79 protein-coding genes are annotated in these 86,407 nt (G+C 66.3%); 36 read left to right on the top strand and 43 right to left on the bottom strand.

The window, feature by feature from the left end:
* Nucleotides 1-729: 729 nt before the first annotated feature.
* The 6 genes from QX010_RS29525 to QX010_RS29500 form a co-directional block, all read right to left on the bottom strand.
* Nucleotides 730-2,109 (bottom strand): pitrilysin family protein, encoded by a 1,380-nt coding sequence (locus tag QX010_RS29525; protein ID WP_316183219.1) that lies wholly within the window; start codon nucleotides 2,107-2,109, stop codon nucleotides 730-732.
* The gene (locus QX010_RS29520) at nucleotides 2,109-3,494 is read right to left on the bottom strand and encodes a pitrilysin family protein (protein WP_315801939.1); all 1,386 of its coding nucleotides are present in this window, start codon (nucleotides 3,492-3,494) and stop codon (nucleotides 2,109-2,111) included. Before QX010_RS29520 ends, QX010_RS29525 begins: the two co-directional genes overlap by 1 nt.
* A 171-nt stretch (nucleotides 3,495-3,665) precedes the next feature.
* Complete coding sequence (locus QX010_RS29515; protein WP_316183221.1) at nucleotides 3,666-4,331, bottom strand: hypothetical protein; 666 nt, start codon at nucleotides 4,329-4,331, stop codon at nucleotides 3,666-3,668.
* A 201-nt stretch (nucleotides 4,332-4,532) separates the two neighbouring features.
* Nucleotides 4,533-5,030: a signal peptidase II gene (gene lspA, locus QX010_RS29510; protein ID WP_316183218.1), complete on the bottom strand. Its 498-nt coding sequence runs from the start codon at nucleotides 5,028-5,030 to the stop codon at nucleotides 4,533-4,535.
* Between the two features lie 194 nt (nucleotides 5,031-5,224).
* Nucleotides 5,225-8,392, bottom strand: a complete 3,168-nt coding sequence (gene ileS / locus QX010_RS29505) for an isoleucine--tRNA ligase (RefSeq protein WP_316183217.1) — start codon at nucleotides 8,390-8,392, stop codon at nucleotides 5,225-5,227.
* A 209-nt stretch (nucleotides 8,393-8,601) separates the two neighbouring features.
* Nucleotides 8,602-9,582, bottom strand: coding sequence for a bifunctional riboflavin kinase/FAD synthetase (locus tag QX010_RS29500; RefSeq protein WP_316183216.1), 981 nt, complete (start codon nucleotides 9,580-9,582; stop codon nucleotides 8,602-8,604).
* Between the two features lie 267 nt (nucleotides 9,583-9,849).
* Here QX010_RS29500 and QX010_RS29495 point away from each other — a divergent pair, with 267 nt between their 5' ends.
* Nucleotides 9,850-10,245 carry a response regulator gene (locus QX010_RS29495; RefSeq protein ID WP_006613531.1) on the top strand — a complete coding sequence of 132 codons (396 nt, stop codon included), beginning with the start codon at nucleotides 9,850-9,852 and terminating at the stop codon, nucleotides 10,243-10,245.
* Nucleotides 10,246-10,317: 72 nt separating this feature from the next.
* Here the strand turns inward: QX010_RS29495 and QX010_RS29490 are convergent, their stop codons facing one another.
* From QX010_RS29490 to QX010_RS29475, 4 genes are all read right to left on the bottom strand, one after another.
* On the bottom strand, nucleotides 10,318-11,172 hold the full coding sequence (locus QX010_RS29490) for a TIGR01459 family HAD-type hydrolase (RefSeq protein WP_315801944.1): 855 nt from the start codon (nucleotides 11,170-11,172) through the stop codon (nucleotides 10,318-10,320).
* 15 nt (nucleotides 11,173-11,187) lie between these two features.
* Nucleotides 11,188-12,783: an EAL domain-containing protein gene (locus QX010_RS29485; protein ID WP_316183215.1), complete on the bottom strand. Its 1,596-nt coding sequence runs from the start codon at nucleotides 12,781-12,783 to the stop codon at nucleotides 11,188-11,190.
* Nucleotides 12,784-13,100: 317 nt separating this feature from the next.
* Nucleotides 13,101-13,661: a phage holin family protein gene (locus QX010_RS29480; protein WP_315801946.1), complete on the bottom strand. Its 561-nt coding sequence runs from the start codon at nucleotides 13,659-13,661 to the stop codon at nucleotides 13,101-13,103.
* 226 nt (nucleotides 13,662-13,887) lie between these two features.
* Nucleotides 13,888-15,231 (bottom strand): aspartate aminotransferase family protein, encoded by a 1,344-nt coding sequence (locus tag QX010_RS29475; RefSeq protein WP_315801947.1) that lies wholly within the window; start codon nucleotides 15,229-15,231, stop codon nucleotides 13,888-13,890.
* Between the two features lie 327 nt (nucleotides 15,232-15,558).
* Here QX010_RS29475 and QX010_RS29470 point away from each other — a divergent pair, with 327 nt between their 5' ends.
* Nucleotides 15,559-17,319: an adhesin gene (locus tag QX010_RS29470; RefSeq protein ID WP_316183214.1), complete on the top strand. Its 1,761-nt coding sequence runs from the start codon at nucleotides 15,559-15,561 to the stop codon at nucleotides 17,317-17,319.
* Nucleotides 17,320-17,387: 68 nt separating this feature from the next.
* Here QX010_RS29470 and QX010_RS29465 read toward each other — a convergent pair whose 3' ends face one another.
* Nucleotides 17,388-18,806, bottom strand: coding sequence for an AraC family transcriptional regulator (locus tag QX010_RS29465; RefSeq protein WP_316183213.1), 1,419 nt, complete (start codon nucleotides 18,804-18,806; stop codon nucleotides 17,388-17,390).
* Between the two features lie 1,152 nt (nucleotides 18,807-19,958).
* On the opposite strand from QX010_RS29465, the gene QX010_RS29460 reads away from it, so the two are divergent.
* Together QX010_RS29460 and QX010_RS29455 are read left to right on the top strand one after the other, a co-directional pair.
* Complete coding sequence (locus tag QX010_RS29460; protein ID WP_316183212.1) at nucleotides 19,959-21,683, top strand: YadA family autotransporter adhesin; 1,725 nt, start codon at nucleotides 19,959-19,961, stop codon at nucleotides 21,681-21,683.
* Nucleotides 21,677-22,153: a hypothetical protein gene (locus QX010_RS29455; protein ID WP_316183211.1), complete on the top strand. Its 477-nt coding sequence runs from the start codon at nucleotides 21,677-21,679 to the stop codon at nucleotides 22,151-22,153. The genes QX010_RS29460 and QX010_RS29455 overlap by 7 nt, the downstream gene beginning before the upstream one ends.
* 96 nt (nucleotides 22,154-22,249) lie before the next feature.
* Here the strand turns inward: QX010_RS29455 and prmB are convergent, their stop codons facing one another.
* The 5 genes from prmB to QX010_RS29430 form a co-directional block, all read right to left on the bottom strand.
* On the bottom strand, nucleotides 22,250-23,215 hold the full coding sequence (gene prmB, locus QX010_RS29450; RefSeq protein ID WP_316183210.1) for a 50S ribosomal protein L3 N(5)-glutamine methyltransferase: 966 nt from the start codon (nucleotides 23,213-23,215) through the stop codon (nucleotides 22,250-22,252).
* Nucleotides 23,215-23,679, bottom strand: a complete 465-nt coding sequence (locus QX010_RS29445) for a molybdenum cofactor biosynthesis protein MoaE (protein WP_316183209.1) — start codon at nucleotides 23,677-23,679, stop codon at nucleotides 23,215-23,217. Before QX010_RS29445 ends, prmB begins: the two co-directional genes overlap by 1 nt.
* 19 nt (nucleotides 23,680-23,698) lie before the next feature.
* A complete protein-coding gene (moaD, locus tag QX010_RS29440) occupies nucleotides 23,699-23,950 on the bottom strand; it encodes a molybdopterin converting factor subunit 1 (protein WP_315801950.1) in 252 nt (83 codons plus the stop codon).
* Nucleotides 23,947-24,588, bottom strand: a complete 642-nt coding sequence (pgsA, locus tag QX010_RS29435; RefSeq protein WP_315754456.1) for a CDP-diacylglycerol--glycerol-3-phosphate 3-phosphatidyltransferase — start codon at nucleotides 24,586-24,588, stop codon at nucleotides 23,947-23,949. The genes moaD and pgsA overlap by 4 nt, the downstream gene beginning before the upstream one ends.
* A 254-nt stretch (nucleotides 24,589-24,842) precedes the next feature.
* Entirely contained in the window at nucleotides 24,843-25,178 is a 336-nt protein-coding gene (locus QX010_RS29430; RefSeq protein ID WP_315801951.1) for a GIY-YIG nuclease family protein, read from the bottom strand.
* Between the two features lie 161 nt (nucleotides 25,179-25,339).
* On the opposite strand from QX010_RS29430, the gene QX010_RS29425 reads away from it, so the two are divergent.
* The 4 genes from QX010_RS29425 to QX010_RS29410 are packed head-to-tail and all read left to right on the top strand — an operon-like array spanning nucleotide 25,340 to nucleotide 26,685.
* Nucleotides 25,340-25,684 carry a helix-turn-helix domain-containing protein gene (locus QX010_RS29425; protein ID WP_315801952.1) on the top strand — a complete coding sequence of 115 codons (345 nt, stop codon included), beginning with the start codon at nucleotides 25,340-25,342 and terminating at the stop codon, nucleotides 25,682-25,684.
* A complete protein-coding gene (locus tag QX010_RS29420; protein ID WP_316183208.1) occupies nucleotides 25,677-25,940 on the top strand; it encodes a hypothetical protein in 264 nt (87 codons plus the stop codon). The genes QX010_RS29425 and QX010_RS29420 overlap by 8 nt, the downstream gene beginning before the upstream one ends.
* Nucleotides 25,940-26,269: a DUF3817 domain-containing protein gene (locus tag QX010_RS29415; RefSeq protein WP_316183207.1), complete on the top strand. Its 330-nt coding sequence runs from the start codon at nucleotides 25,940-25,942 to the stop codon at nucleotides 26,267-26,269. Before QX010_RS29420 ends, QX010_RS29415 begins: the two co-directional genes overlap by 1 nt.
* Nucleotides 26,266-26,685, top strand: coding sequence for a CopD family protein (locus QX010_RS29410; RefSeq protein WP_316183206.1), 420 nt, complete (start codon nucleotides 26,266-26,268; stop codon nucleotides 26,683-26,685). The genes QX010_RS29415 and QX010_RS29410 overlap by 4 nt, the downstream gene beginning before the upstream one ends.
* A gap of 46 nt (nucleotides 26,686-26,731) precedes the next feature.
* On the opposite strand, the gene QX010_RS29405 is transcribed toward QX010_RS29410, so the two are convergent.
* Complete coding sequence (locus tag QX010_RS29405; protein ID WP_316183205.1) at nucleotides 26,732-26,959, bottom strand: hypothetical protein; 228 nt, start codon at nucleotides 26,957-26,959, stop codon at nucleotides 26,732-26,734.
* Between the two features lie 44 nt (nucleotides 26,960-27,003).
* Nucleotides 27,004-29,070, bottom strand: a complete 2,067-nt coding sequence (gene uvrC / locus QX010_RS29400; protein ID WP_316183204.1) for an excinuclease ABC subunit UvrC — start codon at nucleotides 29,068-29,070, stop codon at nucleotides 27,004-27,006.
* Between the two features lie 244 nt (nucleotides 29,071-29,314).
* Between uvrC and QX010_RS29395 the strand changes: the two genes are divergently transcribed.
* Complete coding sequence (locus QX010_RS29395; protein WP_315713602.1) at nucleotides 29,315-29,950, top strand: porin family protein; 636 nt, start codon at nucleotides 29,315-29,317, stop codon at nucleotides 29,948-29,950.
* 248 nt (nucleotides 29,951-30,198) lie between these two features.
* Here the strand turns inward: QX010_RS29395 and QX010_RS29390 are convergent, their stop codons facing one another.
* From QX010_RS29390 to QX010_RS29375, 4 genes are all read right to left on the bottom strand, one after another.
* On the bottom strand, nucleotides 30,199-30,414 hold the full coding sequence (locus tag QX010_RS29390) for a cold-shock protein (protein WP_006612991.1): 216 nt from the start codon (nucleotides 30,412-30,414) through the stop codon (nucleotides 30,199-30,201).
* Between the two features lie 252 nt (nucleotides 30,415-30,666).
* Nucleotides 30,667-31,527, bottom strand: coding sequence for a 23S rRNA (adenine(2030)-N(6))-methyltransferase RlmJ (locus QX010_RS29385; protein WP_316183203.1), 861 nt, complete (start codon nucleotides 31,525-31,527; stop codon nucleotides 30,667-30,669).
* Between the two features lie 136 nt (nucleotides 31,528-31,663).
* A complete protein-coding gene (locus tag QX010_RS29380; protein ID WP_316183202.1) occupies nucleotides 31,664-32,368 on the bottom strand; it encodes a ribonuclease T2 in 705 nt (234 codons plus the stop codon).
* Between the two features lie 132 nt (nucleotides 32,369-32,500).
* Nucleotides 32,501-32,959, bottom strand: coding sequence for a hypothetical protein (locus tag QX010_RS29375; protein ID WP_315801959.1), 459 nt, complete (start codon nucleotides 32,957-32,959; stop codon nucleotides 32,501-32,503).
* 168 nt (nucleotides 32,960-33,127) lie between these two features.
* Between QX010_RS29375 and QX010_RS29370 the strand changes: the two genes are divergently transcribed.
* Together QX010_RS29370 and QX010_RS29365 are read left to right on the top strand one after the other, a co-directional pair.
* A complete protein-coding gene (locus QX010_RS29370) occupies nucleotides 33,128-33,433 on the top strand; it encodes a hypothetical protein (RefSeq protein ID WP_316183220.1) in 306 nt (101 codons plus the stop codon).
* Between the two features lie 84 nt (nucleotides 33,434-33,517).
* Nucleotides 33,518-34,066 (top strand): DUF3617 domain-containing protein, encoded by a 549-nt coding sequence (locus QX010_RS29365; protein WP_316183201.1) that lies wholly within the window; start codon nucleotides 33,518-33,520, stop codon nucleotides 34,064-34,066.
* A 46-nt stretch (nucleotides 34,067-34,112) separates the two neighbouring features.
* Here QX010_RS29365 and QX010_RS29360 read toward each other — a convergent pair whose 3' ends face one another.
* From QX010_RS29360 to QX010_RS29340, 5 genes are all read right to left on the bottom strand, one after another.
* Nucleotides 34,113-35,105 (bottom strand): NAD(P)H-quinone oxidoreductase, encoded by a 993-nt coding sequence (locus QX010_RS29360; protein ID WP_316183200.1) that lies wholly within the window; start codon nucleotides 35,103-35,105, stop codon nucleotides 34,113-34,115.
* 18 nt (nucleotides 35,106-35,123) lie between these two features.
* On the bottom strand, nucleotides 35,124-36,329 hold the full coding sequence (locus tag QX010_RS29355; protein ID WP_315801962.1) for an ABC transporter substrate-binding protein: 1,206 nt from the start codon (nucleotides 36,327-36,329) through the stop codon (nucleotides 35,124-35,126).
* 83 nt (nucleotides 36,330-36,412) lie between these two features.
* Nucleotides 36,413-37,264, bottom strand: a complete 852-nt coding sequence (locus QX010_RS29350; protein WP_316183199.1) for a fumarylacetoacetate hydrolase family protein — start codon at nucleotides 37,262-37,264, stop codon at nucleotides 36,413-36,415.
* A 31-nt stretch (nucleotides 37,265-37,295) separates the two neighbouring features.
* Nucleotides 37,296-38,819: a bifunctional 3-(3-hydroxy-phenyl)propionate/3-hydroxycinnamic acid hydroxylase gene (locus QX010_RS29345; protein ID WP_316183198.1), complete on the bottom strand. Its 1,524-nt coding sequence runs from the start codon at nucleotides 38,817-38,819 to the stop codon at nucleotides 37,296-37,298.
* 69 nt (nucleotides 38,820-38,888) lie between these two features.
* Complete coding sequence (locus QX010_RS29340) at nucleotides 38,889-39,680, bottom strand: DNA-binding transcriptional regulator (RefSeq protein WP_316183197.1); 792 nt, start codon at nucleotides 39,678-39,680, stop codon at nucleotides 38,889-38,891.
* Between the two features lie 140 nt (nucleotides 39,681-39,820).
* On the opposite strand from QX010_RS29340, the gene QX010_RS29335 reads away from it, so the two are divergent.
* The gene (locus tag QX010_RS29335; RefSeq protein ID WP_316183196.1) at nucleotides 39,821-40,804 is read left to right on the top strand and encodes a VOC family protein; all 984 of its coding nucleotides are present in this window, start codon (nucleotides 39,821-39,823) and stop codon (nucleotides 40,802-40,804) included.
* 14 nt (nucleotides 40,805-40,818) lie between these two features.
* Here QX010_RS29335 and QX010_RS29330 read toward each other — a convergent pair whose 3' ends face one another.
* From QX010_RS29330 to QX010_RS29320, 3 genes are all read right to left on the bottom strand, one after another.
* A complete protein-coding gene (locus QX010_RS29330) occupies nucleotides 40,819-42,207 on the bottom strand; it encodes an ATP-binding protein (protein WP_316183195.1) in 1,389 nt (462 codons plus the stop codon).
* A gap of 456 nt (nucleotides 42,208-42,663) precedes the next feature.
* On the bottom strand, nucleotides 42,664-43,395 hold the full coding sequence (locus QX010_RS29325; RefSeq protein ID WP_315801968.1) for a response regulator transcription factor: 732 nt from the start codon (nucleotides 43,393-43,395) through the stop codon (nucleotides 42,664-42,666).
* A complete protein-coding gene (locus tag QX010_RS29320; RefSeq protein WP_315801969.1) occupies nucleotides 43,392-43,940 on the bottom strand; it encodes a MarR family winged helix-turn-helix transcriptional regulator in 549 nt (182 codons plus the stop codon). The genes QX010_RS29325 and QX010_RS29320 overlap by 4 nt, the downstream gene beginning before the upstream one ends.
* A gap of 346 nt (nucleotides 43,941-44,286) precedes the next feature.
* Between QX010_RS29320 and QX010_RS29315 the strand changes: the two genes are divergently transcribed.
* From QX010_RS29315 to QX010_RS29300, 4 genes are all read left to right on the top strand, one after another.
* Nucleotides 44,287-45,366: a branched-chain amino acid aminotransferase gene (locus QX010_RS29315; protein ID WP_316183194.1), complete on the top strand. Its 1,080-nt coding sequence runs from the start codon at nucleotides 44,287-44,289 to the stop codon at nucleotides 45,364-45,366.
* A 132-nt stretch (nucleotides 45,367-45,498) separates the two neighbouring features.
* Entirely contained in the window at nucleotides 45,499-47,277 is a 1,779-nt protein-coding gene (hisS, locus tag QX010_RS29310; protein WP_410051990.1) for a histidine--tRNA ligase, read from the top strand.
* Nucleotides 47,178-47,615 carry a tautomerase family protein gene (locus tag QX010_RS29305; protein ID WP_316183192.1) on the top strand — a complete coding sequence of 146 codons (438 nt, stop codon included), beginning with the start codon at nucleotides 47,178-47,180 and terminating at the stop codon, nucleotides 47,613-47,615. The genes hisS and QX010_RS29305 overlap by 100 nt, the downstream gene beginning before the upstream one ends.
* 196 nt (nucleotides 47,616-47,811) lie before the next feature.
* Nucleotides 47,812-48,207: a thioesterase family protein gene (locus QX010_RS29300; protein ID WP_316183191.1), complete on the top strand. Its 396-nt coding sequence runs from the start codon at nucleotides 47,812-47,814 to the stop codon at nucleotides 48,205-48,207.
* Nucleotides 48,208-48,280: 73 nt separating this feature from the next.
* Here QX010_RS29300 and QX010_RS29295 read toward each other — a convergent pair whose 3' ends face one another.
* Nucleotides 48,281-48,685 (bottom strand): DUF4864 domain-containing protein, encoded by a 405-nt coding sequence (locus tag QX010_RS29295; RefSeq protein ID WP_316183190.1) that lies wholly within the window; start codon nucleotides 48,683-48,685, stop codon nucleotides 48,281-48,283.
* A gap of 240 nt (nucleotides 48,686-48,925) precedes the next feature.
* On the opposite strand from QX010_RS29295, the gene kynU reads away from it, so the two are divergent.
* The 4 genes from kynU (at nucleotide 48,926) to QX010_RS29275 (ending at nucleotide 53,504) form a co-directional block, all read left to right on the top strand.
* A complete protein-coding gene (kynU, locus tag QX010_RS29290) occupies nucleotides 48,926-50,119 on the top strand; it encodes a kynureninase (protein WP_316183189.1) in 1,194 nt (397 codons plus the stop codon).
* On the top strand, nucleotides 50,116-50,955 hold the full coding sequence (kynA, locus tag QX010_RS29285; RefSeq protein WP_316183188.1) for a tryptophan 2,3-dioxygenase: 840 nt from the start codon (nucleotides 50,116-50,118) through the stop codon (nucleotides 50,953-50,955). The genes kynU and kynA overlap by 4 nt, the downstream gene beginning before the upstream one ends.
* 33 nt (nucleotides 50,956-50,988) lie before the next feature.
* The gene (locus tag QX010_RS29280; protein ID WP_316183187.1) at nucleotides 50,989-51,816 is read left to right on the top strand and encodes an alpha/beta hydrolase; all 828 of its coding nucleotides are present in this window, start codon (nucleotides 50,989-50,991) and stop codon (nucleotides 51,814-51,816) included.
* Nucleotides 51,817-51,998: 182 nt separating this feature from the next.
* A complete protein-coding gene (locus tag QX010_RS29275) occupies nucleotides 51,999-53,504 on the top strand; it encodes an amidase (RefSeq protein WP_316183186.1) in 1,506 nt (501 codons plus the stop codon).
* A 59-nt stretch (nucleotides 53,505-53,563) separates the two neighbouring features.
* Here QX010_RS29275 and QX010_RS29270 read toward each other — a convergent pair whose 3' ends face one another.
* Complete coding sequence (locus QX010_RS29270) at nucleotides 53,564-54,313, bottom strand: haloacid dehalogenase type II (RefSeq protein ID WP_316183185.1); 750 nt, start codon at nucleotides 54,311-54,313, stop codon at nucleotides 53,564-53,566.
* A 158-nt stretch (nucleotides 54,314-54,471) separates the two neighbouring features.
* Here QX010_RS29270 and QX010_RS29265 point away from each other — a divergent pair, with 158 nt between their 5' ends.
* Complete coding sequence (locus QX010_RS29265) at nucleotides 54,472-55,374, top strand: LysR substrate-binding domain-containing protein (RefSeq protein ID WP_316183184.1); 903 nt, start codon at nucleotides 54,472-54,474, stop codon at nucleotides 55,372-55,374.
* A gap of 294 nt (nucleotides 55,375-55,668) precedes the next feature.
* On the opposite strand, the gene QX010_RS29260 is transcribed toward QX010_RS29265, so the two are convergent.
* The gene (locus QX010_RS29260; RefSeq protein WP_315801980.1) at nucleotides 55,669-55,971 is read right to left on the bottom strand and encodes a helix-turn-helix transcriptional regulator; all 303 of its coding nucleotides are present in this window, start codon (nucleotides 55,969-55,971) and stop codon (nucleotides 55,669-55,671) included.
* A gap of 61 nt (nucleotides 55,972-56,032) precedes the next feature.
* Between QX010_RS29260 and QX010_RS29255 the strand changes: the two genes are divergently transcribed.
* Nucleotides 56,033-56,989: a threonine/serine dehydratase gene (locus QX010_RS29255; RefSeq protein WP_315801981.1), complete on the top strand. Its 957-nt coding sequence runs from the start codon at nucleotides 56,033-56,035 to the stop codon at nucleotides 56,987-56,989.
* Nucleotides 56,990-57,121: 132 nt separating this feature from the next.
* Here the strand turns inward: QX010_RS29255 and QX010_RS29250 are convergent, their stop codons facing one another.
* The 6 genes from QX010_RS29250 to QX010_RS29225 form a co-directional block, all read right to left on the bottom strand.
* Nucleotides 57,122-58,717, bottom strand: a complete 1,596-nt coding sequence (locus QX010_RS29250) for a gamma-glutamyltransferase family protein (RefSeq protein WP_315801982.1) — start codon at nucleotides 58,715-58,717, stop codon at nucleotides 57,122-57,124.
* Between the two features lie 139 nt (nucleotides 58,718-58,856).
* Nucleotides 58,857-59,240 (bottom strand): RidA family protein, encoded by a 384-nt coding sequence (locus tag QX010_RS29245; RefSeq protein WP_316183183.1) that lies wholly within the window; start codon nucleotides 59,238-59,240, stop codon nucleotides 58,857-58,859.
* Nucleotides 59,241-59,400: 160 nt separating this feature from the next.
* A complete protein-coding gene (locus QX010_RS29240; protein WP_316183182.1) occupies nucleotides 59,401-61,734 on the bottom strand; it encodes an acetamidase/formamidase family protein in 2,334 nt (777 codons plus the stop codon).
* A 291-nt stretch (nucleotides 61,735-62,025) separates the two neighbouring features.
* Nucleotides 62,026-63,267, bottom strand: a complete 1,242-nt coding sequence (locus QX010_RS29235) for an acetamidase/formamidase family protein (protein ID WP_316183181.1) — start codon at nucleotides 63,265-63,267, stop codon at nucleotides 62,026-62,028.
* A 238-nt stretch (nucleotides 63,268-63,505) separates the two neighbouring features.
* The gene (locus QX010_RS29230; RefSeq protein WP_316183180.1) at nucleotides 63,506-65,146 is read right to left on the bottom strand and encodes an amino acid ABC transporter permease/ATP-binding protein; all 1,641 of its coding nucleotides are present in this window, start codon (nucleotides 65,144-65,146) and stop codon (nucleotides 63,506-63,508) included.
* A gap of 275 nt (nucleotides 65,147-65,421) precedes the next feature.
* A complete protein-coding gene (locus QX010_RS29225) occupies nucleotides 65,422-66,312 on the bottom strand; it encodes an ABC transporter substrate-binding protein (protein WP_315801986.1) in 891 nt (296 codons plus the stop codon).
* A 441-nt stretch (nucleotides 66,313-66,753) separates the two neighbouring features.
* Here QX010_RS29225 and QX010_RS29220 point away from each other — a divergent pair, with 441 nt between their 5' ends.
* From QX010_RS29220 to QX010_RS29195, 6 genes are all read left to right on the top strand, one after another.
* Nucleotides 66,754-67,578: an ABC transporter permease gene (locus tag QX010_RS29220; protein ID WP_316183179.1), complete on the top strand. Its 825-nt coding sequence runs from the start codon at nucleotides 66,754-66,756 to the stop codon at nucleotides 67,576-67,578.
* On the top strand, nucleotides 67,578-68,642 hold the full coding sequence (locus QX010_RS29215; protein WP_316183178.1) for an ABC transporter ATP-binding protein: 1,065 nt from the start codon (nucleotides 67,578-67,580) through the stop codon (nucleotides 68,640-68,642). The genes QX010_RS29220 and QX010_RS29215 overlap by 1 nt, the downstream gene beginning before the upstream one ends.
* A 30-nt stretch (nucleotides 68,643-68,672) precedes the next feature.
* Nucleotides 68,673-69,704 (top strand): PotD/PotF family extracellular solute-binding protein, encoded by a 1,032-nt coding sequence (locus tag QX010_RS29210; RefSeq protein ID WP_315801989.1) that lies wholly within the window; start codon nucleotides 68,673-68,675, stop codon nucleotides 69,702-69,704.
* Nucleotides 69,705-69,773: 69 nt separating this feature from the next.
* The gene (locus QX010_RS29205; protein WP_316183177.1) at nucleotides 69,774-70,604 is read left to right on the top strand and encodes an ABC transporter permease; all 831 of its coding nucleotides are present in this window, start codon (nucleotides 69,774-69,776) and stop codon (nucleotides 70,602-70,604) included.
* A gap of 217 nt (nucleotides 70,605-70,821) precedes the next feature.
* The gene (locus tag QX010_RS29200) at nucleotides 70,822-72,429 is read left to right on the top strand and encodes an amidohydrolase family protein (protein ID WP_316183176.1); all 1,608 of its coding nucleotides are present in this window, start codon (nucleotides 70,822-70,824) and stop codon (nucleotides 72,427-72,429) included.
* The gene (locus QX010_RS29195; RefSeq protein ID WP_315801992.1) at nucleotides 72,426-73,436 is read left to right on the top strand and encodes a CobW family GTP-binding protein; all 1,011 of its coding nucleotides are present in this window, start codon (nucleotides 72,426-72,428) and stop codon (nucleotides 73,434-73,436) included. The genes QX010_RS29200 and QX010_RS29195 overlap by 4 nt, the downstream gene beginning before the upstream one ends.
* 188 nt (nucleotides 73,437-73,624) lie before the next feature.
* Here the strand turns inward: QX010_RS29195 and QX010_RS29190 are convergent, their stop codons facing one another.
* Complete coding sequence (locus QX010_RS29190; RefSeq protein WP_316183175.1) at nucleotides 73,625-74,446, bottom strand: IclR family transcriptional regulator; 822 nt, start codon at nucleotides 74,444-74,446, stop codon at nucleotides 73,625-73,627.
* Nucleotides 74,447-74,625: 179 nt separating this feature from the next.
* Between QX010_RS29190 and QX010_RS29185 the strand changes: the two genes are divergently transcribed.
* Genes QX010_RS29185 through QX010_RS29155 form a run of 7 tightly spaced genes read left to right on the top strand, consistent with a single transcriptional unit; the run spans nucleotide 74,626 to nucleotide 81,213 of the window.
* Nucleotides 74,626-75,681, top strand: a complete 1,056-nt coding sequence (locus QX010_RS29185) for an ABC transporter ATP-binding protein (protein ID WP_316183174.1) — start codon at nucleotides 74,626-74,628, stop codon at nucleotides 75,679-75,681.
* Entirely contained in the window at nucleotides 75,678-76,529 is an 852-nt protein-coding gene (locus QX010_RS29180) for an ABC transporter permease (protein ID WP_316183173.1), read from the top strand. Before QX010_RS29185 ends, QX010_RS29180 begins: the two co-directional genes overlap by 4 nt.
* Nucleotides 76,526-77,329, top strand: coding sequence for an ABC transporter permease (locus QX010_RS29175; protein WP_316183172.1), 804 nt, complete (start codon nucleotides 76,526-76,528; stop codon nucleotides 77,327-77,329). The genes QX010_RS29180 and QX010_RS29175 overlap by 4 nt, the downstream gene beginning before the upstream one ends.
* A gap of 4 nt (nucleotides 77,330-77,333) precedes the next feature.
* The gene (locus tag QX010_RS29170) at nucleotides 77,334-77,627 is read left to right on the top strand and encodes a (2Fe-2S)-binding protein (RefSeq protein WP_316183171.1); all 294 of its coding nucleotides are present in this window, start codon (nucleotides 77,334-77,336) and stop codon (nucleotides 77,625-77,627) included.
* Nucleotides 77,620-79,014 carry an FAD/NAD(P)-binding oxidoreductase gene (locus QX010_RS29165; RefSeq protein WP_316183170.1) on the top strand — a complete coding sequence of 465 codons (1,395 nt, stop codon included), beginning with the start codon at nucleotides 77,620-77,622 and terminating at the stop codon, nucleotides 79,012-79,014. The genes QX010_RS29170 and QX010_RS29165 overlap by 8 nt, the downstream gene beginning before the upstream one ends.
* Nucleotides 78,998-80,170: an FAD-dependent oxidoreductase gene (locus QX010_RS29160; RefSeq protein ID WP_316183169.1), complete on the top strand. Its 1,173-nt coding sequence runs from the start codon at nucleotides 78,998-79,000 to the stop codon at nucleotides 80,168-80,170. Before QX010_RS29165 ends, QX010_RS29160 begins: the two co-directional genes overlap by 17 nt.
* Nucleotides 80,167-81,213 carry an ABC transporter substrate-binding protein gene (locus tag QX010_RS29155; protein ID WP_316183168.1) on the top strand — a complete coding sequence of 349 codons (1,047 nt, stop codon included), beginning with the start codon at nucleotides 80,167-80,169 and terminating at the stop codon, nucleotides 81,211-81,213. Before QX010_RS29160 ends, QX010_RS29155 begins: the two co-directional genes overlap by 4 nt.
* A 330-nt stretch (nucleotides 81,214-81,543) precedes the next feature.
* Here the strand turns inward: QX010_RS29155 and QX010_RS29150 are convergent, their stop codons facing one another.
* Nucleotides 81,544-82,269 carry a pyridoxamine 5'-phosphate oxidase family protein gene (locus QX010_RS29150; protein WP_316183167.1) on the bottom strand — a complete coding sequence of 242 codons (726 nt, stop codon included), beginning with the start codon at nucleotides 82,267-82,269 and terminating at the stop codon, nucleotides 81,544-81,546.
* 64 nt (nucleotides 82,270-82,333) lie between these two features.
* Here QX010_RS29150 and QX010_RS29145 point away from each other — a divergent pair, with 64 nt between their 5' ends.
* The gene (locus tag QX010_RS29145; RefSeq protein WP_316183166.1) at nucleotides 82,334-83,782 is read left to right on the top strand and encodes a PLP-dependent aminotransferase family protein; all 1,449 of its coding nucleotides are present in this window, start codon (nucleotides 82,334-82,336) and stop codon (nucleotides 83,780-83,782) included.
* Between the two features lie 737 nt (nucleotides 83,783-84,519).
* Here the strand turns inward: QX010_RS29145 and QX010_RS29140 are convergent.
* Both QX010_RS29140 and QX010_RS29135 read right to left on the bottom strand, forming a co-directional pair.
* Nucleotides 84,520-85,098, bottom strand: a complete 579-nt coding sequence (locus tag QX010_RS29140; protein ID WP_315802003.1) for a hypothetical protein — start codon at nucleotides 85,096-85,098, stop codon at nucleotides 84,520-84,522.
* Nucleotides 85,099-85,421: 323 nt separating this feature from the next.
* Nucleotides 85,422-86,216: a class II aldolase/adducin family protein gene (locus tag QX010_RS29135; protein ID WP_316183165.1), complete on the bottom strand. Its 795-nt coding sequence runs from the start codon at nucleotides 86,214-86,216 to the stop codon at nucleotides 85,422-85,424.
* Nucleotides 86,217-86,407 lie beyond the last annotated feature (191 nt).

Raw genomic sequence — 86,407 nt, 5'->3', positions numbered from 1 at the left:
TGGCGCGCCTTCGCGCCAGCCTTGAGGCCGGCCGATCACCGGTCTACAAAAAAGACAGTTGCTCCTCGGTGCACCGGGCTTGTTGGCCACCGTCGCCCGCCGGATCATCATCACCGGCGAGCTTGGCATCAGCGTCGGGATGCCAGGACCACGCGACTTCACGTCCGCGACAGATCGTTCGTCCGCGCCTTCGCTCAGAAGACGCTGCGATCTCTCGCGGCCATCGCATCCCCGCCTCGCGTGTCGTGACGATCGCGATGCGCCCCTCTGCGGTGAGGCGGGATAAGGAGAGTTGATCACGAATTCGGAAAAATAGCAAGATAATTATTCGTATGTGACGTCGGTGTGTTGGCCCCGCTGTCGTCCCGGGCAAGCCGTCGGCGCCGCGAAGCGGCGTCGATGGCGCCGACCCGGGACCCATACGCCGCAGCAGATGTGAGGCGCGAGATGCCCAAAACCAGCCTGCCCCAAACACCTCCCTGGGGGTATGGGTCCCGGCTCAAGGCCGGGACGACACCATTTTTGTCGATGCCGCGGTGGGAAGCCACGAGCAGCCGTCATGGCCGGGCTTGTGCAGCCTGCGCGGCTGAAGTCGCTTTGGAGTGGCGAAGGCTCGGCCATCCACCTGCGTCAATCGCCCCAAAACGTGGATGCCCGGGACAAGCCCGGGCATGACGTCGCCATTGATAGTTATTCTGCGTCGTTGCAGGCGAGCGCGCCTTCGCAAGCTCAGTTCGTCTTCGTCACCGGAGCCGTGACTGGGGCTTGCGCCGGTTCGGCGGCCGCCTGCGGCGTGCGGCCGACGACGGCGGTCAGCAGGCCCTGGCTCCAGAGCTGCTTGGCCGCCTTCTTGGCGTCATCGAGCGTCACCGCATTCACGATCTCGCTGCGCTTCTCGATGTAGTCGATCGGCATCTTGTCGAGCTGGTATTGCAGCATCGCCTGCGCCAGCTTGGAGGAGGTGTCGAGCGCGAGCATCTGCGAGCCGTTGATGTAGGACTTGGCCTCGTCGAGCTCCTGCTGGGTCGGGCCTTCCTCCGCCATGCGGCGGATCTCCTGCTCGACGGCCGCGATGGTCTCGCCGGCGCGGTCGAAGCGGGTGGCGGTGTTGCCGATGAACAGCGCCGAATGATCCATCCACAGCAGCGCGTCGTAGACGGAGTAGGCGAGGCCGCGCTTCTCGCGCACCTCCTTGTAGAGCCGCGACGACAGGCCGCCGCCGCCGAGGATGTGGTTGACCACATAGGCCGCCATGAAGTTCGGGTCGTGGCGGCGGATGCCGGGACCGCCGAAGGTGATCACCGTCTGCGGCACGTCGAGCGGCACCAGCGCACGCTGCGGCGGCCTGGTGGCGACGACGTCGGGCACTGGCGTCAAAGTGGCCTTGGCGGGCAGGCTGCCAAACGTCTGGTCGAGCAGCTTGCCGAGCGTGGCCGGGTCGACGTCGCCGACAACCGCGACCTTGAGCGTGTCCTTGGCGAGCACGCGGCCGACATAGGCCTTGAGATCGTCGACGGTGATGGTCGGCACGCTGTCCAGCGTGCCGTTGGCCGGACGGCCGTAGGGGTGGTTGGGGAAGGCAAGCTCGAGGAACTTGCGGCCCGCCAGCGAGCTCGGATTGGTGGTCTCGCGGCGCAGGCCGGAGATCACCTGCGAGCGGATGCGCTCGACGTCGGCGCTGTCGAAATGCGGCGAGGTCAGCGCTGTCCGCAGCAGCTCGAACGCCTCGTCCTTGTTGTCGCGCAGCATGCGCAGCGAGCCGCGGAATTGATCTCGCGAGATCTGGAAGGAGAGCTCGATGGCGCGGCGGTCGAGCCGCTCGTGGAAGGTCTTGGAGTCGAGATCGCCGGAGCCTTCGTCGAGCAGGTCGGCCACGAGATTGCCGACGCCGGGCTTGCCGACGGGGTCCTGCGAGGCGCCGCCCTGGAACGCATATTCCATCGCGATCAGCGGCACGGTGGCGTCCTGCACGAACCAGGCTTCGATGCCGCCGGGCGACACCAGGTGCTGGATCTTGGTCGCCGCATGGGCGGCAGGAGCGATCGTGAGCGCGGCGGCGCCGACGGCGAGCGCGCAGGCGAAGCGGCGGGCGAAGGTCATTGTGTTCATCACGACCGCTTCTCCTCGCGCTTGGCCGCATTGTCCTTGATCAGATAGCCGGTGACCGAGCGCTTCTTCTGCAGCCAGGTCTGCGCGGCGGCGCGGACCTGCTCGGCGGTCACGGCCCGGATGCGGTCGGGCCAGCTCCTGATGTCCTCGATGCTGAGACCGGTGGTGAGGCCGCCGCCATACCAGCGCGCCATGGTCGCCTGGTTGTCATTGGCGTAGATCGCCTCGGCGATGAGCTGCGTCTTGACGCGTTCGAGGTCCTCGGCGCGCACCGGGTTCTGTGCGATCTCGGCGATGACGCTGTCGACGACAGCCTCGACCTGGGCGAAATCGACGCCCGGACGCGGCGCGACCGCGATCGAGAACTGGCTCGGATCGAGCGACGTGCCCTGATAGGACGCGCTGGCATTGACCGCGAGCGGCTTGTCGACGACGAGCGCACGGTAGAGATAGGAGTTGCTGCCGCTGCCCATCAGTTGCGCCAGCACGTCCAGTGCGGCCGACTGGCCGGGGGCAGCCGTGGTGGCCGAGGGCACCAGATAGAAGCGGCGCATCGACGGCTGCTCGACATGCGGGTCGGCCAGTGTGACCGTGCGCGGCGCCACCGGCTCGGGCTCCTGCGGCCGCAACCGGCGCGCGGGGATGTCGGGTTGCGCGGGAATCTTGGCGAAGGTCTGCTCCACGAGCGGGCGCACTTCCTTGGCGTCGGTGTCGCCGGCGATCACCAGGATCGCGTTGTTGGGCGCGTAGAAGCGGCGATAGAACGCCAGCGCATCCTCACGGCTGAGCTTCTCGATCTCCGGCCGCCAGCCGATGACAGGGCGGCCATAGGGGTGGTTGACGTACAGCGCCGCCATGATCTGCTCGTTGAGGCGCGCTTCCGGCGAGTTGGCGACGCGCATGTTGTACTCTTCGAGCACCACGTCGCGCTCGGGCAGCACGTTCTCGTCCTTCAGCACGAGGCCGGTCATGCGGTCGGCCTCGAACTCCATCATCTTCGGCAATTGATCGCGCGGCACGCGCTGGAAGTAGCCGGTGTAGTCGACCGAGGTGAAGGCGTTCTCATTGCCGCCGATCTTCAGGACGGTCTTGGAGAACTCGCCGGCGGGATGCTTCTCGGTGCCCTTGAACATCAGATGTTCGAGGAAGTGCGCCAGGCCCGACTTGCCGGGCGTCTCGTCGGCGGAGCCGACCTTGTACCAGATCATCTGCGTCACGACCGGGGTGCGGTGATCCTGGATGACGACGACCTGCAGGCCGTTGGGGAGGGTGAAGCTGGTGGGGGGCTCGGAGGCGAACGTCGTTTGCGCCGAAGCGCCGGCCGTGAACGCGATGAGGGAGACGAGCGCGGCGGCGACGGATTTGAACCGGTGCGAGGACATCATGATCCTTCTGGAGGCCCGCAGGGAGGGGCGATCGGGTTTGAGCGCAGCATGCTACATCGCGCCGGACGGCGCCCGACGTCACAAAACGGCGACATCGTGCCGCCGCGAGACATTAAATTTCGCTAACGCCAGCGAAGCCGGCATCTCCGGGCGAACGGGGCGGTGCCGCCGTCACCGTTCCTTGCCGGTCATGATGTCCATCTGCTTGCCGCCGATCGGCTCCTGCTTGCCGGTGCCGTAGGCATAGCTCGGCGACGGCGTCTGATAGCCGGGCGGCGGCTGGGTCAGGCTCTCACGCTGCGGCTCGCTGGTGAACGGCTTGGTCTCGCTGTCGCTGCCCTTGAACATGCCGAACAGGCCGCCTTTGAAGCCCAACTGTGAGGGGCTCATCATCGGGTTGTTGGCGACGCCGGGCTGAATCGGCTCAGTCGACTTGGCGGCGGCCGTCCGCCCCATCTTCATCTCGGCCGGGGTCAGCGGACGGGCCGCATTGACCGGATCCTTGTTTTCCTTCTTCCGCGCGGCGGCCGCGGCACGGCGTTGCTGCTCGTCGGGGTCCTTCGGCCAGTTCGGCGCGGTCGCCTGCGCCGCGGCGGCGGGCGGCGGCAGATCGAGCTTGGGCGGCACCACCAGGGGCGACCGCTCGCGGTATTCGATGGAGGGCGTCTCCATGTTGGTGCCGCCAAGGCCGCGCATCAGATTGTCGATGATCTTCTCTTCGAAGGTCTTGTCGTCTTCCTCGTCGTCCTGGGCACGGGCGGCGCCGGCGGCCATGACGAGGCCGATGCCGAGCGCGACGGCGGACAGCCGCAGGGCGCGAATGGCCGCGTGGGTCATGATCCGGCCGCTGACTTCGGTCTTGCGCATGGCTTTTCCCGTCCTCGCTTGTGCAGTGCTCGTGCTCCGACGAACCGGCCGCGACCCCACCGATTTGGACGCTCGCCGCAGGCAGCTGGTCCGGTCACCGCGCCAGTCCCGAAAACGTGAAGAACCTCAGGCTCTTGGCTCCGGGACAGCACCGGCCGGTATCGACCCCGATCAGGGCGCTTTTGCGGCATGAGCCCCGAAGAAGGAGTCATACAGCAGGCCCGCCACCCCGGCAACGATCGCCACGTCGGCCATGTTGAAGATGTACCAGTTGTAAACCGTGCCGCCGATCTGGATGTGGAACAACGCGAAATCGACCACCGCACCATAGGCCAGCCGGTCGATGCCGTTGCCGATCGCGCCGCCGATGATCAGGCCGAGCGCCGCCGTCGCCAGCTTGCTTTCCGCACGCGCCATCCAGATGGCGAGGGCGACCACCGCGACGGCCTTCACCGCCATCAGCCCATATTGCGCCAGCGCGCTCTCGCTCTGCAGCCAGCCGAAGCTGATGCCGATGTTCCAGGCGAGGTAGAGGTCGAAGAACGGGGTGATCTTGACGGTGCCGCGGTTGGGCAGGTCGAACACGTACAGCAGCCACAGCTTGGAGGCCTGGTCGATGACCAGGGTGGCGAAGCCGGCGATGAGGCCGAGACGGAGGCGGGGGGTCATTGCAAGCTGGTGAGTTGACCACCAGGCCGGCCGCAAACACAGCTGTCGTCCCGGCGAACGCCGGGACCCATACCGCGGACGGCCGATTGGTGAAAAGGACTCGGAGTCATCAGTCTTTGCCTACCAAGACGGCCGGTGGTTATGGGTCCCCGCGTGCGCGGGGACGACGGCGGAGTGTGACGCGCGATCGCGCATCACACGCCCACCCCCAGCGCCTTCCATTCGCGCAGCGCCTGCGCGTCGCGCGGGGACACGTCGGGATAGTCCTTGTCGTCGCCGACGCTCTCCAGGATCTTCCAGGAGCGGGCGCACTTCTTGCCCACGGCCTTCTCGACGACCACCGCCACACCCGGCACCGCATCGAGCCGGAACGCATCGGCCGGCGCGTCGCCCTCGCGGACCTCGTAGTTCGAGGTGATGCAGACCTCGGCCAGATCCGTATCGAACAAGGTACCGAGCAGCGCGCGGTCGGCGACGGTGATGATCGGCGACGCCTCGAGCGAGGAGCCGATGGTCTTGGCGGCACGGGCGAGCTCGAGCGCGCCGGTCACGACGCGCCTGACGTTGCGGATGGTCTCCCATTTCGCCGCGAGCGCGTCGTCGCGATAGCCGTCCATCGCCTCCGGGAACAAGGTCAGATGCACCGACGGCTCGGCGTCCGGCCTGTACATCCGCCACGCCTCGTCGGTGGTGAAGGACAGCACCGGCGCCAGCCATTTCAGGACGGCGTCGCAGATCAGGTCGATCGCGGTCAACGCCGCCTTGCGCGCCACCGACGACGGCGGGTCGCAATACAGCGTGTCCTTGCGGATGTCGAAATAGAATGCCGAGAGCTCGGTGTTCATGAATGCCGCGAGGCTCGCGATCACGGTCTTGTAGTCGAACGCGGCATAGGCGCGGGTGATGGTCTCGGCCTGCTGCGAGAGCTGATGCAGCATCAGCCGCTCCAGCTCCGGCATATCCGCGAACGCGACCGCATCGCCGCGCTTGTAGTGATGTAAGGTGCCGAGCATCCAGCGGATGCTGTTGCGCAGCTTGCGGTAGGTCTCGATGGTGTTCTTCAGGATCTCCGGGCCGATGCGCTGGTCGTCGGCATAGTCGGTGGCGCAGACCCAGAGCCTGAGGATGTCGGCGCCGGAGTCCTTGATCACCTTCTGCGGCTCGATGGTGTTGCCGAGCGACTTCGACATCTTGCGGCCGTTCTCGTCGAGCGTGAAGCCGTGCGTCAGCACGACGTCATACGGCGCCCGGCCGCGGGTGCCGCAGCTTTCCAATAGCGACGAGTGGAACCAGCCGCGATGCTGGTCGGAGCCTTCCAGATACATCACCGTGTCCTGGCCGCCATCGACCTTGCGCCTGATGCCGGCGAGGCCGGGGAAGTGCACGGGGTCTTCGAGCACGAAGGCATGGGTCGAGCCGGAGTCGAACCAGACGTCGCAGATGTCGTCGACCTTCTTCCAGTCCTCGTTGGCGCGGGAGCCGAGGAAGCGCTCGCGCGCGCCGTCGGCATACCATGCGTCGGCGCCTTCCTTGGCGAAGGCGTCAGTGATGCGGGTGTTGACGGTTTCGTCCTGCAGGATCTCGGCGGAGCCGTCGCCGGTCTCGCGCACGAACACCGCGATCGGCACGCCCCAGGCGCGCTGGCGCGAGATCACCCAGTCCGGACGGTTGGCGATCATGCCGTTGATGCGGTTCTGGCCGGCGGCGGGCACCCATTGCGTGACCGAGATCGCGCGCAGCGCGCGGGCACGCAGCGAGTTTGGGATCAGACGCTTTGTCTCGTCCGACGGATAGTCCGGCAGAACATTTCCATCTCGCTGAACCTTCAAGATGGGATCGCCTTCAAATTGATAGTCCTCCGCGAGATCTTTGGAGAACGGCCTCCTGCTCAAGATGGCCTTATCCATCGCAATGAACCATTGCGGTGTATTGCGGAAGATCACCGGCTTCTTGGAGCGCCAGGAATGCGGGTATTGATGCTTGAGCCGGCCGCGCGCGAGCAGCTTGCCGGTCTCGATCAGCGTCTTGATGACGGCCTCGTTGGCGTCGCCCTTCTCGCCCTTGTCGTTGATGACGCGCTTGCCTGTGAAGCCTGGCGCTTGATTTGTAAGAGCGCCGTTCTCATCAACAGTGTAAGGGATCACTGTATTGATGCCACGTGCCTCAAGTGCACTGGTATTCGCCGTCCAAACCTCGAAGTCTTCACGACCATGGCCTGGAGCGGTATGTACAAAGCCGGTGCCGGTATCGTCGGTGACGTGGTCGCCCGACAACAGCGGCACAGGAAAATCGTAGCCGCCCTTTTGCTTCAGAGGATGCGAGCAAAGTACATCCGACGTTGGGATGAAAAGCTCAACCCGTTCGTAAGAATCGACTTTGGCTGCTTTGAAGACTTCTGCAGCCAGCTTGTCAGCTAGGATATACTTTTCGCCCGTTTTGGCCCAATTGCCCTCTGGTGCAGCTGTAACCTGATATAATCCATACGACACCTTGTGCGAGAAGGCGATCGCCCGATTCCCAGGCAAGGTCCATGGTGTGGTCGTCCAGATTACGATGGAGGTATTATCAAGTCCGACTTTCTTCAGTGCCTCAGTGCCCTGCAGAAACTCCGGCAGATTCCGCTCTTTGTTGTGGACAGCAACGTATTCAACGGGAAACTTCACCCACACCGTGTCGGACTGATAGTCCTCATACTCGACCTCGGCCTCGGCCAGCGCGGTCTTCTCGACCACGCTCCACATCACCGGCTTGGAGCCGCGATACAGCGTGCCGTTGGCGGCGAACTTCATCAGCTCGCGGGCGATCTGCGCTTCCGCCGGATAGGTCATGGTGGCGTAGGGGTGATCCCAGTCGCCGATCACGCCGAGACGCTTGAATTCCTCGCGCTGCACGTTGAGCCAATGATCGGCGTAGGCGCGGCACTCCCGGCGGAAGGCGACCATGGCGGCGGAGTCGCGGAAGTCGGGCTTGGTCTTGCCCTTCTTGCGGTAGTTCTCCTCCTCGATCTTCCACTCGATCGGCAGGCCGTGGCAGTCCCAGCCGGGGACGTAGTTGGAATCGTGGCCGAGCATCTGCTGGCTCTTGGTCACGACGTCCTTGAGGATCTTGTTCAGCGCGTGCCCGATGTGGATGTTGCCGTTGGCATAGGGCGGGCCGTCGTGCAGGACGAATTTCGGCCTGTTCCTCGCGGTCTCGCGCAGCTTGCCATAGAGGTCGATGTCACCCCAATATTTCAGGATCTCCGGCTCGCGCTGCGGCAGGCCGGCGCGCATCGGGAATTCCGTCTGCGGCAGATACAGGGTCTTGGAATAGTCCTTGGCGTCGGATTTTTGGGCGTCGGGCTTTTGCGGCTTTTCGGACATCGTGATCTGGCTGGCTGAGCTTCAAGAGGGCGCTGAGACGCGATTTCGATCGCGGGCGGCGGAACGAGCAGAGACATCCCGGTCTTGCGCCGAGCTCGAAGCTCAGGCGGAAGCCGGGCCGCTAATGCCGATGATGCGCCGTATCAACATGGGGCTCCCTCATAGCAGCCGCGCCGCGAAATCGCAAAGCGCAGTTCGCGGGGAGGCGGTCAGCCGATCTCGCCGAGCCGGGGGAAAAGGCCGGGATGGGCCGCCAGCAAGGCGCGGGCCCTGGCGCTGTCGTCGTCCATCTGCCGGATCAGGGCCTCGATCGAGGTGAATTTGGCCTCCTCGCGGATGAAGCCGATGAAGGCGACGTCCAGGACCTCGCCGTAGAGGCTGTCCTTGAAATCGAACAGGAAGGTCTCGAGCAGCGGCGCGCCGTTGTCGAAGGTCGGCCGGCGGCCGAAATTGGCGACGCCGTCGATCAGCACCCGGTTCGCGCCGCGGCCGCGGCCGACCCGGACGGCATAGATGCCGTGGCGCAGCCCGCAATCGCGATCGAGCCGCATGTTGGCGGTGGGGTAGCCGAGGTCGCGGCCGCGCTTCTCGCCGTGGATGACCTCGGAGCTCACGAACCAGGGGCCGCCGAGCATCGCGGTCGCCTCGCTGACCTGACCCTCCGCCAGCGCTTCGCGGATCGCGGTGGAGGACACCGGCCGCTCGTCGATGTCGACATGGGCCTGGATGTCGACCTCGATGCCGAGCTTGGGCGCCTCGTTGGCGAGCAGGCTGGGCGAGCCGACGCGGCCCTTGCCGAAATGGAAGTCGTAGCCGACCGCGATCCCGGCGACGCCGAGCCGTCCGATCAGGTCATGGTGAATGAAATCCTGCGCCGAGGTCTGGGCGCGGCCCTTGTCGAAAGTCATGACCACGGCGCCGGCAAGGCCGGTTCCGGCCAGCAGCCGCAGCTTGGCGGACTCGTCGGTCAGGCGGAACTGCGGTGTGTTGGGGCTGAAGAAGCGCCGCGGATGCGGCTCGAAGGTCAGCGCCAGCGCCGGGCGCCCCTTCGCCTTGCCCATCTCGATGGCCGCCTCGATCACGGCCCGGTGACCGAGATGGACGCCGTCGAAATTGCCCATCGCCACCACCGCGCCCTTGAGGATGTCCGACGGCGGGGTGGAATCGCGGATGACCTTGAAATCGGGCATGTGACGGAAATATCTCGCAGATTTCGGTGGGCCGCCGGCGGGCGGGGATTGCCCTGACGGTGGGCGGCCGGCCCCGCGAAGTCAAGCCGAAGGGGTTCCTCCGCTCATGCAGCGCAGCAATAGCGACATGCAGCCGCAGCGCAGTTAACGCGCTGTTTAACGGCTGATGCTACTGCTCAGAGCGGATGGCGGGGTCGGTTACGACCCGTGCCGCAAGAGCGTTTTTGTAACAGTCTGCGCGTTGTGTTCGCGTCTGGGGGAGTCAAGATGGCGGTTGATTTGACGATGCCGGTGCTCGTCGTCGACGATTACAGCACCATGATCCGTATCATCAGGAATCTTCTCAAGCAGATCGGGTTCGAGGACATCGACGATGCCAGCGACGGCTCGATGGCCCTCAACAAGATGCGCGCCAAGAAATACGGCCTCGTGATCTCCGACTGGAACATGGAGCCGATGACCGGCTACGACCTGCTCCGCGAGGTCCGCGCCGATCCGAACCTGGCGACCACGCCGTTCATCATGATCACGGCGGAATCCAAGACCGAGAACGTGATCGCGGCCAAGAAGGCCGGCGTGAACAACTACATCGTCAAGCCGTTCAACGCCGCGACCCTGAAGACCAAGATCGACGCGGTATTCCCGGACATGGCGACGGCCTGAGGCCGGCCTGATCCACATCCCATGCGAAAGACGCCCGGCACCCGGCCGGGCGTTTTTCGTTTCAGGATCCGCTCACCACTTCAATTCGCGCATCAGGGCGCGCGGCGGGTGGCCGAACAGCTCCTTGACCGAGGCCGGGTCGAGCTGCTCGACGCCGGCGAACTCCTCGGAATGGATGCCGCGGGTGACGAACAGGCAGTCGATGCCGAAGCCGTGCGCGCCGGCGAGATCGGTGCGGACGGAATCGCCGATCGCCAGCACCTCCTCGCGCGCGACCTTCCGGCCGGCGTGCTGCTCGGCGAGCATCATGGCGCGCTCGTAGATCGGCCGGTGCGGCTTGCCGTAGAAGATCACCTCGCCGCCGAGCTCGCGGTAGAGCTCCGCGATGGCGCCGGCGCAGTAGATCAGCCGGTCGCCGCGCTCGACCACGATGTCCGGATTGGCGCAGATCAGCGGCAGCTTGCGCTCGCGCGCGCGCAGCAGCATCGGCCGGTAGTCCTCGGCGGTCTCGGTCTCGTCGTCGTAGAGGCCGGTGCAGATGATGTAGGACGCTTCTTCGAGCGGCGACAGCGCCAGGTCGAGACCGCGATGAATGGAATTGTCGCGCTCGGGGCCGAGCCAGAACACCTTGCCGCCGGGATGATCGGCCACGTAGTGGCGGGTCAGGTCGCCGGAGGAGACGATGGCGCTGTAGACCTCGTCGGCGACGCCGAGCTTGCGCAACTGGCGCTGGACCGAATCGGCCGGCCGGGGCGCGTTGGTAATCAGGATCACCGTACCGCCCTGGCGGCGAAAGTGGTGTAGCGCGTCGCAGGCGTCGGGGAAGGACTCCAGCCCGTTATGGACCACGCCCCAGATGTCGCTCAGCAGCACCTGCTTGCGGCCGACCAGATCGCGCAGCCGCTCTTCGAAGCGGAGAACGGTCATGGCAGCCGGCTGATTTCAGAGGGTCCCGGCGGCACGGCGGGCGAGGGCGGCATTGCCGCTGCGCGTCGAAGCATTGGTGTGTGACGCGTCCAGAGAGGTGGTGCCGGCGGCATTGGGGTCCTGAATCTTGATATCCTGCCCGCCCGATGGGCCGGCGGCGGCCTCGCCGGTAGCAGATGCGCCCTCGGGTCGCAATGGGCGGGGCGGCGCGAACAGGAAGCCCTGGCCGAAGCGGACGTCGTAGTCGAGCAGGTCGACGACGCTGTTCTCGCCTTCGATCCGCTCGGCGATCAGGTCGATGCCGAAACGGCCCAGCAGATCGGAGAGATCGGTCGGGTGAATGTCGGAGGCCGAGCTCTGCTTGGGGTCGAGCAGCAGCGCGGCCGGGACCTTGATGAAGCGGACACCGCGATCGGCAAGCTCGCGCGGCTCGAACCGGAGGTCGGTGACATGGTCGATCGAGAAGCGGTAGCCGCGCTGGGCCAGGGCCGCGAGATGCTCGGCCCCGGTCGGGCCGAGGCTGCGCAAGGTCGACTGCTTGAATTCGAGCACGAAGGACGGCGCCAGGGCGCGATTCGCTTCGAGGAAATCGAGGCATTGTGAAAAGTTGGCGGGGCTGCTGAGGGTCGCCGCGGAGATGTTGCAGAAGATGCCGACGTCCTTGTTGCGAACCATCAGGCGGCGCAGCACCTGGACGCAGCGAAGCAGAACCATGTGGTCGATGCGCCCGACCAGGCCGGCGGCTTCCGCGATGCCGATGAAATCCTCGGCCGCGACCACCTGGTCGCGCTCGTCGCGAAGCCTCGTCACCGCCTCGTAGAAGCGCACCTTGCGCTGCGGCAGCGTCACCAGCGGCTGCAGGTAGATGTCGAGGCGGTTGTCCTCGATCGCGCCTTTGACCGCGGCGAGGATCTGCGGCTGGCTGCGCGGCACGGCGGGGGCAACCGGCGCCGACGGAGCCGGCGTCGTGATCCTGGAGGCTGCTGGTACGGCAGTGACCGCCGGGACCTGCGGTTTGGGCGGCAGGGGGGCGGCACCCGATGCCGCGCTGAACGTGCCGGGAGTCTCGGGCATCCTCTGCTCGATGTCGCTCGGCGGCAGCGCTGTCATCTCGCGCGCGCCGCTGGAGGCAGCGGCCGCCGGGAGCGGATGATCGGCCTCGCGAACCATGCCGGCAGCAGCTCCCGGCGGTGTTGCGGGCGGGATCGCCGCGATCAGGTCTTCATGCTGGGCCACGGTGACGGCGAGCTGCTTCATCAGTCCGCCGAGCTCGTTGATCTCGCCGATCACGCCCTGCAGGCGATCGGCGCTGACCGAGCTCGAGGACACGATGCGTCCCTCGACCGCCGACAGGCGCCGGCCGAACTCGGCGACCTGGCGCGCGAGGTCGGCGGTGCCGCGCGACAGATCGGCGATCTGGCTGCCGATATCGGTGCGGTCGCGCAGCCGCATCGACACGGCGTTGTAGAGAATCAGGAACGTCAGTGCGGCGAGCGCGACGATCGCGGATTCCGAGCCACTGATGCCGGCCACCGAATACAGGATCAGGCCGAGCGAAGCTGCGACCAGAACCATACAAATGGCAATGAAAATCGTGGAGATACGGATCATGCTGCGCGACGCTCCCAACCGAATGCAACCTTAGCACTTCTGTTGATTCGCGAGGATAGTCGGCGGGATTCAAATACCGGGAGAGGCCGATGATTTCCCGTCTGCGTGTCATTTACGCAAGTTCACCGGGGAAAGCGGAGTGTCATCGTAGTGTCGCCGACCCGTAGAACACCGGGGAAAGCGCCACGCGGACTCCAGACACATTGAGACATGCGCGCGATGCCCATGAGCTGATCAACGGGTGTTGCTGATCAACTCAACCGAGCCGGTGATTCTTCGATGTCCGTCGAACCGCGCCTGTCGCTGTCGGGGCAGGCTTACGCGCTGCGGTGACGCCGGCGCAAGGCCGCCACACCGAGCAGCAGTGCCGCAACGGCGACACCAACGGGCACGTTGACCCGGCCGAGTGCACCCGCAGCTCCGCTCCCGTGATTCGTGGAGGTCGATGACGGTGCCAGGGGGATGGTGTCGGGATCGATCTCGTCCGCGTCGGGTTCCCGGGCCACGGGCGCTGCGATCGCCACGCGCAGCCGGCTGGAGAGTGAAGGATAGTGCGGCGTCGGACTGCGCAACTTCACCGCCGCGATGATCGCGCAGATCACCGCCAGCGCGACCAGGATGCCGCCGACCACAGCGAATGCGGTGAACAGGCCGTAGGTCATTTCCACCCAGCGGAACAGCGCGGTCAATCCGACGATGCAGGCGGCGATCAGGAAGATGCCCGCGGTGGCGAACAGCCCGGCGGCGACGGCGTAGGACGTCACCGTTCCGGTGGCCTGCCGGGCGCGATCGCGCATGTAGGCCTGGGTGGCGCGCCTGACGCGGTTGAGTCTCTGCTCGAGCCCCAATCGCAGCAGCTCTCCTGGCGGTGCAAGCATGCGCGTCCTCCGATGATCCATCGCCGCGCGCGAACCGCCGGCTCGCGACATGAACGTGGAGGATTTGCGAAGGTTCCCTGCGCACGCGCGAGGCTATTGTCGGCCGGCATGCGACATGTGGAAAGCCGCAATGACCGTTCTTGGGGATCGTAGAAACAAAAATGGCGGCCACGCGGGCCGCCAATTCTGCTCCTGGCCGATCATGGCCGATGGGACGCCGAATGGCTTACGCCACGGCCTTGATGACCTTGCCGACCTTCTCGATGATCTCGCCGACCTGATCCTCGCTGATGATCAGCGGCGGGGTCAGCGCCAGCGTGTCACCGGCGATGCGCAGCATCAGGTCGTTGTTGTGGAAGGCGGTCTCCATCGCGGAGTAGCCGCGCTTGCCAGCCGCGTCGGGCAGCGGCGCGAGGTCGATGCCGGCGGTGAGACCCACCGTGCGGATGTCGAGCACGTTGGGCAGGCCCTTGAGCGACATCACGGCGTCGGCGAATTTCGGCTCGATGGCGCGGGCGTGCTCGAACAGCTTGTCGTCGCGGTAGATGTCGAGCGTGGCGAGGCCGGCGGCGCAGGCGATCGGATGCGCCGAGTAGGTGTAGCCGTGGGTGAACTCCACCATGTGCTCGGGGCCGCTCATGAAGGCGTCGTGGATGGTGTCGCGCACCAGCACGCCGCCCATCGGTGCCGCGCCATTGGTGACGCCCTTGGCGAAGGTCAGAAGGTCAGGCGTCACGCCGTAGCGCTCGGCGGCGAAGGCGTAACCGAGGCGGCCGAAGCCGGTGATGACCTCGTCGAAGATCAGCAGGATGCCGTGCTTCTGGGTGATCTCGCGCAGCCGCTTGAGGTAGCCCTTCGGTGCCGGGATCACGCCGGTCGAGCCGGCCATCGGCTCGACGATGACGGCGGCGATGGTGTTGGCGCCGTGCAGGTTGACGAGGTTTTCCAGCTCATCGGCGAAGTGCGCGCCGTATTCCGGCTCGCCCTTGGTAAAGGCCTGCTTCTCGCGGTCATAGGTCGCGGGGATGTGGTCGACGCCGGTCAGCAAGGTGCCGAACAGCTTGCGGTTGTTGACGATGCCGCCGACCGAAGTGCCGCCGAAGCCGACGCCATGATAGCCGCGGACGCGGCCGATCAGGCGGGTGCGGCTGCCCTGGCCGTTGATCTGGTGGTAGGCCAGCGCCATCTTCAGCGCGGTGTCGGCCGCCTCCGAGCCGGAGTTGCAGAAGAACACGTGGTCGAGGCCGGCGGGCGCGAGATCGGCGATGCGGTTGGCGAGCTCGAACGCCTGGGGAATGCCGAACTGGAACGGCGGCGCGTAGTCGAGCGCGGCGGCCTGCTGGCCGATCGCCTCGGCGATCTGGCTGCGGCCGTGGCCGGCGTTGCAGCACCACATGCCGGCGGCGGCGTCGATGATCTTGCGGCCATCGACGGTGATGTAGTGCATGTCCTTGGCACCGGCGAGCAGGCGCGGGTTCTTCTTGAAGGCGCGGTTCGCGGTGAACGGCATCCAATGCGCGGCAAGATCATTCGGAACGGTGACGGCGGGGCGGGGGCTCTTGTCCAGCATGGGGACCTCTCGGACGTTCAAGGCAAATAGGGCGACGGCCTGCCCTGGAAAGGTGACAAGCCGGTTTTACAGACGGTTCGTGCTTCAGGGACCTGAACGGAATGCTGTTCGCATCAGCCGCGACCAAGGCCGGTGGCAACGTATCAGCTTCGCGGCCGGACGGGAATGTCAAACGACCGGCGTTCCTGCTGCTCTGGTGAGCGGTTTCTGCACAGCGCAGCGCGAAAGTCCCGATATCTGGAAGTCCCTGTGTCTTTTTGCGACACGGTAAAGAGCCGCTGTTCCGGTGGCCACTAAGGACTGGTGCGAGGAATCAGTTCCTCCGCGATGGAAGCCTGGGGCCGCCAGAAACCACCCAATGTTGCAGACATACAACTCCTCGACCGGATGAGCGCGGTGATGCGCTGCCGTTGTGCGGGTTGCAAAACAGTGGGCCCTTTGCCGAGACCCTCGGGATCCTCCTCTGCTAGCGGAGATCCTGATGTCGTTTTCGAGGGGGCAGGTGTTCACGTGAAATCGAGGGATGTGACGATTGGTCGTGATCCAGTCTTGAGCCCTGGCACCGGAACGCTGAGCCGAGGCGCCTGGCTCGCTTCGACGGTCCTTTTGATCTGCATGGCGGCAGGCGCAGGCGATGCCAACGCCCAACAATCCCTGAACGGCGGCACGGCGGTCGGCGGCATCGGCGCCTATGCGAGCGGCGCGGGGGCTGTTGCGGCTGGGATAGCCGCTACGGCGACCGGCGGGAACAGCACTGCGACCGGTGCCGGCGCGGGGGCATACGGTTATGGTAGCAGCGCCAATGGAGCCTTCACCACCGCGATAGGCATTGCCGCCATCGCCACCGGCCTGGCGGCGACCGCCTCGGGCAACGCCGCCTTTGCCGGCGGCGATCAGGCCACCGCGACAGGGTCGTCGGCCAACGCCAACGGCGCAAGCGCCACGGCGATGGGCCAGTCCAGCCAGGCAGTCGGTGCGACCGCGAGCGCGTTCGGCCAAAACAGCGTTGCCCAGGGCGACGGCACGACCGCCGTCGGTCAGGCCAGCCGGGCCATAGCGATGAACGCGACCGTGCTCGGTGCGACGGCGCAGGCCACTGCGATCGGTGCGATCGCGCTCGGCTTCAACAGCAAGGCGGCTGGCCTCAGCAGCGTGGCGACGGGCGTCAACAGCGTCGCGACCGGAACGTATGGTGTCGCGCTGGGCAATGCCAGCATGGCGACGGGCGATCTGAGCACCGCGACCGGCTCGTTCAGCAACGCGGCCGGCGACCACAGCACCTCAACCGGGACCTCCAGCCAGGCAAGTGGCAGATTCAGTACGGCGACCGGCGCTTTCAGCACGGCGAATGGCGCATTCGGTGCGGCCTATGGCAGCGGCAGCTTCGCGGGCGGGGATAACAGCGTGGCGGTCGGCTCCAGCAAGGCCAACGGCGCAAACAGCCTTGCGTTCGGCAACACTGCGCAGGCGAACGGCGACAACGCCATTGCCATCGGGACCAATGCCGTCTCGGCGCCGAACTCCGTCGTGATCGGTCCCAATGCCACGGACAACAACTTCGCCAATGCTGCGGTCTATGGGGCCGGCGCGCAGGTCGGCGCCGCCGGCAACGTCGCGCTCGGCAACGGCGCCAACGCGGTTGCCGCCAACTCCGTCGCCATCGGGCAGAATTCGGTGGCCACGGCGCCGAACACCGTGTCATTCGGCGCTGCCGGCAATGAAAGGCGGCTGACCAACGTTGCCGCCGGCATCTCGCAGACCGACGCCGTCAATGTCTCGCAGCTGAACGGCATCGCGGCCGGCTTTCAAACCCAACTCGGCGGACTGCAGAACCAGATCAACGTCAACCAGACCGAGGCGCGCCGCGGCATTGCCGCAGCGGTGTCCGCCCCGCCGGTCGTGATGCCGTCGGCACCCGGCAAGACTACGGTCGCCGTCAACACCGGCTTTTATCGCGGTCAGACCGGGGCCGGAATCGGCATCTCGCACCGGCTGAATCTCAGCGTCCCGACCGTGGTCTTTGGCCGCTACTCGAACGGCGGCGGCAGCGAGCATGTCGGCAGCGCCGGCTTCGCCGTCGAGTTCTGATCAACTAATCGCCGTAGATCTTCGCTGCGGATCGGGCGGAGCCAGACCGGCCTGATCGCATCGTGCTCTCATCGATCGGCGCGTGTGTGCGCCGCCGTTGCGCTCACGGGTGGCGCCGGCTCCGCTCCGGCGACGTCGTCCGTCGCCAGGCGCATCGCGGTCGGCGTCTCGCCGTAGAAGCGGCGAAACGTGCGGTTGAACGTGGACAGGTCGGCAAAGCCGGTATCCATCGCGATCTCGGCGACGCCCAGCGCCGAGTGCGCCGGAGATCTCAACAGCTCGACCGCCTTCTCGACGCGCATCTTCCGCAGCGTCTCGGAAAAGCTGGTGCCGGCCTCGTCGAATAGCTTCTGGATGTAGCTGCGCGACAGGCCCGATGCCTCGGCGGCCGACGACAGCGAGAAATCCGGATTGGCGAAATGCTCTCTGATCTGCCTCAGCACCTTTTCCCGGCGCAGATCCTTGAGCGCACCATTGCGAACGACCTCCATCGTATCGTTGCTGGGCGCCAGCAGATGAACGGTCAGCTCGATGAGCTGATCGGCCATCAGTTGCTTCAATGTCGGATTTGCTCGTGCGGCCTCCTTTTCGGCGAAGCCGAGATAGTCGGCCAGCAGACCAAATGCCGGATCACGCATGCTGATGCGCCGGAGAATCAGATCGTCGGCCGCGGGAAGCCGTTTCAACAACATCGCGGCGGGGATGGTGAAGCCCGTCAGCTCGAGGCCTTCCGGCGCGTGAAAGCGGAGTCGCTCGCTCAGCCTGAGGAAGCGCGTCTCCTCCCTGGCACAGTCGTCCTCCTGCCGACGCTGGGTCAGCAGCAGCCGTCCCGAGCGTGGGATCGGAATCGAAAACACGTCCTGGGCCTTGGCCAGATGCTTCTGTGTGCGATCGAGCAGCAGCGGGGACAATGACCACCTGTTGATGTTGAGTCCGCCGATCGTCACGGCGCCCATCTGGATCCGGGCCGGTCCCTCGCTCAACGGCTTGAGATCGGCGAAATTGATCCGGATGCCGCCGGTGATCTCCTCGATCTTCCTCTGCCACTCGCGATGGCTGTCGGGGCCGTGGTCGGGACTGCACTCGAGCGAGATCTGTCGTGTTGAGCTGGATTCCATGGCCGATCCGGCGTCGCAGTTGAAGGAAGCGATGAGCTGATGAGACACACTTCGTTGCAAATCGACAACTGTTACTTCGGAAGATTTCAAAGAATGCGGCCACAATGTGCGGATTGCATAACAGTGCGCTCCCTGCCGAGACCCGCCCGATCGCATTCTGCTAGCCGAGACGGAGGCGGCGCGCTTTCGGCGTGATGCGTTCTCGGGAAGTTGTTTGTGGTGCAATTGCTGGTTGCTCTTTTCGGAGCAACCTCTGGCGATGTTCTCGAAGGTTATGCAGGGGATCGATGTGATTTTGGCGAATGTGACAGTTGATCGGGGCTCGCCGCCGGCATCGGTTATGCGGTCAACAACTGGGTGCGGGTGCACGCCTCGTTCACGGCCTCGCCGTAGATCAACGAATATGGCGTGGCCGGCGGTGCGTCGATGACGCTGAATTGAGCGAGAAGGGCGGCCGAGCAGCGCGCTGCATGTCGAACGTAGAGCCGATGATTGGTCTGTCAGAAAGATACCGCATCAAGGCCTTGGCGTGCGAAAGCGCCTCTGAACAAGCGACCGATCCGGCCCTGAAAGCCGCTTGGTCGGAGATTGCAATGGAGTGGCACGCGCTCGCCTATCGGGTCGGTCGAGGATCGACCGACCATGAAATCTGGATGCGGAGCCAGTAAGGCCGTCTCGAGGCCGCCGGGGCATTGCAACCATATGCGATGGCACTGCACCCAGGGGACGGGAGAGGCCATCGGAAGCTCGTGTTGTTAGCGCACAACGGTCAGCAGGAATAAACAGGATCGAGATCGCGCGAGTGTGCCGCTTGCCTAAGAGTGGGTCATCTGCCGAGACCTCTCCGATCCAACCCTGTTAGCTGAGCCAGCACGGGAGCGCTGCCTTCGCAACGAGGTGTTGGACATCGTTGTCGCGCGATCCGTGATTGCGGCACCAAAAGCAGCTTCTGGTGCCGTTCTCGAATGTTTTGCAGAGGGATTGGTGACATTGACGTGCGTAATCGTTGTGGGTGAGGAGGCGGCCGAGGCACGCGCTCCCAGCCATCGCGTCACTCCCTGCGTTTCGTCGGTCCGGATCGTTGTGGAGTCGTGCTGAATGCGTCCCGTAATTTCAAGGATTGCAGTCGCTGGGGCTGGTCCGTCGAGGCGTGCTGCAGCCTGTGCAGTTGCGGCAGCCAAGGGTGGCCTGATGTCGAGCGCCTTTCGTGCCGCGTCGCGGCCGCGGCGCATCGGGATCCGGTCGGTGCAGTCCAGCGGCGTTGCGATCGCCCTTTTGCTAGCATCGGCCCTGTTGGCGGCGCGGTCCGCGCAAGCGCAAAATTTTGCATGCGCGCCGAACGCCGGTATCGCCAACGGCGCTTTTTCCTTTGCCTGTGGCGAGGCAACCTTCGGTCCCGTTCCTAAACCGCAGGCTACGGCCGACGGCGCCTTCAGCACGGCAATCGGTCCGTCAGCCATCGCGGGCGGCTATGGCACCCTCGCCGTCGGCGCTATCAGCCAAGCGGCAGGCGACGGGGCGATGGCGATCGGCTACGCGACAATTTCGAACGGCTACGCCACCGCAGTGGGCTATTCCGCAAGAGCCGTAGGCAACTCCAGCACCGTCTTTGGCGCTCAGAGCTTTGCGTCCGGTACGTTCTCGGCCGCTATAGGGACCTATGCGGCGGCGACCTCCGCGAACTCCATCGCGATCGGCGGAGGTAACATCACCGGCACGAGGACCTTGGCGGCGTTCGTCGATGCCAACTCTGCCAACAGCATTGCAATCGGCAGCCAAGCCCTCATTGGCGCCGATAGCGGCAACGCCACCGCACTCGGCTTCAATGCGCAGGTGCTGGGCCAGAGTGGGCTTGCGATTGGCTATTCCAGTGCGGTCACCGGCGATGGCAGCATAGCGGTCGGCGCATCGAACACGGTGCTCGGAGCGAAGAGCGGCGCGATCGGCACCGGGCAGAATGTGGTCGGCACCGGCAGCTTTGCGATCGGCGATCCCAGCACGATCAACGGTAATGGCACCTTCGTGCTCGGCAACAACAACAATGTGAATACGGCGACCAATGCCGGCGCCGGTACAGCCGGCTGGGGCGATAACGTCAACGTGGTGGGCTCGAACAACGCCATCGCCGCCACGGCGAGCGCCGCCGGCTCCGCCGTGCTCGGCAATGGCGGGACGGTCAATGCGACCGATGCAGTGGCCATCGGCAATGGCACGACGGTGACGGGGGTTTCGGCGATCGCGATCGGCCGTAGCAGCACGGCAAGCGCAAGCAACGCCGTCGCGCTCGGCGTGTTTAGCAACGCGGCCGGAATGAATGGGACGGCACTCGGGGTTCTGAGCAACGCGAGTGGCGATTCCGGTACCGCGAGCGGGGCGTTCAGTACGGCGAGCGGCGACCACGGCACGGCGACCGGTGCCTCCAGCAAGGCCAGCGGTGCCTTCAGCACGGCGAGTGGCGCCTTCAGCACGGCATCCGGAGTACTCAGCACCGCGACCGGCGTCAACAGCCAGGCCATCGGCGACAACAGCGTGGCCGTCGGCGTCGCCAGCACCGCGAATGGGACGAGCGCTGTCGCACTCGGCAACGGTGCGCAGGCGAACGGCGTGAATGCGGTCGCGATCGGCACCAATGCGATCTCAGCGCCGAACTCCGTGGTGGTCGGCCCCAACGCCACCGACAACAACTACGCCAATGCTGCCGTGTACGGCGCGGGCGCCCAGGTCGGGGCCGCAGGCAACGTCGCGATCGGCAGCGGCGCCAATGCCGTTGCGGCGAACTCCGTCGCGATCGGCCAGAACTCGGTGGCGAGCGCGCCCAACACCGTGTCGTTCGGCTCCGCCGGCAACGAGCGGCGGCTGACCAATGTCGCCGCCGGCATCTCGCCGACCGATGCGGTCAACGTCTCGCAGCTGAGCAGCGTTGCGAGCGGCGTCCAGTCGCAGATCGGGGCGTTGCAGGCGCAGATCGGTGGATTGCAGTCGCAGGTCAGCGGGTTGCAGACCCAGATCACCCACGTCAATTCGGGGATCGCGATGGCCATGGCGATGGGCGGCGGCTTCCTGCCGGACAACAAACGGTTTGCGGTGGCCGCCAATTACGGCACCTTCGCCGGCCAGAGCGCGGTGGCGATGACCGCGCTGGCGCGGGTGAGCGACAACATCGTCGTCTCCGGCTCGGCCAGCTACGGCATGCGGACTGATACGAGCCAGTTCGGCGGACGGGTCGGGATGCAGATCGCATGGTAGATCGATCGCTGTTCCGTGCGCTGCTGATCGCAGGGTTCGCGCTGCTTGTCGGACTGGGGACGCGCGCCGCCGAGGCGCAGCAGGCCTCGCAGCCGCAACGGCCACCAGCGGCTCAGCCGCCGCAGCAAGTCCAACAGCAACAACAACCGCAGCAGCCGCAATTCCCGCCGCCGCCTCAGGCGCAGCCGCAGCAATCGTCACAATGGGCGACGATGCCGCGGATGCAGCTCGAGCGGCAGTTCGCAGGCCCGCTGCAGGACACCATCGTGCAGCGCTGGCGCGATCCGGCCGACGGCACCGTCTGCTACATCTACCTGCCGATCAGCGCGCCGCATTCGCCGCCGACCCCCGCGGGCTTTGTCCAGTATGGCGGCAACACCGTGGGCTCGATCAGCTGCATGCTTGCGCCGCAAGCGGCACGGTCCGCGGCAAATCCGCGTCACACGGGCACCGTGTCCACCGGCCAATAGCCTGAATTGACTGGTGGATGGGGTTCGATTCGCGCGGCAGCGGAGGTTCACATCTCCCCGACGGTTTTCGAAGGGGGGAGGTGAATGGGTCGCGCGTCACACGAGATCGCGCGCGGTGATCCAGAACACCTCGCCCTCGGAGTCCTCGGTGTCGAGCCAGAGCAGCGGCAGGTCGGGATAGGCCGCCTCGATCTGCGGACGGTCGCGCCCGACCTCGCACAACAATCCGCCCTCCGCAGTCAGATGGTCGCGGGCCTGGCTGAGAATGCGATGGATGATGTCGAGCCCGTCGGTGCCGCCGTCGAAGGCCAGCGCCGGCTCGGCGCGGCATTCCCGGGGCAGGCCGGCCATGCCCTCGGCGTCGACATAGGGCGGGTTGGTGATGATCAAATCGTAGCGGCGCTGGCTGAGCGGTGCGAACAGGTCACCGCGGTGCAGCGAGATGCGCTCGCCGAGGTCGTAGTCGGCGACGTTCTTCGCGGCGACCGCGAGCGCGTCCTTGGAGATGTCGACGGCGTCGATCACCGCATTGGGGAAGTGGCGGCTGGCCAGGATCGCCAGACAGCCAGAGCCGGTGCAGAGGTCCAGCACGCTGTCCACGGCCAGCGGATCATCGATCAGCGAGGTGCCATCGGCCTCGGCGCCGCCGAAATGCGTCTCCAGCAGCTCGCCGATGAACGAGCGCGGCACGATGACGCGCTCGTCGACGTAGAACGGCAGGCCGCGCATGTAGACCTTGTTGACCAGATAGGCCGCCGGCTTTCGCGTGGTGATTCGGGCCGTGATCAGGTCGAGGATCATCTTGCCTTCGGCCGCGGTGACCCGGGCCGTGACGAAGCTCTCGAACTGATCGGGGCGCAGATGCAGCGCCTCGCCGATCAGGAAGGCGGCCTCCGACACCGGATCGGTGGTGCCGTGCGCAAACACCAGATCGGCGTCCTGGAAGCAGCTCACCGCGTAGCGCAGATAGTCGAGCAGGCTGACCAGCTCGCCCGCATTGACCTTCGGCAGCTTCGGCGCCGCCGCCTTGCGCGGCGCTGCCGTCTTGACCTTCTTCGCCATCACGACTTCCAGCGCGCCGCGGCGGCATCGTCGTGGCTCTTGGCCTCGACCCAGCTGCCGCCATCATTGGTTTCCTCGCGCTTCCAGAACGGCGCGTTGGTCTTGAGATAATCCATCAGGAACTCAGCAGCCTCGAACGCCGCCTGACGGTGGCTGGAGGCGGTCACCACCAGCACGATGTTCTCGCCCGGCCGTATCCGGCCGAAGCGGTGGATCACGGTCAGGCCCTGCAGCGGCCAGCGCGCCATCGCCTGCTCGGCGTGCCGCATGATCTCGGCCTCCGCCATGCCCGGGTAATGCTCGAGCGTCAGCGCGGTGATCGGCGTGTCATGGTCGTTGCCGCGGCACAGGCCGGAGAAGCTGACGACGGCGCCGATGTCGGTGCGGCCATGGCTGAGGGCTGCGATCTCGGCCGCGGTGTCGAAATCCTCTTGCTGCACCCGGACGGTGACGATCGCGGTCATGGACGGATCTTCCGTTGCGTCAGCCGCCGGTCATCGGCGGGAAGAACGCGATCTCGCGGGCGCCGGCGATGGCCGTATCCGGCTGCACATGGGTCTGGTCGATCGCGGTGCGGATCACCTTCGGCTTCTCGAACGCATAGGCGTAGCCCTCGCCGCGCGTGGTGAGCCAGGCGATCAGCTCGCTGACCGTGCGCACGTCCGCCGGCGGCTCGATCGTCTCCTCGGCCTTGCCGACGCGCTCACGCACCCAGGCGAAATACTTCACCTTCATCGCGAGTCTGCCTCGATGAGGTGGTGGATGCCGGCGCGGAAATAGTCGTAGCCGGTGTAGATGGTGAAGACCGCCGACAAACCGAGCAGCCAGATTCCGATCCCGCTCACGATCGGACCCACGGCCGTCGAGATCTGGGCGACCGCCGCATCGCCGGCCTCGCCCGCGAGCAGGAAGCCGATCGCCACCAACTGCATCGTGGTCTTCCATTTGGCGACCTTGGTCACCGGCACCGAGACGCGCAGCGCGGCGAGATATTCGCGCAGGCCCGACACCAGGATCTCGCGGCACAGGATCACAATGGCCGCCCACAGCGACCAGTTCTGGATGGTGCTGTCGGCGGCCAGCATCAGCAGGCAGGAGGCGACCAGAAGCTTGTCCGCGATCGGGTCGAGCATACGGCCGAATGCCGATTGCTGGTTCCAGATCCGTGCGAAATGACCGTCGAGATAGTCGGTGATCCCAGCCGCAATAAACACCGCGACGGCGACCCAGCGGAGCCACAAAGGATACATCCAGACCGACTGCGCGTAGATGCAGCCGACCACGACCGGTATCGCGGCGATGCGCGTATAGGTCAGGATGTTCGGCAGGGACGTCGACGTCTTGCTGGGCACGCGTGTGGTCGCAATATTCATCCGGTGTACCAATACTGCCGCCGTTCGGACGTCAACCTCCGAGCCGAGCCGCTTCGGCAGGATGACGCAGATATGACGCTGTTCGCAACGAAGTCTTGCGGAGATAGGAACTCTCCCGCTCCGATACAAAGAGCGGTAACGCTTCCTTAAGCAACCGCACGCGGTCGCGCCAGTAGGGAGATCGGCGTGCCGCGGTGGGCGCGCCGATCGGTCTTATTGCGGTGCAATGACAGCGGCGCGAATGCCGCCCGTGATCAGATCGCCTCGGCCCCGTGAACCGCGCACCAATGCGCCTGCCGTTCCGCGAACACGCGATCGCGCACATAGGCCAGCGCTTCGTCGTCGAAGGTCTCGATCACCTCCAGGCTGAACGACCCTTCGCCATGGGCGGCCCAGGCCGCCTGCAGCCCGCCGCGGCGATGGCCGCCCTGGCGCAGGGTGAACCACAGACGGTTCTGGATCTTGTCGAGGTCCGGCGCGCAGCCGATCCAGCGCGCGCCGGTGGCGGCGCAGGTGACCGCAAAGATGCCGGCAGGGCTCTTGCGCTCCTTGTAGGCGGCGACCGCCGCCTTGCGCTGATCGGGGGTCATGAGGTGTCGCTCCAAAGTGAGGTGGCTCAGCTCATGTAGAGCTTATTTTTGTCCGGGTAAATATATGGAAATCGAAATTTTTTCCTGACAGGTGTATCGTAAAGTTGACGGGGGCGGACCTCACCTGTAATAATATCCTTACAGGTGGAGAGCCGCGACGTATGCCCACTGAAGGCGATCAACTGCTGGACAGGCTGGCAGCGTTGGCCAATCCGCATCGGTTGCGGGTGGTGGCTGCTTTGCAGGCCCGGGGGCGCACCTATGTCAGCCAGTTGGCCCGCGAGCTCGGCATCAGCCGGCCATTGCTGCACCTTCATTTGCGCAAGCTCGAAGAGGCGGGGCTGGTCACCAGCCGGTTGGAGCTCTCCGCCGACGGCAAGGCGCTGAACTACTTCGAGGTTGCTCCCTTCGAGATCGCCCTGACGCCGTCCTCGATCGCCAAAGCAGCGGAGACGCTGTCCGTCGTTCCATCCTCCATCAAACCGGAAGGAGACCAACATGGCTGACAAAGCCGCCATCTTCCTGCTCGTCACGATCCTCGTCCTTGTCACCATCATCCTGGTGTTTGCGATGAAGTATTTTGCGGCGGTCCGGCAGGCCGGACGGCAGGTCGCGACGGAGGAGGGCTTCCGCGCGCTGACCGAGCGAGCCGTTCGAGCGCAGGAGACGAGTGCAGATCTGCTCGCCGCCCTCAAGGGCAGTCTGGGGCAGATCGAGCTGCGGCTCACCCAGGTCGAAAAGGTGCTGAAGGAGGTCGAATGATGACCACTCAGCATCAGGCCGAGGAGCTGTCGCTGTTGAAGCGGATGCGCGCAGTCTCGCTCGTCGAAGGCAGCACATTGCTGCTGCTGGTGCTGGTGGCGGTGCCGCTGAAGCACTTTGCCGGCTTCGCCGTCGCCACCAGGATCATGGGTCCTGTCCACGGCCTCGCTTTCATGGGCTACATCTGGATGCTCATCCAGCTCGCAGCCGGCGGCGGCTGGTCGAGAACGGAGATCGTCCGGATGACAATGGCTGCGTTCGTGCCGTTCGGCGGCTTCGTCAATGCCCGCGTCCTGGCGCGACGCGAGATGCTGCTGGCGGCGCCATGATGGTCGAGTGGCTCAAGGCGCTGCACGTCGCCGCCGTACTGTGCTGGAGCGGCGGGTTGCTGGCCGCAGCGATCACCATCGCGGCGGCTGCGACCAAGGCAGAAGCGGCTGGTGCCGCCACCATGGTCGAGATCGTCAGCCGCTGGGACCGGCGTGTCACGACGCCGGCCATGCTCGTCGTGTGGGGCGCAGGCCTCGCACTCGCCATGCAGGGCCAATGGTTCGGCTCGCTTTGGCTGACGATCAAGCTCGGCATCGTGGTCGCGCTGTCCGCGCTGCACGGCGTGCTCGCGGGAACGCTGCGACGGCTTGCACGGTCCGAGTCGCCGGCGCCGCGCTGGTTCTCTCATGCGCCGCCGCTGATCGTCGGCAGCGCTGCTGCGATCGCCGTGCTCGTGGTCGTCAAGCCGTTCTGAGCTCCACAGGAACAGCGACGATGTCGTCGGCCCCTGTAGCACGAGGTTAAACCTTGATGGGCGGCTCGATCTGCGCGAGCTCGTCCTTCAGAGGCGGCCAGCTGTGGGCCATCACAACAGTGCTTAGGATGCCGCGCAGCGAGAAGCTGGCCTCGAAGATCTCGCCCGTTTCGGCCTCAAGTTCAAACGTGACCTTGGAGTCATCATCCATCGATGGGCCGCCCCACATGGAGCGGCCCATTACGATCGTAGGCAGCTTCGTTCGCTTCGCCATGAAGCCTCCCCATCTACACAAAGAACGTCTGACGGCGCGATTAACTAGCTCGCGTTGCTGTGAAAATACTCAAAGATCTTCCGTGCGCTTTCCGCCGAAACCCCCGGCACCTTGCCGAGGTCGGCGATCGAGGCGCGCTCGATCTCCTTGAGCGTGCCGAAGTGGTGCAGCAGCGCGCGCTTGCGCGACGGGCCGATGCCGGGGATCTCCTGCAGGCCGGCCTCGCGGATGTCCTTCTTGCGCAGCTTGCGGTGCGAGCCGATGACGAAGCGATGCGCCTCGTCGCGCAGCCGCTGGATGAAATACAGCACGGGGTCGCGCGGCTCGAGCTTGATCGCCTCCCGCTCCGGGATGAATAAGGTCTCGCGGCCGGCGTCGCGATCGGGGCCCTTGGCGACTGACATCAGCGCGACATTGGTGACGCCGAGCTCGGTGAAGATCTCGCGGACGGCATTGAGCTGGCCGCGGCCGCCATCGATGATGACGAGATCGGGCCATTGCGGCACGTCGTCCTCCTTGGCCGCGCGGGCGACATCCTTCTCCGACGGTGACACCAGCCGCTTGAAGCGGCGCTGCAGCACCTCCTTCATCATCGCGTAGTCGTCGCCGGGCGTCAGCCCTTCCGACCTGATGTTGAACTTGCGATACTGGTTCTTCATGAAGCCGTCGGGACCGGCGACGATCATCGCGCCGACCGCGTTGGTGCCCTGGATGTGGCTGTTGTCGTAGACCTCGATGCGCCGGGGCACCTGCGGCAGGCCGAGCGTCGCGGTCATCGCCTCCAGCAAACGGCTCTGCGTCGCGGTGTCGGCGAGCTTGCGGCCCAGCGCCTCGCGCGCATTGGTCAGCGCGTGGATGACGAGGTCCTTCTTCTCGCCGCGCTTCGGGCAGGAGACCTCGACCTTGTGGCCGGCCTTGACGCACAGCGCCTCGGCGAGCAGCTCGGCCTCCTCGATCTCGTGCGACAGCAGGATCAGCTTCGGAGGCGGCTTGTCGTCGTAGAACTGCGACAGGAAGGCGGATAGCACCTCCTCGGGCGTGAACGTCTTCTCGGCGCGCGGGAAGTAGGCGCGGTTGCCCCAGTTCTGGCCGGTGCGGAAGAAGAACACCTCGACGCAGGAATAGCCGCCTTCCTGGTGGATGGCGAACACGTCGGCTTCCTCGACCGTGCGCGGGTTGATGCCCTGCTGCGAGGAGATCGCCGACAGCGCGGCGAGGCGGTCGCGATAGACAGCGGCAGTCTCGAATTCGAGCTCGCTCGACGCCTTCTCCATTTCCGCCGCCAGCAGCGCCTTCACCGCCTGGCTGCGTCCGGACAGGAAGTCGGTCGCCTCGCGCACCAACTCGGTGTAGCCGGGGAAATCGATCTCCTGGGTGCAGGGACCGGCGCAGCGGCGGATCTGGTGCAGCAGGCAGGGGCGGGTCCGGCTCTCGAAGAACGAATCGGTGCACGAGCGGATCAGGAAGGCGCGCTGCAGCGCCGTGATGGTGCGGTTGACCGCGCCGGCCGAGGCGAACGGGCCGAAATAGCGCCCCGGACGCGACTGCGCGCCGCGGTGCTTGAGGATCTGCGGCGCCCAATGGTCGCCGGTGATGAGGATGTAGGGGAACGACTTGTCGTCGCGCAGCTGCACGTTGAAGCGCGGCTTGAGCTGCTTGATCAGGTTGGCTTCGAGCAGCAGCGCCTCGGTCTCCGTGGTGGTGGAGACGATCTCGACGGTCACCGTGGCCGCGATCATGCGCAGGATGCGCGCCGGCAGCGGCGCGTTGGCACGCGCATAGGACGACAGGCGCTTTTTGACGTTCTTGGCCTTGCCGACATAGAGCACGTCATGCGCCGCGTTGAGCATGCGGTAGACGCCGGGCGAGGTCGGCGCCAGCCGCACCGCGTTCTCGATCGCCGCGTGGCCGATCGCGAGCGGGCCTTCCCCGACCGCCTCCAGGCCCTCCTCGGCCAGCTCCGGCAGCCGGCCGTCATCGTCCTCGTCCGCAGCCGAGGCGGCGGGGTCGAGATCTGGCGTGTCGATGGCCTCGGGCGGCAGGTCGGCCGTGGCGCCACGCCGGCTCGGGGGCGTCGGCGCCTTGGGTGGATCGGAGCTGTGGGTGGTCATGTCCGCAAATTAAGCGCTGCCGCGCCGTCTCGCCAGCTTGCGATGGCGCCATGCACAGGGCACGCGCGGTAACGCTTCGTTAAGCACGTTAATGGCCCGCTAACCCGGCTTAACAACGGCTTAACCTAAAACTCTCGATAAATGCTCACGAAAGAAGCGAGAGTTCCGTAACCACGCCGGCCCGCGCAGCACAGTCGCGCGGCGCATGCTCCGGCGGGTGACGGCGAGTGGCGTGGAGTGAGCGATGAACAGGTTCTTGGTCGGTGCTGCCGCCGCGGCGGGCTTGGGCGCGGCGGCTCTCGGATCGGTCTCGGCGCAGGCGGCGGACCTCGGCTACGGGCGCGGCGCGCCCTACACCGTCAACCAGCCCCTCAACGCCTACAGCTGGGCCGGCCCCTATCTCGGCGGCACGCTGGGCTATGAGTGGGGCACCGTCGGCAACAACCCGACCAAGCCGTCCGGTCTCACCGGCGGCCTGACCGCGGGCTACAATTGGCAGAACGGCCCGTGGGTGTTCGGCGCCGAGGGCGACATCAACCTGACCGGCGCCAACGACACCTTCGCGCCTTGGAAGTTCTCCAACCCGTGGTTCGGCACCTTGCGCGGCCGCGCCGGCTACGCCTTCAACAACATCCTGTTCTACGGCACCGGCGGCCTCGCCTTTGGCGGCCTGCGCGCCGAGACCTTCGGTCTTTCGGAATCGCACACCACGGTGGGCTGGACGCTCGGCGCCGGCACCGAGTTCGGCCTGGCGCAGAACTGGACCGCCAAGATCGAGTATCTCTACGTCGATCTCGACAGCAGCAATTTCGTGATCACGGGGGCGAAGAACGACTATCGGTTTGGAATTGTGCGCGCAGGCATCAACTTCCACTTCTGATGGCAACGAGGGAATAGGAAGAAGAAACGTCCAACGACAACCTCCCGGCCGCTCGCGCGGCCGGGATTTTTTTGTCGGAGCGCTCCGTGCAATCGTGCATCATCGCGCGCGGCCTGCACGTACGAGCCGGCAATGCTGTGCACGCAAACAGGCGCTGCCGACAGCTTCCAAACCAACGAAGAGGTGGCGTCGAGGCGCGTCCGGTTGCAATCACGCCGGCGCGCGAACGACCGCCAGGCGGGCTCGTCCTAAGACGATAGCACCAGGTTCACCGCTTTCGGGCCCTTGCCCTTCTTGTCCGGCTCGACCTCGAAGCTGATCCGCTGTCCTTCGGTCAGGTCCTTCAGGCCCGCGCGCTCCACCGCCGTGATGTGCACGAACACGTCGCGTCCACCGTCGTCCGGCTTGATGAAGCCGTAGCCGCGTTCACCGTTGAAGAACTTGACCGTCCCAGTCATGGCCATCGGGAAACTCCTCCCCCGCAATGCTTCCTCCACTGCGCGCCCTGCGCAGCGTCCGACCGGACATCACTTTGATCGGAAAGCGTTGGCCACCTTAACGCCCAGCGCTCGCCGCGCCGGATCGCCGGATCTTGTTAGGCCTTGATCACCCCGCCGCAACCATTCGCGGAAGCGGAACGTAAAGCCAGTCTTACAATCGGACACAATAATACGGTTCCGCGCCGATTGACTACGGCTTTTCGACCAGTAGCCGTTTCAAGCTTTGGGGAATTCGATTCGGAAGCGCGCCGCGCCGCCCTGGCCGAGCGGCTTCTGCAGTTCCTGCAGGATGAGCTTCAGCTCGTCATGCAATGTCCAGGGCGGGTTGACGATCAGCAGTCCGGTCGAGGTCAGCGCCTCGCCTTCGATCTGCGGCGCAACACTGAACTCGACCCGCAGCACCTTGCCGGGTGGCTTGGCCGCGGCCGCGAGCGCCGCGATGCGATCGCTCAGCTCTTCGGTGGCGCGCCGGCTCTTGGCGGGGTACCACAGCACGTAGATACCAGTGGTCCATTTCGCGAAGGCCGCGGCAAAGCGGTCGGCGAGCCGCTCGAACTCATCCTTCGCCTCGAACGCCGGATCGATCAGCACCACGCCCCGGCGCTCGTTCGGCGGCACGAAGGCGGGCAGGGCGACCCAGCCGTCGAGATCGACGACGCGGGCCTGGGTGTCGCGGCGCAACTGATCGATCAGCTGCTTGCGGGGGATCGGCGCCAGCTCGCACAGGGTCATGCGGTCCTGCGGCCGCAGCAGCGCGCGCGCGATCAGCGGCGAGCCGGGATAGGCGACGAGCTCGGCCGTCGGATTGAACGATCGGACGATATCCAGATAGGGTTGGACCAGCGCATAGACCTGATCCGACAGCCGCGCCTGCAGCAGGCGGGCAATGCCGGTGAGGAACTCGCCGCTGCGGGTGGCCTCGTCGCCGGTGAGATCGTACAGGCCAGCGCCGGCATGGGTGTCGATCACCCGGAACGCAGCGGGCTTCTCCTGGAGGTAGACCAGGATGCGCGTCAGCACGATGTGCTTGATGACGTCGGCGAAGCCGCCGGCGTGAAAGGCGTGTCGGTAGTTCATGCCGTCCCGGTTACGCCGTTCCGCGTCAAAAGGGTACCCCGTCGATGCGCCGCATGCCCTTTCGGAGAGCCGCGGATCATCGCCGCCGCAACAGGCGCCGCAGGCCGACGCGCTGCGGTCGCCCGATTCGCAGTCGCTAGCCGCCGCGGACCGGCGGCATGTTGACCTCGTCGCGCCGGCAGGCCTGCCGGTCGATCTCGTCGCAATTGCGAAACTCGAGGTCCTTCGACAGGCAGATCCGGACCTCGCTCAGCCGGGTGCGATTGCAGGTGACGGCAATGCCCGATGTCGTGAGCTTGGGGTTGGCCTTGATGAAGGCTTCCTCAACCGCCGCCGGCGCCACTGTCTTGGCTTCCGCGAGATCGAGAAATTCCGGCGGGATCTTGATGGCGGCCCGCGCCTTGCGGATGGCTTCGAAATAGGCCTTCGCCGACATGCCGGCGCAGGTGCCGTGCTTGTCCCACTCGTTGTAGATCAGGCCCGGCGCCGGCATCAGGTCGAGCATCGAGGTCATGATGTTGCGCGGCAGGCGCGGCGCCGGCTGCTCGCAATATTCGGGGTAGCCGTTCTCGTATTGCGGCCACAGCCCGTGCACGACGAACGAGTAGGGCCGGCCGGTGCACTGTTGGGACCGGCTGCCGCGGCCGCCGCGCTCCTCCGCCTCGGCACAGTACGAGGGCGACCACGACAGCGAGAGAACGTAGAAGTCGAACGCGCCCGGCGCATTCTGGCGCCGGTCCTGCGCCGCGGCGGAGCCAGCCGCGAGCACCCCGAGCAAGAGGGCAAAGCAGGCGATCGTTCTGGACAACAGGACGGCAGGTCGGCGCAGGCAATCGAACATGGCATACTCCCCGGACAATGCCAGGAGCCTACCAGCGCGCGGGAACATTTCAAGAACAAAAATGGCTGCCCCGAGGCAGCCATTGGTCAGCTGGCCGCTCGCGCGAGCGGGCGATGCGCCGGGAAAGGCGAATCAGGGCTTGGCGGCGCGGCAGGCCGGATTGAAGGCCCAGTTGCGATCGAGGCCGACGACGCAGAACTCGACGCCCTGGTCATAGCCGGCGAAGCCGCCATCCTCGATGATCGAGAAGTTGACGGTGCGCGCCTTGCCGTCGCTGATCATCACGCTGCCGGTGCAGAAGCGGCGCGGGATGTTGTCGGACTGCCAGGGCCGGAAGGCGATCTCATGGACATTGGCGACGCCGGTAATCGTCAGCGAGGAATTCCAGAAGGTGCTCTCCTTGTCCTGGAATCGCGAGACGATGGTCGGAATGGCCGCCTCGCAAGGCGCGACCCGGCCGTCATATTTCGGGCCGGACAGCCAGAAGTTCATCTCGAGCGGGTTGGCCGCCTGGGCCGGCGCGGTCGCGACCGCGAGCAGCGCGCCGCATGCGGCACCGAACGTCTTGAAAGCTGAGCTGAAGTCGCGCATGGGCCGTCCGCAAGGCTGATCCGGGAGCGTGGACCGTGCCGCGGTGGCCACAGGAGGTCAAGTGCAACGCGGCAACACTCCACGATTAGTCCTGTTAACCCGGGGCCGGTGTTCTTTTCTTGACCGCACGGGACCTTTAGAATGGCAGGCCAGATCGAGGAGAATGCAATGCGGACGCTGATGGCCGGATTCGTGAAGACTGCAGGCCTCGTGGCCGCTGGGATGGTTCTGGTTGCCGCGTCCGCCCAGGCCGACGTGGTGCCGCCCTTCAAGGGCAACGACACCGGCGGCATCATCGCCTATCAGCTGGCCCGGACCACGGATGCGCGCCAGCTCGCGGTCGACCACTGCGCCTCCTACGGCAAGGTCGCGAAGTTCAGCGCCGTCGATGCGCGCTACGGCGGCTACGTGTCGTTCTCCTGCCGCTGGGTACCGTACGGCTCGGCGCAGCGGCCGCTGCGGACGCTCTACTGACCTTCCATCAACTGCCGTTCTCCTAATTGCCATCTTTTGGCGGCATTCGCTCTGGCATCGATCAACGAGCCGGAACGGGGGCACATGACCTGCACACGCATCGCAATCGGGCTGTTGGCCTGCTGCCTCCTGGGCGTGACCGCGAGCCATGAGGCTCGGGCCGTCGACCTGCCGGTGCGCAAGGCCGGCCTGTGGGAGCTGAAGATGATCAGATCCGGCGGTCAGCTGCCGGAGGCGACGATTCAGCACTGCACCGACGCGGCCACCGACAAGGAGATGAACAACTTCGCCTCTCCGATGGCGCAGCAGGTCTGCTCCAAGCAGGACATCCAGAAGACCGCGACCGGCTACGTCTCCGATTCGGTCTGCAATTTCGGCGGCATCAATACGACGTCGCATGCCGACATCACGGGCGATTTCAACTCGGCCTATACGGTGAAGACGATGTCGCGCGTCACGGGCGGCGCCGCCGGCACCGGGGTGAAGGACACCGCGATGACGATCGAGGCCAGATGGCTCGGCGCCTGCAAGCCCGACCAGAAGCCCGGGGACATCGTGATGCCCGGCGGCATGAAGATGAACGTCAAGGACATGGCCAAGCTGAAGGCCCTGATCCCGGGCGTGAAGCAGTAGGCGGGCGCTCGTTGCGCGTGATGGGCGCAGCGACGTGGATCGTCGCTCATTCGCGGACGCAAAGCACGATCTTCCCGATGTGCCGGCCCGTCTCCATGCGGGCATGCGCAGCGGCCGCCTCGGACAGGCGATAGGTGCTGTCGATGTGCGGCCGAATGGCCGTTCCGAGAAGAGGCCAGATCCGCTGCCGCAGCTCGGTCGCGATGCGCCGCTTGAGATCGAGCGACGTCGACCGCAGGAACGCGCCGGTGATGCTGGCCCGGCGCACCATCAGGCTGCGCAGCGGCACCGCCAGCTCCTTGCCCTGTCCAGCCGAGAGCTGGGCGATCCGTCCGCCCATCGCGAGCGCCGCAAGGTCCTGGGCGATGTGAGCGCCGGCGGAGGTGTCGAGGATGCAGTCGACCCCGCGCGTCCCCGTCGCCGCGCGGATCTGCTCGGCGAGATCGGGATCGGCATAGTCGAACACGGCGCTGCAGCCGAGCCTGAGTGCCAGGGCGCGCTTCTCCGCGGTGCCGGCGGTGGCCATGACGGGATGTCCCAGCGCGCGCAGCAGCTGGATCGCGATCGTGCCGACGCCGCTGCTGCCGCCGTGAATCAGGGTGGTCTCGCCGGGCGCCATGCGCATCAGCTCGAAGAAGTTGAACCAGGTCGTGAACAGCGCCTCGGGCAGGGCGGCGCCCTGGATCCAGTCGAGGCTGCTCGGCAGGTCCAGCGCAAGATGCTGATCGGTGGCGACGTATTGCGCGTAGGAGCCGCCGTCGGTCAGCGCCATCACCGCTTGACCCAGCCGTTCCGGGGAAACGTCGGCGCCGCAGGCCACGATGCGCCCCGAGGCTTCCAATCCCGGTATGGGATTGGGCTCCCGCGACGGCCCGGCAGCGCGCTGGTTGCAGTCGTGACGGTTGATGCCGGCGGCGGCGACCTCGATCAGGACGTCGTCGGGGCCGAGCCGCGGGACCGGCCAGTCCTGTCGCTCTGACAGGACCTCCGGGCCGCCCGCGGCGGTGATGATGACGGCGCGCTGATCGTCCGGAATCATGTGTGGTCGCTCATGTGCTCACTTGCCGACCAGGCCGCACTTGCTGCGGTCGAGCGGACGAAACGCCTGATCGGGGGCGATCTTCGTCACCAGCTTGACGAAGTCCCAGGGGCCCTTCGATTCGGCGGGAGTCTTGACCTGGACGAGGTACAGGTCGTGCACCATGCGCTGGTCGTCGCGGATCTGACCGTGGTCCGCATAGGCGTCCGAGACCGGTGTGGATTTCATCTTCGCCATCACCGTTGCGCCGTCGTCGCTGTCCGCATCCTTCACCGCCTGCAGATAGTGCCGCACGGCCGAATAAACCCCGGCCTGGATCTGTGACGGCATCGCCTTGCGGCGCGCGTAGAACGCGTCGGAGAAGCGGCGCGCGGCGGGGGAGGCGTCCTCGAAGAAGCTGGTGACGATGAGATCGCCCTGCGTCGCCTTGAGGCCGATGGCTTCGATGTCGACGTTCTGGAACGACATCGGCACGATCTTCATCCCCTGGGCCGCAAGCCCGAATTCCTCGGCCTGCTTGATGGCGGTGGCATTGTCGCCGGCGACGTTGAGCGCCAGGATCTTGGCGCCGGAGGCCTGGGCCTGCAACAGGAACGAGCCGTAATCCGGCGTGCCGAGCTGCGCCTTGACGCTGCCGGCGACCGTGCCGCCGAGCTCGGCGATGCGGGCGCGCGCGGTCGCCTCGACCGAATGGCCGAACGCATAGTCGCCGGTGATGAAGAACCACGGCTCCTTGCTGGTCTGCATGATGCCCGAGACGACGGCGGTGGCGGTCGAATAGGCGTCGTGCGTCCATTGCACCGAGGTCGGCGCGCACGCCTCGTCGGTGAGCTGGTTGGCGCCGGCCCCCGAGACGAGGAAGATCCTGCCGTTGCTGCGCACCAGCTCCTGGACGCCGAGCGCCGCGCCGGAGCTGCCGCCGTCCGCGATCGCCTGCACGCCGTCCTGTTCGAACCAGCGCCGGGCGATCGCGACCGCGATATCCGGCTTGTTCTGGTGGTCCGCCTGAAGGATCTCGATCGGCCTGCCGTTGATGTTGCCGCCGAATTCCTCTGCGGCCATCCGTGCCGCTTCCACCGAGCCGGGCCCCATCGCGGTCGCAAAGATGCCGGTCATGTCGGTGAGCACGCCAATCCGGATGGCTTTCCCTTTGATGTCCGCCTGCGCGGATGAGCCTGCAAGCAGCAACAGCGCGGCGATGCCCGCTGTGAGACGTCGCGACATGATGATTCCTCCCCGGATTCAACGACTTTGTTTGTTATGTCGTGTTTGGTTGGTGCGCCGCGCGGTTCCGCGAGGCGGAGACGTCAGGCCGCCGGTTCGGCGGCCACGGGATTGCGCAGTACGCCGATGCCCGAGATCTCGACCTCGACCGTATCGCCGGGCTTCATGAACAGTGGCGGGGTGCGCTTGAAGCCGACGCCTCCCGGCGTGCCGGTGACGATCACGTCGCCCGGCAGCAAGGTCATGATCTCCGAGCAATAGACGATCAGATCAGGCACGTCGGTGATGAGCAGGTCCGTGGTGGTCCGCTGCACGGTCTCGCCATTGAGGCGGGTCTGCAGCGTCAGCCTGGACGGGTCGGGAATTTCGTCGGCGGTGACGAGCCAGGGGCCGAACGCGCCGGACTGGTCGAAGGTCTTGCCCGACAGGAATTGCGACGTATGGCGCTGCCAGTCGCGGATGCTGCCTTCATTGTAGCAGGAATAGCCGGCGATGTGCGTGGGCGCGTCCTCGCGCCGGACATGCCGGCCGGCTGTCCCGATCACGAGCGCGAGCTCGCCCTCGTAGTCGAAATGATCGGAGACAGCAGGGCGAACGATCGGTTGCAGATGTCCCACCTGGCTGGTCGGAAAGCGCGCGAACAGCGCCGGCTTCTCGGTGACGGTTCGCCCGGTCTCGGCGACGTGGTCGCGATAGTTCAGGCCGACGCAGATGATCTTGCCGGGATCGGGAATGACGGGCGCGAAGGCGATCGCGTCGAGCGGATAGTCGGCCGGTTCGGAGGCGAGCAGCGCGGCGGCGTCGCCGAGCGCATGGGCCTCAAGCAGCGCGCGCAGGCTCTTCGACGACAGCCGCCGGCCGAGGTCGACGACACCATCGCCTTTCACTACGCCGTAGCCCGCACGACCGTCGATGACAAAGGAAACCAGCTTCATACGTGAACCCTCTCAAAAGGAACGGAAACGCTCAGGCCGCGTTCGGCAGCGGTGCGAGGAAGGCGAGGCCTGACAACAGCACCGCGGGATATTCGCCCGTGCGGACAGCGCCTAGGATGTAGCGGTCGGGGCGCATCAGCACGGCGTCGAAGCCGTGCTGATCGAGCCAGCCGTCGAGGCCGCCAGCTTCCTCGCCGCAGATGACGGCGACGTCAGCGGCCGTCAGGCGGGCATGATGCTGCTCGATCACTGCGGCACCGAGTCCTGACCGGCACAACAGCGCGAAGCGATAACCGATGCGGTCGTCGCTGCGGCCGAGATCGCGGCTGCGGAATTGCGGCGCCAGCTTTCCGGTCATGCTGCGATCGCCGCAGGCCAGGCCCGGGCCGAGCAGCGGCTTCTGCACGTCGAGCTTGAGCTGGCCGTCGCCCTGTGCCGTGCCGGTCGCGAGCGCCGCCTCGACCGCCTTGGTGTTGATGAGTCCGCCCAGCCGGATCGCGAGCTCGATGAACTCGCGCACATGCGGCGCGCGCTCGCTCTGATAGGTGTCGAGAAGATCAGGCGTTGCCTTGCCGGCGATCACATGGGCGAGCTTCCAGGCGAGGTTGGCGGCGTCGCGAATGCCGGCACACATGCCTTGGCCAAGGAACGGCGGGGTCTGATGCGCGGAATCACCTGCGAGCAGCAACCGTCCGCTACGCCATTGCTGCGCCACCGCTGAGTGGAAGGTGTAGACAGCGGCGCGTTCGATCTCGGCCTCTGCGGGCCGGAGCCAGGGCGAGAGCAGCTCCCACACGCGCGCCGGCCGCGTGATCTCGGCGGCGTCTTCGTCAGGCTGAACCGTAATTTCCCAGCGTCGGCGGTTGCCGGTGCCGCGAATGTAGGTCGCGGGACGCTGCTTGTTGCAGTGCTGGACGCTGAAATCGCCGAGATCGGTCCGCTCTTGCCTGAGCAGCACGTCGCAGACCAGCCAACGCTCGTGAAAGCCGAGATCGTCCAGCGCCGAGCCGATGAAGCGCCGCACGAGCGAGCGTGCTCCGTCGCAGCCGACCACATAAGCGCAGGAGATATCGACCAGCTGGCCCGTGGCGAGATCCTCATAGCGAACGCGGGCGCCGTCCTGGTTCTGCTCCAGCGCGAACACATCGCAGCGCGTGCGCAGCTCGACATGAGGCCAGCGCTCCAGGCCATTGTTGAGCACGGCTTCGAGATCGGGCTGGTGAAAGCGGTAGCTCAGATTCCAGCCCATCGCTGTCGGCGCGCTGGGGCGCGGCCAGTCCAGCAGCAATCGTCCCTCGGCATCGACGAAGCGCATGCCGGGACTCAAACTGAGGTGGGGCAGGATGGCGTCGGCAAGACCAATGGTCTGGAACACGCGCATGCATTCGTCGTCGAAATGCACCGCGCGCGGCAGATGATAGGCCTTGGTTTCGCGCTCCAGGATCAGGGTGCGGATGCCGCACAGGCCGAGCAGGTTGGCGAGCGTCGAGCCGACGGGCCCGCGGCCGACAATGACGACGTCGAAGCTTCCGGAGTGTGCGGCCATGTTGCTCATGGTCGCATCTGTTCCGCAACCGCCTCGCACCTTCAAGGCGCGGTCACGAACTGTCCGCCCAGCGGACGCTCAGGCCTGGACGGGGATCGCGGCTGCGGCGTCGCGCAATGGCGCCGCGTACTGGGCGACAGCCTCCTCCAGGGTCATGGCTGAGCGGATCCAGATGATCGACATGCAGCCGAACACGACGTCGCCCCGCACGATCGGCACCGCGATCGATGACGTCTTCGGATTGAACTCGCCCTCGTTGCGGATTGCATAGCCGCGCTGAGACGTTTCATTCATCATGCGCTGCAGCCGCTCGGGCGCGAGGAAGGAAGCGTCCTCGGCATCCTCGATGCGTCGCAGGTGGTTGATGATGATGTCCCGCTCGGCGGGTGGGCAAGCGGCGAGATAGGCCCGGCCGGCCGAGGTCTGCAGCATCGGCAGGCGCTTGCCGATCATGCTGCGATCGATCGAGAGCGGGCTGCGCGCATGCGTGGTCTCCTGGATGACCATCGCGCCGTTCTCATAAGTCGACAGATCGACCGGCCAGATCAGGCTGCGGCTGAGCTCGGCGAGATAGGGCGCGGCGACCTGGCAGATGAAGATGCCGGGATCATAGCCGTCGCCGAGGCTCAGCGCGTGGCGCGTCACCCGGAAGCGGTCGTCGCTGGCGCTGCGCGCGACATAGCCGAGTTCCTCGAGTGTTTCGAGCAACCGATAGACCGTGGGCCGCGGCAGATCGAGCTGGCGGGCCACGTCGCCGGCGCGAATGCCGCCGGACCGATTGACCGCGCGCAGCACGTCGAGGCCCCGCTTGAAGGCGCGGACACCCTCCGCAGGACGGGCTTGCGGAGATCGCGTCCGTTGCTTGGACACTTGGAAAATCCTCCCTGTTCTTCGTTTCCGTCCGCCGATACCGTCTTGAGAACGCGAGCCGGATGCAGGGGCGGCAGTCTACTGCAGGACCGCGCGGAGCTGATACGAAATTCCGCCCGCGCCTTTCGGGAGACAACAAGATGGAAATAACGGCGCTCGGTTACATCGGCATCAAGTCGTCCCAGGCGGAGCAGTGGGGACGCATGGCGACCGAACTCCTCGGGATGCAGCGCGTGGATCGCGCGGCCAGCGTGCAGGCCTATCGGATGGACGATCGCAAGCAGCGGCTGATCGTCGATGGCAGCGGCGATGGCGGGCTCGCCGTCATGGGCTGGGAGGTCGGCGACGCCGCCGCGCTCGCGCGCCTGGCGGGCCGTCTCGACGACAACGGCGTGAAGGTGGCCCGTGGTTCGCAGGCGCTGGCCGATGAGCGTCATGTCACCGAGCTGATCTGCTTTCAGGATCCCGCCGGCCACACCATCGAGGTGTTCTGGGGGGCGGCCGTCGCCTCGGATCCCTTCAGGCCAGGACGTCCGATCTCCGGTTTTCGCACCGGGCCGCTCGGCATGGGACACGTCGTGCTCAACGTCGAGGACGTCGAGCCGCTGCTGCGGTTCTATCGCGACCTGCTCGGCTTCCAGGTGTCCGACTTCGGCCTGACGCCTTACAAGCTGTATTTCTTCCACGTCAACGGCCGCCACCATAGTTTTGCGATGGTCGGCTCGGGCCGCCGCACGCTGCATCATTTCATGGTGGAGCTCGGCAGTCTCGACGACGTCGGCCAGGGCTACGACCTGGCGCAGCTCGACGATGGGCGCGTGGCCTATACGCTGGGCCGTCATACCAACGACCACATGACCTCGTTCTACGTCAACACGCCCTCCGGCTTCTTCATCGAATATGGCTGGGGCGGCCGGCTGATCGATCCCGCGACCTGGCAGCCGCATGAGACCTTCGACGGTCCGTCATTGTGGGGACACGAGCGCTTGTATTTGCCGGATGAGCAGCGCAAGCGCCTGCGCGACATGCGGCTGTCCGCGGCCGCACGCGGCGTTCGCGTGCCGGATCCGCGCGTTCCGCCGCTGAACTGCGCGTGGCTCGACGCCGTGATCGCGCAGGAATGAGCTAAACCGGCGCGCTACACCGGGATCCGCACGCTCGCGCGCAGGCCGCCCATCGGGCTGTCACCCAGCGTGATATCGCCGCCGTGCGAGCGCGCGATGTCGCGGGCGATGGCGAGGCCGAGGCCGGTGCCGCCCTCGTCCTGGTTGCGCGCGTCGTCGAGGCGCAGGAACGGCTTGAACACCTCCTCGCGCATGTCGGCCGGGATGCCCGGGCCGTCATCGTCGACGGTGATGGTGAGGTAGCGGTGGTCGCGATGGCCGGTGATGGCGATCGCGTCGGCATGGCGGGCGGCGTTGGAGACGAGATTGCCGAGGCAGCGCTTCAGCGCCTGCGGCTTCACGGTGACCACCGGCAGGCCGTGGAACGACACCGTGGCGGAATGGCCGTTGCGCTCGGCGTCGCTGCGCAGCTCCTCCAGCGCGTTGGAGATGTCGGTCGGCTGCGCGATCTCGCCATTGTCGCCGCGCGCGAAGGCGAGATAGTCCTCCAGCATGTGCGACATCTCGTCGACGTCCTTGCGCATGGCGTCGATCTCCGGGCTGTCGCCGAGCAGCGCCAGCTCAAGCTTGAAGCGCGTCAGGATGGTGCGCAGATCGTGGCTGACGCCTGCCAACATCGCCGTGCGCTGCTCGAGGGTGCGCTCGATGCGCGCCTTCATCTCCAGGAAGGCGTGCGCCGCGCGCCGCACCTCGCGCGCGCCGCGCGGGCGGAAGTTCGGCACCTCGCGGCCCTTGCCGAAACTCTCGGCGGCATCCGCGAGCCGCAGGATCGGCTTGATCTGGTTGCGCAGGAACAGCACCGAGACGATCAGCAGGATCGACGACGTGCCGACCATCCAGAACAGGAAGATGTCGGTGTTCGACGCATAGGCCGCGCCACGCTGCGCGAACACGCGCATCACGGCGTCATCGAGCGCGATGCGGATCTCGACCAGGTTTGAGCGGCCGACGGTGTCGATCCAGAACGGGCGGCTGATCTGGCGGCCGATCTGGCTCGACAGCGACTGGTCGAGCAGGTTGAAGAACGGTTTTGGCCCCGGCGGCGGCATGTCGCCGGCCGGCAGGAAGTCGACCACGAGATTGAGCCGCTGCTGCGCGATCCGGCGCAGCATGGTGCGGTCCTTGTCCTGCGGATAGCCCTTGTAGATGTCGATCAGCGCGGCGACGTCCTGCACCACGGCGGCGGAGAGGCGTCGCGTCACCGTGTTCCAGTGCCGCTCCATGAACACGCCCGCGACCACCGTCTGCAGGATCACCATCGGCACGATCATGATCAGCAGCGCGCGCGCATACAGGCCGGTCGGCATCCAGCCCTTGAAGGCGTTGCCGACGATGCTGTTGGCGCGCGACACGCGGCGGGAGGCGGTGCGGATCAGGGTGAGGCCGGTGTCGAGCGTGGTCATGCGGATCTGCTCTCACGGGTGACGCTGCCGTCATTGCGAGGAGCGAAGCGACGAAGCAATCCAGGGTCATCGCGGGACTCTGGATTGCTTCGCTTCGCTCGCAATGACGGGGAGAGATTGGGGCGCCTCAACTCTTGCGGCGAGGAAGTGAGAGCCGCAGCCCTGGCGGATGGGATCGAAGTTCTTGCACCGGCGATGGTCTGCTCCCTCTCCCCGTTCTTACGGGGAGAGGGCTGGGGTGAGGGGCAGCCGCACGGGGAGTGTTTGTGGTGAGACCTGTACCCCCTCACCCGGATTGCATCTGACGATGCAATCCGACCTCTCCCCGCAGGCGGGGAGAGGCTGAGACCGCGCTCGTGGCGAGAGCTCGAATCCAACCGGAGAGAATAAGCGTGCTCACTGGCGCAACGCGCAAGAAGAGCAACGTGGTCGGAGCCGCCGGTCATCAACCCGCTCTCAACCCGTCACCATCAGCCGGTAGCCGATGCCGCGCACGGCCTGCAGGAACAGCGGGTTGGCCGGATCGCTCTCCAGCTTGCGGCGCAGGCGGTTGATCTGGACGTCGACGGCGCGCTCGTTGACGGTGCCGTTGCCGGTCAGCGCGCCGCGTGGGACGGTCTCGCCGCGGGCATTGGCAAGGATGCGCAGCATCTCGCGCTCGCGGTCGGTGAGGTGGACGATCTCCTCGCCCTGCTTCAGCTCGCCGCGCGCCAGATGGTAGACGAACGGGCCGAACCCGATCTGCTCGACGACCTCTTCCGCCGGAGGCGGCGCGGCCCGCTTGAGGATGTTGCCGATGCGCAGCGCGAGCTCTCTCGGCTCGAACGGTTTTGCGACGTAGTCGTCGGCGCCGAGCTGCAGGCCCTCGATGCGGCTCTCCGGCTCGGCCCGCGCGGTCAGCATCACGATCGGCACCGAGGATTGCGTGCGGATGAAGCGGGCGAGGTCGAAGCCGCTTTCGCCGGGCATCATCACGTCGAGGATCAGCAGATCGAAATGCAGCCCCGTCAGCTTGGCGCGGGCGTCGCTCGCGCTCGCCGCCGTGGTGACGCGATAGCCTTCGCCGCGCAGGAAGCGAGACAGCAGATCGCGGATGCGGCGGTCGTCGTCGACGAGCAGGAGATGCGGTGCGTCGTCGGCCGGCGTCTGCTGATGATGCGGTGCGATGGCGGCGATCGTCACGGTCACTCCTTGGCAGCGGCGACAGGCGTCTTGAAGATGGCTTCCAGCACCTTGTCCGGATCGTCGCGATCGATCATCGCGCGCAGGAACTGCCGGACCTTCTCGGCGCCAGCAGGCCCGATCTGCTCCAGCGCGCGGTCGATGCGCCGCGTCTGCAGCCCGGCCAGCTTGGCGACCAGCGCCTCGCCCTTCGGCGTGGCGAAAAGAAGGCGCTGCCGGCGGTCGTTGTTGCCGGTCTTCTGCACGATGTAGCCTTCGTCCAGCAGCTGCTTGAGCACGCGTCCGAGCGACTGCTTGGTGATGCGGAGAACGTCGAGCAGATCGGCGACCTTCAGGCCGGGATAGCGTGTGACGAAATGCATCACGCGGTGATGCGCGCGGCCGAAGCCGAACGCCTCCAGCTCGTGGTCGGCATCGCCGACGAAGTCGCGATAGGCGAAGAACAGGAGCTCGATGATGTCCCAGCGCAGCGGCTCGCCGGCGGCGGCGGAGGGCTCAGCCGCGCGCAGCTCGGGGCTCAACGTCGGGGACGAGAAATTTATGTCAGCCATATTGACGTTTCTGCGGTTCAATGTTACAAAACAATCGTCCGCTACGAAATTTTAGATCGTTTCATCGGCGGGCGATGGTCTCCAGGCGTGTCTGAACGGGCCGTAGGCAACCCCGACGGGCATCCTTGGGCGACGTATCGAACAACCGTGTGATGTCGAGCGGCATTTCGGCAAACCATACTGGACTTCCGCCGGGCGCAAAAGCATGTCCTGTGGTGGCATGCTTGCCCGGGGACCGGCCCAAAGCCGGTCGCGGCAGGTCCGAAATTCAAGAAGCCGACTGGCCCGATCGGACGGGTCGGCCCCAGAACTCGCGAATGGCGATCAGAGCGGGGGAAGCAAGGACATGACTTTGACATTCGACATCAAGCCGACGACGAACCCGACCTCCGACCAGGAGCGCGCTGCCAGGCTCGCCAACCCGGGCTTCGGCCGGGTGTTCACCGACCACATGGCCGTGGTCCAGTACAGCCAGGACAAAGGCTGGCACAGCGCGCGGGTCGAATCCCGCGCCAACTTCCCGCTCGATCCGGCGGCGGCGGTCCTGCACTATGCGCAGGAGATCTTCGAGGGGCTCAAGGCCTACAAGCGCGACGACGGCGGCGTGAACCTGTTCCGCCCCGACGCCAATGCCAAGCGGTTCTGGAATTCGGCCGAGCGCATGGCGATGGCGCAGTTGCCGCCGGAGGTCTTCATCGAGGCGGTCGAGCGGCTGGTTCAAATCGACCGCGCCTGGATCCCGGGCGGCGAGGGCAGCCTCTATCTGCGTCCGTTCATGATCGCCAGCGAGGTGTTCCTCGGCGTGAAGCCGTCGGCGGAGTACATCTTCGCGGTGATCGCCTCGCCGGTCGGCTCCTATTTCAAGGGCGGCCCGGCGCCGGTCTCGATCTGGGTCTCGGAGAACTACACCCGCGCCGCCGTCGGCGGCACCGGCGGCGTGAAGTGCGGCGGCAATTATGCCGCGAGCCTCAAGGCGCAGGCCGAGGCGATCACCCATGGCTGCGACCAGGTCGTGTTCCTGGATGCGATCGAGCGCCGCTATGTCGAGGAGCTCGGCGGCATGAACGTGTTCTTCGTGTTCGACGATGGCTCGCTGTCGACGCCGCCGCTCGGCACCATCCTGCCGGGTATCACCCGCGACTCCCTGATCGCGCTGGCGCGCGATGCCGGCCGCGAGGTGCGCGAGGAGGCATATTCGATCGACCAGTGGCGGGCGGATGCCAAGAGCGGCAAGCTGAAGGAGGCGTTCGCCTGCGGCACCGCCGCGGTGATCTCCCCGATCGGCAAGGTGTGCTCGGCGAGCGGCGATGTCCTGATCAACGGCGGCGAGGCCGGCCCGGTCGCCATGGGCCTGCGCAAGCAGCTGGTCGACATCCAGTACGGCCGCAGCCCGGATCCGCATAACTGGATCAGGGACGTGAAGTAGGGCAGGGCTCCGCTGACGGTGCGCTCCCTCCCCCGCTTGCTGGGGAGGGCTGGGTGGGGGGCGCCACGAAGACTGCCGCTGTGGCGCCCCCACCCCAACCCTCCCCCGCAAGCGGGAGAGGGGGCGCACCGCATGGATGGCGATAGCTTCGCTCTCACTGACATGGATGCGCGGGTGACCGACGCCTCCCGCGGGTTGCCGCACCCTGTCGCGGCTGCTACCACCTCAGGCAACGCATTCCATCCCGCAGGGTGGGCCAAGGACCGCGCAAGCGGGCCGTGCCCACCGCTGCGACGTCGTCCAGCCCATGGTGGGCACGCTGCGCTTTGCCCACCCTACGTGTCGAGTCCGATGTCCGACAAACCCAAGAAACCCCAGAAGCTGAAGGCGCGGCTGCCGCGCGGGCTCGAGGATCGCGGCCCGGCGGCGATCGCCGCGACGCGCGAGATGGTCGAGAAGATCCGCGCCGTCTACGAGCGCTACGGCTTCGAGCCGGTGGAGACGCCGGCATTCGAATACACCGACGCGCTCGGCAAGTTCCTGCCCGACCAGGATCGTCCGAACGAGGGCGTGTTCTCGTTCCAGGACGATGACGAGCAGTGGATCTCGCTGCGCTACGACCTGACTGCGCCGCTGGCGCGCTATGTCGCCGAGAATTTCGACGCGCTGCCCAAGCCCTATCGCAGCTATCGCGCCGGCTACGTCTTCCGCAACGAGAAGCCGGGCCCCGGCCGCTTCCGCCAGTTCATGCAGTTCGACGCCGACACCGTCGGCTCCGGCTCGCCGGCGGCCGACGCCGAGATGTGCATGATGGCGGCCGATACGATGGAGGCGCTGGGGATTCCGCGCGGCTCGTATGTCGTGAAGGTCAACAACCGCAAGGTGCTCGACGGCGTGATGGAGGCGATCGGCATCGGCGGTGATGAGCACGCCGGCCGTCGGCTGACGGTGCTCAGGGCAATCGACAAGGCCGACAAGTTTCCGATTTCAGAGATCAAGAAGCTGCTCGGCGAGGGCCGCTGGGACGGCGGCGAAGTCGGCAAGGGTGATTTCACCAAGGGCGCGGGCCTGACTGAAAGTCAGATCGACTCCCTGCTGGCCTTCTTCGAGATGAAGATCGCGGAGCCGCAAATTCAAGGTGAGGAGCAGGATCTGCAGTTCAACGCCCAGGTCTTGGCGAGCGTTGCTCAGCAGAAATTGTTCATGTCCTCGCCGGCCTATGTGGAAGGCGTCAACGAGCTGACCGAGATCGCCAGGCTGTGCAGCGCGGCCGGCTATGGCTATACCCGCGTCCGCGTCGAACCCTCCGTCGTCCGCGGTCTCGAATACTACACCGGCCCGGTCTACGAAGTCGAACTCCTGCTCGAGACCAAGGACGAGAAGGGCCGTCCCGTGCGCTTCGGCTCGGTCGGCGGCGGTGGTCGTTATGACGGGCTGGTCTCGCGTTTCCGCGGCGAGCCGGTGCCGGCGACCGGGTTTTCGATCGGCGTGTCGCGGCTGCAGGCGGCGCTGACCCTGCTCGGCAAGCTCGACACGCGGCCGGCTTTCGGCCCCGTCGTCGTCACGGTCTTCGACCGCGACCGCGTCGCCGACTATCAGAAGATGGTGTCGACCTTGCGCAATCACGGCATCCGCGCCGAGCTCTATCTCGGCAATCCCAAGAACATGGGCAACCAGCTCAAATATGCCGACCGCCGCAACGCACCCTGCGTGATCATCCAGGGCTCGGACGAGAAGGCGCGCGGCGAGGTGCAGATCAAGGACCTGATCGAGGGCGCCAAGGCGGCGGCCGCGATCGCCTCCAACCAGGAATGGCGCGAGAGCCGCCCGGCGCAGTTCTCAGCCAAGGAGGACGAACTCGTCGCCGGCGTCCGCGAGGTGCTCGCGCGCCACGACGTGAGCTGGGGGTAACAGGACTCGTCATGCGCGGGCTTGACCCGCGCATCCATCGCTTCACGACGGCCTTTCATTTCAGAATGATGGATTGCCGGGGCAAGCCCGGCAATGACAGGCTTGGGACAGGACTAACTAACAGGGAGCAACGAATGCCCGAGATCACAGTGAGCATGGCCGCCGGCCGCACCGACGAGCAGAAGGCCAACATGATGCGTGACATCACCAAGGCCCTGGTGACGCATCTCGGCGTCGATCCGGAAGCGGTGGTGATCCAGATCAACGAGGCGCCGCTGACGCACAAGATGAAGGGCGGCAAGACCTTCGTCGAACGTCTGGCCGAGCAGAAGAAGTAGGCGCTGCTGTCGTCCCTGCTCGGCGCGCAATTGCGCGCGGCCCAGGGACCACAGCCCCAGGAAGCGGTTTGAGGCATGCTGGTCGTTGGCCTTTTGCTCATCACGACCGCCGCGGCGTATGGGTCCCGGATCGGCACTACGCCGCACTGACGCGCGTCGCAGCTTGTCCGGGACGACATCTGAACTTGGAGCCATCATGGACGCACGTGAGATCATCAAACCGGGCATGCGCGCCGAGCGCCTGCTGGTGGTGCCGCCGGAGCGCACCGTGGGGCACTTTGTTCCTCATATGCCCATGGTCTATGCGACGCCGATGATGATCCTGGAGATGGAGATGACATCGGGCGACGCCATCAACCCGGTGCTGCCGCCGGGCTGGGTGACGGTCGGCACCGAGGTCAACGTCCGCCATCTCGCGGCGTCGCCGGTCGGCGCCACCATTCGCACGGTTGCCGAGGTGATCGAGGTCGAGCGCCGCGTCATCCGCTTCTCGGTCGAGGCGTATCATGGCGACGTCAAGATCGGCGACGGCCGCCACGGCCGCGGCCTCATCAATGTCGAGCAGTTCAAGAAGCGGTTCGGCGTGACCTAGCCGGTCTGCCAGAGCATGATCCGGAAAAGTGGAAACCGGTTTTCCGAAAAGATCATGCTCAAACCAAAGAGATCTAGACCGACTGGCCCGTCTTCAACAGCGAGCAGCCGGTGATCCTGAGGCTGCCGTCGGGCTGGGTCTGCAGCGTGTAGAGCGCCTCCCACGCCTCGCCTTCGGCATCGACGATGTGGACGCGCTGCGCGACGCTGCCGTCCTCGACCTCGGCGGCGCCGAATTCGAAGCTGCGATGGCGATAGACCGGCGGGTAGCCGCTCTTGACCATGCTCATGAAGATCTCGACGCTCGGAAACAGCGCCTGGATTTCCGGCGCGGCCTGGGCATAGGCGGTCGCGCCGTCGTCGCGCGCCAGGGCCTGTTCCTGGGCGCGGATGACGCTCTGCGCCGCGCTGGCGTCCGCCGCGGCGGCGGGGTGGGCCAACAGTGACAGCAGCAGGACGAGCGGCATCAGAATGCGCATGTCATGTCCTCCATCGGCAGGTCGGGTCGATCCATCATGCGCCATGTACCGTGCGTGACAAGCCTGCCGTCGCGCGTCAATGTCGCGGGCCGGCGGCGATCGGCCGGCTGGATTGTGTCGCCATCGTCACGTCTTCGCGAGCCATGCGGCCCGCGCGGTGCCGGTCGCGATCGGATCGGCTTGATCTGGCCTGATCCGGCGCGAATCATGCATTCAGGCCGTGAACGAAGCAGGAGCCGCATGACCGATTTTTCCACGACTCGATCGCTCTTCACGATCCCTGACGGGGTCATCTATCTCGACGGCAATTCGCTCGGCGCGCTGCCGTCCGCCGTGCCCGCCCGCGTTGCCCGGATGATCGAGGCTGAGTGGGGACGGGAGCTGATCCGCGGCTGGAATAGCGCGGGATGGATGGTGCAGCCGCGCCGCGTCGGCGACCGTATCGCGCGGCTGATTGGGGCCGCGCCCGGCACGGTCGTGATGGGCGATACGCTCTCGATCAAGGTGTATCAGGCGCTGGCCGCGGCGCTGTCGCTCAATCCGGGGCGACGCGTGATCCTGTCCGACAGCGGCAATTTTCCGTCCGATCTCTACATGGCGCAGGGCCTGGTCCGCATGCTCGGCGACCGCGCCACCTTGAAGGTGGTCGAGCCGGAGCAGGTCGAGGCTGCGATCGACGACAGCGTCGCGGTGCTGATGCTGACAGAGGTCGACTACCGCACCGGCCGCATGCACGACATGAAGGTGCTGACGGCAAAGGCGCACGCGGCCGGCGCGCTCACGGTATGGGACCTCGCGCATTCCGCCGGCGCGGTGCCGGTCGATCTCGCCGGCGCGGAGGCCGACTTTGCGGTCGGCTGCACCTACAAATATCTCAATGGCGGTCCCGGCGCGCCGGCCTTCATCTATGTCGCGCCGCGTTACGCAGACATCGCGCCGCCGGCGCTGTCCGGCTGGATGGGCCACGAGGCGCCGTTCGCCTTCGATCTCGATTATCGCCCCGGCGGTGGCATCGAGCGGATGCGCATCGGCACGCCGCCGATCATCGCATTGGCCGCGCTGGATGCCGCGCTCGACGCCTGGGACGGCGTGTCGATGCAGGACGTGCGCAAAGCCTCCATCGCGCTGTCGGAATTGTTCATCGCCGAGGTCGAGAGGCGCTGTCCGTCGCTGACACTGGCCTCGCCGCGCGATGCGTCGCGCCGCGGCAGCCAGGTGTCGTTCCGCCATCCGGACGGCTATGCGATCATGCGGGCGCTGATCGCGCGCGGCGTGATCGGCGATTTCCGCGCGCCCGACGCGCTGCGCTTCGGCTTCACGCCGCTCTACATCGGCGAGAGCGAGGTGCGCGGCGCCGTCGACATTCTCGAAGAGGTGCTTGCCGACAAGCTGTGGGACAAGCCCGAGTATCGCCAGAAGGAGCTCGTGACGTGAGCAGCGCGCCCTACGATCCCGCCACCGAGGGGGCGCGGATGAACTTCAAGGGACGGATGTCCTATGGCGACTATCTGATGCTGGATCGCCTGCTCGATGCGCAGGCGCCGCTGTCGTCGGCGCATGATGAGCTCCTGTTCATCATCCAGCACCAGACCTCCGAATTGTGGATGAAGCTCGCGATCCACGAGATCAAGGCCGCCATGGCGGCGATCGCCCGGGACGACGTGCAGCCGGCGTTCAAGATGCTGACAAGAGTGTCGCGCATCTTCGAGCAGCTCAACGGCGCCTGGGACGTGCTGCGCACGATGACGCCGAGCGAGTACACGCTGTTCCGCGACAAGCTCGGCGAGTCCTCCGGCTTCCAGTCGTTCCAGTATCGCTCGATCGAATTCCTGCTCGGCAACCGCAATCTGGCGATGCTGCGCCCGCATGCGCATCATCCGGAGCTGACCGCCGAGCTGGAGGCGATCCTGGCGAAGCCCAGCCTGTATGACGAAGCACTGCGGCTCTTGGCACGGCGCGGCTTCTTCATCGGCGTCGACGGGCAGCGCACCGACTGGCGCGGCACCCGCGCCGAGAGCCCGGAGGTCGCGGCCGCCTGGACCAGCGTCTATCGCGATCCGCAGCGGCATTGGGAGCTGTATGAGCTCGCCGAGAAGCTGGTCGACTTCGAGGACTATTTCCGCCGGTGGCGCTTCAATCACGTCACCACGGTGGAGCGCATCATCGGCTTCAAGACCGGCACCGGCGGCACGTCAGGCGTCAACTATCTGCGCAAGATGCTGGAGATCGTGCTGTTCCCCGAACTCTGGAAGCTGCGCACCGGCCTCTGAGCCATCGCGCGCTCATTCGATCAGGAGATTATCATGCTGTATGCCGTCAAGGACTGGGACAACGCCTACGCCAACGGCCCGAACATCGCCGGCGGCGAGCGCTGGCCCGGCCTGTGGGTCGCGCCGGCCGAGGCGTATCGAACGGCGTTGGCCGGGCAGGGCCGCGCCAGGCTCGACATTGCCTTTGGCGCACATGAGCGCCAGCGCCTCGACCTGTTCCTGCCTGAGGGCACGCCAAAGGGGCTCGTCGTGTTCGTGCATGGCGGCTACTGGATGCGCCTCGACAAGAGCTTCTGGTCGCATCTCGCGCAAGGTCCAATCGCGCGCGGCTTTGCCGTGGCGATGCCGTCCTACCGGCTGTGTCCCGAGGTCGGCATCGCCGACATTTCGGGCGATGTCGCGCAGGCGGTCGCGAAGGCGATGGACGAGGTTGCCGGTCCCGTGGCGCTGACCGGCCATTCCGCCGGCGGCCATCTCGTCACCCGCATGATCTGCCGCGGCGCCCCGCTGTCGCCGGAGCGACAGGCGCGCATCACCAGCGTGGTCTCGCTCTCCGGCCTGCACGATCTGCGCCCGCTGCAGCGGACCGTGATGAACGACACGCTACATATCGACGACGCCACGGCGCTGCGCGAGAGCCCGGCGCTGCTCGCGCCGATCGACGGCGTCAAGGTCACCGCCTGGGTCGGCGGCGCCGAGCGCAACGAATTCCGCCGTCAGGCGCAATTGCTCGCAAACATCTGGATCGGCTTGGGTGCTACGACCGCCTATGTCGAGGCGCCGGACCGGCACCATTTCGACGTGATCGACGATCTGGCTGATGCGGAGAGCGGGCTGGCGAAGGCGCTGGTGGAGATGTAGGCAGCTCCCGCGTGGGTTCGAGGTCGCGGCCACGCTTAATCGTCAAAGCAAATTACGGCTATCGACATAACTCATTTTGGAACACCTCGGCGGCTGGCTACTCTTTCGCGTGTTGAACGTCGACCTCGTCCACCTTGCTCCGTTGCGCGTGGACGTGGTCGCACCGCGATCGAGAGGCCTTGATGCCAGTCCGACGTCCGACTGCTACCGAGCTGCAACAGGCCGCGCGCGAGATCGGCCTCGATCTCGATGATGCCAATGCGCTGTCGTTCCTTGCGCTGATGCAGGGGCAGCTCGACGCGTACGATCTCGTCGACGAGATGGCGGCGCCGCTGCCCGAGGTCAAATATCCGAGGCCCTCAGGAACACGCCCGCTACCGGAGGACAATCCGTTCGGCGCCTGGGCCGTCACCGCGCACATCCAGGGCGCTGCGGACGGCAAGCTCAAGGGCAGGCGCGTCGCCATCAAGGATAATGTCTGCGTCGCCGGCCTTCCCATGATGAATGGTGCGACCATCCTCGAGGGCTACGTCCCGGAGATCGATGCGACGATCGTCACGCGCCTCTTGGACGCCGGCGCGGACATTCTGGGCAAGGCCGTCTGCGAATACTACTGCGCCTCCGGCGGCAGTCACACCTCAGCCAATGGGGTCGTCGAGAATCCGGTCGTGCCCGGCTACAATGCCGGTGGATCGTCTTCAGGATCCACCGCCCTGGTCATGGCCAACATCGTCGACATGGCCACCGGCGGCGACCAGGGGGGCTCGATCCGCATCCCCGCGTCCTATTGTGGTGCCGTCGGCCTGAAGCCGACGCACGGCCTCGTGCCCTATACGGGCATCTTCGCGGTCGAATTGACGGTCGATCACGCCGGCCCGATCACCCGCACCGTGGCCGACAACGCATTGATGCTCGAGGTGATGGCAGGGCCGGACGGGCTCGATCCGCGGCAGCGCGGTGCCTCGTCACAGCCTTATACGCAGGCGCTGCGGCAAGGCGTGGCTGGCTTGCGCATCGGCGTGGTGCCCGAAGGGTTCGGCACGGTCGGCGCCGAGACCGAGGTGGACGACCGCGTGCGCGAGGCGGCCGGTCGTCTCGCAGCCAAGGGGGCCGACGTCCGTGAGGTCGCAGTGCCGCTGCATGCCGCCGGGGCTGCAATCTGGACGCCGATCTTTCTCGAAGGCGCCACCGATCTGATGATGCGCAGCAACGCCTATGGTACCAACATGAAGGGCGTGTTTCTGGAGAGCCTGCTCGATGCCCACGCGCGCTGGCGCGATCGGGCCGGAGAATTGTCCGAGACGCTGAAGCTCGGCATCCTGACCGGCCACTATATGTCGTCGCGCAATCGCGGCCGCTACTACGGCAAGGCACAGAACCTCAACCGCCTGCTCACGGGAGATTATGATCGCGCGCTCGAACAGGCCGATCTGCTTCTGATGCCGACCACGCCGATGGCAGCGACCCGGCTGCCGTCCGCCGGGGCGTCGCGGGAGGAGATCATCGGCCGCGCCTTCGAGATGGTCGGCAATACCGCGCCGACCTGCCTCACCGGGCATCCCGCGATCTCCGTTCCGGTCGGGAAGACGGCGGACGGCCGTCCGATCGGCGCGATGCTGATCGCGCGCCACCTCGACGAGTCGACGTTGTACCGGGCGGCTTCCGCACTGGAGGCGTGCTACCAGTGAAGGATGACGTCGTCCTGACAGCAGGTGCTCGTCGGATGCGGCGCGGGATCTGAGGGGATCTACGGCCTGGCAGTGGGTGGCAGCAGCCCGGGCAGATCGAACAGTCCCCGGACCCGGTGATCGGGCGCGAGCCCGAGCTCGTCCATCTGCATCCGCATCGCCTTGAACATCGTCAGCGGCGCAACGAGCGCGCAGCTTTCACAGGCTGCGGCCATCGCTTCGGGCGTGACCCTCTCGATCCATGCCACGGTCAGCCCGGCAGCCTTGGCACCGATCGCGTCCCACGGATTCGAGGACACGAACAGGACTTCGGCGGGCGCGGCTCCGAGCTCGGACTCGATCAGGGAGTAGGCCTCGGGACTCGGCTTGAACGTCGCTCTGCTGTCGACGCTGATGGTCTTGTCGAGAAACCGATCGAGACCGGTGTTGCGTACCAGCGCGTCCAGCATCGCAGGGGCACCATTCGAAAGGATCGCCAGCTTGCGGTCCTGGAGACGCTCAAGGGTGGACAGCGTGTCCGGGTAGGGATCGAGGTGGACATATTTGTCCATGATCACCTCGAGCAGCGCTTCTTCGTAGCCAAGGCCGAGGATCCGGAGCGTATAGACCAGGGATTGGCGCGTCACCGCCTCGAAATCCTCGTAGCGCCGCATCAGCGAGCGCAGCCAGGTGTATTCGAGCTGCTTCATCCGCCAGATCTGCGTGATCATGTCGCCACGGCCCGGGAAAGCCTGCTCGGTGACCGACGCCACCGATTGAATGTCGTAGAGGGTGCCGTAGGCGTCGAAGACGACGGTGCTGATCGCCACGGGGATGGTCCTTGTGTCGGAGCGGTTTTGTACGCGAAGTGCGGTAAGGGACCGCAATGCAGTCCCGTTGCGTCGCGTCAGGGACTTGACGCGAGTTCCGGCATCCCATGCCGCAACTCTGGTCTTTACGAAGTGTGTTCCGACCGACAAAGTGAATTATGACGATGTTGGTATCGTCTTTTTCGATAGCGGGGACTGTCGTGAACTTCGATATCGACTGCCTCAGATCGTTTCTCGTGATCGCGGACACGATGAGCTTCTCGCGGGCCGCAGAGTCCGTCGGGCGATCGCAGTCGACGATCAGCCAACAGATGTCCAAGCTGGAATTGCAGGTGGGCAAGCCATTGTTGACGCGGCGCAAGGGCCGCGTTCTGGAGCTGACCCCCGAGGGTGACCGCTTCGTCCAATACGCGCGGCGTATTCTCCAGCTCAATGACGAGGCCTATGCCTCGATGTGCGAGGATGTCCTCCTCGGTTTCGTTCGTCTGGGGGTTCCGCTCGACTTTTTTGGCCGCGACTTCACCACGTGGCTCGCGCGGTTCAAGACCAAGAATCCGATGGTGGGCATCGAGGTCGAAGCCAATCAGTCGGAAAGCCTGATGAAGCGGAGCGCCCGCGGCGAATTCGACCTCGCCTTCTTCAAGCAGGAGGCCGGGGCTCGAACCGGCACCTCGGTGCTGACAGAGCAATTGGTCTGGGTCTGCGGGCCGAACTACACGCCCGACGATGCGTCGATCCCTCTCGTCCTCTTCCCGGACGGCTGCACGTATCGGCGTTTCGCCATGTCGTCGCTGAAGCAGAACGACCGGCGTTGGCATCTCAGCTTCGTCAGTCCGAGCTTCGAGTGCCTCAAGGCGGCGACGCTCGAGGGGCTGGGAATCACCGTCCTTGCGCGCGCCCTGGTGCAGCCGCCGTTGCGCATCATCCGGCAGGATCTCGGTCTGCCGCGCTTGCCGACCGTCGAGCTCGCCTATGCGCGCGGCCGCAGCAACTCCCGCACGGTGGGGGAGCTGACCACGTTTCTCGCCGAGAGGCTGACGGGAGCGGGCGTGCAGCCATAGCTCGGATCTGTGCCGAACGGGCTTCGCTTGCGACCCGACGGCTGCGCCGCATAGGGCCAGGGCGCGCGAAGCACTTCTAGGGCCAATCGACGCCTCGACCGGATTGGTGCTGAGTCGAGGTGCAGCGGGTCGATCGCAGCGACAGCGACAAGATCAAGGAGGACGCCGTCGCCGCCTCCCTTTCGCGCATGGCGAGCTTTCCTCGCAGAAATCGCTGCGCCGTCGTCGTGGACAGGATGATGCTTCGGCGCGCTTCGCCGCAATTCCCGTTGCCCGCCAAGGTTCGCATAATTCCTATAGCGCGTCGCTGAGCAGCCGTCGCGCCGCCTTCAATCCCTGCTCGTCGCGCTTGTAGAACGTCCAGCCCTTGGCGCGCTTGGCCTTGACGAGGCCGGCGGCCACCAGCACGCGCATGTGCTCGCTCAGTGTCGGCGCGGAGACGCCGAGCTTTTCGGCAATGAATAGCCCGCAGACCCCGTCCTTGACGAGGTCGCCATCGTTCTGTGGCGGAAAATGCCGCGTCGGATCGCGCAGCCACTCCAGGATCTGCAGCCGCTTGTCGTTGGCCAGTGCACGGAACACGCGGTCGGGCGCCATTTTGGTACTTTGCCAATTAGCTAATTTATGTCAAGACATGCCGATCGGAACGAGGTGCGGCATGTCAGACATATCGACAGCGGTAACCCGGCAGCAGATCGCGGCCACCTATGAGCTGATCCGGCCTTACGTCCGGCGCACGCCGATGATAACGGTCGATGGTGGCGATTTCGGCCTGCCGTCTTCCCCATTGCGACTGAAGCTCGAATTCATGCAGCATGGCGGCTCGTTCAAGGCGCGCGGGGCGTTCGCCAATCTCCTGACCCGCGATGTGCCGGGGGCCGGTGTGGTCGCGGCGTCCGGCGGCAACCATGGTGTCGCGGTGGCGCTGGCGGCGCAACGTCTTGGCCTGAGAGCAGCGATCTTCGTGCCGAGCATCGCCTCGCCGTCGAAGATCGACCTCATCAAGCGCTTCGGCGCGGAGATCCACGTCGGCGGGGATCGCTATGCCGATGCGCTGGCGGCGAGCGAACGACATGTCGCCGAGAGCGGCGCCTTGCCGATTCATGCGTTTGATCAGCCCGAGACCATGCTGGGGCAGGGCTCGGTGGGGCTGGAGGTGGAGCGCGACGCAGATGATATCGACACGCTGCTGGTGGCGGTCGGCGGCGGCGGGCTGATCGGCGGCATCGCCGCGTGGTACGAGGGACGCGTCAAGGTCGTGCCGGTGGAGTCGGACGGCGCGCCGACCCTGCGCGACGCGCTGGCGGCCGGACACCCCGTCGACGCGCCCGCCGGTGGCGTCGCTGCCGACAGTCTTGCGCCGCGCCAGATCGGCGCGCGCGTGTTTCCGATCGTGCAGCGGTTCGCGGCGGCGGAGGTGATCATCGTCAGCGACGACGACATAAGGGCGGCGCAGCGCGCGTTGTGGATGACGTTGCGCGTCGTAACTGAGCCGGGCGGCGCCGCGGCCTTCGCCGCGCTGCTATCCGGTGCCTACCGTGCGGGTCCGTCCGAGCGCGTCGCGGTTCTGGTCTGCGGCGCCAACACCACAGCGGTCAATTTCAAGAGTTGCTAGATGGATGGGCCGTGAATTCTGTGCCCCGTCATGGGATGTCGGAGACCGCTCCTGTGTAGGGTCGCGGTATTCGTCGCGGCCTCGGCAGAACGGAGAGAGCGGACTGCCGTTCAGCCGGTGTCTCGCATTCGATCAGCTCTCCGCGACCGCATCGCCCCAGGCATGGAAGATTTCCGTCGCGCCGCTGTTCGCGTCGCCCTGGCGCAGCACGACGCTGGGGCAGGCGAACTTCATCGGCATGGTCTGCACCGGCGCCGGCACGGTCTCGAACTTCGCCGTCAGCGCGTCCATCACCTCCGCCGGCAGCCGGGTGTCGGCGCCGACCACGTCGCCTTCGCTGGCATCGATGCGCGGCTGGTGGATCGCGGCATCGAGGTCCATGCCGTAGTCCATCACGAAGGACAGCATCTGCGCCACCGCGGGCAGGATGCGGCGGCCGCCGGAGGCGCCCAATGCGAGGCGGCGGCCGTCGGCGGCCTGCGCCACCACCGGCGTGTAGTTGGTGAGGCAGCGCTTGCCGGGGGCCAGCGAATTCGTTGTGCCGGGCGTCGGGTCGAACCACATGATGCCGTTGTTCATCATGATGCCGCTCTGCGGCGCCTGGAATTTCGAGCCGAAGCCGGACAGCAGGGTCTGCGTCACCGCCGCCATGTTGCCGTCGCGATCGACCACCGAATAGTGCGTGGTGCAGGCCGGTGCCAGATATTCGGCGCCGATCGCGCGCTTGCCCGCCGCGTCGCCCATGTCGTTGAGCCGCTCGCGATAGGCGGCCTGCACCGCCTCGGCATAGGCGATGAAGGCGCCGGCATCCGGCGCCTTGCCCGAAGCCGTTACGCTCGCCTGCATCAGCCGCAGCGCGTGAGCCAGCGTCGGGCCGGCGGTGAGCTCCGGCGTCGCGAACACCGCGCCGCCGCGATAGGGAATGCGCAGCGGCTCTCGGACATGCGCCTCGAACGCGGCGAGGTCATCCACCGAAAGCGCGCCACCGGCGGCCTGGATGTCGCGGGTCAGCGAGCGGGCGATGTCGCCGCGGTAGAAGTCGCGCGCGCCGGCGCTGGCAAGATGGGCCAGCGTCGCCTTCAACTGCTCCTGCGGCAGCCGCGTCACCGCCTTGGCGCCCCATTGCGGATTCGGCGGCAGGCCATCCTTCAGATAGGCCGCGGCGCTGCCGGGATAGCGGCGCAGGTCGGCGGCGCAGCTCGAGATCATCACGGTGGTCCACCAGTCCACCAGCAGGCCCTCGGCGGCGAGCTTCACGCTCGGCGTGACCAGATCCGCCCATGGCAGCCGCGCGTAACGGCGATGCGCCGCCTCCATGCCGGCCACGACGCCGGGCACCGCGATCGCGCCGGGGCCGTGCAGATTGCGGTCGTCCTTGACGCGGGGCCATGGGAAGATGTCGGCCGCGACGCTGCCGTCATTGGCCAGCGGATAGTCGGCGACATCGAGGCTGTCGGGCGCGCGCATGCCGTAGTCGATCACTTCGACATGGTTGTCCCTGGCGCGGTACAGCACCATCGCGCCGCCGCCGCCGAGGCCGCTCATCCACGGCTCGAGCACGCCGAGCGCAAAGCCGGTCGCGACCACGGCATCGACGCAGTCGCCGCCCGCGGCCAGCACCTCGGCCCCGATCTCGGCGGCGCGCCGCGACTGTGCCGCGACGATGCCGCCCTTGCTGCTCACCGCCGGCTTGCGGATCTGCTGACGATTGGAAAACTGATACGGCATGGCACTCCCCACGATCCCGCCTGATGGTCTGGCGAATTGACACCGGCCGGCGTCGGCGCGCAATCGGCGACAGCGGGACGCTCCCCAGCCCGGATCGAATGACGGGGCCTCGCGTTGAGGAGATGTTTACCAATGGGTACTATGGTCTTCGGCAGACCAGATCGATCTCGATCAGCGCGTCATAGGCCAAGCCGGTGACGCCGACGCAGGTGCGGGCCGGCAGCCGGTCCGGCGGGAAGAATGAACGGTAGGTTTCATTCATCGCCGCGTAATCCCGCTTGAACTCGGTCAGGTAAATCCGAGACATCACAATATGTTCGAGGCCGAGGTTGAGACCTTGGAGGATGTGCTTCAAGTTCTGCATCACCGCCTTCGTCTGATCCACGATCCCCTCCGGCAGCATGCCCGGCGCCTCCGGCGAGTCCGGCATCTGGCCGGTGACGAACACGAAGCCGTCGGTCTCGACGGCGTGGCTGAAGGGGGCCACCGGCCTGGTCGCGCCGGAGATCATGTGGAACTGCATAGGGATGCTCCTTTGTTGTTGGGCTTCGTGGTAGCGACAGCAATGGTCGTCATTGCGAGGAGCGAAGCGACGAAGCAATCCAGGCAGCGCGTGACGCCCTGGATTGCTTCGCTCGCTCGCAATGACGGAGATCTGGGATGGAGTTGGGGCGCAATGAACGTCAGCGTTCATCCTCGAACAGCCGCTTGCTCAGGATCGCGTGGACGCCCCAATTGCCGTCGACGACCTGGGTCACGCCGAAATCCACCGCGGCGGACATCAGCGCGACCGCCTCGTCCTCGCTCAGGCCTTTGACGTGCATCAGGAAGCGCCGCATCTTGCGGAACGCGTCCTTCATCGCGAGGTCGAGCGAGGAGGTCGCGTAGACCTCGCTCTGGCCCTGTGCACCGAACTCAGCGAGATAGTTCGGATGGCTGAAGCCGGTCAGCACCCAGTCGGTCGCGGTTTCGATCAGCGGGTAGGAGAGATCGGCGAACGGCTGCCCCGCGAGTAGCGCCTTCTTGTGCAGGATCACTTGGAACGTGCCGGTCATCGAGCATTCGATCGCGGTGCCGCCGAGCTCCCCATCGCCCTGGGTGGCGTGGGGATCGCCGACGGACAGCAGCGCGCCGGGCACCGCGACCGGCAGATACACCGTCGATCCCCTGCCGAGCCGCCAATTGTCGAGATTGCCGCCGAAATAGGAGGGCGGAATCGAATCGACGAAATCGGCCTCGCGCGGCGCCACCGCGATGACGCCGAAATGCGGCCGCAAGGGAATGCGGATGTTGTCGAGCACGCCGTGGCGGCGCTTGATGCTGTCGGGGGCGACCGGCACGCCGGGATAGTCGTAGGTTGTGTGCACGATCCCGTTGGGATCGGTCTGCGGCTCCCAGCGGTAGGAATACAGCGCGCGGGCATGCGGCTCGGGCGCATCGGCGAAGATCTCGTAGATCGTCACCGCCTCGCGCGGCGCCGGCGCGGCGATCAGCTCGTTGTAGTGATAGCCCCACCACGCCGCGACGCTGGAGCCGAACACGCGGCCTGCATGTTTCGGGTTGCGGCTTGGCCGCGGCACGATGTCGAGGATGCGCACCTCGAGCACGTCGCCGGGCTGTGCGTCCTTGATCGCCACCGGACCAGTGCAGATGTGCACGCCGAAGCCTTCGCCGGCGCCGCGGCCGAACACACTGGCGTCCATCGGGCCGGCGCCGCGGCGGTCGACGTTCTTCTTCGCCTTAGTCCAGCCGAACACGCTGAGCGCAGCCGCGTCGCCTGCGATCATCAGCTCCGGATCATCCGAGGCATGCTGGGTCAGCGTCTCCACCGTGATCGTGTCGCCGGACGCGATTTCGATCTGCGGCGGCAGCGAGCGGCTGAAATAGCCCCAATGCACGCGCTCGGCCGACACCGCCAGATGATGGTGATGCCGCTGCGCGTCCTGGTCGTTGGCCGGCGCGGGCAGGGCGACATCGCTCCTGGCCGACGCCGGCCTCTCGCAGGCGCGCTGCTGCGCCAGCGCGTCCTGCGGCCATCCGCGCTGGCCGCGCGGGGCCGCCGCCGTCACCGCCTGCTCGGCCTTCTGCTGCCGGAATTCGCGCGGCGACAGGCCGAAGCGGGCGCGGAAGCTGCGGCTGAAATGCGCTGAATCGGCGAAGCCGTAGCGATAGGCGATCTCCGAGATCGAATGGTTGGCTTCGGCCGGATTGGACAGGTCGGTCCAGGCCCGTTGCAGCCGCCGTTCTCTTACGTAGTGGCTGAAATTGTCGCCGGCGCTCTCGAACAGCTTTTGCAGATAGCGCTCGGAAATGCCTTCGGCCTGGGCCACCCGCGCCGGCGTCAGCTCGGCATCGTCGAGCCGCCGCTCGATGGTCTGGCAGAGCCGGTGCAGGATCGCGGCCTGCGTCGCGCTGCTGCCGGCCTCCGCCGCCGGCGCGGCTTGTTGATGGGCGAGTGTGAGCAGCAGATCGACCATGCTCTGCGCGACCGTGCTCCATTCGGCATCGCTCAGGGTGTCGAGCGCGCGTGCGGTGGCCTCGATGGTGCGGCAGACCACGTCGGCCAGGCCGCTCGGCGCGATCACCTGGGCTTGGGCCAATTTCAGCCTGCCGCTGATGCGGCCATGCAGAGCGTCCGCCGTCACCGACAGCACGATGGCGCGCAGACCGCGCTGGAACGCGATGCTCCAGTCGCCGGCGCGCGGCAACAGCATCAGATGTCCCGCGGGGACGATGCGATGGCCGTCGCTGCAGCGGAGCAGGGCGCCGTCCTCGATCGCGAGCAGGGCGATCGGCAGATCCGCATGGGCCTGCGGAACTGCAGTGATCGCCTGCGCGCCCGCCGACAGCCGCGAAAGAGCGATGCCCGGCGCTTGGCGATGCGAGGCGGTGGCATGACCATCATAAAATGGCGTCTTCGCCGCGGGCTGCAGCCCGACCGCATTCAGCACGTCGCGCCACGCCTCCGGACGCTCGCCCTCGGCATAGGATTCGCTGGTGAACGGACGAAAACTCATGGCACGCCCCGGGTCGGGGAATTCTAAGCAACCCCCGTGCCAGATGAGCTTCATGACCTGCCGTGTATCGGTGTTGTTCAGTTCGCTATTCCTCCACTCATTTGGATCGGTGCTCGTGCCACAGGCGCGATCGGTTCCCCTCCCCCTTGTGGGGAGGGGTTAGGGGAGGGGGCCCACAACGGCGGTCTCGCCCCGGGGCACCCCTCTCCCCAACCCTCCCCACAAGGGGCCCACAAGGGGGGAGGGAGCGCACCATCCGCGGGGCGGGAGCTGGCTATACGTTTCGCAAAATCACTCACACCGGAACACGTTCTTCCGGATCGTGCCATGCACGCCCCAATTGGCGTCGACCACCTGGGTGACGCCGAAGTCGGCGCCGACCGACATCAGCGAGATCGCCTCGTCCTCGCTGAGGTGGTGCACCGTCATCAGGAAGCGGCGGAGCTTGCGGAAGGCGTCGCGCATGGCGCGGTCGAGACTGGAGTGGTTGGCGATCTCGGTCTGCGCATTGGCGCCGAGCTCGGCGAGATAGTTCGGATAGGTGAAGCCGTAGACCGACCACGCCTGGTCGGTCTCCAGCAGCGGATGCGTCAGGCCCTCGAGCTGCGTGCCGCCGAGGTCGCTCTTCTTGTGCAGGATGAACTCGAAGTCGCCGGTGAGCGAGGTCTCGATCGCGGTGCCGCCGAGTTCGCTGTCGCCCTGCGCGGCATGGGGATCGCCGACCGAGAAATAGGCGCCGGGCACGGCGACCGGATAGTACATCCGCGCGCCCTTGCCGATACGCCAGTCGTCGATGTTGCCGCCGGTGTAGCTCGGGGGGATCGATGAGACATAGTCGGCCTCCGATGGCGCGAGCCCCATCGTGCCGAAATGCAGCCGTGCCGGCACCTTCACATTGGGCAGGATGTTCTCGCGCTTCTTGATCGTGGCGTGGTCGACCGGCACGCCGGGATAGTCGATGGTCGGGTGCACGATGCCGTCGGGATCGGTCTGCGGCGTCCAGACGTAGTTGTAGACCGCCTTGGCGAACGGCTCGCCCGCGGTGTCCAGCTCGAAGATGGTGATGACCTCGCGCGGCTTCGGCTCCTCGATCAGGTCGTGATAGTGGAAGCCCCAATTGGCGGCGGCGTTGGAGCCGAAGCACTTGCCGGCATGGCAGCCGCATCGGCTCGGCCGCGGCCTTATGTCGAGGATGCGCACCTCGAGCACGTCGCCGGGCTCGGCGCCTTCGATCGCCACCGGTCCGGTCAGCAGATGCACGCCGATGCCTTCGCCGGAGCCGCGGATGAACGGGCCCTCGGTCGGACCGGAGCCGCGCCGCGCCACGGCCTTGTGCTCTTTCGTCCACTTGAACACGCTTTCCGCGCCGGGATCGTCCTTGATCATGCGCTCATAGTCGTCATTGGCGTGATGCGTCAGCGTCTCGATCGTGGCGCGCTCGCCGGAGCGCAGGGTGAGCGCCGGCGTCACCACCTTGGAGAAATAGCCCCAATGGACGGTCTTGTTGGACACCGGCAGCAGATGGTGTTTCATGCGAGGGCCTCTTTGCTCAGAGATCGAGATTGTCGTGCGGTGAATTCGAGGGCGGGCCTCATGGTTCTCAAGGCGATGCCGGAGGCATCGTCCGGAGACGGCGCTGCGCGCCTCCTCACCATGAGGGTCGGAAGCGAGGCCACCTCACCCACGGACCTCATCCTGAGGAGGCCGCTGCAGGCGGGCGTCTCGAAGGATGGCCGCACGCAAGCGCTCGCTCCTAACGTGAAGGATGAACTCATGCCACCGCGTCCTTCGGCCGCTCGGCCTCCATCACCGAGAGGAAGCGCGCGGTCAGCGGATGGCGCGGGTTGGTCAGCACCTCGTGTGCGGGGCCTTCCTCGAGGATGACGCCGCCATTGAGGAAGGCGACGCGGTCGGCGACCTCGTCGGCGAAGCGGATCTGGTGCGTCGAGATGATCATCGTGAGGCCGTCGTCGATGGCGAGACGGCGGATCACCTCCAGCACCTCGTTGACCAGCTCCGGATCGAGCGCGGAGGTCGGCTCGTCCAGCAGCAGCACGCTCGGATTCGGCGCCAGCGCGCGGGCGATCGCGACGCGCTGCTGCTGGCCGCCGGAGAGATGCCGCGGCAGCGCATCGGCGCGATGCGACAGGCCGACACGGTCGAGCAGTTCAAGGGCGCGACGCTCCGCTTCGAAGCGGCCGAGCCCATGCACCCAGCGCAAGGGACCGGCGATATTCTCCTTGGCCGTGAGATGCGCGAACAGATTGAACTGCTGGAACACCATGCCGACGCCGACATTGGCGCGCTCGTTGGCGATGGCGCGCGGCGACAGCTTGCGTCCCCGGTCGTCGAAACCGAGCTTGCGGCCGCCGACGCGGATGTCGCCGGCGTCCCAGTTCTCCAGATGGTTGATGCAGCGGAGCAGGGTGCTCTTGCCGGAGCCGGACGGCCCGAGCAGCGCGATCACCTCGCCGATGCGTACGGTGAGATCGAGGCCGTCCAGCACCTTGTTGCCGTCATAGGCCTTGCGCAGATCCGTGACCTCGACGGCGACGTTGTTGCGGGCGATCGTTGCGGCACGCCGGGCCCGGTCTTCGATCGACAAGGCGAGCGGCGGCGTCTCCTTCAGCTCGGCGGGCTCGGGCGGCGCGGCCTCGATGGCCGGGGCTGTCTTCTCCGCGAGCTCCAGCTTCGTCGCGACGTCGGCGCGGCGCCGAGGTAACAATAGCGCAAGGTAGTCCGCCAGCTTGCGCTGCTTCGCCGTGCGGTCGAGATCGAGCAGCCATTCGAGCGAAAGCTGGATGACGCTGATCGCGCCGGTCAGCACGAGATAGATGAGACCCGAGGCGAAGAAGATCGAGAAGAAGTCGAACGTGGAGGACGCGAGCTGCGTCGAGCGCAGGGTAAGCTCCTGCACGGCGATGACGGAGGCGAGCGAGGAGTTCTTCAGCGCGCTCACCGCCTCGTTGCCGAACGCGGGAATCATGGTGCGGATCGCCTGCGGCGCGATGATCCGGCGCATCAGGACGCCGGGTGTCATGCCCAGCGCCTGGCCGGCCAGGAGCTGGCCGCGATCGACGCCGAGCACGCCGGAGCGCAGCATCTCGGCGATGAACGGCGCCTCGTTGCAGGCGAGCGCGAGGCCCGCCGCCAGCACCGCCGGCAACTTGATGCCGATATGCGGCAGCGCGTCGTAGGCGAACACCATCTGCAGGATCAGCGGCGTGCCGCGGAAGATCACGGTGTAGCCGCGCGCGATCGCGGCCAGCAGCCAGAACCGGCTGAGCTGCATCGCCGCGAGCACGAGGCCGAGAATGAGACCGCCGACCAGGCCGAGCGCGGTGACCTGCAGGGTCAGCTCGATGCCCTGCAGCAGATACGGCATGCTGAGATAATGCAGGAAGAGGGACATGAGGTCGACCCGGGAGGAGCGTAGGGTGGGCAAAGGCGCGACGCGCCGTGCCCACCGTGATCATCGTGTGGAAGCAAGGGTGGGCACGCTGCGCTTTGCCCATGCTACGAGATTGAGCTCATAGTGCGCGGCTGCGGCGGGTGAGGGGGGACAGGTCTCACGGCGGACACTTCCCGTGCGGCTGCCCCTCACCCCAACCCTCTCCCCGTAAGAACGGGGAGAGGGAGCGCACCGTCTGCTTGGCTAGGGCTCGTCGCAGCGAACCGCTAGGCCTGTTAGTCCGCCGTCAGGATGTCCGGCTCCTTGAAGTTGGCAGGATCGAGCTGCCACTTCTTCAGGAGTTCCTGGTGGATGCCTTCCTTCTGCACCTCGATCAGGGCGGCGAGCACGGCATCGCGGAACTTCGGCTTGTCCTTGGGCACGGCGATGCCGACCGAATAGGGGATGGTGACGGCGATCGCCTTCTCGAGCTTGTCCGGATAGGCCTTCACCGCCTGGTCGACCGTGTTGACGTCGTTGACATAGGTATCGGCGCGGCCGGCGAGGATGGCCTGGATGCAGTTGGCGTTGTTGTCATAGAGCTGGATCGTCGGCTCGGGCTTGCCGGCTTCCTTGCATTTCGGCGCGAGATCCTGGATCAGCGGCACCTCGACATAGCCGGTGTTCTCGGCCGCGGCCGCGCCGCACATCGACATGTTGATGCCGTTGATGCCCTTCGGATTGCCCTTGGCGACCAGCACGCCGTCGAACACCTTGGAGTAGGTGATGAAGTCGGCGGCCTTGGCGCGCTCCTTGGTGGCGTAGATGTCGGAGATCACGATGTCGGCCTGGCCGCTCGCCAGCGTCGTCAGAAGCGCTGCGAAGGTCACCGGCTTGTAGGTCAGCTTGAAGCCGAGGCAGTCGCCGATGGCCTCGCCCAGATCGATGTCGAAGCCGACATATTTGCTCGGATCCTTCGGGTCGATCGACTCGTAGCCCGGCGTGTGCGGGTTGATGGCATTGACCAGCGTCTTGCCCTTCCAGTCCGGATATTTCTCCTTCAGCGCCGCGCAGCCCGCGGGCGTCGCCGCTTGAGCGTCGATCGGCGCGAGAAGTCCCGCCGCGATGATGGCGCCGAGCGCGGCAAGCCACGCGCGCCGCGCCCCAGTGAATAGCCTCGTCTGCATGTTGCCAGCTCCTTCGAACGATGATGTCGCGCTGGTCCGGCGGTGCATTGGTGCCGTCGCCCCGGTCCAAGCTCGGGGCGAAGCTTAGGTGCGCGCCCGCGCGGATGACTTGTCCGTGGACGCACAAAATATTGGATCGTGCCGGTGCAAGAATTGAGCACGCATTGCCCAAAACCGCGCCGCTGCGACGGACCGTCGCGCAGGCCGTGCCCGCGATCGGAAATCCAGAAATCAGCAAGGCCCCCGCGCCGGCGACGGGACATGCGCGCACGGCGCTAGCGCCAAGATGGAAGCGGCACCGCGTCACGCGTCAGGATCGCAGCATCGTGTCGCCCATGCGTATGTGCATTGCGATAACCCGTGGCACAGGCTTGGCGGCGGCGGAGCCGCCGACTACGATGCGCCGCATAAGTTGCTGATCTGTTTGTTGAGGTGTCTGCAATGCTGTTCCGTTTTACGGGACAACCATCACTCGGCCCATTCGCAGTGCGGACACTGATCGTCGTCGCCTATGCCATCATCTTCGCGCCCGTGATCATGATCGTGATGACGAGCTTCTTCGCGCAGGAGATCGTGAGCTTTCCGCCGCCGGCGCTGTCGCTCAAATGGTACGCCAACGCGCTGAGCAAGCCCGAATTCCTGCGCGGCCTGGTGACGAGCTTCCAGGTCGCGCTGCTCGCCACCGCGATCGGCGTGCCCTTGGGCACGGCGGCGGCGCTCGCCATCGTGCGCGGCGAGTTCCGCGGCCGCCAGGCGCTGAGCTCGTTCCTGCTGGCGCCGCTCGCGGTGCCCGGCGTGGTCGCCGGCTCCGGCCTCTACATGCTCTACGTGCTGGCGGAGGACCTGCTCGACCGCGACATCAAGGCGACCACGGAAGGCCTCGTCGCCGCGCATACGCTGCTGGCGATCCCGTGGACGGTCCGGCTCGTTGTCGCTAGCCTGCAGGGACTCGACCGTGCCGCCGAGGAGGCCGCCGCCAATCTCGGCGCCAGCCCGTTCACGGTGTTCCGCCGCATCACCCTGCCGATGATGCGCTCCGGCATCGTGGCGGCTGCGATGTTCTCCTTCATCCAGAGTTTCGAGAATCTCGATCTGTCGATGCTGCTGGTCGGGCCCGGACGGATCACACTTCCCGTTGCCATGCTGAACTATCTCGAATTCCGCATCGATCCGACGCTCGCTGCCGTCGCCACCGTGCAGATCGCGCTGGTCGGGCTGCTGATGGTGATCACCGACCGCTTCGTCAAACTGTCGCGGGTGGTGTGATGGCGCAGCTCACATTGGAGAAGCTGACCAAGCGCTTCGGCACGTCGATCGGCGTGGAAGGGCTCGATCTTGCCGTCAATGAGGGCGAACTTGTCGCGCTGCTCGGCCCGTCCGGCTGCGGCAAGACCACGACCTTGCGCATGGTCGCCGGCTTCCTGCCGCCGACCAGTGGCCGCGTGCTGTTCGACCGCGAGGACGTCACGCATCTGCCGGCCTACAAGCGCGCCACCGGCATGGTGTTCCAGTCCTATGCGCTGTTTCCGCACATGAGCGCGGCCGACAATGTCGGCTTCGGCCTGGAGATGCGCGGCCTCGGTACGGCCGAACGCAAGACGAAAATTGCGGAGGCGCTGAAGCTGGTGCGGCTGTCGCATCTCGCCGACCGGCTGCCGCGGCAATTGTCCGGCGGACAGCAGCAGCGCGTGGCGCTGGCGCGCGCGCTGGTGATCAATCCGCGCATCTTCCTGCTCGACGAGCCCCTGTCGAATCTCGATGCCAAGCTGCGCGCCGAGGTGCGGCTCGAGATCCGCGCGCTGCAGCAGCGGCTCGGCCTGACGACGCTGATGGTGACGCATGACCGCGAGGAGGCGCTGACCATGGCCGACCGCCTCGTGGTGATGGAGGGCGGCCGCGTGCGCCAGATCGGCACGCCGCAGGAGCTCTACGACTCGCCGAAGGATGCGTTCGTGGCGGACTTCGTCGGCCGCTGCAACATCGTGGCGGGCCGGCGTGCGAATGAGCGCCAGTTCCGCACCAGCGGCGGCCTGCTGCTGCCGGTCGATGTCAGCAGCGGCGAGCGCGACGATGCCGACGCCTTCGCGCTGCGTCCGGAACGGATTGTCATCGCGCCCGGCGAGTCCGGCGAGGTGCGCGGCCGCCTGCAGGCGATCACCTATATGGGCGCGCAGACCGAATATGTGGTGGCACTCGGTGATGAGACGCTGGTCGCGATCAGCCCGACGCCCGACGCCGGCGAGCCGCTGGCGGCGCTCAGGCCCGATGATCCGGTGTCGCTGCAATGGGACCGCAAGGTCCCGCGTCTCGTGCCTCAGACATCTTCGTAACGCATCCCATCCACAGCGAGAGGTTCTGCCATGATTTCGCGACGTCATTTTCTCTCTGCCAGCGCCGGCATGGCCGCGCTGGCCTCCGGCATGCCAACCGCCCGCGCCGAAGGCGGACAGGTCGTGGTCGGCACCTGGGGCGGCGACTACGGCCAGTTGCTCTCTGACATCATCGACAAGCCGATCATGACGCCGAAGGGCTTCGAGATCGTGCAGGACGTCGCCAATGCCGATCCGCGCAAGACCAAGCTGCTGGCCGAGCGGCAGAGCCGGCGCGGCTCGATGGACGTCGCCTGCCTGTCCGACAACGACGCCTACATCGTGTCGCAGTCCGACGTGTTCGAGAAGGTCGATGCCGCCCAGGTGAAGCGGCTCGACAAGGTGTTCCCGGAGCTTCGAAGCGAGATCGCGATTCCGCATATCTATTCGGCGCAGGTGATTCTCTACAACACCAACCAGGTGAAGACGCCGCCGCAATCCTTCGCCGATCTCTGGGATCCGAAGTGGCGCGGCAAGATCGGTCTCGCCGACATCCTCTATCCCAACAACACGCTGGCGGCGGCGCTGGCCGGCGGCGGCGGCGTCAGCAATCTCGATCCGGCCGAGAAGAAGCTGATGGAATGGCGCTCGCTCGACGTGAAGATCTATCCGTCGAACGAGGCGCTGGCGGCGGCGCTGAAGTCGGAGGAGGTCTGGCTGACCACGATGTGGCTCGCCCGTGGCTTCATGTGGAAGAAGTCCGGCATTCCGCTCGCCCATGTCGTGCCGAAAGAGGGCACGCCAGCCATCGTGTTCCAGGCCTCGGTGCCGAAGAACGCCAAGAACAAGGCCGGCGGCTTCGCCTATCTCGACGCGATGCTCGACGCCAAGGCGCAGGGCGGCTTCGCCGACAAGATGGGCTACGTCCCGACCGTCACCGACGCGCCTTTGCCGGAGGATCTCGCCAAGCAGGTCAGCCTCACCGAGGCCGAGCGCGCGCGGCTGCTGAAGCCGGACTATGCCTATGCCGCCGGGCGCTCGCAGCGCACGCTCGACTTCTGGAACAAGGAGTTCAAGGCCTAGGCCTCTTGACCCTGCGCTCCTGCGGATTTGCCGCAGGAGCCTTGCACAATCGCAATCGGAGCTCGCGCGATGGCGCTGCTGGTCGTTCCTGCCTGTCTGCTGGTCCTGGCGCTGCTGGTCGGGCCGATGGTCCTGATGTTCCGGATCTCGCTCAACCAGTTCAGCCCGACCCAGCTGATGGTGCAGGCGCTGTCGCCGGACAACTACCTCACGGCCGCGACCGATCCGTATTATCAGCAGATCATCCTTGCGACGCTCGGCATCGCGCTGCTGTGCACCTTGCTGACGCTGATCCTGGCGTTTCCGGCGGCCTATTGGCTTGGCCGCATGGAGAGCCGTTGGAAGAGCCTGGTCGTGATCGCGACGCTGTTTCCGCTGCTGGTCGGCAATGTCGTGCGCTCCGCCGGCTGGATGGCGCTGTTCGCGCGCGACGGGCTCGTCAATACGACGCTGCTCAAGATCGGTCTCATCTCGGCGCCGCTCGAGATCATGTACACGACCAAGGCGGTGATTATCGGCATCATCGCGGTGGTGCTGCCCTACATGATCCTGACGCTGTCGGCGGTGATCGAGAGCATTCCGCGTGATCTCGAATATGCTGCCGCCAATCTCGGCGCCTCCGGCGCGCGGGTGTTCTGGCGGGTCATCCTGCCACTGTCCGGTCCCGGCGTCGCCGCCGGCTCGATCCTGGTGTTCGTTTTGTGCATGAACACCTATGCAACGGCGGTGCTTCTCGGCGGCCCCCGATTCAAGATGATGGCGCCTGCGGTGTACGACCAGTTCGTGCGCGGCAACAACTGGCCGATGGGCGCCGCGCTCGCCTTCATGCTGCTCGCGGTGACCATGGCGTTCACGGTGTTCGGCAGCGTCGCGTTCGCGCGGAAGTATCGGACTGGATGACGGCAGACGCCGTCATTGCGAGGAGCGCAGCGACGAAGCAATCCAGACCTTTCCTTGGAGCCCTGGATTGCTTCGCTTCGCTCGCAATGACGAGAAGACGGATCGTAGGGTGGGCAAAGGCGCGCAGCGCCGTGCCCACCATGTTGCAAGGAACGGACACAGGGTGGGCACGCTTCGCTTTGCCCACCCTACGTTATGACAGTGAGGAAACGCGCTCATGACCGACCAAGCCACGCTCCCCGGCGATGAGCTCGCCTTCATCCGGAACAAGGGCGCGGCGCCGATCGTGCCGAAGGCCACGACCAGGGATCGCGGCGTCGGGCCGTTCAAGCGGCTGGCGCTGCGCAGCGCCACCGTGATCGACGGCACCGGCGCGCCGCCGATCGGCCCCGTCGACATCATCGTCGAGAATGGCCGCATCGTCAGCATCAAGAAGGTCGTCGGCTACGGCTATGCCGGAAATGCCGGCGAGCCGGCCGATCACGAGATCGACTGCCGCGGCAAATGGGTGACGCCCGGCTTCGTCGACTGCCACGCCCATGCCGGCGTCGCCTATCACTCCGCCAATGGCTGGGTGCCGCCGGTCGACTACGTCTACAAGCTCTGGCTCGCGCATGGCGTCACCACGGTGCGCGAGATGGGCTCGATGAACGGCCTGTCCTGGATGCTCGACCAGAAAGAGCGCGCCGCGAACAATACGATCGCCGCGCCGCGGCTGCTCGCCTATGCCTACTTCCCGGCCGTCAACGACATGGTCAAGACGATCTACACGCCGGAGCAGGGGCGGGAGTGGCTGCGTCAGGTCAAGGAGCGCGGCGCCGACGGCATCAAGTTCTTCGGCGCGCCGCCTGATATCATGGAAGCCGCGCTCGACGAGTGCAAACAGATCGGCCTGCGCACCGGCTGCCACCACGCGCAGATGGCGGTGTCGCGCATGAATGCGCTGACGACAGCAAAATGGGGCCTCACCAGCGCCGAGCACTACTACGGCCTGCCGGAGGCGCTGTTCGAGGATCGCGTCATCCAGAACTTCCCGCTCGACTACAACTACACCGACGAATATTTCCGCTTCTCGGTCTCGGGGCAGATGTTCAAGCAGGGCGCCGAGCCCGGCTCGGCCAAGTGGAACGGGGTGCTGGAGCAGTTCCTGGAGATCGGCTTCACCTTCGTCCCGACCTTCACCATCTATGACGCCAATCGCGACCTGATGCGCGCGCGCCAGGCGTATTGGCACAAGGAGTATACCTGGAAGTCGATGTGGGACTACTTCACTCCGCAGCGCGGCGGCCACGGCTCGTACTGGTATCGCTGGTCGACCCAGAACGAGATCGAGTGGAAGGAGAATTACCGGCTCTGGATGGCGTTCATCAACGAATACAAGAACCGCGGCGGCCGCGTCTGCACCGGCTCGGATTCCGGCTTCATCTACCAGATCTTCGGCTTCGGCTATGTCCGCGAGCTCGAGCTGCTGCAGGAGGCCGGCTTCCATCCGCTGGAGGTGATCCGCTCGGCGACCTCGCAGGGTGCTGCGCTGTGCGGCCTGGAGAATGAGATCGGCACGGTCGACGTCGGCATGCGCGCCGACCTGCTGGTGCACGACCACAATCCGCTGACCGACTTCAAGCTGCTCTACGGCACCGGCGCGATGCGCTTCAACGATGCGACCAACGCGGTCGAGTGGCATCGCGGCCTCAAATTCACGATCAAGGACGGCATTATCTACGATACCGAAGAGTTGCTCGCCGACGTCCGCGATCTGGTGAAGGCGAGCTGGGAAAGCGACGTGCCGGAGAAGTACGCCACCAAGGACGCCGCGGCGCCATGAGCGCCTCTAGCATCGACTTCTTCGTCCTGACCGGCTTCCTCGGCTCCGGCAAGACGTCGCTGCTGCGCGACGTGCTCACCGCGGAGACGGCGTCGGATACGGCCGTGATCGTCAACGAGGCCGGCGAGGTCGGGCTCGACGGCGTGCTGCTGCGCGAGAGCGGCGACGACGTGCCGATGGCGATGCTGTCGAACGGCTGCGTGTGCTGTCAGGTCGGCAGCGATCTCGCCTTCACCATCGATCGCCTGATCATGGCGCCGCGCCCGGATGGGCTGCCGCCGCTGCGCCGGATCATCCTGGAGACCTCGGGCCTGTCAATGCCCGGCCCGGTGCTGCGCCAGCTCGCGACGCTCGCCGAGCACCGTATGCGCGTCGCCGTCGTCGCGACCTACGATCTCACACGCGGGCTCGGCGTCGCGACATTCGAGGAAGCTGCCGCGCAATGGGCGGCGGCGCATCGCATCGTCGCGACCAAGGCCGATCTCGCGCTTGACGCGCTTGTCGGAGCGCAGGTTGCGATCGCGCAGCTCAATCCCGTGGCCGAGGCGATTGCCAGCGCAAATCGCGTGGCCATCGTGACGGCCGCATTCGCGCCGCTGGCAACATCGCTGCCGCTGCGCGAGGTCGCGCCCGATCTGTCCGCCGCGCATCCGCGTCTCGCGCTCTGCCTCGTCCGCCCGCCGGCTGAGATTGCCTATGCCGACCTCGCCGGCTGGCTCGACAATGTCGCGGGCCGGCTCGGCGAGCGGCTGCTGCGCATCAAGGGCCTCGTGAAGGTTCACGAGGCGCCGCGGCCGCTGCTGGTGGAAAGCGTCGGGACGGTGTTCTCGCCGCCGCGGCAATTGACGGCCGAGAAACCGCCGGCGCCGTTCATCGTCGTGATCGCGCGCGACATCGTCCGAGTTGAGCTCGAACAGGTCGAGCCAATAGGCATGTTCAGCTTCTCTTGGCGCGAGCCGGAGAGCAATGCCGCGCCGCGCGGCATCCGCGCGGAGTGGGTGACTTAGGCAGCTGCATCAGTGGCGTGGCGCCAGACACTTGGCTGTCATTCCGAGGCAATCGTCCACACGCAGCCGCGTGTGGACGATCGAACCCGGAATCCCGAGATTACCGAACGACGCAAGACAGCATCGGGATTCCGGGTTCAAGGCCTGCGGCCTTGCCCCGGAATGACGGTGGTTGTGATTGAGGAAGATCAGTTCCCCGCAATCGTACTCAGACTCCGCGACGGATAGCGCAAGGCGACATCGAACGGGTTGAGCTTCCCCGCCAGCGCCAGCGCCTCGCTTTGCAGGATCCTCACGACATGCGGCAGCCGATCCGCATTCAGCCGCTCCGCCAGCGTGCCGACGCTGAGCGCCGCCACCGCGCGGCCCTGCGTATCCAGCACCGGCACGCCGACGCCGGCCATGCCGGGAATGAGCCCGGTGCTGGTGTTGACCCAGCCCTGCGCGCGGGCCTGTGCCAGCGCGCTGCGCAGCGAGGCCTCGTCCAGGAAACCGCGATCGAGCAGGCGCGGGATGTTGAAGCGGATCACCGCCTCCTGCTCGTCCTCGGGCAGGTTGGCGAGAATCGCGAGGCTGCCCTGGCCCAGCCCGAGCGGCACCTTGCCGCCGATGTCGCCGGTGAAGGAGCGGATCGGAAACGGTCCTTCGACGCGGTCGAGGCAGACCGCGTCGAAGCCGTTGCGCACCAGCAGGAAGATCGTGTCGCTCAAGGTTGCCGACAGCCGCAGCAGCGCCGGCCGCGCCGCCTCGCGTAGGCCGCTGGCCTGGCCCGCGCGTGCGGCGAGCACGTAGAAGTCGAGCGCCAGGCGATAGCGCTTGCCGGCCGCCTGCTCGGCGAAACCTTCGGCGGCGAGATCCTGCAGCATGCGATGCGCGGTCGGCTGGCTGCAGCCCGCGGCCTCGGCGACGTCCTTCAGCCGCAACCCGTCGGGGTCGCCCTCAGCGAGGATGCGCAGCAGCTTCAGGGCCCGGCGAAGGCTGGAGGACGAATCGCTGTCGGCTGTCGTCATCTGCAGAGCTGAATGTTGGAGGCAAATCTGTCGTATAGATTTCATATATTAGAATTCCAGATAGATAAATTCAGGATATCGGAATTCATGATTGACCGTCTGCATGGCCCGCCGGCATGAAGGAGCCCCAGGGCGGCAATCCCTGCTGATGGCGAAGGGAGCTTCCCGCGCGAGGACGCATGGGTTTCCTGACGCTGGACGGTCTCACCAGGCGCTACGGCGATGTCGCTGCGGTCAGCGATGTCAGCCTCAGCGTCGCCAAGGGCGAGTTCATCTCGCTGCTCGGCCCCTCCGGCTGCGGCAAGACCACGACGCTCCAGATGATCGCCGGCCTGGTCGAGCCGACCTCGGGCCGGATCACGCTCGACGGTCGCGACATCACCCATGAGAAGCCCGACCGCCGCGGCCTCGGCATCGTGTTCCAGAGCTACGCGCTGTTTCCGCACATGACGGTGGCGCAGAACGTCTCGTTCGGATTGGAGATGCGCAAGGTCGCCAGGGCCGAGCGCGACGTGCGCGTGAGCCAGGTGCTGGCGCTGGTGCAGCTCGCATCGCTCGCCGACCGCTATCCGCGCCAGCTCTCCGGCGGCCAGCGTCAGCGCGTCGCGGTGGCGCGCGCGCTCGTCATCGATCCGCCGGTGCTGCTGCTCGACGAGCCCTTGTCGAACCTCGACGCCAAGCTGCGCGAGGAGATGCAGTTCGAGCTGCGCGGCATCCAGCAGCGCGTCGGCACCACCACGATCATGGTGACCCATGACCAGGGCGAGGCGCTGTCGATGAGCGATCGCGTCGTGGTCATGGAGCAGGGCCGCATCATGCAGGTCGATGCGCCCTATCGATTGTACGAACGTCCTGCGACACCCTTCATCTCCTCGTTCGTCGGCAAGATGAACCGGCTGTCCGGCATCTGGCGCGATGGTGGCGTCGAGATCGGCGGGCGCGTGCTGCCGTGCGAGGCCACGGGTCTCGCCGACGGCGCAGCCGCCATGCTGGCGATCCGGCCGGAGAAGATCAGTCTCACCTCGCCTGGCGCCGGCGTGCTCGACGGTCGCATCCAGGCGCGGTTCTTCCTCGGCAGCACCTGGTTCTTCACCGTGGAGACGCCGGCCGGATTGATCGGCGTCTCCCTGCCCAATGCCGGCGAGGAGCCGGCGCGCGAGGGCGATCAGGTCGGCCTCGCCTGGAGCAGCGCCGCTGCACGCGCGTCGAAGCCTGACGGAGCGCCACCGGCATGAGCACGCGCGCGACGACACCATGGCTGCTGGCGGCGCCGGGCGCGCTGCTGTTCACCGCGTTGGTGGTCGTGCCGCTCGCGCTCACACTGGCGCTGTCGTTCCACGTCTATGACGCCGCGACCGGCGTCAAGGACGAGACCACGCTGGCGCACTACGCGGCGATTCTCTCCGACAGCTACTTCCTCAATATCTTCTGGCGCACACTGCGGCTCGCCGCGCTGACCACGGTGATCTGCGCGTTGATCGGCGCGCCCGAGGCCTACATCCTGGCGCGCATGCGCGAGCCCTGGCGCTCGGTGTTCCTGCTCGCGATCATCGGCCCGCTGCTGGTTTCGGTCGTGGTGCGCGCCTTCGGCTGGAGCATGCTGCTCGGTCCCACCGGGCTGGTGAACGAGGCGTTCCGCGCGTTCGGTCTCGGCACCGTCAGGATCCTCTATACCGAGACGGCGATCGTCATCGCGCTGGTGCATGTGATGCTGCCGTTCATGGTCATCCCGGTCTGGACCTCGCTGCAGAAGCTCGATCCGATGGTCGAGGCCGCGGCCTGGACGCTCGGTGCCTCGCGCTTCACGGCGCTGCGCCGGGTGGTGCTGCCGCAGGTGACGATGGGGCTGCTGTCCGGCAGCCTGGTCGTGTTCGGCCTGTCGGCATCGGCCTTCGCCATCCCCGCGCTGCTCGGCGGCCGCCGGCTGAAGATGGCGGCGACGCTGGTGTATGACGAATACATGCACGAGCTGAACTGGCCGCTGGGCGCGGCCATCGCGATCCTGGTGCTGGTCATCAACCTCGTCATCATGCTGGCCTATCAGCAAATCGTCGAGGCGCGCGCCAGGCGGACGTTGGGATGAGCGGCATGCGCCACAATGGTCCGATCGCCCTGGTCTTTCATGCGCTCGTCGTCGGCTTCGTGCTGGCGCCGCTCATCGTGATCTGCCTGGTCGCGTTCACGCCGGCCAACACCTTGACATTGCCGACCACGCAGGTCTCGCTGCGCTGGTTCGCGGCGGTGTTCGCACATCCCGACTTCGTCGCCTCCTTCCTCAACAGCCTGTGGGTGGCGGCGACAGCCGCGACGATCGCGGTCGTGCTCGCGGTCGCCGCCGGCCTCGCGCTCGACCGCTACGACTTCCGCGGCCGCGCGGCGCTCAACGCGCTGTTCCTTTCGCCGCTGATGATCCCGCATCTCGTGCTCGGCGTCGCGCTGCTCCGGCTGTTCGCGCTGCTCGGCGCCACCGGCAGCCTCGTCTGGCTGACGGCTGGCCACATCGTCGTGGTCACGCCCTATGTGCTCCGGCTGGTGCTGGCGGCGCTGTCGGGGCTCGACCGCAGCGCAGAGCAGGCCGCCGTCACGCTCGGCGCCTCCGGCTGGATCGTGTTCCGCAGGATCACCGTGCCGATGATCCTGCCCGGCATCACCGGCGGCTGGCTGCTCGCCTTCATCAACTCCTTCGACGAGCTCACGATGTCGATCTTCATCACCTCGCCCGCCACCGTCACCCTGCCGGTGCGCATGTACATGTACGCGACCGAATCGATCGATCCGATGATGGCTGCGGTATCGGCGCTGATGATCGCGGTGACGGCGGCGGCGATGCTGCTGCTCGACCGCATCTTCGGCCTCGACAAGATCCTTGTAGGCCAAGGCTGACACCATGCCGCTGCTGCATCGCCTCGTCCGCAACGACAGCGCCGTCATCTCCTTCACGATCGATGGCATGCCCTGCGACGGCCGCGCCGGCGACACCGTGCTGACGGCGGTGCTCTGTCATGTCGAACGGCTGCGCTCCAGCGAGTTCTCCGCCGCGCCACGGGCCGGCTTCTGCCAGATGGGCGCGTGCCAGGATTGCTGGGTGCAGCTCGCAAGCGGTGAGCGGCTGCGCGCCTGTACGACGCCGCTTACCGAAGGCATGGACATCATCACACGACGAGGGCGCGGCCATGGTTGAGCGTGCATCGCCCCTGATCGTCGGCGCCGGTCCGGCCGGCATCCGCGCGGCGATGACATTGGTCGCGGCCGGCCTGCGGCCGGTCGTGGTCGATGAGGGCCACGCCTGCGGCGGCCAGATCTATCGCCAGCCGCTGGCGCCCGACGGCCGTGATGCCCCGGAGCGCTACGGCTCAGAGGCGGCGAAGGCCGTGCGGTTGCATCGCGATTTCGCGGCGCTCGGCCCTGCAATCGACTATTGGCCGAATGCGCTGCTATGGAATCTGCGCGACGGCGCGGCCGACATTCTCCGCGACGGCATCAGCCATCGCATCAACTATGATGGACTCGTCCTCGCGACCGGCGCCACCGATCGCGTGCTGCCGATCCCCGGCTGGACCTTGCCCGGCGTATTCACGCTCGGCGGCGCGCAGGTCGCGCTGAAGGCGCAGGGCTGCGCGATCGGCCGGCGCGTGGTGTTCGCGGGCTCCGGCCCGCTGCTCTATCTGGTGGCGTGGCAGTACATGAAGGCCGGTGTCGACGTCGCCGCCGTGCTCGACGCGGCGCCGTTGTCGGCGAAGCTCAATCTGCTGCGCGTGCTGCCGCTGGCCCCCGATATCGTGCTGCGTGGGGTGCGCATGGCCGCGGAATTGACGTTGCGCGGCACGCGCGTGCGGTTCGGCGTGTCCCGAGTGCGGATCGAGGGCGAGGGCAGGGTGGCCCGCATCGCCTATCACGCCGGCGGGCGGCAGCACGCGATCGCTTGCGACGGCGTCGGCTACGGCCTCAATCTGCGCTCGGAAACCCAGGCGGCCGATCTCGCCGGCTGCGCCTTCCGCTTCGATGCACGCGACCGCGCGCATCTGCCGGTTCGCGACGCCAGTGGCCGCAGCAGCGTCGCGGGCGTGTACCTTGCCGGCGACGGCGCCCGCATCGCCGGCGCTGATGCCGCCGAGGCCGCCGGCGAGCGCGCTGCGCTCGCATTGCTGGAGGATCGCGGCCTGCCGCATGATGCCGCGCGGGCTGCCGCGCTCGAGCGCAGGCTTGCGACGATCGATCGCCTGCGCGACGGGCTGGAGGCCGCGTTTCCCTATCCGTCGCATTGGGTGGGCGATATCGCCGATGACACGCTGCTGTGCCGCTGCGAGGAGATCGATGCCGGCGAGGCGCGGCGCGCGATCAGCGATTTCTCGCTGACCGAGATCAATCGCCTGAAGGCGGTGACGCGCATCGGCATGGGCCGCTGCCAGGGCCGCATGTGCGGCGCGGCCGCCGCGGAGCTGTTGGCTGCGCAGACGCGCCGCGACATCGGCGCTGTCGGCCGGCTGCGCGCGCAGGCGCCGATCAAGCCGATCCCGCTGGCTGCCGGCCTGTCCGCCGACGAGAGGCAGCATGACCCGGCGCATTGACAGCGATGTCGCGATCATCGGCGGCGGGCTGGTCGGCAGCGCTGCCGCGCTCGCCTTGCGCGGCATGGGCCTCTCCGTCACGCTGCTCGACAAGGGTTTTTGTGGCGCGCAGGCGAGCGGTGTGAACTACGGCGGCGTGCGCCGGCAGGGACGCCCGTCCGAGCAACTGCCGCTGTCGCAGCGATCACACGCGATCTGGCCGCGGCTCGAGGCGCTGATCGGCATCGACGGCGAGTTCGTGCGCTCCGGCCATCTCAAGCTCGCGCGGAGCGCTGAGGACATGGCGAGCCTGGAACGCTACGCCGCCGATATCGCCCCGTTCGGACTCGGCCTCGAGCTGGTCGGTCATAACCAGCTACGCGAGCGCTTCGGCATCAGCGGCGACGTCGTCGGCGGCTCGTTCTGTCCCGGCGACGGCCACGCCAATCCGCGGCTCGTCGCCGCCGCCTTCGCCGCAGCGGCGCGTCGCGCCGGCGCCGAGGTGCTGGAGACCACGGAGGTCACGGGCGCCACCCGGACGTTCGAGGGCTTTGCGCTGGAAGCCGGCGACGTCGCCATCAAGGCGCGCACCGTCGTCAACAGCGCCGGCGCATGGGCCGACAGCTTCGCCGCCACATTCGGCGAGCCGGTGCCGCTGGAGCGCACCTATCCCTCGATGATCGTGACCGAGCCGCTCGACCCGTTTCTCGGCGTCAACATCGGGATCGAGGGCGGCGGCATCTATGCGCGGCAGGTTGCCCGCGGCAACGTCGTCGTCGGCGGCGAGCGCGCTGCGCCGCTCGCCGACCCCGATTTTTCGCGTCCCCTCAGCGATGGCGTGCTCGCCATCATGCAGCGGGCGAGCGGGCTGTTCGGTCCGCTGCGCCATGCGCAGGCGATCCGGTTCTGGAGCGGCACCGAGGCGACGATGCCCGACCGCAATCCGGTGATCGGGCCGAGCGCGACGACGCCGGGCCTGATCCACGCCTTCGGCTTCTCCGGCGCCGGTTTCCAGATCGCGCCGGGTGTCGGCGAGGTCCTGGCCGAGCTGGTGCGCGACGGCGAGACCTCGACGCCGATCGGCGCCTTCGCGATCACACGTTTCCCACCCGCATCGCAGCCGGGCGATGCATCTCAAGCAGCAATGACGACAGGATCGAAGGAGACCTCGCCATGATCGATGCTCGCGCCGCGCTCGGCCCAGCCCTCGCGCTGATGCTCGCCACATCAGCCGCGCATGCTGAAACCAGGACGCTCTATGTCGGCATGAACGGCGGCAATTTCGAGCGCACCTATACGCAAGCCGTGTTTCCGGACTTCGAGAAGGCGAACGACGTCAAGATCGTCGTCGTGCCCGGCACCTCCTCGGAGATTCTCGCCAAGGCGATCGCGGCCAAGGACAAGCCGCAGATGCATGTGATGTTTCTCGACGACGGCGTGATGATCCGCGCCGCCGGCCTCGGCCTGTGCGAGAAGCTGAGGCCGAGCGAAGGTCTGGCGCAGCTCGAGCCGTTCGCACGGCTCAAGGACGACATCGCCGCCGGCATCGACATCGGCATGACGGGCTTAGCCTACAACAAGAAGCTGTTCGACGAGAAGGGCTGGGCGGCGCCGAGCTCGTGGCTCGACCTCGCCGATTCGAAATTCAAGGACAAGGTCGTGTTCCAGTCGGCCTCGGTCTCGACCTTCGGCCTGCACGCCTTCCTGATGTTCAACCGCATCAACGGCGGCACCGAGGCCAATGTCGAGCCGGGCTTCAAGGCGTTCGCCGATTCGATCGGCAAGAACGTGCTCGAATACATCCCGAACTCGGCCAAGATCTCCGAGATGGTGCAGACCGGCGAAGCGGCGATCTTCCCGCTGACGCCGACCGCGGTATCGACCTTGAAGGAGAAGGGCATCGCGGTCGAGTATGCGCAGCCGAAGGAGGGCTCGGTCGTGCTGATGGTCGCCGAATGCGTCATCGCCAACAACTCCGAAGCCGAGCTGGCACAGAAGCTGGCGGCTTATTTGTTGTCACCGGAGGCACAATCCAAGGCGCTGGCGGCTGGCAACATCGTGCCGTCCAACACGACCGCGAAGGCGACCACCCCGGCAGCCGAGCAGAAGCTCGCGACGTTTCATACCTACATGAAGAGCGCGATCACGCTCGACTGGGACGTCATCAACGCCAAGCGCCCCGAATGGAATGCGCGATGGAACAGGATGATCGAGCGGTAAGCCGCGTTGAAGCGTAGTAGTAACGCTTGGCACGCGGTGCTCGTGAATGTGCCCTCTCCCCTTGTGGGAGAGGGCATTTTGGACGGTGCTCCAATCACGGTTGGGTGAGGGGTATTTGTCCACGAGCATCGTTCGTTGAGAGAACCCCTCACCCAAACGCGCATGCGGATAGGCCGCCGATGCCCTCTCCCACAAGGGGAGAGGGCACTTCATTGGGCAGCGTAGCCCTGACTGATCTGATCGGGCCGTAGGGTGGGCACGGCGCGATCGCTAGCCAGCAACAAACGCGGCGCCGGGACGCGCCTTTGCCCGCCCTACACTTCCGTTATCTTAACTACCCGCCGGATAGCTCGCTGCATACGCCTCCGTCAGCGCCTCATCCAGCCGCCGCCCAGAGCTGAAACCTGACAGCGTTGCGGGACGGGTGACGCCCTCTAGCAATCGGCCATCGGGCTCCGGCGAGCCGATCAGGGTGTGGACCGGAATGCGCTCGGCATAGATAGGCAGCGCATAATCTTCCTCGTCATCGATGACGCCGGCGGCGCGGATCTTCGCCGATGCCTTCTCGATTTCCATGGTGATAACCGATGTCGCCTTGAGCTCCTGCTCAGTGGTCTGGCGCAGGCTCGCCGTGCGGCCGGGAAACAGGCGGTCGACCATCATCACCAGCGCGCGCTCCTTCTCCGCCTGATCCTCGATCAGCCGGGCATGGCCGAACGCCATCACCGAGCGGTAGTCGGCGGAATGGTGGAAGGCGCTGCGCGCCAGCACCAGCGCGTCGAGATGGGTGACGGTGAGACAGGCCGGCTGTCCTTCGGACTGGTTGCGCAGCATGCGGCTCGCGCTCGAGCCGTGCCAATACAGCGTCGTGCCCTCGCGCCAGAACAGCGTCGGCGTGCAATAGGGCTGGCCGTCGATGACATAGGACACGTGGCACAGCGTTGCGGAATCGAGCACGGCATGGACCGTCGCATGATCATAGTGGGCGCGCTGATGCCGCCGCTTGACGCGGTTGGTGTCGTCGACGGCATAGCTCGGCATCTGTTGCTCGGACATCGTCAGTCTCCTGTTTCCGCCGACGTCATGCCATGGCAAAGTGGTTGCCGGGAGTTCCACTTCGATGCGAAAGCAATCAACCACTTTGCGGCGCCGCGACGACGTGCTGGCGCTGCCGATCCGGCTCGACCGCAGCATCCGCAGCCAGTCGCAGCAGGTGCATGGCGCGCTGCGGACCGGCATCGTCGACGGGCTGCTCGCACCCGGCCTGCGTCTGCCCTCGACGCGCGGGCTCGCGGAGCAGCTCGGCGTCCGCCGCAACGCGATCGTCGCAGCCTATGAGGCGCTGCTGTCGGATGGCCTGGTCGAGGCGCGCCACGGCGCCGGCACCTATGTCGCGGCACGGCTTCCGGCGCCGCAGGTCGCCGCGCCGGTGGCTGAGCTGGACATCCGCATTCCGCCGCGCCGGCCGTTCGCGCTCGGCTGCACGCTGGTCGATCCCGTCCTGTTGCGGCGGCTCGCCGCGGCCAGCCGGCGCCGCATCGCCAACGCCGCGCCCGATGAGCTCGGCTATGGCGATCCGCGCGGCAGCCTGCATCTGCGCACCGAGGTCGCGCACTATCTTGCGGCCAATCGCGGCGTCCGCTGCGACCCAAGCTGCATCCTGATCGTGAGCGGCACCCAGCACGGCCTGCGGCTGTGCATCGATGCGCTGCTTGCGCCGGGCGATCCCGTCTGGTTCGAGGACCCCGGCTACGTCGCTTCTCGCTATACGTTGAGCACGACCGGCGCGAAGCTGGTCCCGGTGCCGGTCGATGATGAAGGCATTATCGTGAGCTCGGGGGAGGCGGCGTACACGGCGGCCAAGGCTGCCTACGTGACGCCATCGCATCAGTTTCCGACCGGTGTTGCGATGAGCATGGCGCGGCGCATCGCGCTGCTCGACTGGGCGCGCAGGGCGGACGCCTACATCTTCGAGGACGACTACGACAGCGAGTACCGCTTTGCAGGTCCGCCGCTGACGGCGTTGGCCGGCATCGGCGGCGAGCGCGTGATCTATCTCGGCACCTTCGGCAAGACGCTGTTCGCGGGACTGCGGCTCGGCTATCTCGTGGTGCCGCCGGCGCTGGTCGCGCGGGTGGTCGCGGCGCGCGCGGCGCAGGACCGGTTTCCCCCGGCCTTCATGCAAGACGCGCTGGCCGACCTGATGGCCGACGGCGTGCTCGCGGCGCACATGCGGCGGATGCGCCCGCGCTACCGCCAGGCGCGCGATGTCGTCGCCGAAGCGCTCGCCAGGCACGGCAAGGGCAGCCTGCAACTGGCCGCGCCGTCGCAAGGGTTGCATCTGCTGGCGACCTTGCCGCCCGCAGCGCCGAAGGGCACGGCGAAATTGATCCGCGACCGCGCCGGCATCGAGTGCCGGCTGTTGTCCGATGCGCGGATCGTGCAGCGCGGACCTGACGGTTTCATCCTGGGCTATTCGGGCTTTGCGGCGAAGGATCTCGCCGATGCCGCCAGGCGGCTCGGGCGCGCCGCACAGGATCTCCTGGGCGCGGTTGCGCGCCCGCGCTGAGCGTCGCTTGTCGATGTTACGGGTGTGGCCGAGCCGGCACGTCGGGCAAATCAGCCCCGCTCTGAACGTCTGCGCGCCTGTGCAGAGGCCGCCGCCAGCGGTTGCGCGCAACAAGCCGTCGTAATTTTGTTCAATCCGTTCAACGGCCTCTCGATGCCTGGTCGCGCGCTCGCATTTTCCACTTTCGTTTTTTCGAAAATCATGCTTTGGTTGCGCATCCCGCCTCACCGCAGAGGGGCGTTGCGCGCGATCGTCACGACACGCGAGGCGGGGATGCGATGGCCGCGATCAAGCCGCAACGTGTCTTTGGATGCGTGGACGAACGGCGAGGCTGCGGACGTGAAGTCGCAGGGTCCTGACACCCCGACGCTGGTGTCCAGCGCAATGCGCGCAAGCGCATTGCGCCATGGTGGCCAACAAGCCCGGCGCACCAGGGAGACTGCGTATAAGCGTGAAGACCGTCGCGCAGGGAATGCCGGAGTGTACGGCTTTGCCTGTGGTACCTGCCGCCTGCATTTTTTTCGCAGGCGGGCCATGGGTGGGGCCTTCACCCGGCATTCCCTGCGCCCTTTGCACTTCGAAGGGGCGAGATGGATCGTAAGCCTCGGGCATCATCTGCCGCGAGAACGCGCCCTCATGTTAACGCGCCCTCATGTTCATGGCTGTTCGAGATGCGGATTGGAGCAGATGCGCGTCAGGCGACGCGGATGCGCGCGGTCGCCGCAATCGCTACGCGCTTATTCATAGGGATTGTGCTCGGCGTTCGTCATCGTCTGGCGCACCCGGCGCAAGGTGATGGGCGTGCCGTCGGAGACGAACACCAGCTCATAGGCGCGGCCGCTGTCGTCCTTGGCGGAGCAGGTCACGCTGGTGACCTTGAGCATCGCGAAATTGCCGACCTGACGGCACACGCCGGCCGAGCTCTTCGTGGCCGGCACCGGAATGCCATCGACCTTCGGACGATGCTTGGAGTTCAGCAGCATGCGGTCGATCGGCAATTCGTAGACGTTCTGAATCGACCTGCGGCCATTGACGCCGGAGAACGCGATGATGTGATTCTCGTCAGCGGGATCGTCGAGCGCGACGGTGAAATGAGCGCGTCCCTTCTCGCTGTGAAAGAACGCCACCGTCTTGCACGAATATTCGCGGCCATCGACCTTCGCGGTGCGGCAGGTGCCGGACATCAGCGCATAGAGATCGATGTCGGGCCGGTCCTCCGGCGCGCCCGCCACCGGCATCGGCTGCTGAGCCAGACATGGCGTCCCCAGGGAGAGCGCGAGCGCAAGGACGGCGAGGCGAGGAAAATGCAGGGGCATCCGCGGGGAGAGCCTGGAGGAATCGGGACGGCGCGAGAGGTCAAGCGATGTGTCAGCTTTGCGGCAAAAAGAGGTCGGAAGCAGCGCTGTGCACCTCCGATCGCACCCGTGCAGAGCCCGACGCTGAACCGCGCCGGTGGTCGTTCGATACCGCAAAAGCAATGGAAAGTTCCGGGACGCAAGCCCCATGGGATCGATACGGCCGGAACAACGGCCCAACACGACAACGACAGGGAGAAACCGATGACATTGTCACGTCGTGGCCCAACGCGTCACAGGATTCCGGGGCACCGCTGCGGTGAAATGATCTTCAACCTCCAGGACTACTTCGCCGACTGCACCTTCTGCTTCCAAAGCGCCCAGGCACGATCCATGATCACCATGTTGACGCCATCGGCCTTGGCAGCCTCCTCGGCGCTGAGATACGTCACCTCGGAGCCGAGCCCGAGTGCCTGCGCCTGCAGCTTCGCATTCACGTCGGTGTAATAGGCGCGGAACACGGCGGCCTTGACCGCAGGACCGACGGTGACGTCACCATGGCCGCGCATCAGCACCACGGACTTGTCGCCGAGCGCGGATGCGAGCGATTTGCCGATCGCATTATTGCGCACCAGCATGTCGGTGGCGCCGAACTCCTTGCCGATGTCCCACACCGGCGCGCCGTCGCCGAGGAAGGCGGCGTTGTGATACAGCGGCTTCAAGGGTGTATGGCTGACGCTGAACGGCACGACGCCCGGCGAATGGGTGTGCACGACGGCGTTGACGTCCGGACGGGCCTTGTAGATCTCGGCATGGATGAAGCGTTCGAGGAACACCGCACGGTTCTTCGCATCGACCGGCTCGCCATTCTCGTCGAACTCCATGATGTCGTTGGCCGTCACCTGCGCCGGCGCGATCGAGCGTGCCATCAGGAAGTGGTGCGGATTGGCGGGACTGCGCGCGCTGACATGGCCGAAGGCATCGACGACGCCGAGATCGGCGAGGATGCGGCTGCCGGTCGCGATGTCCTCGAGCAGCTCGCGCGGCACGCCGGGGATGGAGTCGTCGGCGCGGGAGGGGGTGGCGGAGAGAAGAAGGGCGGTGACCGCAAGGACGGCAAAGCGGCTGAAGCTCGACATCTGATTTTCCCTCCCGGCCTGCGTGATCCAGGCTCGTCGCTTCAACATACGCGTCATTGCGAGCGAAGCGAAACAATCCAGAATAGTAGGCGGGACTCTGGATTGCTTCGCTCTTGTTTAGCCCGGAGACATAGCTTACACCTGTTCGGGGACATGGTTGACACTTTTGGGGTCACGCAAATCGATCGCTG

The organism is Bradyrhizobium sp. SZCCHNRI1009 (assembly GCF_032487575.1).
Taxonomy (GTDB): domain Bacteria; phylum Pseudomonadota; class Alphaproteobacteria; order Rhizobiales; family Xanthobacteraceae; genus Bradyrhizobium.
Note: the sequence above shows the minus strand (reverse complement) of the source record. Positions and strands in the feature narration are given on the sequence as shown.

Excerpts from the sequence above, each read along its gene's own strand:
- QX010_RS29525 (WP_316183219.1), bottom strand. The coding sequence starts at position 2,109 with ATGAACACAATGACCTTCGCCCGCCGCTTCGCCTGCGCGCTCGCCGTC.
- QX010_RS29520 (WP_315801939.1), bottom strand. The coding sequence starts at position 3,494 with ATGATGTCCTCGCACCGGTTCAAATCCGTCGCCGCCGCGCTCGTCTCC.
- QX010_RS29515 (WP_316183221.1), bottom strand. The coding sequence starts at position 4,331 with ATGACCCACGCGGCCATTCGCGCCCTGCGGCTGTCCGCCGTCGCGCTC.
- lspA (WP_316183218.1), bottom strand. The coding sequence starts at position 5,030 with ATGACCCCCCGCCTCCGTCTCGGCCTCATCGCCGGCTTCGCCACCCTG.
- ileS (WP_316183217.1), bottom strand. The coding sequence starts at position 8,392 with ATGTCCGAAAAGCCGCAAAAGCCCGACGCCCAAAAATCCGACGCCAAG.
- QX010_RS29500 (WP_316183216.1), bottom strand. The coding sequence starts at position 9,582 with ATGCCCGATTTCAAGGTCATCCGCGATTCCACCCCGCCGTCGGACATC.
- QX010_RS29495 (WP_006613531.1), top strand. The coding sequence starts at position 9,850 with ATGGCGGTTGATTTGACGATGCCGGTGCTCGTCGTCGACGATTACAGC.
- QX010_RS29490 (WP_315801944.1), bottom strand. The coding sequence starts at position 11,172 with ATGACCGTTCTCCGCTTCGAAGAGCGGCTGCGCGATCTGGTCGGCCGC.
- QX010_RS29485 (WP_316183215.1), bottom strand. The coding sequence starts at position 12,783 with ATGATCCGTATCTCCACGATTTTCATTGCCATTTGTATGGTTCTGGTC.
- QX010_RS29480 (WP_315801946.1), bottom strand. The coding sequence starts at position 13,661 with ATGCTTGCACCGCCAGGAGAGCTGCTGCGATTGGGGCTCGAGCAGAGA.
- QX010_RS29475 (WP_315801947.1), bottom strand. The coding sequence starts at position 15,231 with ATGCTGGACAAGAGCCCCCGCCCCGCCGTCACCGTTCCGAATGATCTT.
- QX010_RS29470 (WP_316183214.1), top strand. The coding sequence starts at position 15,559 with ATGGAAGCCTGGGGCCGCCAGAAACCACCCAATGTTGCAGACATACAA.
- QX010_RS29460 (WP_316183212.1), top strand. The coding sequence starts at position 19,959 with ATGGCGATCGGCTACGCGACAATTTCGAACGGCTACGCCACCGCAGTG.
- QX010_RS29455 (WP_316183211.1), top strand. The coding sequence starts at position 21,677 with ATGGTAGATCGATCGCTGTTCCGTGCGCTGCTGATCGCAGGGTTCGCG.
- prmB (WP_316183210.1), bottom strand. The coding sequence starts at position 23,215 with ATGGCGAAGAAGGTCAAGACGGCAGCGCCGCGCAAGGCGGCGGCGCCG.
- QX010_RS29445 (WP_316183209.1), bottom strand. The coding sequence starts at position 23,679 with ATGACCGCGATCGTCACCGTCCGGGTGCAGCAAGAGGATTTCGACACC.
- moaD (WP_315801950.1), bottom strand. The coding sequence starts at position 23,950 with ATGAAGGTGAAGTATTTCGCCTGGGTGCGTGAGCGCGTCGGCAAGGCC.
- pgsA (WP_315754456.1), bottom strand. The coding sequence starts at position 24,588 with ATGAATATTGCGACCACACGCGTGCCCAGCAAGACGTCGACGTCCCTG.
- QX010_RS29430 (WP_315801951.1), bottom strand. The coding sequence starts at position 25,178 with ATGACCCCCGATCAGCGCAAGGCGGCGGTCGCCGCCTACAAGGAGCGC.
- QX010_RS29425 (WP_315801952.1), top strand. The coding sequence starts at position 25,340 with ATGCCCACTGAAGGCGATCAACTGCTGGACAGGCTGGCAGCGTTGGCC.
- QX010_RS29420 (WP_316183208.1), top strand. The coding sequence starts at position 25,677 with ATGGCTGACAAAGCCGCCATCTTCCTGCTCGTCACGATCCTCGTCCTT.
- QX010_RS29415 (WP_316183207.1), top strand. The coding sequence starts at position 25,940 with ATGACCACTCAGCATCAGGCCGAGGAGCTGTCGCTGTTGAAGCGGATG.
- QX010_RS29410 (WP_316183206.1), top strand. The coding sequence starts at position 26,266 with ATGATGGTCGAGTGGCTCAAGGCGCTGCACGTCGCCGCCGTACTGTGC.
- QX010_RS29405 (WP_316183205.1), bottom strand. The coding sequence starts at position 26,959 with ATGGCGAAGCGAACGAAGCTGCCTACGATCGTAATGGGCCGCTCCATG.
- uvrC (WP_316183204.1), bottom strand. The coding sequence starts at position 29,070 with ATGACCACCCACAGCTCCGATCCACCCAAGGCGCCGACGCCCCCGAGC.
- QX010_RS29395 (WP_315713602.1), top strand. The coding sequence starts at position 29,315 with ATGAACAGGTTCTTGGTCGGTGCTGCCGCCGCGGCGGGCTTGGGCGCG.
- QX010_RS29390 (WP_006612991.1), bottom strand. The coding sequence starts at position 30,414 with ATGGCCATGACTGGGACGGTCAAGTTCTTCAACGGTGAACGCGGCTAC.
- QX010_RS29385 (WP_316183203.1), bottom strand. The coding sequence starts at position 31,527 with ATGAACTACCGACACGCCTTTCACGCCGGCGGCTTCGCCGACGTCATC.
- QX010_RS29380 (WP_316183202.1), bottom strand. The coding sequence starts at position 32,368 with ATGTTCGATTGCCTGCGCCGACCTGCCGTCCTGTTGTCCAGAACGATC.
- QX010_RS29375 (WP_315801959.1), bottom strand. The coding sequence starts at position 32,959 with ATGCGCGACTTCAGCTCAGCTTTCAAGACGTTCGGTGCCGCATGCGGC.
- QX010_RS29370 (WP_316183220.1), top strand. The coding sequence starts at position 33,128 with ATGCGGACGCTGATGGCCGGATTCGTGAAGACTGCAGGCCTCGTGGCC.
- QX010_RS29365 (WP_316183201.1), top strand. The coding sequence starts at position 33,518 with ATGACCTGCACACGCATCGCAATCGGGCTGTTGGCCTGCTGCCTCCTG.
- QX010_RS29360 (WP_316183200.1), bottom strand. The coding sequence starts at position 35,105 with ATGATTCCGGACGATCAGCGCGCCGTCATCATCACCGCCGCGGGCGGC.
- QX010_RS29355 (WP_315801962.1), bottom strand. The coding sequence starts at position 36,329 with ATGTCGCGACGTCTCACAGCGGGCATCGCCGCGCTGTTGCTGCTTGCA.
- QX010_RS29350 (WP_316183199.1), bottom strand. The coding sequence starts at position 37,264 with ATGAAGCTGGTTTCCTTTGTCATCGACGGTCGTGCGGGCTACGGCGTA.
- QX010_RS29345 (WP_316183198.1), bottom strand. The coding sequence starts at position 38,819 with ATGAGCAACATGGCCGCACACTCCGGAAGCTTCGACGTCGTCATTGTC.
- QX010_RS29335 (WP_316183196.1), top strand. The coding sequence starts at position 39,821 with ATGGAAATAACGGCGCTCGGTTACATCGGCATCAAGTCGTCCCAGGCG.
- QX010_RS29330 (WP_316183195.1), bottom strand. The coding sequence starts at position 42,207 with ATGACCACGCTCGACACCGGCCTCACCCTGATCCGCACCGCCTCCCGC.
- QX010_RS29320 (WP_315801969.1), bottom strand. The coding sequence starts at position 43,940 with ATGGCTGACATAAATTTCTCGTCCCCGACGTTGAGCCCCGAGCTGCGC.
- QX010_RS29315 (WP_316183194.1), top strand. The coding sequence starts at position 44,287 with ATGACTTTGACATTCGACATCAAGCCGACGACGAACCCGACCTCCGAC.
- hisS (WP_410051990.1), top strand. The coding sequence starts at position 45,499 with ATGGATGGCGATAGCTTCGCTCTCACTGACATGGATGCGCGGGTGACC.
- QX010_RS29305 (WP_316183192.1), top strand. The coding sequence starts at position 47,178 with ATGGCGCGAGAGCCGCCCGGCGCAGTTCTCAGCCAAGGAGGACGAACT.
- QX010_RS29300 (WP_316183191.1), top strand. The coding sequence starts at position 47,812 with ATGGACGCACGTGAGATCATCAAACCGGGCATGCGCGCCGAGCGCCTG.
- QX010_RS29295 (WP_316183190.1), bottom strand. The coding sequence starts at position 48,685 with ATGCGCATTCTGATGCCGCTCGTCCTGCTGCTGTCACTGTTGGCCCAC.
- kynU (WP_316183189.1), top strand. The coding sequence starts at position 48,926 with ATGACCGATTTTTCCACGACTCGATCGCTCTTCACGATCCCTGACGGG.
- QX010_RS29280 (WP_316183187.1), top strand. The coding sequence starts at position 50,989 with ATGCTGTATGCCGTCAAGGACTGGGACAACGCCTACGCCAACGGCCCG.
- QX010_RS29275 (WP_316183186.1), top strand. The coding sequence starts at position 51,999 with ATGCCAGTCCGACGTCCGACTGCTACCGAGCTGCAACAGGCCGCGCGC.
- QX010_RS29265 (WP_316183184.1), top strand. The coding sequence starts at position 54,472 with ATGACGATGTTGGTATCGTCTTTTTCGATAGCGGGGACTGTCGTGAAC.
- QX010_RS29260 (WP_315801980.1), bottom strand. The coding sequence starts at position 55,971 with ATGGCGCCCGACCGCGTGTTCCGTGCACTGGCCAACGACAAGCGGCTG.
- QX010_RS29255 (WP_315801981.1), top strand. The coding sequence starts at position 56,033 with ATGTCAGACATATCGACAGCGGTAACCCGGCAGCAGATCGCGGCCACC.
- QX010_RS29250 (WP_315801982.1), bottom strand. The coding sequence starts at position 58,717 with ATGCCGTATCAGTTTTCCAATCGTCAGCAGATCCGCAAGCCGGCGGTG.
- QX010_RS29245 (WP_316183183.1), bottom strand. The coding sequence starts at position 59,240 with ATGCAGTTCCACATGATCTCCGGCGCGACCAGGCCGGTGGCCCCCTTC.
- QX010_RS29240 (WP_316183182.1), bottom strand. The coding sequence starts at position 61,734 with ATGAGTTTTCGTCCGTTCACCAGCGAATCCTATGCCGAGGGCGAGCGT.
- QX010_RS29235 (WP_316183181.1), bottom strand. The coding sequence starts at position 63,267 with ATGAAACACCATCTGCTGCCGGTGTCCAACAAGACCGTCCATTGGGGC.
- QX010_RS29230 (WP_316183180.1), bottom strand. The coding sequence starts at position 65,146 with ATGTCCCTCTTCCTGCATTATCTCAGCATGCCGTATCTGCTGCAGGGC.
- QX010_RS29225 (WP_315801986.1), bottom strand. The coding sequence starts at position 66,312 with ATGCAGACGAGGCTATTCACTGGGGCGCGGCGCGCGTGGCTTGCCGCG.
- QX010_RS29220 (WP_316183179.1), top strand. The coding sequence starts at position 66,754 with ATGCTGTTCCGTTTTACGGGACAACCATCACTCGGCCCATTCGCAGTG.
- QX010_RS29215 (WP_316183178.1), top strand. The coding sequence starts at position 67,578 with ATGGCGCAGCTCACATTGGAGAAGCTGACCAAGCGCTTCGGCACGTCG.
- QX010_RS29210 (WP_315801989.1), top strand. The coding sequence starts at position 68,673 with ATGATTTCGCGACGTCATTTTCTCTCTGCCAGCGCCGGCATGGCCGCG.
- QX010_RS29205 (WP_316183177.1), top strand. The coding sequence starts at position 69,774 with ATGGCGCTGCTGGTCGTTCCTGCCTGTCTGCTGGTCCTGGCGCTGCTG.
- QX010_RS29200 (WP_316183176.1), top strand. The coding sequence starts at position 70,822 with ATGACCGACCAAGCCACGCTCCCCGGCGATGAGCTCGCCTTCATCCGG.
- QX010_RS29195 (WP_315801992.1), top strand. The coding sequence starts at position 72,426 with ATGAGCGCCTCTAGCATCGACTTCTTCGTCCTGACCGGCTTCCTCGGC.
- QX010_RS29190 (WP_316183175.1), bottom strand. The coding sequence starts at position 74,446 with ATGACGACAGCCGACAGCGATTCGTCCTCCAGCCTTCGCCGGGCCCTG.
- QX010_RS29185 (WP_316183174.1), top strand. The coding sequence starts at position 74,626 with ATGGGTTTCCTGACGCTGGACGGTCTCACCAGGCGCTACGGCGATGTC.
- QX010_RS29180 (WP_316183173.1), top strand. The coding sequence starts at position 75,678 with ATGAGCACGCGCGCGACGACACCATGGCTGCTGGCGGCGCCGGGCGCG.
- QX010_RS29175 (WP_316183172.1), top strand. The coding sequence starts at position 76,526 with ATGAGCGGCATGCGCCACAATGGTCCGATCGCCCTGGTCTTTCATGCG.
- QX010_RS29170 (WP_316183171.1), top strand. The coding sequence starts at position 77,334 with ATGCCGCTGCTGCATCGCCTCGTCCGCAACGACAGCGCCGTCATCTCC.
- QX010_RS29165 (WP_316183170.1), top strand. The coding sequence starts at position 77,620 with ATGGTTGAGCGTGCATCGCCCCTGATCGTCGGCGCCGGTCCGGCCGGC.
- QX010_RS29160 (WP_316183169.1), top strand. The coding sequence starts at position 78,998 with ATGACCCGGCGCATTGACAGCGATGTCGCGATCATCGGCGGCGGGCTG.
- QX010_RS29155 (WP_316183168.1), top strand. The coding sequence starts at position 80,167 with ATGATCGATGCTCGCGCCGCGCTCGGCCCAGCCCTCGCGCTGATGCTC.
- QX010_RS29150 (WP_316183167.1), bottom strand. The coding sequence starts at position 82,269 with ATGTCCGAGCAACAGATGCCGAGCTATGCCGTCGACGACACCAACCGC.
- QX010_RS29145 (WP_316183166.1), top strand. The coding sequence starts at position 82,334 with ATGCGAAAGCAATCAACCACTTTGCGGCGCCGCGACGACGTGCTGGCG.
- QX010_RS29140 (WP_315802003.1), bottom strand. The coding sequence starts at position 85,098 with ATGCCCCTGCATTTTCCTCGCCTCGCCGTCCTTGCGCTCGCGCTCTCC.
- QX010_RS29135 (WP_316183165.1), bottom strand. The coding sequence starts at position 86,216 with ATGTCGAGCTTCAGCCGCTTTGCCGTCCTTGCGGTCACCGCCCTTCTT.